Origin of the sequence: Algoriphagus confluentis (assembly GCF_036245625.1) — a bacterium.
GTDB classification, from domain to species: Bacteria; Bacteroidota; Bacteroidia; order Cytophagales; family Cyclobacteriaceae; genus Algoriphagus; species Algoriphagus confluentis.
This window is the reverse complement of the sequence record NZ_BTPD01000016.1, coordinates 1-101,991: the sequence shown is the minus strand read 5'-3', so window position 1 is coordinate 101,991 and position 101,991 is coordinate 1. Positions and strand designations below refer to the sequence as shown.

The window sequence follows — 101,991 nt, the reverse complement described above, 5'->3', positions numbered from 1 at the left end:
AGGTATTCCAAATATTTTATTTCCCAAAATGGTGCGCCTGACTTGGTAGAAGGGGTTGCACCGGAATTATGATGCTTAAATCTTGATTCAGGGGAATCTGTTGACCCGATATAAAATTTATTGGTTTTTGGGCTAAAAATGATGTAAACGAAGTACATGACTGAAAATAAAAAAGGCTTGCATATTGATCAAGCCTTAGTGGAGGATAACGGATTCGAACCGATGACCTCTACACTGCCAGTGTAGCGCTCTAGCCAACTGAGCTAATCCCCCAATTCGAGGTGCAAATATAGAACGGGTTTTTATACCTGCAAATAATTATTTATTCCTGAGAATAATTTATTCGAGTGAGTATGCTTCTTCCCAAAGTGACTTCGTCTGTAAATTCCAATTCTCCTCCTACAGGAATTCCTCTGGCAATGGTGCTGACTTTTACTCCTGATTCTTTGAGTCTTTTACTTAGATAAAAGGAAGTGGTGTCTCCCTCCATAGTGGCAGATAGGGCCAAAATCACCTCTTTTACCTCTCCTTCTTCCACTCTTTTAGTCAGGCTTTCGATCTTTAGGTCATCAGGTCCTATTCCTTGAATTGGAGATATCACTCCACCCAATACATGAAACAGACCAGAATATTGATTGGTATTCTCGATAGCTAAAACGTCCCTGATATCTTCCACCACACAGATGATACTTCTGTCCCGACGATGGCTCAGGCAAATACTGCACTCTTCCTGATCAGAAATGTTGTGGCAGGTTTTACAATACTTTATCTCTTCCCTCATTCGGGAAAGGGCCAGGGCTAAAGCTTCTGTCACTGCTTCGTTTTGCTTTAACAAATGAAGGGCAAGCCTAAGTGCGGTTTTTTTTCCAATCCCAGGAAGCCTGGAAATCTCAGTTACCGCATCTTCGATAAGTTTGGAGGGGAAGTTCAAGGGATGGAATAATTAAAGAATAGCTGCCTGTATTCCCGCATCAAGGATCGCCTCACACATGGGTTTTAGCTCTTTTCTCGAGCCTTTTTTTACTGCACATTTTCCTTTGTAGTGAATGATCAAGGTGCATTGCTCGGCCTGCTCCGGAGTATGCTGGCAGACTTTGATCAATACTTGAGTGACGTGGTCAAAAGTGTTGACGTCGTCATTGAATACAACCAAGTCTGATTCTTCCTGTTCCAACAGCTCCTCGAGCAATACGTCGACTTCTTCTAATTCAGGTAGTGGATTGCCAAATCTGTTCATTTTGCAAAATTAAGAATAATAGACAACTTAGCGAGGTAGATACCTGGCTTTATGAATTACCAACTGGTTTTAGGGGTCATTTCGGCCTATTTTCTCCTCCTTTTTCTGATCTCGTACTTTACCTCCCGCCATGTTACCGAGGATACCTTTTTTACTGGAGATAGGCAATCTCCCTGGTTTTTGGTGGCATTTGGGATGATTGGAGCCTCTCTTTCAGGGGTGACTTTTATATCTGTACCAGGGGAGGTGGGTAATACTAACTTCTATTATTTCCAGGTTGTTTTGGGATATACCTTGGGGTACTTTACAATTGCCAAAGTTCTCCTTCCTCTTTATTATCGTCTCAATCTGGTTTCTATTTATTCCTATTTGGAGGATCGGTTTGGCTTTTGGTCTTATAAGACCGGGGCTTTCTTCTTTATCCTTTCCAGAGCTTTGGGGTCCTCTCTGAGAGTGTATTTGGTGGCAAGTGTCCTTCAGTTGATTCTTTTTGATGCATTGGGGATTCCTTTTTGGGTCTCTGTTTTGATTACCGTGGGCCTGATTTGGCTTTATACTCACAGAGGAGGTATCAAAACTGTGGTATGGACTGACACCCTTCAGACCCTTTTCATGCTGCTGGCTGTGGTCATTACCATAGTTATGATCGGCAATGATCTGGAATTGAAAAGCATCGGGGATTACTTTAATGCGGTATCTGAGGATAAGCGATCTGCTATTTTCAACTGGGATTGGAAAGCTGGAACCAATTTCTTTAAGCAGTTTATTTCCGGTGCTTTCATTACCATCGTAATGACTGGGCTTGACCAAGACATGATGCAGAAAAACCTAACCTGCCGCACCATAGGTGATGCGCAGAAAAACATGTTTTGGTTTACCCTAATTCTAGTAGTGGTCAATCTGCTATTCCTTTCCTTGGGAATTCTCCTTTACCTCTATGCAGAAACCAAGGGGCTTGCCATTCCCGCCAAAACCGATGAGCTTTTTCCATTCCTTGCTACTCAGGAATTTTCTGCCTTGGCTGGGGTGGTTTTTGTTTTGGGAATCACAGCCGCAGCCTATTCCAGTGCAGATTCAACATTAACAGCACTGACTACCTCTTTCTGTATCGATTTTCTCCAAATCGAGAGAAAATATGCCAAAGAAAAAAGAGTCGGAATCAGGAAAAAAGTACACATCGCTTTTACAGGCTTGATGTTTCTTTTGGTCCTTGCCTTCTATTGGCTCAACGATCAAAGTGTCATCAATTCGGTATTTATCATCGCAGGCTACACTTATGGGCCGCTTTTGGGCCTCTACAGTTTTGGTTTGTTTACAAAAATGAAAGTTCAGGACAACTGGGTCCCTTACCTTGCTGTGGCAGCTCCAGTACTGACTTTTGTGATCAGTTCCAATTCAGAGAAATGGCTCTGGGGGTACAAATTCGGCTTTGAAGCCTTGATCTTGAATGGGACGTTGATGTTTTTAGGACTGTTCCTCTTCCGAGGGAAAAGCTAAATTCCCAACTCCTTCTCCGGGTCCCAAAAAATTTTCTCAAAATCCTGAACTTGATCATTTTGAACTGAGACTCCGTCTTCTTCCAACAACTCCTGCATTCTTGTCGGACTTCCAAAATGATGTTTGCCTGTCAATAATCCCTGTCGGTTGACTACTCTTTGGGCGGGGATGTCGGGTTGGGTATGGGCTGCATTCATCGCATACCCCACCATTCTGGCTCCACTCTTGAGACCCAGGTAATTGGCAATAGCACCATAGCTGGTCACTCTCCCTCTTGGGATTTCCCTCACGACTTGATAGACGAGATCAAAGTAATTGGTTTTGTCTGCGCTCATGGTTCCAGTGAAGAAGTGCTTGATCGATTTTTTTGATCAGTTGGGACTCAGTTGATCTTGCGGTGGAGTTTAAGGGAAACTGGAAGCGGAGAAGTAGGGTCTCTGATTTTCGCTCCAGAATATACAGGTGTGCTCCCTCTGAGTTGATCAAATCCGTGTGGTCTTGGAGAGGTTGGCTGAGTTGGGTTTCTAGGGAGTTCAGATCCAATTCATTTTGGTTGGACAATTCGAAGTCGAAAATGACCTGATGGGTATTGTTTTTTGAATAGTTGGTCACATCTAGAGAAAGAGCCATGCTATTAGGGATGAGGACGATTTCTCCGGAGTCATTTTTCAAAACCAAATTGATCAGCGTGATATCACGAATGAATCCGGTGTGTTTTCCTACCTGAATTTTATCCCCTATCTCCAGCTGATCCGAAAACATCATGATCAAACCATTGACGATATTGGTGATGTAGTCCTTGGTCAATAGAGCGATGGCCGCAGCTACAATAGTGATACTGGTGAGGAATTCCAAGGGACGAATACCAAAGGCCAACATCAAAGAAATCAGTAGTGCCAGAACATTCAAAATTGTGGCAATCCGGTCGATCCCCACCACGAAGTTGGGCTGAACCTTGGCATCTTCCCGGTGTCGGAGGTAAAGGCTAAGGGTTATAAATCGGCCCAAAGAGATAATGAGATTGGAGCTCAACAGGAAAATCACTGCCCGGAAAACGTGCCCTAGGATAACAAATTGCTCAAAAAAGGGGGCCAAGGGACGCTCAGACTCATATAGAATCTCAAAAATAATCAAAAGAATCAGCTTGATGGCAAAGTTTCTTCTTCGGGTATTTTCGCGAATCCGTATAGTGGATTTGAGTTTATTCATGCGTCAAAAGAAAAATAAAGGCTATTTTTAGCAAATATAGAACTGATTGATTGATAAATGAGAAATATACTTGTGACCGGAGCGGGCGGATCATTGGGGTCTGCAGTAGTCGAGAAATTTAAAAGAGAAGGATACCAGGTGATTGGATTGCTTAGACCCGACAGTGGAGAAGAATCCGAGGAATCCGACGATACCTACGAGGTAGATGTGACAGATGAAAGCTCCGTTGGCGAATTTGTCAAAGAATATCAGATGCAGTATGGAGAATTGGATGCTGTAGCGATGATCGTAGGAGGATTTGCGATGGGCTCAATCGAAGAAACCACTCAAAAAGACCTATTGGATATGTTTCATCTCAACTTTATGAGCTCGTTCAATTTGGTCAAAGGATTTCTTCCCCTGATGAAAAAGCAGCAAAGTGGGACTTTTCTTTTTGTAGGAGCCCGCCCCGCCTTGCAGCCCTCGGATGCCAAAGGAACTTTGGCCTATGCCCTGAGCAAAAAACTGGTCATCTCCCTTTCAGAGATTCTTGCAGAAGAAGTGAAAGGTACCGATATCCGGACCCACGTTTTTGTCCCCAGCATCATAGATACTCCGGCCAACCGGGAATCCATGCCAGATTCGGATTTTTCCAAATGGGTGAACCCCGCCGACATCGCAGAGGCAATGCATTATGCGGTAAATACACCATCTTTGCGCCAAATGACATTCAAACTTTACGGAGGAGTTTAAATCCAATGAAAAGAAAAATAACCTTAACCCTTCTTCTTGCTTTGCTGATACATTTTGCATCCTTTTCTCAGACAGAAGAGCAGCAGGTAGAGCAGGTGATTCGAAGTCTGTTTGAGGGAATGAAGTCCAAAAATGCTGACCAAGTAGCAATGGCCTTCTCTGAGGATGCCTTGATGCAGACCGTGATCTCCAAGCCTGAGGGCAGTGAAGTGGGAAGTAATGGAGTGGCTGATTTTGTGAAAAGAATTGCCACTACCCCGGAAACCACCACTTTGGACGAACAAATCCTAGATTATCAGATTAAGGTAGATGGAACCATGGCCTCTGCTTGGACCCCCTATAAATTTTATGTCAATGGGAATTTTAGCCATTGCGGGGTCAATTCCTTTCAGCTGGTCAAAAAAGCCGAAGGTTGGAAAATTGTGTACATCATAGACACCCGTCGCAAGGAGAATTGCGATTGATTGTATGAATGAATTGAAAATGAAGGTTTATCAGGCTGCTATCGTCTCCCTGAAGACCAAGAGTGAATTACTTTCTGAGGAGCGGGTAAAAATCATTGAAAGCATTCTCGAAGAGGAAAAAAACAGTGCCGGGGACAAATACGAGACCAGCAGAGAGATGATCACCCAAGACCTGAACTCTCTGGAAAAGCAAATCCAGCAAAACAAAAACGATCTCGAGGAACTTTATCGCCTCTTTTCTATCAAAGACACGCCTATCATTGTTCAAGAAGGTGCTTTGGTCAAGTTGGGCACCGATTGGTTTTTGATAGCGGTCAGTGTGGGCAAAATCAATACAGAGGGAATCAGTGTGTTTTTGATGAGTAAGAATTCCCCTTTGGGATCTTTATTGATCGGAAAGAAAAAATCCGATCCGGTGGATTTTAGAGGGAAAACACAACGGATCGAAGAGTTATTCTGATTCTTTTTAATCTTCTTTTGGTACGAAGCTCATCAATTCCTTGGCTCCATCGAGCAAGGTCAATTGGTCTTTGCCTACTTTGAAGTTTTTGACCTGACTCAGGGCCGCCATAAACTCATCTTCTCCAGTCCCAGGGCAGGCTTTTTTGGTCATGGCTCCGGGATCAAGTTTGAGACCTGTTCCTTCGAGTGAAAAACCTCCGGAAAAGTTATTGCAGCCGGCAAAGCCAGCTAATCTTCCTCCTTCCAGAAAGCTAAGGCTGGGGATCCCTTGAGAAAATTTACTAAGGTCAAGGCCTTGTCCCAAAAGGGTGTTTAGTGCCCAAGAATTCCCTGTCAGCAGGCTCAGTGGATTCAAGGAACTGCTGCTGCTGCATCCTCCAAAGGATAGGATTAAAATTGCGAGAATAAAAACTCGGATTGATTTCATGGTTTCCTGATTTTGGTTTCATCAAAAATTAGGAAAAATTTTCTGAACTCTCATTTGCCTTTTGGGCTAAGATTCTATTCCTGTTTTATAAAATGATTACTTTTTATGGGGATTTTCTGTAAAAAATGCAGAAAAATCGACTTTGTTTTTCGATTCTTTTGGCTAAACCGTTTTTTCGCTGTAGACTTGTCAAGTCAATCCACCGATTTATGGTATTTGCAGCTTCACACTCTTCGTTTTTTTGCCCATTCGGTCATTCCGAAAAGGCCGCTGCCTTTTTTATTACCAATACCGGAACGATGACCATGATGATTACGGGGTGACCCGTTATGATCTTTGAATACCCGCCCCCAAGGCCATTTTTAGGCCAGATTTAAATTTCCAGCAATCCCTTTTCCTATGAAAATCATCAAGTTTGGAGGTTCTTCCGTAGCCAATCCTGAAAACATCCAAAAAGTCTTTGCCATCCTGCAAAACAAGCTCAAGCAGCATGAAATAGCCGTTGTTTTTTCTGCCTTCGGTGGAGTGACGGAAACCCTTTTGACTATTGCCCGACTGGCGAGAGAAGGAGATCAGGCCTATTGGGATATGCTGCAGACCCTGGAGGAAAAGCATCTTGATATTGTCCGACAGCTTATTGCAGTACAGAATCAGTCTACCGTGATGACCTATGTCAAAGTTCGCTTCAAAGAATTGGAGGACCTTTTTCATGGGATATTCCTGATCAAAGAAAATTCAGCTCGAACACTGGACTATGTAGCCAGCTTTGGAGAGCGCCTTTCTGCCTTTATCCTGGCAGAAGCTATGGCTGGTAAAGGCATCAAAACCCAATTTGTCGATGCTCGGGATGTAATTCGGACCAATGACCGGTTTGGACAGGCCCGAGTAGATTATGAGCAAACCAATCAGTTGATCAGGGAGTATTTTTCTGAAAACCCCGGGGTAAAAATCATCACTGGTTTTATTGCCTCTACTGCCAAAGGGGAAACTACCACCTTGGGCAGATCAGGGTCGGATTACACAGCGGCCATTTTTGCCGGGGCTTTGGATGCTGAGGATTTGGAAATCTGGACTGACGTCTCGGGTGTTTTGACTTCCGATCCGAAGTTGGTTTATACTGCATTTACCATTCCCCAGCTGAGCTACAATGAGGCGATGGAGCTTTCGCACTTTGGTGCCAAAGTGATCTTCCCGGCGACCATGCAGCCTGCGATGAAGAAAAACATCCCGATCTACATCAAAAACACCTTTGAGCCGGAAAATCCAGGAACCCTGATCAATGGCGATGTGAGTCACGGCGCGCTGATCAAAGGAATCAGCTCCATGTCCAACATTTCCATTGTGACCGTACAGGGTGCGGGATTGATTGAGGGGGGAGCTACGGTCAGTCGGGTATTCAAAGCTTTGGCCGATGCCAAAGTCAATATCGTGTTGATTTCTCAGGCTTCTTCTGAACACAGCATTTGCCTAGCGATCAAAACTCAGGAGTCTTACTTGGCGAAGGAAGCGATCGAGAAGGAGTTTTTCTACGAAATCAAATCCGGGGAAATGGATCAGGTTTCCCTTCTTCACGGTTTGGCAACCGTCGCCGTGGTGGGAGAAAACATGAAACAAAATCCGGGTGCTTCAGGCCGGATGTTCCGTGCTTTGGGGCAAAACAATATCAACGTCGCAGCTATTGCCCAGGGAAGTTCGGAGTTGAATATCTCTGCGGTGATTCCTCAGCCTGATTTGCAAAAAGCACTCAACGCCCTCCACGAGGCCTTTTTCCTTTCTGAAAACAAGGTTCTTCACGTATTTTTAGTGGGGACAGGCTTGATCGGAAAGGCTTTGATGAAAATGATCGCTCATCAGCAACACAAGCTTTTGAAGGATAATGAACTTGACGTACAGATTCATGGCTTGGCGAATAGCCGATACATGGCTTTCCACGAAGACGGATTTGATCTAAAGCATCCCCACGAACTGAGTGAATCTGATCAACCCATGGATTTGGACAAGTTTATCACTCAGATGGAAGAGATGAACTTCTCCAATTCAGTGTTTGTCGATTGTACTGCAAGTCAGGATGTAGCGGATACCTATGCGCGGATTTTGGAAGCTAAAGTGGCCATCGTAACGCCAAATAAGAAGGCGAATTCCTCTTCCATGGACAACTACCGGGCCCTCAAGCGGATCGCCAAGCGTCGTGGAGTCAAATTTCTCTACGAAACCAACGTGGCTGCAGGCCTTCCGGTCATCAATACCCTGCAGGATTTGATGCTTTCCGGAGACAAAGTGATCCGCATTGAGGCGGTACTTAGCGGCTCGATGAATTTTATCTTCTCCGAACTTGAAAACGGAGCGCCTTTCTCCGAAGTAGTGAAAATCGCCAAGGAAAAAGGCTACACCGAACCTGATCCTCGGGATGACTTGAGTGGAATGGACGTGGCCAGAAAAATTCTTATCCTTGGTCGAGAGGCTGAGCAGGAATTGGAATTCGACGATATATCCATTCAAAGTATGGTGCCTTCCGACTGTCAGCACGCCAAGACGGTGGATGAGTTTTTTGACAAGCTAAAAGGTCACGATGCTGACTTTGCCAAATTATTGGCTGATGCAAAAGCCAAAGGTGAAAAATTGCGGTTCATGGCGACGCTTGAAGATGGCAAAGCCAAAGTTGGCTTGAAATCTTTACCGGAATCACATCCTTTCTCCAGTTTGAAGGGAAGTGACAACATGATCTTGTTGACCACGGATCGATATCATGATCGTCCGATGATCATCAGAGGTCCGGGTGCGGGAGCAGATGTGACTGCTGCGGGTGTGTTTGCTGACGTGATTCGAATCGGTAACTATACCCGAGAGTAATGAAGTCAGTTAGAGCTTTTGCGCCAGCCACAGTCGCCAACGTGTCTTGCGGATTCGATATTCTCGGATTTGCGATTGATGCGATGGGCGATGTGGTAGAGGTGAGAGAAAGGAATGAACCAGGGCTTCGGGTTGTTTCTATTACGGGTGATGGAGGCAGATTGCCTTTTGAGGCCGAGAAAAATACTTGCGCGGTAGCCATACAGGCCATGCTCGACGAGTTAGGTCAGGAGGTTGGAATGGAAATTTACCTTGAAAAGGGACTTCCACTAGGTTCCGGCATGGGCTCAAGTGCAGCTAGCGCAGTGGCAGCTTTAGTCGCTGCCAATCGATTATTAGGAAATCCATTTGAGAAAAAGCAATTGCTGCCTTTTGCCATGGTGGCTGAGAAAGTAGCTTGCGGTGCCGGACACGCGGACAATGTAGCTCCGAGTTTGCTCGGTGGATTTGTATTGATTCGCGATTACCATCCGCTGGATGTGATCAAGCTTCATGTGCCGGATGGTTTGCATTGTACGCTTTTGCACCCGCATTTTGAGTTGAAGACCTCCGATTCCAGGTCGGTTTTGCGGGATAATGTTTCTTTGAAGCATTCCACGATTCAGTCAGGAAATGTGGCTGGATTGGTCGCTGGGCTGTTTCAGGAAGATTTTGAGTTAATTGGTCGTTCCCTTCGAGATGTTATTGCGGAGCCTTATCGGGCTACTTTGATTCCAGGTTTTTACGAAGTAAAAGAGGCCGTCAAAGCTGCCGGAGCACTTGGGATGGGAATTTCGGGTTCTGGCCCGACACTCTTCGCCCTTTCCAAAGGAGAACAAACCGTCCAATCCATCATTGACGCAGCACAGCAGGTGTATGATTCCATCGGTCTCGGTGTGGATGCCTATCACTCTGCGATTAATACCCAAGGGGCTTTTGTCCTCGAATAACCCACGCCATGAAGTACTACAGCACCAACAATCCCAATCATAAAGTTTCCCTTTCCGATGCGGTCATCAAAGGACTAGCACCGGACAATGGCCTCTACATGCCTGAACGGATTCCTGTTTTGCCAAAAGAACTCATCGACAAGATGTCCGAAATGAGCTTCCGGGAAATCGGCTATTCCGTGATTGGAGCTTTGTTTTCAGAAGATTTGAGTGAAAAGCAGATTCATGAACTCGTGGATCATACGCTGACTTTCGATGCTCCGATTGTCAAAGTGGAGGAGGATGTGTATAGTTTGGAGCTATTTCATGGACCGACTTTGGCGTTCAAAGACTTCGGGGCAAGATTTTGCTCCAAGCTGATGAGCATGCTGGTAGGGGAGCAAAGCCAAAAAGTCCGGGTCTTGGTTGCTACCTCAGGAGATACCGGAAGCGCCGTAGCCAATGGTTTTTTGGGCGTTCCAGGCGTGGAAGTGATCATTCTTTTTCCGAAGGGAAAAGTCAGTAAACTTCAAGAACAACAGTTTACGACCTTGGGACAAAATATCACCGCATTGGAGGTGGCGGGGGTTTTTGACGACTGCCAAACCTTGGTGAAGAAGGCCTTTTTGGATCATGAGCTAAACCAAAAGCTGCTCTTGACCTCTGCCAATTCGATCAATATTGCCCGTTGGATTCCACAGTGTCTGTACTACTTCTATGCCTATTCCCGATTGCCAAAAGGAGGAAAAAAGGTCGTTTTCGCAGTTCCCAGCGGGAATTTTGGAAATATCGGAGCGGGGATTTTGGCGCAGCAGATGGGCTTACCGATCGACCGCTTCGTTGCAGCAACCAATGTAAACAAAATAGTTCCCGAGTATTTGCATGGCTCACCCTTCCAAGCAAAGCCCTCGGTTCCTACCGTTTCCAATTCCATGGATGTGGGCAATCCAAGCAATTTCCCTAGGCTTCAGGCCCTGTATGGAGGCGATGAGGAGCTGTTTCGGGAACATGTCAAAGGCTATTTCTACACCGACGCTCAGACTATCGAGGCGATTCAAGCTGTGCAGCCATTGGGCTATACCCTCGATCCGCATGGGGCAGTGGGGTATTTGGGATTGAAGGACTTTATGTCAGAAAATCCAGGTTATGTCGGAGTCTTTTTAGAGACCGCCCATCCGGGCAAATTCCGGGATGTGGTCGAGGCTGCTTTGGGAGAAAAATTGATTTTACCCGAGCGATTAGCTGCTTTTTTGCAAGGTGAAAAGCAGGTAATCCCTATGGGAAACAGCTTTGGGGAATTTAAGGGGTTTTTGGAGGGGTTGGATTGATGAGGTAAAGAGTCCTATTCCCACTCCCCTCAGTTCTAAGTTTTCCCTCCTCCACCGCTTTCTTCAAATCCCTACTTGCTGTGGCAGTGGAAATGGTTTTAAACACTTCCATGAAATCTTTTCTGGTGAAAGGGCTTTTTCCCAAAGATAAAAAGTAAGTCATTCGATCTTCCGGAGGGATGGTTTTTCCTTTGAAGCGAAGCAAATCTTCCAATGCTGCATCGAGAATTCGCAGCATGTACTCAATAAAAGCCGTGGAATTTCCCATTTTGTCACTCAGCGCGAGAGCCTCATAATACTCCGATTGCGTTTTGTGGATCAATGTTTCAAATGGCAGCGATTCGAATACAGGATACTTTTCCTTTAGAATTACGGTCTGCCAAAGCCTTCCCATCCGCCCGTTTCCATCCAAAAAAGGATGAATGAATTCCATTTCATAATGAAAAACACAGCTTTTTATCAGCACAAGTTCTTGGTCATCCTTTAGGTATTTAAAAAGATCTTTCATCAAACCAGGAACATTACCAGCAGGAGGTGCTAGATGTTCCACTTGCGAACCCTTGACCACCCCCACACCTCGAGTTCGATAGTTTCCGGGATTTTCAATCAATCCTTTCATTAAAGCGGAATGAGCAGAAAGGAAGGATTTTTCCGAAGTAGATTTCAGGGAATCCAAATTTTCATAAAGAGAAACTGCATTGAGCACTTCCAAAATATCTTTTTGCGGCCCAATCACCCGCTTGTCTTCCAAAAGTGCTGTAATCTGATCCTCGCTTAAGGTATTTCCTTCGATTTGAAGCGAGGAATGAATGGTCTTGATTTGGTTTTGCTTTCGAAGTTGGGGAGAAGGTTTGCTTAGGAAAAGTGCATTTGCCTCGCCGATTTTCTCCGAAATGGAGCTGATCCATTTCAAAATCCCTGGAGTAATATCATAAGGAGGCTTCATTGATAGTATCATTTGATGCTATCAAAGATAATTTTATTCTTGATTTCTTGTCTTGAAATTGGGAATAATCCGTCTAAACCACCTCCCAAGGCTCAAAAACCGGGATTTGATTCGTCTTGAAATCTTTCTTGTTGCGTGTGATGATTCCTTCGAGTCCCGGAATACTGTAAGCGCAAAAATGCTGTACTCCATCTTCCAAGTCTTTAATATTTGAATCTAAGGCTTGTTGAATAGGTGCTTTTTGAGTTGGCTGTATTTCCAAAAAATTGATGAGCCGACTGATTTTGGTTCTGCTTTCTGCTTCACCGATTTCCTTTGAGATGATGTTAAGGCTGGTCAGAATCGAATTGTCAGATGTCCAAAGTTCCCATTCTTTGATTCGGGATTTGTTAAGAATTTCTAAAGCATATTTTCCAAAAGGCTGCCGATTTCCCAAAAAATCCAATAGGATATTGGTGTCCAAAAAGTAACGGTTCATCCCTTGTGTTTTTGGCTTAAAATTTCCCGGATTGCCTCTTTTTCATTCAGTTCAGTAGGTAGGTTGACCGAACCAAAAACCCTTTAAACTCCTCAGGAATATTAGCTTGCTGCAATTCTGCTTCTGCAATCTCTTTTTCTAAATATCGCTCAACCAGGTCCGAAAGGCTTTTTCCGGAATTGCCAGCAAATTCTTTTGCCTTTTCAATCACTCATTTTTCGATTGTCAAAGTTAGCTTAGTCTTCGTTACACGTGTATTTTTATCTAAAATACGTACAGTCTCTTTTCTTAATTTTGTTTGGAAAGAAAATTTAGAAATCGATTCTTCCTTTACTATTTTCAACTCCTAACTCAAACCTAATCTAATCATGCACCAATCAAACCGTTACCTCAGCTTGATCCTTTTGGCTGGATTTGCCTGCTCTCAGCCTCAAGAAACTACTCATTCGGTAGAAGCTGATTCCACCGCTTCCAAATATTCTCATGCTCCTTTGGTCGAGCATATCTACACCGCAGACCCTTCAGCCCATGTTTTTGAAGGAAAAATCTTCATTTACCCTTCTCATGATACCGAAACCGAGGTCGCGGAGGATGATATGGGGTCGCATTTTGACATGAAGGATTACCATGTCTTTTCCATGGAGAGACCTGGAGGGAAAGTCACAGACCATGGTGTAGCCTTAAAACTGGAAGATGTACCTTGGGCCGGTCGTCAGCTATGGGCACCGGATGCAGCCGAAAAAGATGGGAAATATTACCTCTACTTCCCTGCCAAGGACAAGCAGGATATTTTTAAAATCGGAGTAGCTGTTTCAGATCAGCCTGAAGGGCCTTTCAAGGCCGAACCTGAACCCATCGATGGAACTTTCAGTATGGACCCGACAGCATTTCAGGACGGAGATGATTATTACCTCCTTTGGGGTGGAATCTGGGGTGGTCAGCTGCAATGGTACGAGGATCAAAAGTTGGTTGAAGGGAGAAATGGCCCTACAGAAGGACTTCCTGCCCCGGATCAAAAAGCCCTGATGCCCTACATCGCGAAGCTTGGGGACTCGATGACCGACTTGGCAGAAAAACCTAAAGAAATGTTGATTTTGGATGAAAGTGGGGAACCCATCAAAGCCGGAGATAATGCCCGCCGATTCTTTGAGGCGGCATGGATGCACAAGTATAACGGGAAGTATTATCTGTCTTACTCCACAGGGGATACGCACTTTATCGCTTATGCAATTGGAGAGAGTCCTTATGGACCGTTTACCTATCAGGGCAATGTACTCGATCCGGTAGAAGGCTGGACCAATCACCATTCGATTGTGGAGTTTCAGGGGAAATGGTACTTATTTTATCACGATACCCAGCTATCAGGTAAGACGCCGCTGAGAAATATAAAAATGGCCGAATTGACCTATTTGCCGGATGGAAAAATTGAGACTGTGAAGCCAATGAAATAATTGAAAAAGCCAGAGTAATTCTGGCTTTATTTTTTTCGTTCGATGGTATAGCTCACCAAAGCCGACAGGGAGGATTTGTATTCGGAGTCCGGAAAAGATTCTAAGATTGAAAGAGCTTCTTGGTAAAAAGCATCCATTTTAGATTTAGCATAGTCTAATCCACCACTCTTCTTCACGAAATCAATCACCTCATTGACTGCTTTTTTGTCTTCGGAGCGATTGCGGATCAAGTAAATAATCTTCTTTTTGGTTAACCAATCCGTATTTCTCAAAGCATAAATCAGCGGGAGAGTCATTTTTTTCTCTTTGATATCGATCCCTACTGGTTTGCCGATTTCGTCCTCACCGTAATCAAAAAGGTCATCTTTGATCTGAAAAGCCATACCGACTTTTTCCCCAAAAAGCCTCATTTTTTCGCTTACTATTTCATCACTTCCCACACTGGAAGCACCCACCGAACAGCAGGAAGCGATCAGGCTGGCTGTTTTTTGCCGAATGATTTCATAATAAACCTCCTCATTCACGTCGAGCTTGCGGGCTTTGTAGCTTTGGAGAAGTTCCCCCTCAGACATTTCTTTGACGGCATTGGAGACGATTCGCAAAAGGTGAAAATCTCCGTTGTCTACACTTAGGAGCAAGCCTCTGGAAAGGAGGTAATCACCGACCAAAACAGCAATTTTGTTTTTCCAAAGCGCATTGACCGAAAAAAATCCCCTTCGGTAGTTGGCATCATCCACTACATCATCGTGGACGAGAGTAGCGGTGTGAAGCAGTTCGATTAAAGCAGCCCCACGATGCGTGGATTCGTTGATTTCTCCACAAACTCCGGCTGTAAGAAAGACAAACATCGGGCGCATTTGCTTTCCTTTACGCTTGACGATGTAGTTGGTGATGTGGTCGAGGAGCTTGACCTTGCTTTTCATGAAGTCCCTAAACTTGTGCTCAAACTGAGCCATTTCGGTTTCGATGGGGACTTGGATTTGTTTGAGGTCTGGTTTCATTGGGGAAAGGTGCCGTAAAAATAACACGGATTCCGGCTCCTACAAGGGTTTTGTTGGCATCTGCAAATCTAACAATGAGGAAGGCAAATCGTTCAGGCATTTTTTGTATTTTGTTTCAGTTGAGATTAATTCCGCCCAATCCCTCCACACCATGAAGAATGTTCGAATTGAAATCAAATGGGGTTTATTATTCATATTGTCCGGACTGATATGGATGATTTTGGAGAAAAGCCTCGGCTGGCATGATCTGCATTTGGAAAAACATGCCACTTATACCCTGTTTTATGCTCCTATAGCGATCTTAATCTACGTTTTGGCCCTTCTGGATAAGAAAAGAAACGATTACCATGGAAAAATGACCTATTTCCAGGGTTTGATCTCCGGGGTTCTCGTGACTTTCGTGGTAGTAGGACTCACTCCTTTGAGTCAATATATCACCCACACCTACATCTCACCAGACTATTTCTCAAATGTCATCGCCCTATCGATCCAACAAGGACATCTGGATGAACAGGGCGCCAAGGCTTATTTTTCCTTGAGAAATTACATCTTCCAGTCCACCATTTTTGCAGCGGTCATGGGATTGTTGACCTCAGCTGTGGTTAGTATTTTCATCCGTTCCAGAGTTTGAGAAATCCACTTTACCCTAACGGTTCGTTTGGGTAAAGCCTTTTCTTTATCTTTGAGGCCTTTCCCATTAAACCAGCATTTCCTTTGGAGGAGAACTACATCAAACATCGCTACGACCCTATACTGCCCAAGCAGGCGGAATGGCCTGTGGTCAAACTTGCACGGGAGCGGAAAGAATTTGTTCTGAGAGTGGCTGAAAGGGCAGAGTCGAGGGTTTTGGAATTGACTGGAAAAAATCCGGAGATTCTTAAGGAAGAACTGGAAACTACACTCTACCGGGAAAAACTCCGAATCAAACAAAATCCATGGGCAGTGGATCCGGATGATGAGTATTCTTTTTGGAATGAGGTAAAGCAAGCGCTTCTACAAATCAATTCAGAATCCAAAAAGTCCAAAACAGCCAAAATGGATGCGTACAAGGGAGTACTCCACAAGATCACTTCCAGATACTCCAATGAAATAGCCTCAAATTTTAAAGCTTCCCACTACAAATTCACCCGAAGAATGGTCACTTTTGGCTTTTCTCGGTTGCTTAATGCTGCCCGGGTCAAGGGTTTTCGATCTATTTTCAGCAATCAATATTCCCTTCAGGATAAAATTCAAATTACAGGACAAACAGACCAAATACGGGATTTGGCAACCAAAGGAACAATTGTGATGGTTCCTACCCATTTTTCCAACCTGGATTCGATTTTGATTGGCTGGATCATCTCTGTGCTAGGGATGCCACCATTTATCTATGGGGCGGGGCTTAACCTGTTTAATATTTCCATTTTTGCCTACTTCATGAATGCGCTGGGAGCATACAAGGTAGATCGGAGAAAGAAAAACCTTCTTTATCTGGAGACGCTAAAGACCTATTCCAAAGAAGCGATTCAGTTTGGGTGCCATAGTCTGTTTTTCCCCGGGGGTACTCGTTCGAGAAGTGGCATGATCGAATCCAAACTCAAGCTTGGCCTACTCAGCACAGCCCTCGAAGCTCAACGAACGAATTATCAAAACGGACATTCCAATGTATCCGGAAAGATCTTCATCGTACCGGTCACGATCAATTACCATTTTGTGCTAGAAGCTCCCAGTCTGATCAGCGATTACCTCAGTATTACGGGGCAGGAGCGCTATTACAAGGAAAACGACGAGTTTTCAACATCCTACAAAATCTCCAAGTTCTTGGTTAAGTTCTTCACCAAGGGTTCGGATATTTCTGTTTCCATTGGAAAAGCCATGGATGTCTTGGGCAATTATGTGGATCAGGATGGAAATAGCCTGGATAAAAGGGGAAGAATCATCCACACCCAGGATTACTTCATTTCCGATGGAAAAGTGACAGTGGATCATCAGAGGGAAGAAGAGTACACCCATATGCTGGGCAAGCGGATTGTGGAGGAGTTTCATAAAATCAATCGGGTTTTCAGTTCTCATTTGGTGGCATTTGTGGCTTTTGAAATGATTAAAGCACAAAATAAAAAGCTTGATCTTTTTGACTTGATCCGCTTACCGGAAGAAGATATCGTCCTTCCTTACTCAGAATTCAAAAAGTCCTGTCAGCTGGTATTGGGGAATATCATGGAGCTGAAAGAAAAGGGAAAAATCGGGGTGGCACCTCATATGTTCAGGTCCATGGATGAGATCATTTCCCATGGTTTGGACAACGTAGGAATGTACCATGCCAAAAGGCCTCTTCTAACCAATAAAGAAGGGGATATCGTCACTCAAGACATGAGTTTGCTTTATTTTTATCACAATAGACTTCACGGATATGCCCTCGAAAAGCTCTTCTGAGACCCAAATGATCGGAGTAGTCGGAATGGGTAGTTTCGGCACAGCGGTAGCCAATATGCTGGCGGAGAAAAATCCTGTTCTCGTGTATGCCCGAAAGGAAGAAGTGGTGCGAGAGATCAACGAGACTCACACTACCTCAGGAAGGAAAGTCCACCCGGATATTCTGGCGACTTTTGATCCGGAGGAATTATGCCGGCGATGCAATATTTTGTTTTTCATGGTGCCTTCCGCAGCCTACTTTGAAGTGATCCGTAAGTTTGCCCCTTTCCTTTATCCCTATCACCTGATTATTCATGGGACTAAAGGGTTGGCCTTGAACCTTGAAGAGGGACAAACGCTGGAGAAAATCGAGAAACTCAAGCGAGAACAAATTCTGACCATGAGTGAGGTCATTCTTCAGGAAACTGTAGCCGTACGGGTAGGCTGTCTTGCAGGACCCAATATTTCCACAGAGCTTATCTTGGGACACCCAGCCGCTACAGTGATTGCCAGTCATTACAATGAGGTGATTCTGGAAGGGCAGAGGCTACTCCGTTCGGAGCGATTTCAGGTGTATGGGAATTCGGATATCATTGGAGTGGAGCTCAGCGGAGTTTTGAAAAACATCATTGCCATTGCAGCTGGCGCCTTGGCTGGCTTGGGTTTGGGTGAAAATGCCAAAGGCTTGCTGATATCTAGGGGAATGGTCGAAATGGTGCATCTCAGCAAGGCTTTAGGCGGAAGCGTGCAGTCTGTCATCGGCTTGGCCGGAGTGGGAGATTTGGTGACTACCTGCAACTCTGTTCATTCACGAAATTTCACTGTCGGTTATCGCTTAGCCAAAGGAGAGCCGCTAGCCCAAATCCTCAACTCAATGGAAGAGGTAGCGGAAGGAATCAATACCATTCGGATTGTCAATGCATTTATCAAGACAGCTGGACTTCGCGCCCCTATTACCGAAAATCTTTATCGGGTTCTTTTTGAGGATCTGCAGATTGAAGAAGCACTTCAGTTTTTGATGAAGTATCCCTTCAGTGTGGATGTGGACTTTGTGTGAGAATTTGACGTATTTTATACTATGAAAATTCGCTATCTTACTAAGGATGAGAGTAATAAAATTCGAGAGGAAGAGTTTTTAGCTTTAAAGCCGGAAGAGCGATTGATGGCTTTTTTGGAACTAAGCCGAAGGGTCAATCGGCTTTTTCCTTCCAAACTAACTTTTGAAGAGCGAACCAAAGGCAATTTTATTTTGGAGAGAAAAAAATGAGTCAGATTTGGAAAGAGACCATCGCCCAGTTTATTGAGCTAGCTAATAAATATGAGGTAAAAATGATTCTCATCGGTGGAGGAGCAGTTAATTTCCATGGATATCAGAGGCATTCTGCAGACGTTGATTTTTGGATAAAAACAGATCAGGAAAATTTGAAGAAATTAACCCTTGTTTTTAAAGAAATGGGCTTTGAGATAGAGGAATTTCCAAAGGAAGTGGTTGAAAGAAATAAGAATATTTCTGTTAAGATTTCACCGGATGACTTGGACTTGGAGCTGATCACCAGGTTTGAGATTGGAAAAACCTTCGATGAAGCCTATTCATCGGCTGAGCAAGTTACTATTGGTGATGAAGTATTGAGAAAATGGAGGGTTTTGTCTTTTGAAGATTTATTGGAAAGTAAAAGAAGAGCTGCAAGACCAAAGGACTTATTGGATATTGAGCAACTTAAATTGAAAAAAAAAGGAGGGTAATTCCCTCCTTTTTCCTTATGCAGCGGGTAAAAGTTTGATCAGTAACCCTGGTCCTTCCATGACTGCATAGATATATCCATCTGGGCTTTGGGACACCTGCCTTACCCGGCCTATCCCAGGGAAGAGCTTTTCTTCTCCGCTTGCATTTATTCCGTTCATTTCTACTCGGGCAATATGGGTTCCGGCCAAGGCAGCAACTAAAATATTCCCTTTCCATGCTGGATATCTATCAGAAGTCACCATCGTCATTCCACAGGTAGCAATGGAGGGAGTCCAGTATTTGACTGGCTGCTCCATTCCTTCTTTTTCTGTAATATCGGTGATTGGGGTTCCGTTATAGTTGATCCCATAGGTGATCACCGGCCATCCATAATTCTTCCCCTTCTCCAGCAGATTCAACTCATCTCCTCCGCGAGGACCATGCTCTACCTCCCAAAGTCGGTTGGATTCCAAGTCAAAATACAATCCCTGAGGATTTCGATTGCCATAGGTCCAAATAGAAGAAACGGCTCCGGGGGTATTGATGAAAGGATTATCTGCCGGAATTTTGCCATCATCATGGATTCGGTGGATTTTGCCATGGGAGTTTTTCAAGTCCTGAGCATTGTTTTGGCTTCCCCGCTCCCCGTTACTGAAGTAGAGGTAATTTTCTCTATCAAAGACTATCCTGCTACCGTAATGCGTACCGCCATTCCAGGCAGGAGTGGTCACGATAAGTTCTTCAAAGTCGGCAATTGCATTTCCGCTAAGTTTAAATCTTGCGATGGTAGTGGCCCCACCATTTCCTACCGGCTTGGCGTAGGAGATGTATATCCACCCGTTTTGTGCGTGATTGGGATGGGTCGTGATGTCCAGAAGTCCTGCTTGCCCTGAGGCGTATATGGCTGGCAGTCCGGTGACCTTTTCCCCTGTATACTTATCCTCCTTGAAAATCAGAATCTCGCCTTTGCGCTCAGTGACCAGCATCCTTCCATCTGCCAACCAAGTCATTCCCCAAGGGTTTTGAAATCCGGTATACAAGGTATCCACCTTTACGGTCATTTTCTCAGTTTGGGTGGTGAATTCCAAGTTGGGAAGGGGGGTGGGTTGAGTTTCAGAGTCCGTTGGTCCACAAGCAGTCGCAGTAGAAAAAAGAACAACAGTCAAAATCCCCATCAAAGCTGTTTTCGTCAGTTTCATATTCCTCGTTTTTTCTTTAGGGAATAAACGAACAGAAAGTACAGGCAGTTTGAATGATGGCAGGATTTATCGTGAAATGCAAAAAAATGGCCTTTTGGTTTGTCCAAAAGGCCATTCAAATAACAGTTTGGGATTATCTGATCGGGAGAAGCTTGACCAAAAGACCGGTCGCTTCCGTGATGGCGTAGATATACCCGTTGGGGCTTTCGGCAACTTGACGTACCCGCCCGATGTCTTGAAGGAGCTTCTCCTCGCCGACATAGGTCGTTCCGTTCAGCTCTACTCGCGCAATGTGTTGCTTGGCAAGGGCTGCTACCAGGATATTTCCTTTCCAGGCTGGATATTTCTCCGAAGTCACCAAAGTCATTCCGCAAGTTGCTATGGATGGCACCCAATAATGGACCGGTTGCTCCATTCCTTCCTTTTCGGTAATCTCTGTGATAGGGGTACCATCGTAATTTTGCCCGTAGGTAATCACCGGCCAGCCATAGTTTTTCCCTTTTTCGATCAGATTGAGCTCATCCCCACCCATCGGGCCATGTTCCACTTCCCAGAGACGATTGTTTGCTTTGTCGTAGATCATCCCTTGTGGATTTCTATTGCCATAGGTCCAGATGGAACTGATATTCCCTAAAGAATCTGTGAAAGGGTTGTCTGCCGGGATGGTACCATCGTCCATGATTCGGTGGATTTTGCCGTGTGCATTGTTCAGGTTTTGGGCATTCATCGGGATGTTTCCTTTGTCCCCGTTGGAGAAATAAAGATATCCATCGTTGTCAAAAACTATTCGGCTACCAAAGTGACGTCCTCCCTTCCAAGATGGTCCTGCCACGATTAATTCCTCCTGATTGACGGCAGTATTGCCGTCCAGTTTGAATCTCATGATCGTGGTAGCTCCGGTGCTGTCTTCGAAATGCTTGGCATAGGCGATGTAAATCCACCCGTTTTCTTCATACTTGGGATGGATGGCTATGTCCAGCAAGCCAGCCTGATTGACCTCATGGACAGGAGGAAGGCCTTGGATTTTTTGTCCGGTGAAGGCATCATCCTGGAAAATTAGGATTTCTCCTTTTCTCTCGGTGATCAGCATTTTGCCGTCCGGTAGCCAAGTCATTCCCCAGGGATTTTCCAGTTCCGAATAGAGGGTGTCCACTTTGATCAGCAATTTGTCTGTCTGAGTGGCATAAGTTTCATCGATCGGCTCCTCAGCAGCCTGCTTTGGTGCACAGGCAAAGCCTAGGAATAGAATTCCCGATAAGATGGAAATAGGTAAATAAGATTTTTTTCTGAGCATATTTTCAATCAATTAATCTTTGCAAATTAAGATTTTGGATTGGGAAAGAGAATTAAATTTTGCTCAACGGGCGAGAATCTCTTTTTCCATTGGGGTAGATTGGATGAGTCCTTTTACCTGTTCCACCATATTTCTGGATCCGATAATGAGAGGAGTACGTTGATGAAGGCTTTCTGGCTGAATGTCCAGAATTCTTCTATGGCCGTCAGTAGCCGTACCTCCGGCTTGTTCGATAAGCAGGGCCAAAGCATTGGCCTCGTAGAGTAGCCTGAGTTTCCCACTTGGGTTTTTTTGAGTGGCAGGGTAGAGGTAAATCCCTCCTTTCAGCAAGTTTCGATGAAAGTCTGCTACCAAGCTGCCGATGTATCGGGATTGAAGTTTTTCAGCTTTGCATTGCCGGACATAGGCTGCTATCGCGGGTTCCCATTCCTGTTCCAAGCCCTCATTGATGGAATAAATTTTTCCGTCTTCGGGAGCTTTCATATCCGGGTGGGAGAGAAAAAATTCCCCGAGGCTATTTTCATAGGTAAACCCATTGATGCCGCAACCTGTCGTATACACCAGCATGGTTGAGCTGCCATATAGGACATAGCCTGCTGCCACTTGCTGATTTCCGGGCTGCATGATATCAGCCTCAGTGATAGGGCTTCCTACTGGAGTTTTTCTTCGGTAGATGGAAAATATCGTCCCTATGCTGATATTCACATCGATATTGGAGCTTCCGTCGAGCGGATCTATAGCGACCACATATTTTCCTGAATTATTCTTCAAATCAATCACAGCGTCCTCCTCTTCGGAAACTATGGCACAAACTTCGCCACCTTTACTCAGCGCCCGCATGAATCGGATATTGGCGATGACATCCAGCTTTTGCTGCTCCTCGCCCTGTACGTTGGTTTGTCCGAAAGCGCCACCGATATTGGCCAGTCCGGCGCGGTTCGTTTCACGGTTGACAATCTTGGCTGCAAGGGCAATGTCCCTCAGGAGCTGAGAAAGCTCGCCAGAGGCAAAAGGAAAGTCGCTCTGCTTAAGCTTAATGAATCGGTCCAGGGTGATTCCAACGGAGTAGGCCAGATTGCTTTGATCTGGCTGGTAGGGTAAAATTTTCATTCTTGGAAAAGTACAATTATTGGGTTTATACTCTCGAAAATTAGATAATATTCTTCATGGCAAAAAACTTCATTTACAAATTTGGTGGGGCTTCGGTCAAAGATAGTTCTGCAATTGAAAACTTATCAAAAATTTTGCGTAATCGATTGCGGAATCAGCTCGTGATTGTTGTCTCTGCCATGGGTAAGACCACCAATTCTTTGGAGGAGATCATTTGGAAAAAAATGAGCAATGAAGATTTTTCTCAAAATTGTTCAATTTTAAAAGAGTTTCATCTAGGAATTTGTAAGGAACTTTTTCCACAAGACCATCTGATTTTTTCTCTCTTGGAGAATCTTTTTATCAAGTTGGATAAGGACTTGGAAAAGCCAATAAATAAGCAAAACTATGATGAGTTCTACGATAGGATTGTAGGTTATGGGGAGCTGATTTCTTCAAGAATAGTTGCAGAGTACCTTTGTCTTCAAGGTCAGGTCGTGGTGTGGAAAGATGCCCGAGAGGTGATTCATACCGATTCCGACTTTCGTTTTGCAAAAATCGACTGGGAAAAGACCCGAACCCACACCCGGGCCCAATGGCTGCCGGTATTGGAGCAGTTTCCTATCCTTACCCAGGGATTTATCGGTTCTGACTCCAAAGGAAGACCGACCACTCTAGGTCGAGAAGGGTCAGATTTTACCGCAGCTATTTTGGCAACTAGCCTGGATGCATCCTCAGTGACGATCTGGAAAGATGTTCCGGGAGTCCTCAATGCCGATCCCAAGCTTTTTCCCAATACCCAAAAATTTGAGGAGCTGGCTTATGGAGAGGCTGCGGAAATGACCTATTTTGGGGCATCTGTGATCCATCCTAAGACCATCAAGCCCCTAGCCAATGCTGGGATTCCCCTGTTTGTCAAGTCTTTCCTGGACCCGGATGCCTCTGGAACCAAAATCCATGAAAAAGCTCCCAATCAAGGTATTCCCACTCTGGTTCTAAAGAAAAACCAAGTCTTGGTCAGCTTTAAAGTCACGGATTTTACTTTTATCGATGAAGGGCATATCCATCAGATTTACGAGCAGCTCAAAAAGCTCAAACTTAGAGTCAATATGCTTCAGCTCTCTGCTATCAGTGTATCTGTAGTGATTGATTCACAAGTCTTTAAATTGGATCAGCTATTGGCAGGTTTGAAAAGCACCTTCGAAATCCGGTATAATGAAGGCTTGGAATTGCTGACTGTCCTGCACCAAAACCCTGATGAAATTCCTGCTCTATTGGAAGGATACGAGGTGTTGTTGGAGCAGTCTACCAGAAATACTTTTCAGGCGGTACGCAGAAAGTCAGGGATATAAGCGAAGTTTCTTAAATTCAGGAGAAATCAAAAACTGCGCTCATGACCACTCGAAGACAATTTATTGAAAAAGCAAGCCTGTCTACCATGGCGGTAACCTTGCCCTTTGCCTCCACATTTTCCTCATCCGTCAGGAAGCAGGAAGATAAAGTACTGAGAGTAGCGATCATGGGATTGGGAAGCTATGGAACTCGTGTGGCAGAAGCCATGAAGGACTGCAAACGAGCAAAGCTGGTGGGAGTGATCAGTGGAACCCCCTCCAAAATTGAAGCCTGGAAAGAGAAATATGGGATCCCGGCAAAGAATTGCTACAACTACGAAAATTACCATCAGATCAAGGACAATCCGGATATCGATGCCGTGTATGTCATCACACCAAATTCCCTTCATAAACCTCATTCCATCGGCGTGGCACGCGCTGGGAAGCATGTGATTTGTGAAAAGCCCATGGCTCTCAATGCTGAGGAGGGACGGGAAATGATCCAAGCTTGCCAAGAGGCAGGTGTTCACCTGTTAGTGGGATATCGTATGCATTTTGAAACTAAAACCCTCGAAGTGATTCGAAGACAGCGAGCCGGGGAGTTCGGGAAAACCCTCTTTTTTCAGGGTTTAAGCGGCTTTATGATCGGAGACCCCAAGCAGTGGAGACTCAACAGAGCTTTGGCAGGTGGAGGAGCGATGATGGATATCGGGATTTACTCCATTAATGGAGCCAGATATATGCTTGGAGAGGAGCCGATTTGGGTGACAGCCCAGGAGGTAAAGACCGATCCTGTCAAGTTTAAGCAAGGGGTTGATGAGACGATTACCTTTCAGATGGGGTTTCCTTCGGGTGCAGTGGCTTCTTGTCTTTCCACCTATTCGATGAATAATCTGGATAAATTTTTTCTAAACGGGACCAAAGGTTTTGCTGAAATGCAGCCATCTACAGGCTACGGACCCATTCAGGCCAGAACCAATCAGGGGCCAATCGAGGCTGAGCACATCACGCATCAAACGACTCAGATGGATGAGATGGCGGCCATCATATTGGATGGAAAATCCCCAGTGGTGCCTGTAGACGGGGAAGAGGGCCTAAGAGACTTGGTCATCGTCGATGCGATCTATGAAGCGGTACGCACCGGGGCGAGAATCAGCTTGATTTGATCAGACTTGCCCGGGATGTTGGTTTAGGTTGAGCTGCATGAAGACGAGACTCAGCCATTTCCCAAACTTGAAGGCTACTTCCGGAAACCTTCCAGCTTCCCGAAAGCCAAGTCTTTCATGAAAGCGGTAGCTTCCGTGGTTTTCGGAATCCATGCCAGCTATCATGACATGATAGCCTTGTGTTTTAGCCAGCTCAATCAATTGTTTTAACATTGCCGTTCCCATTCCTTTTCCTTGAGTTCCCTCTCTGAAATAGATGGAGTGTTCGATGGTTCTGCTGTATCCCGGTTTGGTGCGAAACTTTCCGAAAGTGGCGTATCCACAGACCCTGTTTTCCAACTCACACACCAATACAGGAATGCCGTCTCGGACTTTTTCCAAGAACATTTCCTTGATTTCCTCCAGAGATTTGGGATAGTAGTCGTAATTGAAGGACGTATTCAGAATCGAGTCATTGATGATTTCAAGGATACTCTGTGAATCCTCCTCCCGATAAGGTCTAATCTGAAAACTCATGTTCCAAAACGATTAATGATTTTTTCAATTCCTGGAAGATAGGCTGTACCAAACAGATTGAGATGAACCAATAGGGGATACAGGTTGTAGAGGCTCATTCTGCTTTCAAAATCAGGTTCCAAAGGAAGTACGGATTCGTAAGCCTCATAAAATCGGGAGTCAAATCCTCCAAACAGCCTGCTAAACGCCAAATCCATCTCCCGGTGTCCGTAGTATACTGCAGGGTCAATCAGGCATGGCTTGCCATCACTTCCACAAATGACATTGCCGGACCACAAGTCTCCATGGAGGAGGGAAGCTTTTTCTTTGGGAAAAAGTGCCTCCAGTTTGGAGTAGATGGACTGGAATTTCTTAAGAAAATCCAGCGGGATCAATCGGTCGAAATAAGCTTTTCCAAGCATGGGTTCCAGTCGTTGTTCGATAAAAAAATCAATCCAATTGTCGTGATATTGATTTTTTTGAGGGATAGAGGCGATATAATTGTCCGTCTCCAGTCCAAATTGTCTTTTATTGTTCAGATGAAGATTTGCCAGACCCAGGCCCAAGTCTTCCCAATAATCCACTTGAAGTCTAGAGCCTTGGATGTATTCGGACAAGAGGTAATTGTAATCCTCCACCCGTCCAAAGCCGTAGATCTGAGGAATTTTCAAAAAAGTAGATTTTCTGAGTAATTTCAGCCCTTCGGCTTCTTTGGATAGGACGTCCCGCTCATGATCAAAATTCAGTTTCAGAAAAAAAACACCCTCTGAAGTTTTTAGCTGAATACCCTGATTGTGATTTCCTGCGGCGATGAGTTGGGCGGATTTGAGTTGGGCCAAAGGACCTAAAACCTGAAAAAGTACTTGTTGATAAATTTGGTACTGATCAAGCATAAAGCTGATGGGTCTCTTTCACTTTTTCCAGGAAGCCATCGATAGATTGGTCCAGAATCTGGTAGATGTCTTCAAATTCCTTTTCCCCACCGTAGTAAGGGTCAGGTACGGGTAACCCTTCGTGGCCTTCCACAAAATCCCGCATCAGGTAGATTTCTTTGTCAGGGAAATTGTACCGCTTTTTCATTTGGTTGAGCGAATGGAGATTGCTTTCATCCATAGCGAGGATGTAATCGTACTCCCTGAAATCGGTTCGGTTGACTTGCCTGCCTCGGTGCATGATTTTTAGCCCTTTAGTAGTTGCACACCGGATGGTCCGGTCGTCCGGTAATTCTCCGATATGGTAATCGGATGTGCCCGCACTGTCCGACTTAAAATGACTGCTTAGACCTAGGAGTTGGATTTTATGGTCAAAAATTGCTTCTGCCAGAGGGGACCTACAGATATTTCCAAGACAAACAAATAGTACGCTAATCATTTTGCTCATTTGGCTAGGTTGGAGGGTTTAAATTAAAGGAGGCATTGAAAATAGGGAATTTCGAAGGCAATTGCACGAAATTGACTTGAATAATTTGTCCAAATTTTGCCAATTTTTATCCTGACCCAAACCCTGTTAATCTTCGGGAATATCTACTTTTACTGAATGAAAGGCATTTATGGAGCGGTTATTTGGCTGGTTTCGGGGATTCTGCCTTTGGGGGCAGTTTTTTCACCCAAACTTAAACACTTTTTGCAGGGTAGAGAGGCCCTTTTTTCGAATTTGAAAAAATTCAAAGCCAAAAACCCCACTCGGGTGACTTGGGTTCATGCTGCTTCTCTGGGAGAATATGAAATGGCTAAACCAATTTTGGCAGAAATCAAACAAATAGAACCGAAGCAACCGGTGGTGGTCAGCTTTTTCAGCCCTTCGGGTTATGATCCCAGCATGAAGAAGAATCAGCCCGGAGTGGATTTCATAACCTATTTACCCTTGGACCGGCAAAAGTGGGCAAATGATTTTGTGAATATCCTTGATCCCGGACTGGCTATCTTTATCAAATATGACCTGTGGTTTTTTCATCTGGAAGCCTTGAAAAAAAGAAGTATTCCCTGTTTTCTTACTTCGGCTAATTTCCGGAAAGGCCAAGTGTATTTTGGGTCATTTGGAGGCTTTTTCAGAAAGAACTTGGAGGTTATGGATTGGATTTTTACCCAAAATGAGGAAAGTGTGGATTTGCTGAATCAGTATCTGATTCATCAGGCGAGTAGGGGAGGAGATACCCGTTTTGATCGGGTTGCTGCCCATGCAGCACAGCCCAAATCCTTTCCGGACTTAGCGGCTTGGATAGGAGTAAAGCCCGTAGTGGTAGTGGGTTCTGCTTGGGAAGAAGATATGAATCTCCTGATTCCATTGATGAACCAACGGCCCGATTACCGCTGGATTGTCGCCCCGCATGACCTTAGCCCTGAACCCATGGATCGATGGGCGAAACAATTGATGCTCAAGTCAGCAAAATATTCCCAATGGAGCCCTCACCAAGCTCCTCAAGTTCTATTCATTGACAATATTGGCATGCTTTCCTCTCTTTATCAATTTGCCCGGATAGCCTATGTAGGTGGAGCTTTTGGAAAAGGCTTACACAATATTCTGGAACCGTTGGGATTTGGCGTGCCTGTGCTATTTGGAAAGGTAAAGAAAGCCTCCAAGTTTCCTGAGGCAGAGGAAAGTGAGAAGCAGGGATGTGGATTTTCGGTGACAGGACCTGAAGACCTGAGAGAGATTTTTCAGCGACTTCAAGTGTCTGATTTTCACCAAAAGGCTCAAGACGCTGCACAGTCTTGGGTGGCTTCCAATCAAGGGGCTGCCAAAAAAATTGTGTCCAAAATTAAAGAATTGATCCAACCATGATCCTAGGCAGAGTCATTAAGTCCACCGGTAGCTGGTATATTGTCCAAACTGAAAAAGGAGCTGTTGCGGCCCGCCTTAAAGGAAAATTCAAGCAGCAAGACCTCAAATTGACCAATCCCATAGCTGTAGGAGACCTAGTAGAGATCGAGAAAGAACCCGGTCAAGACTCTGTGATCATCAAGGAGATTCTCCCTAGGGAAAATTATGTGATCCGGAAGTCTACCCGCAAACAGCATCATTCCCATATCATTGCGAGCAATATCGATCAGGCTCTATTGGTCATCACTATGAAAAATCCTCGAACCTCTCTGGGATTTATCGATCGGTTTTTGGTCAGTACGGAGAGTTTTCGTATTCCTGCTTTGCTGGTGGTCAATAAAATGGATCAGCTCGAGGGTGAAGATGAGGAGGATTGGCTTCAGGATATCCATGAGATTTATGAGCCTTTAGGCTATCCTGTTTTGGAAGTATCTGCCTTGAAGGATGGGGATTTGAAGGAGAAATTTTCGCCCTATCTCCAAGATAAATCCACTTTGATTGCGGGTCACTCTGGAGTGGGTAAGTCCACCCTGCTCAATGCTTTGATTCCTGAAGCTCTACAAGAGACCAAAGAGGTGTCGGAATACAGTACCAAGGGGGTTCATACCACTACTTTTGCAGAGCTATTTGCTTTGGAAGCGGGGGGAGACTTGATTGATACGCCGGGGATCAAGGAGTTTGGGATCTTGGATATTGAAGAAAATGAGCTTTCCCACTATTTCCCCGAAATGCGCGAGTATCTCGGTCAATGCAAATACAATAATTGCAGACATGTCAACGAGCCGGGTTGTGTCATTCTCAAAAAGCTGGAGGAAGGATACATTCATCCCTATCGGTATAAGAATTACCTCAATATTCTACAGGAAGAAGACACTCATCGATGATCTTCTTTGAATCCAAAAAGAATTGGTCTATTTTTCAATTTTGAAATATACCATGAGCACCGTACTCAATCATAAGCAAATCGGCCAAAAGCTCACCCGAATGGCCTATCAGATCTTCGAGAGGAATATTCATTCTTCGGGGTTGGTTTTTGCCGGAATCTCCGGAATGGGAATGGTTTTGGCGCGGCTACTGGCAGAGGAGCTCGAGAAAATTTCTCCGCTTACTGTCGAAGTCATTCAGGTCTTGCTGGACAAAAGCCATGTGGCTGAATCCGAGGTTGAGATATCCCCGGAAATAGAGCTTTCTGGAAAAACCATCATCATCGTAGATGATGTCCTGAATACAGGAAAAACCCTGGTCTATGCCATGAAGCCATTTTTGGATTTTGAGATCCAAAAGATGGAGATCGCTGTTTTGGTCAATCGAAGTCATGGTCTGTTTCCTGTGCGTCCGGATTACACCGGGTTTGAGCTTGCCACTACCCTCAATGAGCATATTCAGGTGGATTTTTCAGAAAATCAGTATTCTGTTCATCTTCTCTAATCCATGTCGGTACATTCCTCAGCCTCAGTCAAGCGAATCACCACCCACACCCTTCAGGAAATGAAGCAGCGTGGAGAGAAAATCTCCATGCTCACAGCCTATGATTTCAGCATGGCACAAATCGTAGATGCTGCCGGGATGGATATCATTTTGGTGGGGGATTCCGCCTCCAATGTGATGGCTGGCCACGAAACTACTTTGCCCATTACCTTGGACCAGATGATTTATCATGCATCGGCCGTAGTCCGTGCCGTCAAGCGGTCTTTCATTGTGGTAGATATCCCATTTGGGAATTATCAGGGAAATAGTTCCGAAGCACTGAGATCGGCTATACGGATTATGAAGGAATCCGGTGCCCATGCTGTCAAGGTGGAAGGAGGATCAGAAATCAAAGAATCAGTTTTGAGAATTCTCAGTGCCGGCGTGCCTGTAATGGGGCATTTGGGGCTCACCCCACAGTCTATCTACAAATTTGGAACCTACACCGTAAGGGCTAAAGAGGAAGCAGAGGCCAAAAAGCTCCTCGAAGACGCTAAAATGCTGGAAGAGTGTGGCTGTTTTGCCTTGGTTTTGGAAAAAATTCCAGCCAAGCTGGCCAAAAAAGTGGCAGAATCTTTAGCTATCCCCGTGATAGGCATTGGTGCAGGACCGGATGTAGATGGGCAGGTATTGGTGATGCACGATATGTTGGGCATCACTCAAGAATTCAAACCCAGATTTCTGCGTCAGTATGCTGACTTGCAGGGGGTCATGATGGAAGCCTTTCAGCGATACATTTCGGATGTAAAAAACAGAGATTTTCCTACCCAAAAGGAGAGTTATTGAATGGCCCTGTCCTTTAGGCATCTCATTTCAGAATCCAAAAAAGCGTCCGTTTATCTGATAGTAAACGGGCGTTTTTTTATGCTTTCGGGCGAATCCATACCCACGGTAAATTATTTCCTGGATTGCTTACTTTCTTTTACGCGCAGATCAAAATCGCTAAGCACATTCATATAGTTGATGAAAGCATCGTAAGGAGTGTCGTAAGGACTGAAATACTGATGGACCGACCCATCCGAAAAGAACTTGGTACACATGTAATAAAAATGATCAGAGGTCTGCAAGTATCCCCAATCCCGATGAAGCTCAGGGTCATCAATGGTTTTGATTTTATTTTCGATTTCATATAACCGGTCAAAAGCCTCATCCTGAAGGTCATTGCCCAGCCAAGCCGTCAAATCCCTTTCCTCGTCTGCCCATGAAATAGGAGTGGGAACATAGATTTTGCCTACTCCCGGCAATTGTCGGACTACTTCTGATGGGGTGGAAAAGGAAAAGTCAGAGTGTCTGAAGATGGCTTCTGGCAAATGCCTCATAAATTCGAAAATTCCGGTATCCGCCCATTGATGCTCTCCGAAGGTCTCATAATCCATAAAAAGATTGACCACTTGCTCTTCCTTGGGAATGGCGTTGAGCCAAGTGACAAATTTCTCTGTGGTAAGTGGGTAGTCCGCCCAGGTTTTGTTGCTGAAGCGGAAGGCAATATCATCCGAAAGCCGGAAGTTTTTGAGGAGTACTTTCAGCTTGGGTTCCAGTGCATTGGTATAGAGGTAGTTTGGGCTTTTCCATCCTAAGATGTGTTTAGCTCCTTCAGTCAATATTCCCTCATAGCCCAACTCATAGACCATCTTGCCAATCTCATCCGAATAGATCAGCTCTGTGTTTCTAAATACTTTTGGAGTATAGCCGTTAAATAATTCTTTGATCCTGTCCTGATGTTTTTTTACCAGCGTGGTGAATTCCTCTTTGCTCTTCAGTGCCGCAAGTGCATGAGTGTAGGTCTCATTCAGCAATTCTACATGACCGGTAGCGACCAGTTTTTGGAAACTCTCCAATACATCCGGAGAATAGGCTTCCATTTGATCCAAAAAGGTTCCTGATATGGAAAATGCCACTTTGAATTTTCCCTTGTACTGATGGATCAAATCCATCAAAAGGGCATTCATAGGCAAATAGCATCTCTGTGCTGCCTTTCGAATTACGTTTTTGTTCAGATAATCGTCCCAGTAGTAATGATCCTCACCTATATCAAAAAAGCGATAGGGCTTTAGTCGGAAGGGCTGATGCACCTGGAAATAAAAGCAGACGGTTCTCATGATTGTTGGGCTATAGTTTTTTCGTAAACAGTAATCAATTTGGCGGCGACATGTTCCCATTTCAGCTTTTTGAGCTCTTCACTGCCTAATTCTTTGAACATTTTGGAGATTCCTTCATAATGGAGCAAAGCAAAAATGGCATCGGCCATTGCATCCACATCCCAGAAGTCGATTTTGATGGCATTTCTCAAGACCTCAGCTACCCCCGACTGCTTGGAAATGATCACTGGGGTATTGTGACGCACAGCCTCCAAGGGGGCAATTCCAAATGGTTCGGATACAGAGGGCATGACATATACGTCGGAGATCGCGTACATGTGATCCACATCATCTCCTTTCAAAAAGCCGGTAAAGTGGAACTTATTTGCTATCCGAAGTTCTGCTACACGCTGAATCATTCGATTGAGCAAATCCCCTGAGCCTGCCATGACAAAGCGCACATTTGGGTCACGGTCGATCACCTTTTTGGCTGCTTCTACAAAATATTCCGGTCCTTTCTGGAAAGTGATTCTACCCAAGAAAGTCACAATTTTCTCCGGGACTTTTTTCTGATAGGCAGACTTGATGATGCTGGCATCCAATACTGCATTGTGGAGGACCGATACTTTGTGTGCAGGTACACCGTATTTTTTGATGACTATGTTTCGTGTTAGCGCACTTACGGCCAGCACATGGTCAGCGGCGTGCATGCCAGCCCGCTCGATATTATAGACAGGCTTATTCACAGATTCCCCTGATCGGTCAAACTCTGTCGCATGTACATGCACTACCAAGGGCTTCCCGCTGATTTCTTTTGCAGCAATCCCGGCGGGAAAAGCCAGCCAATCGTGAGCATGAATGATGTCAAAATCACTGCGATCTCTTGCTATTTGAGCACCTACCAAGGCATATCGGGAAACTTCCTCCATGAGGTTTTTTCCATATTTCCCGCTGAACTCATACTTATTGGTGAAAATACTTTCGTCCACATCCACCTTGTCGTGAATGGTATAATCGGTGAATTTCTGAAACTCTTCAGGGCCTAAATAAGGAACCAAAAAACTGCTTACCTCGAGATAGGTGAGGTTTTTCCAGATTTTTTTAAATTTTTTCTCCCGGTAATTGATGGATATGGCACTGCCATTGACGAAGTCAGCCAGATTTTCCTCATCTCCCCATAATTTTGGCACTACAAAAATCACTTCCTGATTATGGTGGTTCATACCCTTGACCAAGCCATAGCAGGCAGTGCCTAATCCTCCGGAAATGTGAGGGGGAAATTCCCACCCGAACATCAATACTCTCATAGTACCCTTACGTTTTATTGACTAAATCCATCATTCGAAGTAGTTCAGCAATACTCCAAGCTTGGGAAATAGATCCCTTTGGCCGATGGGGTGCATCTCCATCGTAGATCTCGGCCACTGTACCTACTCCGTATTGGGTCATCACTCCATCGAAGCTTTTGATTATTTTCTGAATGAAATGCTTAGCCGCTTTGCCGTGCAATTTCATGTAGCCTTCCACAAAATGCCCTAATGGCCAAGCCCATACAGTACCGTTGTGGTAGGCATTATCTCTGCTGATTTGATTACCAAAGTAGTAGCCCTTATACCCGGGGTCATCCGGCGACAATGAACGAAGGCCACGTGGGGTAAGCAGCTTGGATTTGGCTATTTCCAGAATCTGATCATTCTTTTCTTCACTCAGCATGTTGTAAGGAAGGGAGGTAGCAAAGACCATATTTGGTCGGATAGACCAGTCCTTTTCTTCTCCGTCTACCACATCAGCCAAATACCCGTAATCCCAAGACCAGAATTCACGGTCAAAGGAATCCTTCACTTTTCCGGCAAGGGTTAAATAATCCTTATCTCCGGACAACTCATGATAGAAGCAGAGGGCATTGTACCAGAGGGCCTGAATCTCTACCGGGCAACCTTTTCTTGGGGTTACAGGTCCATCCGGGGTGATTGCATCCATCCAAGTCAGTGCTACTCCGTCTTGACCACCCCAGATCAGGCCGTTTTCCAGCATGTGAATATTGAATTCCGTGCCTGCCTTATATCCTTCAATAATCCCCCGAAGCTTGTCCAAATACCGGGTTTTTACGGTCTTTTTGTCTCCGGTAAAGAAAATGTACTGCTGCAAAGACCAAAAAAACCATAGGGGAGCATCCATGGAGGTCATATTGGTGTAATCACCACTTCCTATGTTGGGGAAAAGCGGGCCTTTGAGGTCTTTGGACATCGTGTCCATTATTTCCAAAAAGGTTTCCTTGTCTCCCATTGCCAGAGTCAAACCCGGAGCGGCAATAAAGGTGTCCCTTCCCCACCATCCAAACCAAGGATACCCAGCAATTATTCTAACTTCTCCGTTTCTTCTTCGGATAAACTGGCCAGCGGCATTTTTGAGGCAGTTTTCAAAGTTGTTTCTGGGTATTCGTCTTGCGATTTCCTTTTCAAAGGCATTTTGGCGGGTTTTCGGATCCGCTTCTCTGAGTCCTGCTGAAAAAATGACAGACTCACCTTTTGCAATATCAAATTCAAAGTATCCGGGGACGAACAGGTCTTCCTGATAGTCATACCCTCTTTCTCTTTCCTGAATGTACTCGATGTTATAATACCAGTCAGGAGAAGAATTGAAGGTGTTCTTTTTTGAAAGCTGGAGGAAAAGCGGGTCGTACTGGGGATAAAGCTGAAATTTCAGTCCGTTAGGGACTTTTTCTGCAGTTTTGTTGATTTCGTCATTGGCTTTCATCAGTGAATGATAGCCTCTGAAAGCCAAGAAGGGTTGAATTCTGATTTTGGTCGGGGAGTGCGCCTCCAGCAAAGTATACCGAATCATCACCCTATCCCGGTTGGTATCTAAAATGAGCTCTTTCTGCAAGAGTACTCCGCCTACACGGTAGGTAAGCTTTGGGATGGGTTCGGAATCGAAATCTTCCAGATATTTATGACCTCTAGGGGAATAATTTCCAGGAAATTTGCTGATTCCCAAATTGAAACTTGCCCCATGCTGAATTACTGTCTCGTGAACAGTGGATAAAAATACATGATTCTGGGTATCGATCAGGGGTTGAGGGACCACCAATAGCCCATGATATTTTCTGGTGTTGCAGCCAATAATGGTCGTGCTGGTATAAGTTCCTGAGCGATTGGTTCGAATGATTTCCCTTTCGAGCGAATAATTGAGGTTGACTAATTGGGTCTTGTCAAAATGGATATAACTCATAGTGAATTATTGTAAGAAGCTAAAAATAGAAGTTTGAACGGATAAGAAAAACTAAAGGAAAAAAAATAAAGGTTATGGAACCATAACCTTTTCTTAATTAATGCAGGGAATGAATCTTCTCTTTTTGGATTTCTTCAAAGTTGCGGATAGATTCCTCGAATTTGAGCAGATAATTTTGAACCTGCTTGATGTTCACCGGCTTGACTTCCGGGAATTTGGGAGAGGATTTGAACAAAGTAAACATCTCAAATTGGTTTAGTTTCTTCTGGAGTTGTCAAATCTTGTGCCAAAACAACGCCACTATATACAGCAAAACCCCTCAATTTGAGGGGTTTGGGTGAAAGACCGGGTTCGAACCGGCGACCTCTGGTGCCACAAACCAGCGCTCTAACCAGCTGAGCTACAATCACCATTTAATATTTCCAGCGAGGTATTTCTCATTGGGTGTGCAAAAGTAAGTAGATACTTCGTTTGGCGCAAGTAAGAAGTGCCTTATTTCTAAAAAAAGTTAAATGGATCTTTCAGTAGATTTTTTGTCTTTGCCTTTCAATTGACTTGTTCAAAAATGCACACTGACCGTCCAATTTTGGCAATTGTCCCCTAATCCAATCAAAATTCAAGACTAGGTTAGTTTTTCCAACATGTCAATTTGACTTCCAATCTACCGGGGTAGCTTAAGAACGAGAAGAATCCCTACGTATTTGCCTATATTTGAGCCGAAATTCGAAAATCTTTTTCCCTCAATACTAGGAATCAGAATTTTTAATTGATCACCTAACCCCTTTCCCATGAGCGATGAAACTCCCGGCTTTGATGGATTTAAGCTGAATAAGCAGCTTCTCGAAGCAGTAGCCGAATCCGGGTATACCCAGCCTACACCTATTCAGCAAAAAGCCATTCCTTTGGCATTGGCAGGTCATGATGTCCTGGGAATTGCTCAGACTGGTACCGGAAAGACGGCTGCTTATCTGCTTCCGGTACTCATGAAGGTGAAATATGCCCAAGGACTGCATCCGAGAGCGTTGATTTTGGCTCCAACTCGTGAATTGGTCATGCAGATCGAAGAAGTGGCTAGACAGCTTGCCATATTCACTGATTTGAGGATTGTATCCCTTTATGGTGGATTGGGTCCCAAAACCCAGATTCAACTCCTAGATGCTGGGGTAGATGTCCTGATTTCCACTCCAGGTCGATTCATGGATATTTACCGAAAGGGGACAATCTATACCAAAGACATCAAAACCATGGTGCTGGATGAGGCAGATAAAATGATGGATATGGGGTTTATGCCCCAGATTCGGTCCATTCTGGAGGTGATTCCTAGCAAACGTCAAAATTTGTTGTTTTCGGCTACTTTTTCCGGGAGAATCGAGCACTTGGCGGCGGAGTTTTTAGAGTTTCCTGAAAGGGTTGAGGTTGCGCCCTCCGCGACTACTGCCGAGACAATCGGGCAGGTGAAGTATGTGGTGCCTAATATCAAAACCAAAATCAACTTGCTTTCCCATCTTTTGGAAAATGAGGAGATTCACCGGGCAATGATCTTTACCCGAAGTAGAAAGAACGCCGAGTCCGTGTATTCCTTTCTGGAAAGGAAAAACTTTGGGGAAATCCGGGTGATCCACGCAAACAAAGGACAAAATACCCGAATCAACTCCATGGAGGATTTCAAATCAGGAGAGGTTCGATTGCTGGTAGCCACAGATGTAGCAGCTAGGGGATTGGATGTGACTCTGGTGTCTCATGTAATTAACTTTGATGTTCCTTTGATCTACGAAGACTACGTACATCGAATTGGTCGTACGGGGAGGGCAGAAAATGAAGGGAAGGCCATCACTTTTGTCAATCCGGCAGAAATCTACCATTTTGAGCGAATCGAAGAACTGATCCGAATGAAGGTAGAGGAGCTCAATATTCCCAGTGTGGTAGAGGTGCCTCCCACCCCCTTTGAAGAAAAACAGGCCTACGAACGAGAGCTGGATCGGCTAAAACAGCGGGATAATCCGGATTATAAAGGAGCATTCCACGAGAAAAAAGCCCAACCCAAAAAGAATATCGGCAAGGGGGAAAAGGTAAAAGCGAAAAAGCAAGGAAAGAAGCCCAACCGAAACCAGCTAAAAACCAAAAACCAAAAAAACAAAGGGAAATAAAAAAGAGGCTATTACCAGATGCTTTTTTGTGCTCTTGAGCTAGACTGAAATGTGGTCTGGACGGCTCAAAATACCCTTCGACTCCGATCTTCAAGAGCGAAGTCGAAGAGTAAGTCTGACAAATAAGAGCGGGTGTGGGCAGCCTCTATTAAAGTGCTGAATTATCTATCTGTGCGGGTGTTGGTCCCGTCAACGGGAGTTCTTTGGTCTCGGTTTGCCAAATCCCAAGCCGTGTGGAAGATTAGCTGGGCTCTTTTGGTCATCAATGGGAATTCGATCTTATCCACGGTATCTGTCACCTGATGGTAGTCATCGTGTACCCCGTTGAAGAAGAAGATGACCGGAATGTCAAATTTGGCAAAATTGTAATGATCTGATCTGTAGTAGAATCGATTTGGGTCGTCTTCTGCATCGTAACGATAATCCAAAATAAGATTGGTGTAAGTGATGTTGTTGTATTCGTTGATTTTCTTCAGATGTGAAGAGAGCATCTCCGAACCGATCACGTAGACGTAGTCCTTGTTTTCAGCATTTTGGTATTCGTAGTCAATTCGGCCCACCATGTCAATATTGATGTTATTGACGGTGTTTGCTATCGGGAAAATTGGGTTCTCTGAATAATACTGGGATCCCAAGAGCCCTTTTTCTTCACCGGTCACGTTCAAAAACAGGATGCTTCTTCTCGGTCTGTTTCCCTCTTTGGCAGCGATGGCAAAAGCCTCTGCAATTTCCATGACAGAGACAGTTCCCGAGCCATCATCGTCTGCACCATTAAAAACCTCCCCCGTGGAGCTTACGCCCACGTGGTCATAGTGGGAGGAAATCACCAAAACCTCCTCTTTTTTATCCGTGCCTTCCAGGTAGCCCATTACATTCACTGCCTCTACAGGCGTTTTGGTTTTGACTACCTGATAGGTGGCTTTTTGAGAAGCAATTGACTCCGGATTGGCTTTGGCAGCTTCCTTCAGGGTCTCTACAGGAGTGGCAAATAGCTCAGCCATTTTATCTGAACTGACCATGAAAACCGGTCTTTGCTTGGTTTCTTGATCGAAACCGATTCGGCCTCTGCCGGCTAGGGTCTTGTATCGGTTGGCGATGCGGTCAAAGTTGGCCTGTCCTTCCATGGTCACGATCACGATGCCGGCTGCACCTGCATCCATGACTTTGGCGACCAGGTCATTGCTTCTTACCCCGACTGCCCAAAGGCCGACCAGTTTTCCTTTGACATCTACTTTTGCCAGATTTTCATCCGTGACCAATCCAAGAAAGACAAGATCTCCTTTTACCGCTTTTGGCATGTTGCCGTCACCTGTGAAAACGAAGTCTTCATTTTCCACCAACTTATTTTTACCAACTTGAAGGGTCACTTTGGTAAAGGCATTGCTTACTAAAGGGACAGACTGAAAGTAGCTGCCATCGGCAGGGCCGGTGAGTCCCAGATTTTTGTAAAAATCGGCCAGATAGTTAGCGGCAATTTTTCCTTCCTCAGAGCCGGTATCACGGCCTTTCATTTCGTCGGATGCCAAGTAGGTCAGGTATTCTCTTAGATCTTCTGCCGTGATGGTATTGGCATATTTTACTTGTACGGGATTTTGCCCAAAGGCTGAAAAAGCCATTGCAAGCGCCAGATTCGCGCTTAAAAACCATTTTTTCTTCATAAAATTCAGTTTAGGGTGCTAAGCTATTGATTTTTTTAAGCGACAAATAAACCGTTTATCAATTCCTCTGGTTTCCATGTAAATATTTAGCAAAAGCCAAATTCATTTTCTTTGAAGAAATGGTACCTTTGCACCCATAAAATCAGGAAGTTTCCAGACCCAAATAGAAAAAATCCTACCGTTCTTTATGAAGATTAATCTTACCAATGCTGTCAAGTTTGAGAGCAGACACAATGGCCCGACCGAGGCAGAGATCGCAGAGATGTTGGAGAAAATCGGGGCCTCATCCCTTGAGGAATTAATCAATCAGACTGTCCCTGAATCCATTCAGTTGGAGCGTCCTCTGGACCTTCCTAAAGCCAAGCTTGAATCAGACTTTCTCAGAGATTTCAAAAAGTTGGCTTCCAAAAACAAAGTGTTCAAATCCTTTATCGGTTTGGGGTATTACGACACCTTCGTACCCGGAGTGATCTTGAGGAATGTGCTGGAAAATCCAGGCTGGTATACTGCCTATACTCCTTACCAAGCAGAAATTGCTCAGGGGAGATTGGAAGCTTTGATTAATTTCCAGACCGTGGTGAGCGAACTGACCGGGATGGAACTCGCCAATGCCTCTCTTTTGGATGAAGGTACCGCGGCCGCAGAAGCGATGACTATGCTTCATGCAGTGAAGCCAAGAGAGAAAAAGACAGCAAATAAATTTTTTGTAGACGAGAAGATTTTTCCTCAGACCAAAGCGCTCTTGGAAACCAGAGCGGAACCTATCGGAATTGAGCTGGTCTTCGGACCCATTGATCAATTGGATGTGACTGACCCCGAATTGTATGGGATTCTTTTTCAATATCCCGACGCGGATGGAGCTGTAAGAGATTATTCAGCAATTGTAGCGGCAGCCAAGGAAAATAAAGTATTGACAGCTTTTGCATCTGACCTGCTGGCTTTGACGATTCTGACTCCTCCGGGAGAAATGGGGGCTGATGTTGTGGTAGGTTCGGCTCAGCGATTTGGAGTGCCCATGGGCTACGGAGGTCCCCATGCCGGTTTTTTTGCTACCAAAGAAGAGTTCAAAAGACAAATCCCTGGAAGAATCATCGGCGTATCAATCGATAAAGCAGGTAACAAGGCCTACAGAATGGCTCTTCAGACCAGAGAGCAGCATATCAAGAGAGAAAAAGCCACTTCCAATATTTGTACCGCACAGGTGCTCTTGGCGGTGATGTCTTCCTTTTATGCAGTCTATCATGGTCCAAAAGGGCTGAGAGATATTGCCTTGAGGACGCACGGGCTTGCCAAAATTACTGCTCAAGCCTTAAAGCAAGTCGGTTTGCAAGTGGGGAAGCAGTCCTTCTTTGATACCATCGAGGTGAAAATGAACGAAGTAGCCCTTGAAAGAGTGAGAGGTTTGGCTTTAGGTGAGGGGATGAACTTCCGCTACGAATTTTCCTCTGTTTTCATTTCATTTGATGAGACCAAGACCTTGGAGGATGTCAAGACTATAGTCGGTGTTTTTGCTACTGAAGAAGGAAAACACACTTTAAATCTGGATGAATTGGTCAGCAATTTGAGTTTGGAACTTCCAGAAGCATTGAGCAGAAAGTCGGATTATCTGACTCATCCTGTCTTCAATAATTATCACTCAGAGCACGAAATGCTTCGATACATCAAGCGGTTGGAGGCAAAAGATCTTTCCTTGGTTCATTCCATGATTTCTTTGGGCTCTTGTACCATGAAATTGAATGCTACCGCGGAAATGATTCCTGTCACTTGGCCGGAGTTTGGTCAGATTCACCCCTTTGCACCTATGGATCAGACTTTGGGCTATCAGGAGCTTTTCACCAATCTACGGACTTGGTTGACCGAGATCACTGGTTTTGCAGATACCTCCTTGCAGCCTAATTCCGGCGCGCAGGGTGAATATGCAGGCTTAATGGTGATCCGGGCGTATCATATCAGCAGAGGTGAAGGGCACAGAAATGTGGCTTTGATTCCTACCTCTGCTCATGGGACCAATCCTGCTTCCGCTGTGATGGCAGGAATGAAAGTCGTGTTGGTGAAATGTGATGAAAAGGGAAATATCGACTTGACTGACCTGAAGGAAAAGGCAGCTGCTCATGCAAATGATCTTTCGGCTTTGATGGTGACTTATCCCTCTACTCACGGGGTATTTGAAGAAGCTATTCAGGAGATTTGCGCGACCATTCATGAATTCGGAGGTCAGGTTTATATGGACGGAGCAAATATGAATGCTCAGGTAGGTTTGACTTCTCCGGGAAGAATCGGAGCGGATGTATGTCACCTGAATTTGCACAAGACCTTCTGTATTCCTCATGGAGGCGGAGGCCCTGGTATGGGACCGATTTGCGTAGCTGCTCATTTGGCACCTTTCCTACCGGGAAATCCACTGGTTAAGACCGGAGGAACACAAGCTGTATCGTCCATTTCTGCTGCTCCTTATGGAAGCGCTAGCATATTGCCCATCTCTTATGCCTATATCGCAATGATGGGAGGCGATGGGCTGACCAATGCTACTAAAATGGCGATTTTGAATGCCAACTACATTAAGGAAAGATTGGATGGACATTATCCGATTCTTTACACTGGAACTAAAGGACGTGCTGCACACGAAATGATCATCGACTGCAGAAGCTTCAAAGAATTTGGAGTAGAGGTAGAGGATATTGCCAAGCGATTGATGGACTATGGGTTTCATGCACCGACGGTTTCTTTCCCTGTGGCAGGGACGATGATGATCGAGCCTACCGAATCCGAGACTAAAGCCGAATTGGACAAATTCTGTGATGCCCTGGTTTCCATCCGCGAGGAAATCAGACAAATCGAAAGAGGAGAAGCTGATAAAGAGAATAATGTACTGAAAAATGCTCCGCATACGGCCACTATGGTATTGACTGGAAAGTGGGACTTGCCTTATACCAGAGAAAAGGCGGTGTTCCCACTGGGCTACGTAAGGGAGAATAAATTCTGGCCCACTGTCCGTCGGATTGATTCAGCCTACGGAGACCGTAATCTGGTTTGTAGCTGTATTCCGGTGGAGGAATATGCTAGCGAATCGGCTTTGGCCTAAAGAAAAACAAAAAGAGCTGACCTGAGAGTCAGCTCTTTTTTTGTTTAAGCTTTCTGAATTACCTGAGATTTACGCTCGAAGACAAATAAAAAAGCACATTTTGATGTGCTCTATTAATCTTAAACGTGAACATGCCGCTCAGCATGATAGGAAGATCGGACAAGCGGACCGGATTCTACGTACTTCAGGCCGCGATTTAGCCCTTCTTCTTTGTAATGAGCAAAAAGATCCGGATGGATAAACTCTGCTACTTCAATATGTCTCTTGGTAGGCTGCAAATATTGGCCTAGAGTGAGAATATCGCAACCGTTTTCCACTAGGTCATCCATTGCTTTGTACACTTCTTCCTTGGTCTCACCTAAGCCAAGCATGATTCCTGTCTTGGTTCTTTTTCCATAAGCTTTGGTCAGTTTGATCTGCTCCAAGGAACGGTCGTATTTTGCCTGAGGACGGACCATTCTATACAATCGACCCACAGTTTCCATGTTGTGGGAGACCACTTCCTGTCCTCCCTCAATCATTCGATACAAGGCTTCCCAGTTGCCCTTCACATCCGGAATCAAGGTTTCTATAGTGGTAGATGGAGATAATTCTTTAGTCAATACGACCGTTTGATACCAGATTTCAGCACCCCGGTCTTTGAGTTCATCCCGATTGACTGAGGTGATTACTGCATGCTTTACTCCCATCAGTTGGATCGCTTCAGCTACTCTTCTGGGCTCATCTGTGTCGTATTCGTTGGGGCGTCCGGTAGCTACTGCACAAAAAGAACATGATCTGGTGCAGACATTGCCCAAGATCATAAATGTAGCAGTACCCGCACCCCAGCATTCACCCATATTAGGACAATTGCCACTCTCACAGATGGTGTGCAGCTTATGCTGATCCACCAATTTTCGGACTTTGGCATATTCTTTTCCTACAGGTAGCTTTACTCTCAGCCAATCCGGCTTTTTTCTCTTGGTTGCTTCCTCGGAAATTACTGGTAATTCAATCATGTCGGGAAAATTTGGTACAAAGGTAATTCAGGACATCACAAATGCCAATCACTTCCTGAATCCATAATAAAAGGTGAAATAGGCAGATTGGAAAATCTGATTGTTTTCAGCAGTTGGAATCAGGGGTATTTCTTTGCTATAACCCTCAAGCATGTAGCCCAGTTCCAATCCTGTTGCACTACTTCTAAATACACCAAACTCAAACATCAAAGCAGCTTTGACATGGGCACCGATAGCTAATTCGGACTCACCAAGTCCCTGAAAAAGTCTTCCTGTTCCAAGAATGTTGAAGCGACTTTGATGAACTTCCGGGTTGTATTGCTCCGTGACTGTTTCCAGCCGATTTAATGCGTATTCGATATAGTAAGGGGCGATTAGACCTAAAGATGGGCCGACAGCAGCCAAAGCAGAAACTTGAACTCCCTGGTTAGGTGCTTTTTTGAATAAAATTAGTTCTCTGCCGTAGTGAGGCCTGATTGCATAGAGGTAATTGGATTTTCCAAATATATAGCTGTTTCCCAGCACGGTATTGTACCTGATTTCCTTTTGATTTTTCACGTTGGACAATTCAACTCCCCAAAAAGAAAACTGATTATCATCCAGCCGAGTCCCAGCTTTGAAAACAAACCCTCCAATAAGCCCTCCGTTGGTATTCTTATTCAAGCCAAAAAGATATTCTTTATCGTATTCATAATTGCCCACGTCATCTCTCTGGGCAAATGCAGCCTCAGCGGCAAGGAACAAACAGAATCCCAAGAGAATTTGAAAATTTCGCATTCGATTTCGCAGGTTTTGCTTACTTATTAGAAGTGTTAAACTCAAAATTAAAAGTAAGAGTTTAACTCGAAGATTAAAAGATTGCCTTTGTCTGGCTCATTGATTCTTCTTTTTGAAAAAATGAACAATTCCTGCCAATTGATTTCCTTCTATAGATTATTCCGATATTTGACTAGGAAAGAATAATGAACCCAAATAAATCCATCTAAGATGTGCTACCTATTCGAAAGTTTTAAAGGCTGGAAAAGCTATTGCGAAGAAAGACAGGTTTCTTTGGTGCAGTCCGTTATGGAGTACGAAATTGAGCAAAAGAACTCCTCTGAAGAAAAAATCAAATCAGGACTGGCTGATGCCTATTCAGTGATGAAGGAGGCGGTAAATACAGGCTTGAAGGAAGACATGACTTCTCGTTCGGGCATGATAGCCAATGGAGCAAAGAAAGTGTTCAATCACCCCTTAGCGGTATTATCTCCCGAGTTTCAGCAATTGATTTCCCGTGCTTTGGCAGCAAAAGAAGTGAATTCCTGCATGGGTAGAGTAGTTGCGGCTCCTACTGCAGGAGCATCGGGCATTCTTCCCGGTACTTTGGTGACCCTTCAGGAAATTCACGGGTTGAGTGACGAAAAAATCGTCGAAGGCCTTCTGGTTGGTGCAGGGATAGCCTTGATTATCGAAGAAAAAGCAAGCTTAGCCGGGGCGGTAGGGGGCTGTCAGGCAGAAACCGGATCAGCGGCGGCTATGGCTGCAGGGGCAATAGTTTATTGCTTAGGAGGTAGTATTGATCAGATTTTCAATGCAGTAGCTATCACCATACAGTGCATGCTGGGACTAGTCTGTGATCCGGTAGCCGGATTGGTAGAAATACCCTGTGTAGTAAGGAATGCCAGTGCTGCATCTATTTCCTTCAGTTCGGCCCAGATTGCTTTGGCCAGTGTGAGTTCGGTCATTCCTGTGGATGAGTGCATAGAGGCGATGGGAGAGATCGGAGCATCCATGGAGAGTAGGTATAAAGAAACTGCTATGGGAGGATTGGCTGCGACATTGACCGGGCAGGAAATAGCCCAAAGAATACTGATTAAGGATATTGAGATTCTCCCTGATGAAACGTTACCCAATTAAGTTTTGGAAAAATGGAATGGCCAAAAGCTGCTCGATTGTCAGACTGAAAAAGCTTGCCCAGAAGAGTCCGCTGATAAACATATAGAAAAATATTTTTCTCTTTTGGGTGCCAAAAGATACCAAAATGAGCGTGCCTCCGATCGGGGTGAGAATCAAAGGGGTAAGAAATGCTATACCAATTATTCCTGTCTTTTGCCAAATCTGAACGATCCTGCGGGATTTTTTTGTGAAAACTACTCTTTTTATGATGAAGCGCTTTTCCAGCATTTTTTTTATCTCAGTACCGATAAGGGTGAAAACAAATACACTGGTCATCATTCCTGCAAGGGTGACAAAAACACTTTCAAAAAATGAATACCCTGCTGCATACCCCAATACAGGGCCACTGATAAACTTGAACAGGCTCAGGACATAAATTCCAAAAAAAGTAAGTACTGACTCATTCATATCAAAAAGAAAATGTAGGCAGCATAGCAAACCAATAAAACCAACCCTTCGAAGTAGGAGATTTTCATTTTTGTCTTCATCAAAGGGAATAGAATAGCCGAGAAACCAATCATCCAAAGAAAATCAGAGCTCAAAAAAGCCTCTGAAACCCCGATAGGCTTGATTATGGCGGTAAGTCCAATTATTGAAAGAATGTTTAAAATATTACTCCCCAAAATGTTTCCCAGTGCCAAGTCTGTTTTTTTGGATAAGGCTGCCAAAATGGAAGTAATTAATTCTGGTAGGCTTGTCCCAATGGCAATGACTGTGACTCCTATAACTCGTTCTGAGACTCCGAACTCTCTGGAAATCAATATGGCATTTTCTACCAAAAGCTCAGAACCAAAATATAAGCCGACTATACCAGCTAGAAAAAGTCCAGCCGAAGCTAGCCAAGAGTAATTTTTCACCTCTTCCAATTCTTGGTCCACTTCTTTCGCCCCTTCTTTTATCCCAGAGCCTAGATTTCGGAAAAGGTAGGCATTGAAAGCAAGGAAACATCCAAAAAGAAAAAGACCCTCCCATAGTCCAATAAGGCCATTTAAGCTGAGTAGATAAAAAACTACAGTGACAATCATCATTAATGCGTAATCAAACCTCAGATGTTGCCGGGAAATCAAAATGGGATAAAACAACCCACTCAGTCCCAAGACCAAGCCGATGTTGGCAATATTGGAACCGACTACATTGCCGATAGAAATATCGGCATTGCCTTTGAGAGCAGCATTTACGCTGACCAAAAGTTCGGGAGCAGAAGTGCCAAATGACACAATCGTCAGGCCAATCAAGCCTGCTGATAGACCTAGTTTGAGTGCGATGGATGAAGCACCGTCAACGAGAAATTTTCCGCCTATCAATAAGATAGCAAGTCCTAAGATCAGGAATAAATAGGGGGTCATGGATTAAAGTTTTGGTCCAAAAGCCAAGTCTCCAGCGTCACCCAGGCCGGGGACTATATAGGATTTGGAGTTAAGTTTTTCATCTATGTCGCCAATCCAGAGCGAATAGGGTAGAGAAAGGTTTTCTTTCAGAAACTGGATTCCTTCAGGTGCTGCGATGACAGCTGCGATATGGATTATTTTTGGATTACCATGTTTCACCAGTGTTTCTATGGACTTTAAGAATGATTTTCCAGTAGCTAGCATGGGGTCTGCCAAGATTACAGTTTTGCCTTCCAGTGAAGGTGAAGCATGGTAGCCAAGGTTGATTTTTATATCTTCCCCTTCTTCTCGGAAAGCTCCGATGAATCCGCTTTCTGCGTCATCGAAGAAATTCAAAAACCCTTGATAAAAAGGCAGAGAAGCTCTCAATACTGCAAAAATTACCGGTTTTTCTTCCGGCAAGGTCGTAACCATTGCGGATAGGGGTGTTTGAATGTTTTTTTCACGAAAATAAAAGGTTTTGGAAATCTCATATGCAAATATTTCCCCCAACCTTTCCAGGTTTTTTCTAAACCTAAAGCTGTCCTTTTGAATCTCAAGATCCCTCAACTCAGCAAGAAACCGGTTGGCGATAGAAGGTGAATCGATCAGTTGAAACATGGGACTAATTTACAAGAAAAACCCGTGTCAGGCTTTGAAAATTAAGCTGAGTAGCTTACTTCCATGGGATTTTCACTTTTTCAAAAGGGTCTCCTAGAATAGTGTGAGAAAAGATGACTTCAATCTCTGGATTTTTTCAGCAAAAAAATAGAATGAATCGGGATGATGTAATTTAAAAATGATTATCCGTAATTATCCCGGTAAAATAAAATGGACTCGATCTCGATTAGTCTCCGGATTTGGGGAAAATGATTGGAGAAGTAGAAAATACCGTGCAGGCGCATTTTCCACTCGCAAAAAAAGGTGGATAATTTAACCTGAAGGAAATAATCCTAAAATTTATATCATGGAGAGTCAAATAAGGAGAACCTCAATTGGTTTCGATCCAGAAAATTATCGAATAGGCTTGTAGCTACGATAAATTGGATTGGTTCCTAAAAAAAAAATCGGCAAAAAAAAAGCCTGACTCGTAAGTCAGGCTTAATTGATATCGGTGCTTATTATTTGATTTCGAAGCTAGCTCTTCTTGCCATCTGACGTGCGTCAGCAGAGGCTTTGTCTACGCTGGTATCTTCTCCATAACCTTTGAAAGAAAGTCTAGATCCATCGATACCTGAGGCGATAAGAAGATCATAAACAGCTTTTGCTCTTCTTTCAGACAACTTCATGTTGTAATCTTCTGGACCAAGTTCGTCAGCATATCCTTTGATTTCAACACTCACTCCTGGATTTCTCTTCAAGAAGTTAGAAACATACTGAGCAGCACTTACAGAGTAGCCAAGTGGCTTGTCGCTGTCGAAAGCATAGTAAACATTCACATAACCATCATTGATCGCTTTCTTCATGTAATCGATCTCTTCTCGAATTTCTTCAACAGGACATCCATTGGTAGATGCTGGGCCAGGAAGGAAGGGACACTTATCCAAGTGGTCAGGAGTACCGTCGCCGTCAGAATCCAAAGTCATACCGGAGGAATTTACTCTTGCTCCAGCTGGAGTGTTAGGCTCTTTGTCCAAATAATCAGGAACGCCATCGCCATCAGAATCTTTCAACATGTCTTTGATTCCGTTGATTTGTGTAGCCAATTCTTCCTTAGTAGCATATTTATCTGCTGCAATAAACCAGTCAGCGTGCTGTTCTGCTTTGCCTAAGTAGAAGTTAAGACCGAGAGTTCCAGTCCACCAAGTACCGTTTGCGCCATAGAAGCCGTTGCTGATGTCAGGTCTGATAGCCTCAGCACCATCCCAAGTTACAGTCTGACGACCGTTGAGAATAGTGGAGATGTCACCCACCAAAGCAACTCTTTCACTGATTTTAAACTGAGGTGTAATCCCGAAGATCAAGGTGTAAACGTTGTCATCAAAATCATTGTAGAGATTTTCCTCAGGATTCACCAAGCCAATACCTGCACCACCGTGCATCAAAAGGCCGAACTTTCTGGTGAACGATTCAAAGTTCATCACTCTACCAATGTTGGCAACACCCTGTAGGTTCAATCTGAAATACTTGGTGTTGAACGGTAAACTTTGGGAATCATTTCCTTGAGCTTCACGAACTGAGCCGAATCCGTAGTCCAACTTCAATCCAAATTTCTCATTGAACATGTAGCGGGCTCCGAACTCGATGTGACCGAGGTTGAGGGTGGGGGATAAGAAATCCCTGTTTAGAGGAGCCATTGGCTTATTGAAGCCACCGCCTACTTCGAGGGAGAACTTGTTGAATTCCTGGGCATTGGCAGAGATAGCCATGGCACCAGCCATAATTGTTGATAGTATGAGTTTTTTCATGAGAAAAAATTTTTTGTTCAGATTTTATTTAAGTGATTGATGGATGCAGGGACAAATTTATAAACTTTTAACTTATTGCAAATCTAGATGAAATATTTAAATCTCAATTATACCAAGTTAAATATCCCCCTAATTATCCGCAAATATTTCAATAATACAACATAATTAATGCCAATATGGAATTTTTAAGAGAGTTACTTAGCCTTTCTGGTGTCTCAGGAGATGAATCCTTGGTTTCAGGATGGCTTCAGAAACAGATATTACAACGAAAGGGTAGCTGGAAGGTTTGTCCTGAAATATATTCCGGTGAAAATTTTCATGATGCCATCCTATTGAAGTTCGGTACGCCCAGGACGGCTGTTTTTGCCCATATGGATACCATTGGGTTTATGGTCAGATACAACAATCAACTCATTCCTATAGGCGGTCCAGAATTTGTCGAAGGGGCTGTTTTGGTAGGCAAAGACCGGTTGGGAGATATCCGTTGTAGACTGATTGGTTCGGAAGATGCTATGATTTACGATTTTCCCCGGGCCATTGAGCGCGGGACTAGGCTGACCTTTGAGCAAGATATCAGAATCAGTCCCAGCTTCATTCAAGCTGCCTACTTGGACAACCGACTTGGAGTTTACAATGCGCTGCAACTTTGTGAGACCTTGGAGCACGGGTGGGTGGTTTTTACTACTTATGAAGAACACGGAGGCGGAAGTGTTCCGTTTCTTTTGAAATTTCTTCAGGAAACCGCCCCCGTCAAACAAGCCTTGATTTCAGATATTACCTGGATCACGGAAGGAATTCGCCATCACGAGGGGGTAGTTATTTCTTTGAGAGACAAATTTATTCCAAGAAGAAAATTTTTGGATCGTATTCTTGCACTAGCAGAGCAGAGTAAAATACCCCATCAGCTTGAAGTAGAGGCTTACGGGGGGAGTGATGGGAGAGAAGTTCAGTTTTCCCCATATGCGATAGATTGGTGTTTTATAGGGGCAGCCGAAGACCAGGTGCATTCTCCGGATGAGAAGGTCTCTCTGGGAGATTTGGACTCTATGATTTCTATGTATCAATATTTAATGAAAGAGCTTTAATCAGAATCAATGAAAAAAAGGATAAAGGATAAAGATTTCGAACTGTATTTGACAGAAGACTTGCTGAAATCAAAGCTGAAAGACCTGGGAGAGAAAATAACCCACGATTTTCAAGGGGAGGATTTATTGGTGTTGGCAGTGCTTAACGGTTCTTTCATGGTCATGGCTGATTTGGTTCGATCGATAGACCTTCCGCTCGAATGTGAGTTTTTAAGAATCTCATCCTACACTGGAATGGAATCCTCGGGAGAAGTTCGGACGGTTTTGGGGCTTACTTCTGAATTAGCCGGTAAAAGCGTACTTATCGTGGAGGATATTGTGGATACTGGAGTAAGTATGGACTTTCTTTTGAAAGAGCTTCAGAATCGTCAACCCAAACGTTTAGCCATAGCCACTTTGCTTTTTAAAAAGGAGGCTTTTCGGTTTAATTATTCTCTGGATTATGTGGGTTTTGAAATTCCCAATAAATTTGTCGTCGGCTTTGGCTTGGATTTCGATGGTCTGGGAAGGAATTTGCCAGACCTTTATCAACTCAGTTTAAGTTAATTTTCTATTCAAAAATGCTAAATATTGTCCTCTTTGGCCCGCCAGGCGCAGGTAAAGGCACTCAAAGTGAGAAGCTCATCGAAAAATATAAATTAACTCACCTTTCTACCGGTGATCTTTTCCGAAAGCATCTCGGGGAAGGCACAGAATTGGGAATCTTGGCCAAGAAATATATGGATCAAGGTCATTTGGTGCCTGATGAAGTGGTAATCCAAATGGTAGAAGATAAAATCAGCTCTACTCCCGATAGCAAAGGGTTTATTTTTGACGGCTTCCCAAGAACTACAGCTCAAGCAGAAGCCTTGGATACCATGCTTCAAAAAAATGCGATGTCCATTTCAGGAATGATCGCTTTGGATGTTCCTGAGGATATTCTTCGGGAGCGGATCAAAGAAAGAGGCAAGACTTCGGGCAGAGCAGATGATCAGGATGACGAAAAAATAACCACCAGAATTAAAGTGTACCTTTCCGAAACACTTCCCGTGGCTGAGTACTATGAAAAACAGGGAAAGTTTACCAAAATTCATGGAGTAGGTCAGATCGGTGAGATTTTCGAAAACATCTCTGAAGTGATTGATGCCTATTGATTTGCTATAATTTTCTAATTTTGCACTTCCAAGACATGGCTAAGCTCTCGGGCTTAGCCTTTTTCATTCTACACAATGGCCGATTCAAATTTCATCGATTACGTTAAATTCTGCTCAAGATCGGGTGCCGGTGGAGCGGGTTCTGTACATTTCCGGAGGGAAAAGCACGTGCCCAAGGGAGGACCGGACGGTGGGGATGGTGGCCGGGGAGGGCACATTATCCTACGAGGAAACGCTCAGCTGTGGACCTTGCTGCATTTGAAATACAAAAAGCACGTCATTGCAGATCCAGGAAAAGGAGGCGAAGGAGGACGCAGAACAGGGGCAGATGGAAAGGATATCATTCTCGATGTTCCTCTGGGCACTGTTGCAAAAGATGCGGAAACGGGAGAAAAGCGATTTGAAATCACCGAAGATGGTCAGGAAGTCATCTTGACATCCGGTGGACGAGGAGGATTGGGCAATGACCATTTCAAAACCTCCACCAATCAAGCCCCACACTATGCCCAGCCAGGGGAACCCGGGATAGAGGAGTGGATTATCCTAGAGCTCAAGCTTTTGGCTGATGTGGGTTTGGTTGGCTTTCCCAATGCAGGAAAATCCACGCTGCTCTCCTCCATTTCTGCAGCCAGGCCAGAAATCGGCGATTACCCCTTTACCACCTTAGTGCCTAATTTGGGGGTAGTGGGATACCGTGATGACAAATCCTTTGTCATGGCAGATATTCCGGGGATTATAGAAGGAGCTGCAGAGGGCAAAGGGCTTGGAATCCGGTTTCTGAGACACATTGAGCGAAATTCCATTCTCTTGTTTCTCATCCCTGCGGATGCACCCGAAATAGGAGAACAGTACCGGATTTTACTTTATGAACTGGAAAAATACAACCCAGAACTTTTGGATAAAAAACGTTTATTGGCCATCACCAAAGCAGATATGCTCGACGAGCAGCTGATGAAAGAAATGGAGCAGGAAATACCCAAGGATCTTCCCTACCTATTTATTTCCTCAGTGAGTCAGTTTAATCTGGAGAAGCTCAAAGATTTGATTTGGCAGGCTATTCATCAGTAGAAGTGCCACTTTGTCAGAAATTCTCCTCTGGCAAAAAACTTGAGGCATGAGGCAAGACCAACTATTGCCCGAATAAAAATGAAAAACAAAGATCACGTGGAACAAGAAAACAAAGCGCAGACCGAAGAGCAACTAGTGGAAGAAACGCCCAAAGATGCAGGAATGCTCAGCGAAGAGACCGAAAATACGCAAGAGGAAAAGGGGGCAAAACTTGAAGCAGAAGTAGCGGATCTCAAGGATAAATATTTGAGGCTCTATTCTGATTTTGAAAATTTCAGAAAGCGTACAGCAAAGGAAAGGCTTGACCTGATTCAAACTGCCTCCGAAGGTGTTTTGAAAGACTTGATCCCTGTGGTGGATGATTTCGAGAGGGCCTTCAAAGCTTCCGAAAAGGAAGAGGACGCGGCCAAAATTCGGGAAGGTAACCTACTGATCTTTCACAAATTGGTGAGAATCCTCGAATCCAAAGGCTTGAAAGTAATGGAAGATTTGACAGGGAAGCCTTTTGATGCGGAAACCCAAGAGGCTATCACCCAAATTCCTGCGCCGAGTGAAGAAATGAAAGGAATGGTCATAGATGTGGTGGAAAAAGGATACACACTTGGAGACAAAGTAGTCCGATACGCCAAAGTAGTAACCGGAGCATAAAATCATGGCAAAAAGAGATTATTACGAAATACTGGGTATAAGCAAATCAGCCTCAGCCGATGAGATAAAAAAGGCTTATCGGAAAATGGCTATCCAGTATCACCCGGATAAAAACCCTGGAAATCCTGAGGCAGAGGAGAAGTTCAAAGAAGCTGCAGAGGCCTACGAAGTTCTTAGCAATCCTGACAAAAAAGCCCGATACGATCAATTTGGTCATCAGGGGCTAGGTGGAAACGGCGGCTTCGGTGGCGGTGGTATGAACATGGAGGATATTTTCTCCCAGTTTGGGGACATCTTCGGCGGCGGCGGTTTTGGGTCATTCTTTGGCGGAGGAGGCGGAGGCCGACGGACCAAGAAGGGGACCAATCTTCGCGTAAAGCTTAAACTGAATCTCCATGAAATAGCCAATGGAGTTGAGAAAAAGATCAAAGTCAAGCGCCATGTTGTCGCCCCTGGAGTCACCTTTCAGAACTGTTCCACTTGTCAGGGTACAGGTCAGATCAAAAAAGTGGTCAACACCATGCTCGGGCAGATGGTGTCGGCAAGCACCTGTGCTGTATGCGGAGGTAGCGGGCAGATTGTCGACAAAAAACCAGCTGAAGCAGATTCCAAAGGCTTGATAATTAAGGAGGAAATTATCTCTATCAATATTCCAGGTGGAGTGGGGGAAGGCATGCAGTTAAGCATGTCCGGCAAGGGAAATGAAACTCCGGGTGGAATTCCCGGGGACTTGCTTATTGTCATCGAAGAAGCAGAAGACCAGGTGCTTCAGCGGGATGGAAACAATGTAGTCTATGATTTGTACATCTCTTTCATCGATGCAGCTTTGGGATCCTCAATTGAAGTACCGACCATTGATGGAAGGGTGAAAATCAAAATAGACCCCGGAACGCAAAGTGGAAAAATGCTGAGGCTCAAGGGCAAAGGGATTAAGGATATCAACGGATATTCTCGAGGGGACCAACTGATCATGGTCAATGTTTGGACTCCTACCCAGTTGTCCCGAGAAGAAAGGGCTATGTTGGAATCCCTGAAAACTTCAGAAAATTTCAAACCGGACCCGGGAAAGCAGGAAAAGTCCTTTTTTGACAAAATGAAGGAATTTTTCTAAAAACACCATAGCCAGAAGCAATTCTGGCTTTTTTTATATTTTTAAAAAACCTTTTACCCCCGGCGTCGTACCCTATCCGTATGTTAAAAAATCTGTGTCTGCTTTACACTTGGATTTTCCTAGGGCTAAATTCCGGACAGGCGCAATTTGTCAAAGAGTACCAAATCGCTGATGTCAAAGGCTTTGAGCTTGTAGATCTCAAATTTTCTTCCTACAAAAGCCAAATTCAACTCCGGAGGTCCAAATCTCACGGTCCCCTGCATATTCATGGCCATTTGGCCCAATCCAATATTCTCCCGGAATTCGCTTACTCCGTGGCTGATGAAGTTCTTTCGGCCTCCTTGATTCATAAAAATATTGAAACAGACAATTTGGGCAAAAGCATCACTTCCAAGTTGTTTTCCTCCAATTCCAGCTACGATCATTCTTGGAACATCAGCTTAAATTCCAATTTTCTCTATGATTTGAGTTTTAACCTAGGTATGGGAAAATCCGAATTGGATATCAGTCATCTTCCCATAGCAGGGTTGAAAATCCGGAGCGCAAGTTCTGATGTCAAGATTTTTTTTGGAGACCCGGTTCCCAATTCGGTCACGATGGACACCCTTTTGGTCACTTTGAGTATGGGACTTTTGGAAGTGGCCAATGCTAACTACACCAATGCCCGAGAAATGATTTTTGAAGTGGACTATGGAAAAATCAAATTGGATTTTTCCGATGGGCTTCCTCAATCCTGCAAGGTCATTTCTGCCGTCAGTGTGGGTAGTGTGCAGGTAGTTCTACCTCCTGATAAGTATCCTGTCAAAATCAAAATGAATACTACCCCGATGTGCAGAACTGTCCTTCCTAAATATCTCAAGTCCTTGGATAAGGGAGTCTATGTGACTAAAGGCTTTAGTGCATCCGACCCCCGGCTATTGGAAATGATCATCGACGTAGGGGTAGGTTCTGTGACCATCGAATAGAAAAAAATGCTTCAAATCACCTGCCTAAATAAGTCTTACGGAAATCATAGAGCGCTCAGGGATATAGATATGAGCGTTCCATCGGGAGTGGTTTTTGGGCTTTTGGGTCCAAATGGTGCCGGGAAAACCACGCTGATTCGGATTGTCAATCAGATCATCGAGCAGGACAGCGGAGAGGTAGAATTGGACGGAAAGACACTTTCCCCATCGGATATTCGAAAAATCGGATATCTACCTGAGGAAAGGGGGCTTTACAAGAAAATGAAGGTGTGGGATCAGCTTTTGTACTTTGCTCAGCTCAAAGATCTCCCTCCAAATGAAGCCAAACTCCAAATCAAATCTTGGCTGGAAAAGCTGGATTTGGGTGCTTGGAAGGATAAAAAGATCGAAGATCTTTCCAAAGGGATGGCCCAAAAAGTCCAGTTTATTTCCACAGTCATTCATCGACCATCTTTATTGATTCTGGATGAACCATTCTCCGGTTTTGACCCGGTAAACGCGGAAATCATTAAAAATGAAATCCTGGAACTGAAAGAAAAAGGAACTACGGTCATTTTGAGTACCCATAGGATGGAATCAGTGGAACTGCTCTGTGATCATGTAGCCATGATCAATAGGTCCCGAAAAATTCTTGACGGTACTATTCAGCAGGTCAAAAACAGCTTTCGCCCGGAAGTCTTTGAAATTACATTGACTCAGCTAAAGCAGCCCATTCCGCCGGAATGGATCCCAAAGCAGGCCGAAGATCTCTGGCATTTTTCTCTGCCCCTTTCCGGTAAATCTCCAAATCAGCTTTTGTCAGAACTTATGGAACTGGGAGAGGTATTGGTATTCCGAGAGAAAATCCCTTCCATGGAAGAAATTTTCATTCATCAGGTAAAAGCTAAGGCAAATGAATAAAGTCCTTTTGGTGATTCAGCGGGAGTATTTGGCTAGGGTCAAAAAGAAATCCTTTTTGATTGCCACTCTTCTTACGCCTTTGATTTTCCCTGCGATCATGGGGATTTTTGTCTGGATAGCAGTTAACGAAAGTGAAAATCAATCGCTCAGGATCATTGAGGTGTTTGATGAGACAGGCCTGTTTTTCATGGAGAGCTCGGATCAATATGCCTTTGTGTCCTCCGATTTGGAATTGGAGGAAGCAAAAAAAATGGTCCAGGATGGAGAGCGATATGGATTGCTTTTGATTCCCAAAATCGATCTTGAGGATCCAAAAGGGATTCAGTATTTCGGTGCAGAAAACCCTAGCATAAGTCTGATGAGCTACCTGGAAGGGGCTCTCAAGCGAAAAATAGAGGATCAAAAGCTGTATGAAAAGGGAATTGACCCCTCAATTATCAAGCAAATCCGTACTTCTGTATCCATCCAATCTATCACCTTGTCAGAGGGTGGAGAGGAAAAAATCAATGACGCCATGGTAAATTATGCCTTGGGCTTCCTTGCTGGGATTCTGATTTACATCTTCATTTTTGTCTATGGCAATCAAATCATGCAGGGGGTGATCGAAGAGAAATCCAGCCGCATCGTAGAGATTTTGGTATCCTCCCTTCGGCCTTTTCAGCTGATGATGGGTAAAATCGTAGGTATTGGAGCCGTAGGGTTGACTCAGTTTTTGATTTGGGTCGTTTTGATTGGTACACTTACTTCTGTAGTGGTAGGAGTATTGGGGATGCAGATGCCTCAGCAGCAAGCGATGGAAATGGCAAGCCCGGAATTGGCCCAGGCAGCTATGCCTGACACCGAGGTAGGTCAAATTCTTCAGGTCATTCAGGGTATCGATTTTGTATCTCTGGTGGTAAGTTTTATCATCTATTTCTTGGGGGGATATTTGCTCTACGGGGCGCTCTTTGCCGCTGTGGGCTCTGCAGTGGATGCTCCTTCAGATGCCCAGCAATTCATGTTTCCGATTACTATCCCACTTATCGTGGCCTACATGGGGCTGTTTGTCTTTGTGCTCCAGGATCCCAATAGTACCACTTCGTTTTGGCTGTCCATTATACCTCTCACTTCACCGATAGCCATGATGGGTAGAATCAGTTTTGGGGTGCCTTTTTGGGAGTTGTCACTTTCTATTGGCTTATTGATTGGCGGGTTTTTGTTTACCACATGGTTAGCTGCCAAAATCTACCGAATCGGTATTCTAATGCATGGAACCAAGCCTACCTACCGAATCCTTTGGAAGTGGATCAAATCCAGCGAATAAAAAAATCCCGGCCATTTGGCCGGGATTTGTTCTTATTTCAGGTAGGCTGATAGCATCCAGACTACTTTTTCTTTGGCAGTAATGTAATCACTCATCAGGGTGACTGTACCTTCATCTCCATTTTCGGAAGCCTCTTCGAGGGTTTTTCTTTCCAGATTTAAGAGATGATTGAGGTTGTCTCTTACGATCTCCACCATCTTTTTAGCATCTTCGACTTCCTTCGCTTCTTCTATCCCCGAATGCTCGATGTATTCGGCGTAAGAAGAAAAGGGCCTCTGCCCCAAAGTCAATATCCGTTCTGCGACCTCATCGACTTGAGTGTTAGCCGTAGTATACAATTCCTCAAATTTGGCGTGAAGCTCAAAGAAGTTGGGACCGGATACATTCCAGTGGAAGTTTCTGAGGTTTTGATAGTAGACCTGGTAATTTGCCAAAAGCTTATTCAGGGTTTTGACCAGGTTTTTTGATTCTTTGATTTCTAATCCGATGTCGTTGGTTTTCATATTTTCGATAGTTTTTTGCTTTTGATTAATACCTTAAATTTACTCAAATTGAGCCAGAAAAGCCAACTGATAAATTCTATCACCAACTTATACTTTCTATGACTTAGGGGAGTTAATTAGGGTGAAGAGCTATACGAGATTTAGATGAAGACCCCCTTTCAGGATTTGACCTCCATAGATTTTTACCAGAATAAGAAGCAGGTGAAATGGCTTGTTTTTTTGGTTTCTCTGCTGATCGGTTCAGGTTCTATTTGGTATACCAATCTACTTGTAGCCGAATTGAGGGAAAGAGAAAGCCGTCAGATTCAATTGCTTTCCTCTGCGCTCGAGTATGCAGCGACTACTTCTGAAAATCTCACTTTCATTAATCAGGAAATAATCCAGCAAAACTACTCCATCCCGATCATCATGGTCGATTCCGAAGGGAATCCCCTAGAGTTTAGAAATATCAATTTCAAAAAGAATGCGGATGAGAGGGATTCTACCAAAACCTTGGAAAAGGAGTTGGATGAAATGCAGGAAGAATATGAACCCATTTACCTCCGTGAGGCAGATATACGGGTCTATTACAGGAATTCGGAGCTCTTAACCAACCTGAAATATTATCCCTATGTGCAGCTTGTGGTCATTTTGCTTTTCGGGGCTTTGGCTTATGCCCTTTTCAACCAAAGCAAAATCGCAGAGCAAAACCGGGTATGGGCAGGCCTAACCAAGGAAACAGCCCATCAGCTTGGCACACCCATCGCTTCCCTGATGGCTTGGATCGATTATCTGCGAAATTCCCCCGTCTGGAACGAAAATAAGGAGGTCATTCAGGAAATGGATAAGGATGTGGTAAAGCTAAGGATGGTTACCGAGCGATTTAGCAGCATCGGAAGCAAGCCAGTTATCCAATCCGAAAACTTGTACGAGGTGATCAAAGAAACGATCAATTACCTCAAGCCCCGTATATCTACCAAGGTGGAGCTGGTGATCAATTCTGACTCCAAAGACCTGGAGGCCATGATGAACAAGCCGCTTTTTGAATGGGTGGTGGAAAATATCTGTAAAAATGCAGTGGATGCGATGAAGGGAAAAGGGACCATTACCATTGATCTGGTTCAGGACAGCGACAAATTTGTCATCGTCGACATTACCGATACAGGAAAAGGGATTGAGAAAAAGAATTTCAAAAAAGTGTTTTATCCCGGTTTTTCTACCCGTCAACGAGGTTGGGGACTAGGTTTAACACTGGCCAAGCGAATCGTGGAAGGTTATCACGGAGGAAAGATTTTTGTCAAAAACTCCGAAGTCGGAAAAGGCACCACTTTTCGCATTATGCTTTTGGGCAATCTGGAGGACGCCTCGCAGTTTATTACAGAAGGTATTTTGGAATATTAGCGAATTTACGAAGGCAGAATTACGATTTACGACGGGAAACTGGACTTCAACCTTTTACCCACAAATTTTAGCCTTTGAAAATCAGGGTTGAGGTTCGGATTGATATCGTAAATCGTAATTCAAAAATCGTAAATCCATTTTCCTTACCTTTGCCCCCTGAATTTTACGACCCATGAGTTTGACTGAGGAAATCAAAAAGCGGAGAACATTTGCCATTATTGCCCACCCGGATGCGGGGAAAACCACTTTGACTGAAAAGTTACTCCTCTTTGGAGGGGCGATCCAGACTGCCGGTGCAGTCAAATCCAATAAAATCGACACCGCCACCAAATCCGACTGGATGGAAATTGAAAAGCAACGGGGAATCTCTGTGGCAACTTCGGTCATGGGTTTTGAATACAAGGATGTCAAAATCAATTTGCTCGATACCCCCGGTCACCAAGACTTTGCCGAGGATACGTATCGTACGTTGACCGCTGTGGATTCTGTGATCATGGTCATCGACTGCGTAAAAGGGGTCGAGATCCAGACCGAAAAATTGATGGAGGTCTGTCGAATGCGAAATACTCCTGTGATTTGCTTTATCAACAAGCTCGACCGGGAAGGTCGGGATCCTTACGATTTGCTTGACGAAGTGGAGGAAAAATTGAATATCAAAGTTCGACCGCTTTCTTGGCCGATTGGGATGGGTAAAGGCTTCAAAGGGGTGTATAATCTGTACGAGAAAAAGCTCAACCTTTTTACTCCCTCCCAGCGAAAACTCAGCGACGACCGTCAGGTGTTTGAAAATCTGGAGGATCCGCAGCTTGATGCCTTAATCGGCCCTGGAAATGCCAGCCAGCTTCGCGAAGATGTCGATCTGATCGAGGGCGTTTACCCTGATTTTGATGTCAAGGATTATCTAGAGGGAAAAATTGCTCCGGTATTTTTCGGCTCTGCGGTCAACAACTTCGGGGTCAATGAAATGCTGGATACCTTCATCAAAATCGCCCCAACCCCAAAGAGTCGGGATACCGATGTGCGGGAAGTGAATCCTGAAGAGTCCAAATTCACCGGGTTTGTCTTTAAGATTCACGCCAACATGGATCCCAATCACCGAAACCGCATCGCCTTCTTACGGATCTGCTCGGGAACGTTTGAGCGGAATAAGCCTTACAACCATGTGCGTGGACCGAAGCCGCTTCGTTTTTCCAATGTGACTCAGTTTATGGCTCAGGACAAGGAAATTATCGATGAGGCTTTTCCAGGGGATATCGTAGGTCTTTACGATACCGGAAATTTGAAGATCGGAGATACCCTCACCGAAGGAGAAAATATGGTCTTTACGGGGATTCCGAGCTTTTCTCCGGAGATCTTCCGAGAGGTGGTCAATAAGGATGCGATGAAGACCAAGCAATTGGAAAAAGGACTGAAGCAATTGATGGAGGAAGGGGTAGCACAATTGTTCACCTTTGAAATGGGACAGCGGAAAGTCGTCGGTACGGTCGGACAACTTCAGTTTGAAGTAATTCAGTTCCGACTGAAAAACGAATACAACGCCACCGTGGAGTTTCATCCGATGAACCTATACAAGGCTTGCTGGATCAGTTGCAAAGACAAAAAGCAATTGGATGAATTTGTCCGCTCAAAAAATCGCTATATCGCACGGGACAAAGACGACAAGCTGGTCTTTATGGCCGAGTCCAAGTCTTGGTTGCAAATGGTGCAGGATAACTACCCCGAGATCGAGTTCCACTTTACTTCGGAGTTTTGATATTTACCCTCCAAGGGTTTCGAACCTTTGGAGGCTTTTCTTTGCTGCATTCGGAAAAGCAATACAGCGGAAAACTGGAAAAATATGGAATCAGATACCATGATTTTATCAGTTTTAGTTTAAGCTAAAATTACTTTGACACTAACATTAAAGAAAACATTAACAAACTCAGACCATTTGCCATCAAACAAGCCTTAATTTAGCAGTTTAAGCCCAAAATCACCGGCGACTGGGGCATTATGATTCATCTTATTTCCTGAAGTGCCTTTTGGTAATCCAGAATATCGAAGGATTGAATATCATCTTTTCTAAAAAGTAAAATCTGATCCGTTATTTGTACCAATCCTTCCTTGATCAGAAGTTTTTGTTCGTCCAGGTAAAGAGGAATCTGAAAGTTTTCGATAAATGTGTGAAGCCGTAACGTTTTCGAATTTTTTGCAATCAGTACAACTGCCCCTGGGCTTTCTTTAGGAAGAAATTGAAGTTCGCTGTAGAAACTATCCAAACAGGTTTTGCAGCCTTCAGGATGAATGACAAGAATCCATTCCTCAGGTTCTGGGATATCGAGGATTGAGGAAACCTTTGATTTGGAAGGAGAAGAACATGCCCCCAACCAAAATACCCCGATCCAGAGAAAAAAGCGATCAATCCTCATACTCTAATCCCTCAAATCGGATAATATCATACCGAAGAATATTTTCATCAAAATCGTCCCGGTTGGGATTATTGGTGGATACGTAAAGTCCTTTTCGACCAACAAAGTAATTCCATGCTTCTAAGTAATTGTCATCAAATACCTTCTCTCCAATAACCTCAAGATTTTTGTCTAATACCAAAACCCCGATTTTAGGTCTGTTTGAATACAAATTCCTATATCCCAAATTATAATTCTCCCAATCTACTCCCATGAAGAAAAAACGGTAAAAGACATCCCGAAAAGGATCATGAAGGATCAATTCATATCTATCGCTAGCCAAGGCTTCAATAATACCTTTATCACCCTCGGGAAGACCTTTTATAATTTGAAATCTGTTTACGGATGTTGAGTGGACTTCTTTATACCCAAGCAGATTACCACCCCGCTTTGATATTATCCACAGGCGATGGTCAGTTTGAGGTGATACAACGATACTGTCATTTCGGTCGGTCCAGGTGAAATTAGGAGTTTTCTTGCCCTCGTCCCATGCGTCAGAGGGGTGGGAAATAGGTAGCCATTCTGCCTTTTCGGTCGTAAGATTAACTTTGTATATATGGCTGTAAGATGAGACATCCTTGGGTGTTGTTTCAAAGAAATTCCGAAAAAATGGTTGAGCACCGAATAATTCATGGTCACTGAATAAAAAAGGAATCTCATTATTTGAGCTTAAAAAATTAACATGATTGATTGTGTCCAAAACAGGAATATCCTTGTGTTTGATTCCTTCAAAATTCAGGATTTTAATGGAAGGAGGAATAGAGGCGATCAGTAAACAGTCTTGGGCGATAATTCTGAATCCATTGGCAATACCGACTCTGTTTGGGCCATCTTGAGCTAACTTGATGCTGGTTACATGATGTTTGCTGTCTAAATTAAAAATCTCTATTCTTGGACCTATTTTATTTTGAAAAGCCAAATATTCTCCAGAATCGGAATTTATATATTGGAAGCTAGTTCTATTTGGACTGATATCCAATTCCAAGGGAATTCTGATAGTTTGGTGAATAGTTGATTTGAGATCCTTAATTGGTGTTTGTTGAGTACAGCCCAATAGAATAAATAATATGCTGATGATACTGAAGAATTTTTTCACTGAAAATGAGAGAATTTAAAGAGGCTGCCCCAAAAAAAAAATTTTTGAAGCAGCCAGTGTTCAACTATTAAATTTCGAGATTTAAGGATTGCCTGATCCGTCTTCACAAATACAATAATTATTCACAGATGGACTGAGACAATCTGTACCATTCTATTGGCAATATTCTACAGTTGATGCCTGTGCTTCAGCATCTGTGGCACCGAAATAAGAAATACCCATGGCACCTAGGCCTAGCAAGCCCATGCCCAGCAGGAAAATTTTTACTCTTTTCATGATTTTTAAAGTTTAAGGTAAATAATGAATTTTGTTCGGGAAGCTCTAGAATTTCCCGGATTCGATCCTTTGGCCAAAAAGATTTCTACCAAAGTAATAGGTCGAAAAAAAAACCAACTAATTGGGTAAAATATTTTAATAAATTAATCACAAACCGAAAAACAGATCACAAAAAGCAAAATTTCGCCCATCAAACAACCCCTTATCACTCAGTTTCAAATCTGGAATTACCAGCAAGGCCATAAAGCTCAGGGTCATAAAGGGAGAATTCAGATTTGAACCCATTTCCTTAGCCATTCGGTCGATTCGGGTGTAAGCCTCAGCGACCTGATAGCCGTCTTCCGGTGACATTATTCCTCCTACAGGTAGCGGGAGCACTTCCTCTTTTTCTCCCGAAACTGCCGAAATCCCGCCTTTTGCTTCGATCAAAAGATTCACCGCACTGCAGATAGACTCGTTATCGATTCCTACGGCAATGATATTATGAGAGTCATGACCCACGGAGGAAGCGATGGCTCCGGTTTTCAGCCCAAAGTTTTTGATAAAAGCCACCGCAGGAGGAGCGTCCTGATAGCGGTTGACTACGGTGATTTTAAGAATGTCTTTTTCCGGATTGGATTCCGCAAGGCCGTCCCGGATCAAAATTTCCCCTTCGATCTCTGGGGTGATCAGTTGCCCGTCCAAGGCTTCGATTACTCGCACTTTTGTGCCTGAGGCTGAGAGCTGAAAATCTTCCGGCCTTTTGAGCGAGGTGTGGAAATTATTAATGACCTCATTATTGACAAGGGGAATCAGTGTTTTTCCAGATTCGGCTACTTTTTGTCCTTTGCTATAGGTGGCGAGCACTTCAAACTTTTGCAGATCTTTTACCAAAATAAAATCAGCAGGATCTCCTTCCCGTACTTGACCGACAGGTAAGGAATAGTGAGCAATCGGATTGAGGCAGGCTGCTCTCAGCACTTCAAACACGTCTTTTCCCTTGGCCACCGCACGGGCGGCGAGTTCATTGATATGACTGATGGCCAAATTGTCGGGATGCTTATCGTCGGAGCAGAACATGATCATCCCGGGATAGTCGTCAATCAGATCGATTAAGGCTTAGAAGTTTTTGGCAGCCGAACCTTCCCGAATGGAAATTTTCATCCTGAGTTTGATTTTGCCTAGCGCCTCCTCGTAAGTAAAGCACTCATGATTCGTGCTTGACCCTGCGGACACATTTTTTTCTGCCAAATCGCCCATTAGTCCAAGAGCATGTCCGTCGATTGGTTTTTTGGAAACTGGAGAGTTTGTTTCTAAATGAGTTTTATTGTGAAATTGGAAAAATCTGGAATTGGATTCCGGATTTTTCCAATTTGATCCCTATTAGATTATCTTTCTATCTTTCTGAATAAAAAGAGCAATAATCTTTATGACCAAGTCAAAAGCTTGGCTTCAGATGGTGATGGATAATTATTTTTAGATAGAGTTTTATTTTACAACTGGAAAATATTCTTGATAACGTATTAAGATTGTCTCAAAGGTTCTTTATGGAGCCTGCGTTTTTTGCAGATACTAGTCCAAATCTTACAGAGGGGCTGTAAAAGACATGGGAAGGCTCTTTTTATATTTTCCTATATTCTTACTCTAGGACTACCATTTCGTCCCCTTCAGTAAAATGAAAAGCTTCGAAAAAGTATTCGAAAATAAAATAGCCATCTTTTTTTTCATTAGTTCCAATAGGTACTCCCCAATCCACTTTGTTTTCAAACAACAATTTGTGTGATAGATAGCGGTATCCTAAATATGTTTCTTTTACGTAGTGAATTACTTCCATTAGAGTGAAATCAAATTTTCTCTCGCTTGAGCTTGAACAGATTGTATACCTCGTGTTCTTTGGGGAAATCCCGAAATGTATTTTCTTAAAAAAGCATGTGAATATAGGGGCTTCTAGGTGAATGTAAAGATAAAAACCTATTTCTTTGTTAGGAATTACTTTTGGTATAAAGAGTGCATGGTTTGGCGATTGAATGTAAGAATAATCGAATAAGTCATTATTATTAAAAAACTTTAATATTTTGTCCCATTTGGGGGTTTTTATTCCTTCAATAATAAGATTTATTTTTTTTTCAGTTAAAGGACCCCATCGATTTTTGAACTCTTCATTAAGCTTTTTTAGCATTTCTATTTCCATGATCTTTTAGGGACAGAGGTAATTCGCCTCATTTGTTGTGACTGAACCAAAACATTGACCGTAGGAAAACCCAGCTTGGCTTCCAGTCAATCCAAAGGAGTTTTTAAGGGTATTGAAATTCTGACCAAATTTATTCTTGAATTCAATATAAATATTAGTAGCATTTATTGTACCATTATTTAACCCTTGCTGAATTTCAATTGTAGTACTGTTGAATGCCTCATTAATGATGGTGGATGCGGAAATTGAGCTAGCCGAGCTCGCCGAAAAATTAAAGCACATTGGTCCAAGTTCAACGGGAATCACTTGTCCCCTTCCTTGAAATAAGGATAAATTTACTGCAGTCATTCCTAAATTACGAATTTCTGCTGTTAAGGAATTGCCTACATTTGTAAATGAGTATGTTCCACAAATTTTTGCTACTTCCATTCCTGAATTTCCTCCTCCGCCTTGTGGGGGTTCTTCGAGACAAGCGTCTGTAGAATTCTCATTACAACTATCACCCGAACAGGTAGTATATAAATATTCTTCCCCTATAACTATACCGTTTAAAGTGTATACATAGTACCAATCTGTGCAACTCAAGATCCTTTGATTATTTTCACGAATTCCCTCTTTTTGAATTATGTAAACCTCATAACCATTGATTTGTGAATTGTTCTGATTTTCATAATTTAGATCTGACCAGATGTAGATTACTTTTTCATTATTTTGTTTTCCTTCAAAGTATTCTTTAATCAGGCTGTTTTCATTTTCCATTAAATACTCCAGGTCTAGTCCGATCAATTCTATTATGCCAGCATTTTTTATCTCTCCATCATCGGTGAATTCAAATACAATCCTTCTCAAATAAGCTTTTTCACCAAATAGTGTATTTAGTTTTCTTTTAGCGGGTACTGTAACAAATCTTGAATTGTTGATATGGGAAAGCAATGACCAATCAGGGTAAATAGTGGTGAATTCTGTGGAATGCCTAAGATTCCTCTTTGATTCATTTTCCCAATTTTCATAGTAATTTTTAGCTTTATCAGCAAGATCTTCTTTTTCTAATGTATTTAAGTTTTGTTCAAAACTATTAGGAGCTTCAATACATCCGTTTATTAAAAACCCAGTTAAAACAATTAGAATAAGGTTATGGATAAATTTTGAGTAAATTTTCATTTTTCTTAATTTAAGAATAGTTAGGGTTCAATTGATTTTGTTCGGGAAGCTCTAGAATTTCCCAGATTCGATCCTTTGGCCAAAAAGATTTCTACCAAAGTAATAGGTCGAAAAAAAAAAAACAACTAATTGGGTAAAATATTTTAAAAAATTAATCACAAGCCGAAAAATAGATCACAAAAAGCAAAATTTCGCCCATCAAACAATCCCTTATCACTCAGCTTCAAATCCGGAATTACCAGCAAGGCCATAAAACTCAGTGTCATAAAGGGAGAATTCAGGCTAGAACCCATTTCCTTGGCCATTCGGTCGATTCGGGTATAGGCTTCAGCCACCTGATAGCCGTCTTCCGGTGACATTATTCCTCCTACAGGTAGCGGGAGCACTTCCTCTTTTTCTCCCGAAACTGCCGAAATCCCGCCTTTTGCTTCGATCAGGAGATTCACGGATCTGCAGATAGACTCGTCATCGATTCCCACGGCAATGATATTATGAGAGTCATGACCCACGGAGGAAGCGATGGCTCCGGTTTTTAACCCGAAGTTTTTGATAAAAGCCACCGCAGGAGGAGCGTCCTGATAGCGGTTGACCACGGTGATTTTCAGAATGTCTTTTTCCGGATTGGATTCCGCAAAGCCATCCCGGATCAAAATTTCCCCTTCGATCTCAGGCGTAATCAGTTGCCCGTCCAAGGCTTCGATGACTCGCACTTTTAATCCTGAGGCAGAAAGCCGATAATCTTCCGGCCTTTTGAGCGAGGTGTGGAAATTATTGATCAACTCATTGTTGACTCGGGGAATCAGCGTCTTTCCGTTTTCGGCTACTTTTACTCCTTTAATATAGGTGGCCAGAACTTCAAACTGTTCCAGATCTTTTACCAAAATAAAATCAGCAGGATCTCCTTCTCGGACTTGACCCACTGGTAAGGAATAGTGAGCAATCGGATTGAGGGAGGCTGCTCTCAGCACGTCAAACACGTCTTTTCCCTTGGCGATAGCTCGGGCGGCGAGTTCATTGATATGACTGATGGCCAGATTGTCAGGATGCTTGTCGTCGGAGCAGAACATGATCATATCGGGATAGTCGTCGATCAGATCAATCAGCGCTTCAAAGTTTTTGGCGGCCGAACCTTCCCGAATAGAGATTTTCATTCCGAGTTTGATTTTGCCTAATGCCTCCTCGTAAGTGAAGCACTCGTGATCCGTGCTTGGCCCTGCAGACACATATTTTTCTGCCAGTTCTCCCATCAGGCCGGGCGCATGTCCGTCGATGGGTTTGCCGTATTTTTTTGAAATTCGAATCTTCTCCATCACGAGTGGATCTCGATGGACTGTTCCGGGCCAGTTCATCATCTCAGCGAGGTAGAGGATTTCAGAACGGCTCATCAAATTTTCAATATCATCGGCATTGATTTCGCCGCCTGCTGTCTCAAAAGGAGTAGCCGGAACACAGGAAGGGGCTCCAAAGAAAAAGTGAAAGGGCACCTGTTTGCCATTTTCGATCATGTATTTTACGCCTTGCATGCCGCTGACATTGGCTATTTCATGTGGATCGGAGATGGTTGCTACAGTTCCATGCACCACAGCCAAACGGGCAAATTCCGAGGGAACCAGCATCGAAGACTCTACATGGACATGTGCATCGATAAATCCCGGCATCAAATAGGGGAGTCCTTGTTTCGCAGCAATTTCCTGAATTGAAATAATCTTTCCCGCTTCTAAGGAGAGCTGGACAGGCTGAAGTTGTTTTTTGGGAATATTTACAAGAATGCCTTCGATAGTCATAGGGAGAAGTTTTGGGGGAGACTGGGAGGTGATTTTGGATTTATCCCTCCCTAACCCGGAAAATGGTTTGAATTAAAACTACTATATTTGCGCAAAATTCATAGCCAAACCAAGACAGGTTTTTTGATGGGCAAAGTAGTCATTGCAATAGACGGATATTCAGGATGTGGGAAGAGTTCGACCGCAAAAGCTGTTGCAAAGGCCCTAGGCTACACTTACATCGATTCTGGAGCGATGTATCGAGCGGTAACGCTTTATTTTTTGAACGAACACCTATCTCCTGGCAATCCCAAAGATGTGCAAAGAGGTCTGGAAGGCATAGACATTTCTTTCCAAATCAATCCCGATACCCAAAAGCAGGAAACCTATCTCAATGGGCTGAATGTGGAAGAAGAAATCCGAACCATGAGGGTATCCCAATCCGTAAGTGAAATAGCTGCTGTTGCCGAAATCCGACAGGCTATGGTCCGACAACAACAGCGTTTGGGGAAAAAGAAGGGAGTGGTAATGGATGGAAGAGATATAGGTTCGGTAGTGTTTCCTGAGGCAGAATTGAAAGTTTTCATGACTGCAGATTTGGAGACCCGAGCTGGAAGAAGGCAGAAGGAACTGATGGAAAAAGGAGATTTGGTGGATTTGGAAGAAATCAAGACCAACCTTGCAGAAAGGGACCGCGTGGATTCTTCCCGGGCAGCAAGTCCTTTGCTAAAGATGCCCGATGCAGCAGAAATAGATACGAGTAATTTGGAATTTGAGGAGCAAGTCCGGCAGATTGTGGATTTGGCCCAAAAAGCCATACAAAAAGAAAAAGATTATGCAGGTAACCATTGATAAAAACTCCGGCTATTGCTTCGGAGTGGAATTCGCCATCAAAATGGCAGAGGACGAAATGGAAAACAGCGATCAGCTGTATTGCCTTGGAGATATTGTACACAACGACATGGAGGTGAAGCGCCTTCGTGAAAAGGGGTTGATTGTGATCGATAGAGATCAACTAGCCGAGTTGAGCGACTGCAAAGTGCTTATTCGTGCCCATGGTGAACCGCCGGAGACTTACAAGACTGCCATCGAAAACAATATTGAACTCATTGATGCTTCCTGTCCGGTGGTGCTGAAGCTACAGCATCGGGTCAAAACTGCCTTTGACAAAATGGAGCGGGAAAATGGTCAGATTGTGATCTACGGAAAAAAAGGCCATGCGGAGGTAATCGGCCTTACCGGACAGACCCTGGAAAAAGCCATAGTGGTCATGGAAGACTCTGATTTGGAAAAAATTGACTACAACAAGCCGGTTACCCTGTTTAGTCAGACGACCAAAAGCACCAAAGGCTTTTATGAACTTTCCCAAAAAATCGAGGAGCGAATCAAAAATTCCAAAGGGGAATTGACCGAATTGGACTTTAATGCCAACGATTCCATTTGCCGTCAGGTGTCCAACAGAGAGCCTCAGCTTCAGAAGTTTGCGAAGGAAAACGACGTGATTCTCTTTGTTTCAGGCAAGAAAAGTTCCAACGGTAAGGCCCTTTATCAAGTCTGCCTGAGCGAAAATCCGAGAAGTTATTTTATCGAAAACGAAACAGAGTTGCAGGCAGAGTGGTTTAACCCTGAGGATAAAATTGGGATTTGCGGAGCTACCTCCACTCCGATGTGGCTGATGGAGCAGGTCAAAAACTCCCTGGAAACCATGGAAGAGAATCTAATTGAGGCTTGATTTCAGTGATTTGACCAACCAAGGAAAAGTTCCGATAATTCCCATCACTTTGGCTTCAATTCAAAAGGTTTTTCTTTAGATTTGGGGCGTTTTTCAAAAGCTCATAGTTCAAAAACAGATATGTCTAAAATAGTGAAGCTTAACAAGGGTTTTGACCTAAAGTTGGCAGGAAAGGCCTCTCAGGAGATGGCCAATTTCGCCCCGGCACAGACCTTCGCCCTTAAGCCGACAGACTTTCCGGGCATCCAACGCCCCAAAGTCCTCGTCCAAGAAGGAGATACCGTAAAAGCGGGTACTCCCATCCTGATCGACAAAGCCATGGATCAGGTCATCTATGCGGCTCCCGTTTCTGGTGAGATTGTCGAGATTAAAAGAGGAGAGAAAAGAAAACTTCTCGAAATCAGAATCCTAGCAGACCAAACGATTTCCCATGAAAATTTGGGTAAAATCGATCTAAACTCCGAAGATTTGGCAGCCAAGCTCGCCTCTTCCGGCGTGTGGCCAAATATCATCCAAAGACCCTTTGGAGTGGTAGCCAATCCGGCAGATAAGCCAAAGGCTATCTTCATTTCTGCTTTTGATACGCATCCTTTAGCTCCGGATTATGGATTTACACTTCAGGGAGAAGAGAAGTATTTCCAAGCTGGAATCGATGCTTTGACCAAGCTTACTTCCGGAAAGGTTCATCTCAATGTAGACGGATCCAAGCCAGTACCAGCAGTGTTTTCCGGAGTTCAGAATGTTCAGGTGAACAAGTTCTCCGGGCCTCATCCTGCGGGAAATGTAGGCGTGCAAATCCACCATATCGACCCAATAAATAAGGGAGATCTGGTTTGGACAGTAAGCCCATTTGGCGTAGTGCAGATTGGAAAGGCAGTCGTGGAAGGAATCTATGATGCTTCCAGAACCATCGCAATCACAGGATCTGAAGTGACCAAAGCTGCTTATGTGAAAACTTACGTTGGTGCCAATGTTTCCACATTTGTCAAAGGAAACCTCAATTCAGGTCATGTTCGGGTGATTTCTGGCAATGTATTGACTGGAGAAAAAATCAGTCTGGATGGGTATCTTGGATTTTACCATAATCAAATCACCGTAATTCCTGAGGGTGATTATGAGGAATTCCTCGGCTGGTTGAAGCCTAGTACTTCCAAGTTGAGCTTCCATAAAGCGCTTGGAATGTTTTCTTTCCTCAACAAAGGGGAATTTAAAGTAGATACCAATACTCACGGAGAAGAAAGACCATTTGTGGTTTCCGGTGTGTTCGAAAAGGTTCTTCCTATGGACATTCTTCCCACCTACTTATTCAAAGCGATTATCGCTGAGGATTTTGATGAAATGGAAGAATTGGGACTATATGAATTGGTCGAGGAAGATGTAGCCTTGTGTGAATTTGTAGATCCTTCCAAGAATGATTTGCAGGAGTTGGTAAGAAATGGGATTGAATTATTAATGTATAGTTAAAGATATGAAGGCGTTACAAAATCTCTTCGACAGTGTCAAGCCGAACTTTGAAAAGGGAGGCAAATGGGAAAAGTTTTATACCCTTTATGAAGGTCACCGAACCATTGCTTTTGCTCCTGATTTGACCACAAAGGCCAAAGGTGCTCAAATTAAAGATGCTACCGATCTGAAGCGAGTGATGATTACCGTGGTGATTGCCATGATTCCGGCTCTGCTTTTCGGTATCCTCAATGTGGGACATCAGCACTTCATCGCCACTGGTGAGGAAGCTACTTGGGTAGACAAAGCCATCTTTGGAGCCTGGTCTGTTCTCCCGATTGTGATCGTTTCTTATGCAGTAGGTTTGCTCACCGAGTTTACTTTCTGTGTGATCAGAAATCACCCCATCAGTGAAGGCTATTTGGTGACGGGCATGCTGATTGCTTTAGTCATGCCTCCTTACATTCCCCTATGGCAAGTTGCTTTGGCTACAATTTTCGCCGTAGTCGTGGGTAAGGAAGTTTTTGGCGGCACGGGAATGAATATCCTTAACGTAGCGATGACTGCGAGAGCATTCCTTTATTTCGCTTATCCTGCTCAGATCTCTGGTGATCAAGTTTGGACCTATTTGTCTGACAAGACGGCTGTAGATGGTTTCTCAGGTGCAACCGCTTTGGCAGTGGCATACAACGCAGGGATAGAAGGAACTCCAGTTGTAGACGCACTAGCTACACACAATGCCTCGACTGGTGCTGACTTCAGTTTCTTTAATATGTTTATGGGATGGATCCCGGGTTCCATCGGTGAGACTTCCACTTTGATGGCTCTTTTGGGTGCCGTGATATTGATTGGTACAGGAGTAGCTAGCTGGAAGATTATTGTATCCGGTTTTGCAGGTGCCTATTTGATGGGCTTGGTGATGAATATTTTCGCTGTAAATGAGTTTATGGCCATGCCGCCTCAGTACCACTGGGTAATGGGAGGTTTGGCTTTTGGAGTAATCTTTATGGCCACTGACCCGGTATCTGCCGCACAAACCGAAGTAGGTAAATGGATTTATGGTTTGCTGATCGGTATGCTCACTGTGATTATCCGAGTTACCAATCCAGCTTATCCGGAAGGTATTATGCTAGCCGTTCTGTTTATGAACGTGTTTGCACCTTTGATCGATTATTATGTAGTAAAAGCCAATAAAACAAGGAGGTTACAACGTGCAACAGTCTAACGTTTACATTATCACATTTTCGGTCATATTGACCGTGGTTCTTGGTCTGCTTTTATCAGGTACTTCCCAGGTTTTGGGTCCTTTGCAAAAAGAAGCCATTGCCTTGGACAAGAAAAAGCAAATCTTGGGTGCTGTGATTTCCGGCGAGGAAATCGACGCTATGACCCCTGAGCAAATCAATGCGTTTTATGCCAACAGAATTTCTTCTGTAGTGGTAGACATCAATGGCAAAGAAGTAACTGAACAAGCTGGTGCGCCTGTCACTGCTGAAAATGTAGACATTGCTAAGAACTACAAAAAGCCTGCTGATCAGCGCTTGTTCCCGGTTTTCATCTTCCATGCTGAAGGAAATAATGAAGCTGTTGAGTCCTACATTTTTCCTCTATATGGAGCTGGTTTGTGGGATGCGATCTGGGGCTATCTTGCTTTGGATACAGATATGAATACTGTGGGAGGGATTACCCTAGCCCATGCAGGTGAAACTCCGGGTTTGGGAGCAAGAATCACTGAGCCGGGAGTACAAGAAAGATATGTTGGAAAGGAGATATTCAATGAAAGTGGTGAATTGGTTGCCATTTCAATGCAGAAGGGTGAGGGTAAAGATTATTCCTCCGATCCACATAAAGTAGATGGTATGTCCGGAGCCACCATTACAGGTAACGGAGTAAATTCCATGCTGCAAAACTACCTAGGCTACTACAAGTCTTTCATCGAATCCAAAAAGAGTAATCAGGCAGTTGCTGAGGCTCTTTAATCTCAACTTTCCACCTTTCTAGAAATAAAGACCTATGAGTGCTGAAACTATAGAAAAAGCGATTGAAAAGAAGCCTGCTGAGGCCCTTCTTTCCAAGCGTAGAAAAAAACTGGTTACTGATCCTCTAGTAGATGACAACCCGATCACCATTCAGGTTTTGGGTATCTGTTCTGCTTTGGCGGTGACAACTCAGATGAAGCCTACTCTAGTAATGGCGATATCTGTAATCTTCGTAGTGGTCATGTCCAACTTGGCCATTTCCCTATTGAGAAATACCATCCCAACCCGAGTTCGAATTATTGTTCAGTTGGCAGTAGTGGCTACTTTGGTAACCTTGGTATCCGAGGTGCTGAAGGCTTTCGCCTACGACATGTACAAAGAACTTTCTGTATTTGTGGGTTTGATCATTACCAACTGTATCGTAATGGGCCGCTTGGAAGCATTTGCTCTGGGGAACAAGCCTTATGACTCAATCCTAGATGGCTTGGGTTCTGCCTTGGGTTATTCCTGGATCATTCTTGCGGTAGCTTTCTTCCGCGAACTATGGGGTTCTGGTTCAGTATTCGGAGTTCCGGTATTTGATTATGTTTCCGGTCTTTTTGGTCCTGACTTCAAGTTGGCTACCAATGGCTTGATGGTTTCACCTGTAGGTGCTTTTATCATCTTGGGTTTGATCATTTGGGTGCAGCGCACCAAAACAGGGTATGTAGAACACTAAAAATCGCTTAGAAAAATGGACTTAATTAATCTTGGAATCCGGTCGATCTTTATCGACAACATGGTTTTCGCCTACTTCTTGGGGATGTGTTCTTTCCTTGCCGTTTCCAAAAAAGTAAGCACAGCCCTTGGCTTGGGTGCTGCAGTTATTTTCGTATTGACGGTGACTGTTCCTGTCAACTGGTTATTGAACGAATTTGTATTGAAAGAAGGAGCCTTGGCTTGGGCAAACGCATCTTTAGCGTCTGTTGATTTGACTTTCCTTCGCTTTATCATGTTTATCGCCATCATCGCAGCGATGGTGCAGTTGGTAGAGATGGTTGTCGAAAAATTTGCTCCTGCTCTTTATGGTCAGTTGGGTATCTTCCTTCCTTTGATTGCTGTAAACTGTGCTATCTTGGGTGGTTCCCTGTTCATGGCTCAAAGAGATTATACTTTTGCCGAATCTGCCGTTTATGGATTTGGTTCAGGTACGGGCTTCTTCTTGGCTATCGTAGCATTGGCTGCTATCCGTGAAAAATTGAAATATTCTGCAGTACCTGATGGATTGAAGGGATTGGGTATTACCATGCTTTTGACCGGTTTGATGGGTATTGCCTTCATGTCCTTTATGGGGATTGACCTTTAATAATAAATGGAATAAAATTAGGCTCCGGAGAGGTTCTTCGGAGCTTTTTTGTTTCTGACGGTAAAGCAATCTTACCAAATATGCTTTATCTTGATCCTTGCTAATCAAAACCTTGCCTTATGAAAAAACTTACTTTCCTTTTTGCCTTCACCTTTCTTTCTGTGACTGTTTTTGCTCAAAAGGGAGAATGGATTGAGCTTTTCAATGGAAATAATCTGGATGGCTGGAAAGTTTCTGAAAACCCAGGTTCCTTCACGGTAGAAGATGGGGTCATCAAAGTGGCCGGACCTCGTGGACATGCCTTTTATGTGGGGCCTGTTGGCGATCATGACTTCAAAAACTTCGAGCTGATGGTAGAGGTAAAGACCATGCCTAAGGCCAATTCCGGCATATTTATTCATACCGAATACCAAGATACTGGGTGGCCCAATGTAGGCTATGAAATTCAGGTAAATCAAAGCCATGGAGACTGGAGAAAAACAGGCAGTGTGTATTCCTTCCAGGATGTCCGGGAAGTATATGTAGAAGATGGAGAATGGTATACCGAACATGTAATTGTAGAAGGAAGTAAAATTACGGTCAAAGTAAATGGCCAAACCATCAATGAATACGATGAGTCCAAGGACGAAAAGCGGGGTAGCGATTTGGGTACAAAGAAGCTGAGCGGTGGTACCATCGCTCTTCAGGCCCATGACCCGGAAAGCGTGATTTACTATCGAAGTGTCAAAGTGAAAATTTTAGATTGAAATCCCTGAAGACCAACAATAAAATGCCTTTTCTTCTGATTGGGCATTTTTTTTGAAACACGTTTTATATGGCTTTTACCTATCGCAGAATCTTATCCTACTTCTTTCGAGGATTACTTTTTCTCACCCCCTTGGCTGTCACCATTTATGTGATGTATGCCATTTTCGTTTTTCTGGATAATCTGATTCCTGTGCCTATTCCCGGTATCGGGATTTTGATGGTATTGGCCCTGATTACCTTTATTGGCTATTTGGCCAGTCTCTTCTTCACCAAGCCTTTCTTTGAGTGGTTTGAGCGGGGAGTGTTTAAGATTCCTTTGGTTAACCTGCTTTATACTTCTATCAAGGATTTGATGGGGGCTTTTGTGGGGGAAAAGAAAAAATTCAGCTCTCCGGTCATTGTGGAAATTTCGGACTCTATGTGTCGCTTGGGTTTTATCACGCAAGAAGATATGTCCGTGGTGGGAAAAGAAGACATGGTAGCGGTGTATTTTCCGCATAGTTACAATGTGTCCGGAAATGTATTTTTAGTCAAAAAGGAAAAGGTGACTCCGCTTCGAGGGGTGAAAAGCTCGGATGTGATGAAGTTTATGGTATCAGGTGGAGTCTCGAATTTGGAACCTCATTAGACTACCCGTACTCGAAACTCTTCCGCAGCCATAAATCTGCCGATTTCCCAGAATACCTCTTTGGCTTGTTTCATGGTAGCTTCAAACCAATCTTTGTTTTCAGGAGCAACTGCAATCAGTAGACCACCACTGGTCTGAGGATCGCAGAATTTGACCAAATCCATTCCTTGAATTCCGGTAACTTTAGAACTGAAGGCGTTCCAGTTTCGGTAAGTATTGTCTGGGAAAATAAACTGGTTGATGTAGTCCTGTATCCCCTCGATTAAAGGAATTCTTCCCAATTCGATCTCAGCACTGAGTCCTGCCCCTTCCGCCATCTCAATCAGGTGGCCCAACAGTCCAAATCCAGTCACGTCGGTCATGGCGTGGACTTCCTCATGATTGCCTAGGATCTCTCCGATTGAGTTTAGCTTACAAGCAGTATCCAGAAGGTTCCAATAGTCTTTTTCTTGGATTTTGCCTCTTTTCAAGGCCGTTGCCAATACGCCGACGCCGATCGGTTTGGTCAGAAAAATCAAATCTCCCTCTTTAGCACCGGAGTTGGTTTTGATCTTTTTGGGATGAATAATTCCGTTGACTGAAAGCCCAAAAATCGGGTCCTTTGCGGCAATACTATGTCCGCCGGCAAGCTCAATTCCTGCTGAATTACAAATACTTTTGGCTCCCTCCAATACCTTCGCTGCAAGCTCTGGAACCAGCTTTTCCACCGGCCAACTCAAAATCGCATTGGCAAAAATGGGTTTGCCGCCCATAGCATAGATGTCTGAAATCGCGTTGGCAGCCGAAATCCTGCCGAAATCAAAAGGATCATCGACAATCGGGGTAAAAAAATCAACCGTGTTGATTACAGCCAAGTCTTCCGAGACCTGATAGACTGCTGCATCGTCTTTGGAAGAATTGCCCACCAAGAGTTTGGGGTCTTTTTGGGAATAGGATCCGCTTGAAGCCAGGATTTGCTCCAAAATTGCGGGAGCAATCTTGCAGCCACAGCCTGATCCTTCACTCCATTCTGTCAGTCGTATTGGGTTAGTTTCCATAAAGCTGGTTTTTAGCCTGTAAAAGTTGATGGATTTGGTTCTCTAGAGAAAGATGACTCAGATCCAGATGTTTTGTTTTTTCTTCCTGATGCCGTTCCAAGTCAAAATCGTAGGTTTTGTCGTAATAGATCAAAAGATTTCTTATCCAGGAGGCATGATCTTCTGATTCAATTGCAGCAATCGCTTCCTGAGTTCTTAGACCTCCCAAACGCTTCTGAAGCCTTTTCACGGCTTGAATCAGGTCTAATTTGGGAAGTTGGGCATATTCCTCTGCGATGTGTTCGATTCGTTCTTCTTCTGTTTTTTGAATATCTATGAATGGACTTTGGAGCATTTGCTCAAAAAACCGATCCGGTAGAATCACCCGGCCGATTTTTCGGCTTTCATTCTCTACCCAAATAGGCTGGGTGGAATCTAGCCTGCGAATCATTTCTGCCAAAAGATTCTCAAACTGCTCCACACTCGGCTGGGGAGGAAGCCCGATGGATCCAAAAGAGGATCCTCGGTGATTGGCTAATCCTTCGAGGTCTAGGACCTGTTCACCTCTTTGCGCGAGAGTTTTTAAAAGTTGGGTTTTACCTACTCCCGTTTTTCCTCCCAAGACCAAAAGGCAAAGATCTTTTCGGACCTCATGGAAAGTGAAATTCCGATAGGTTTTATATCCTCCTTTGAGCCGAAAGATTTCAAATCCCACCATGCTCAAGAGCCAAGAAAGAATCTGACTCCGCATACCTCCTCTCCAGCAATAGACGATGATTTTTTTCTCCGGAAATTTGGAAAGTGCTTCTTTTTGAATCAGATGAAATCGAGGTCCGACCAATTCAAAACCCTTCAAAATTGCCTCCTCAGGGCCTTTTTGTTTATATAAGGTTCCTACTTCAATCCTTTCTGAATCATTCAGAATGGGAAGATTGAATGCTCCTGGGATATGGCTTTGGGCAAATTCCCCTTCACTTCGGGCGTCGATGATTGGCATTTGCTTTCGCAAAGTCCAGAAATCATCCAAGGAAATCATCGTTTCAGCCATATCGGTGGTGAAGATAAAAAAAGCCGTGAAGTTTTCTCCACGGCTCGATTCTCAGTGTAATTAAGAATTAAAGTTGTGCATCCAGCTTTTGAGCTAGGACTGCTTTTGGCACAGCGCCGATTTGCTTGTCTACAATCTGTCCATCTTTGAAGAACAGCAGCGTAGGGATAGAGCGGATTCCGAAAGCCTGAGCTACAGAAGGATTGGAGTCTACATCCACCTTGCCGATGACTGCTTTTCCTTCATATTCTGCGGCCATTTGCTCCACCACAGGGCCTATCATTTTACATGGTCCACACCACTCTGCCCAGAAGTCTACCAATACTGGCTGATCACCGGAGATGATTTCCTCGAAATTCGCGTCGGTGATTTCAATTGCTTTTCCCATTTTATTTGTGTTTGTTTCTGTTCGGATTTTCAAATATATCAGAGAAAGTGAATCGTCGCCCGATTAGTTCCTCAGTGTTTGAAATAAATGTCTATGAATCATAGTTTCTGTCGATGATTTGCTTTCAAATCACCCTGTAAATTACTTCTGGGATGGATTTTAGTTCCTGAATCATCTCCGAACTGGGGTCCACGGTGATTTTTTTGGAAAAGAGCTCCAAGGTGATGTTTTCTTTTTTGTCAATCACATCAATAAATAGCTTGGCTGCCCCTTTGTATTTGGTGGTGATCGCTTCCAATTTTTCCATCAGGTCCAAATTCAGATTATCCAAGTCGATATGCACCCGGATTCCCTTTACCATTTTTCCCCTGACTTCACTGAGGAGCATCATGGTATTGATCTTGAATTCCAGCTCGTTTTCATTGCCCCATTTTCGCTGTTCTGCTTTTCCTGTGAGGAAAATAAACCACCCCGTCATGAAGTATTCTTTGTACTTGACATAGTCCTCCCCAAAGAGGAAGAAGGTGTGTGACCCGTGATAATCTTCCAGAGTCAAGGTACCAAAAGGCTTACCGTTTTTGGTCGTTCTATGGGCAAAAGAAGCCACCGAGCCTGCCATTTTCAGTTCTTTCCCTCTCAGACTCTCCAAATCCGAAAGGGCTGTCAGGGCACAATTGGTAAAAGATTCGATTTCCAGCTTGTATTGATCCAAAGGATGCCCGGAAATAAAAAGCCCAACCACTTCCTTTTCGATATTCAATTGTTGAATCTGTGAGAAAGGCTCCATCGGTGCCACGGAAGGCAGTGGGATTTCAGCATTTCCGCCACCGCCTCCGAAAAGGCTGACTTGTGCACTTTCTTCCTCCTGCTGCACTTTTTGGGCATATTTGGTCGCTTTTTCGATGAGTGTAATGTCTCCATCGGGAGCTTCCAGGTATTGACGGCGATGATGCTCTTTGAAGCAGTCAAATCCTCCTGCCATGGCCAAAGCCTCCATCGTCTTTTTGTTCAGGGCCCGGGAATTTACCCGCTTGGCAAAGTCAAAGATATTTTTGAAGAATCCGCCTTTCTCTCTTTCCTTGATGATTTCCTCTACTGCCGCCGCTCCTGCTCCTTTGATGGCTGCCAGTCCAAAGCGGATTTCTCCAGCGGCATTGACTGTAAAGCCACTTTTGGATTCGTTGACATCTGGACCTAAAACCAGGATCCCCATCCGTTTGCACTCCTCCATGAAGAAAGTCACCTGAGTGATGTCATTCATGTTGTTACTGAGTACTGAAGCCATGTACTCTGCAGGATAGTGGGCTTTGAGGTAGGCTGTCTGATAAGCTATCCATGCATAGCAGGTGGAGTGGGACTTGTTGAAGGCATAGGAAGCAAAAGCTTCCCAATCCGTCCATATTTTTTCCAGTTTTTTTGGTTCATGTCCTTTTGCCGCTGCTTGTTCGATGAATTTGGGTTTCATCTTGTCCAGTACGTCCTTTTGCTTTTTACCCATGGCTTTACGTAGCACGTCTGCCTCACCTTTGGTAAAGCCGGCGAGTTTTTGGGAAAGGAGCATAACCTGCTCCTGGTAAACGGTAATCCCATAGGTCTCCTCGAGATACTCCTTCATATCATCGAGGTCATAGGTGATTTCTTTTTTGCCGTGCTTTCGATCAATAAACTCCGGGATGTAGGCCAAAGGTCCCGGACGGTAGAGCGCATTCATGGCAATCAAATCGGCAAAAGCCGTGGGTTTCAAATCCCGCATGTATTTTTGCATTCCGGGACTTTCATATTGGAAAATGCCGACCGTCTCACCTCTCTGGAAAAGTTCGTAGGTCTTGATATCATCTATAGGAAAGGCATCGGCATCTAGTTGGATTCCATGCTTCTCTTTGACAATTTTGATCGCATCTTTGATCAAGGTCAGGGTTTTGAGACCCAAAAAGTCCATCTTCAGCAGGCCGGCGGATTCTACAACCGAGTTGTCAAACTGGGTGCAAAACATGTCTGAGTCCTTAGCCAAAGCAACCGGGACAAAATTGGTGATGTCATCCGGAGTAATGATTACCCCACAGGCATGGATCCCCGTATTCCTTACCGAACCCTCCAGGACCGTTGCCTGATTGACCGTTTTGGCCAGTTCGTCCTGTCCCTGTGCGATCCGCAGCAATTCTTCTGCTTTTTGGATCAGTTCCCCCTGTCCTTTGAGCTTTTCGTGAAGGGAAGGACGATTTTTTGCAAGATCAAACAAGGCTTTTAATTTGATATCCGGAACCAAATTGGCTAAGCGTCCGGCCTCCTGCAATGGTAAATTGAGCACCCGGGCGGTATCTCGGATCGCAGATTTTGCGGCCATAGTGCCGTAGGTGATGATTTGAGCGACTTGATTGGAACCGTATTTTTTGATCACATAGTCGATGACATCCTGTCGTCCTTCATCGTCAAAGTCAATGTCAATATCGGGAAGGGATACCCGGTCCGGATTCAGAAATCTCTCAAAAAGCAGATCGTACTCAATGGGATCTACATTGGTAATTCCTACACAGTAGGCTACAGCCGAACCAGCCGCAGACCCCCGTCCCGGGCCAACGGATACCCCCATGTCCCGAGCAGCTCGGGTAAAGTCCTGGACAATCAAAAAATAGCCTGGATATCCTGTTTTTTCGATTGTTGCCAATTCAAAATCCAATCGCTCCTGAATCTCCGGGGTAATTTCTTTGTACCGTTTTTTGGCGCCTTCATAGGTCAGGTAGCGTAGGTAAGCATTTTCCCCTCGCTTTCCTCCATCTACCTCATCCTCTGCATGCTTGAATTCCTCAGGAATGTCAAATTTGGGCAGCAATACCTCCCTGGCTAGCTTGTAAGCTTCGCACTTGTCCACGATTTCCTGAGTGCACGCTATGGCTTCCGGAAGGTCCGCGAATAGCTTTTTCATCTCCTCGGGACTCTTGAGGTAAAACTCATCATTGGGAAACCCATATCGGAACTCTCGGCCTCGCTTGCCGATGTATTTTTTGGGCTTTTCTACGAGTTCACCATCCTTCACACAGAGCAAAATGTCATGAGCTTTGGCGTCTCCTTTGTCGTTGTAGTAGGTGTTGTTCGCTGCGAAATACTTGACATTATATCGCTTCGCAAACTCGAGAAGAACCTCATTTACTTTTTCTTCTTCGGGTATCCCGTGCCGATTGAGCTCCACGTAGAAGTCTTCCCCGAACTGCTCTTTCCACCAAAGGAAAGCCTCCTCGGCTTGGGTTTCACCTACATTGAGAATCAGATAAGGAATTTCCCCCCAAAGACCTCCTGTAGTGGCAATCAAGTCCCCTTTGTATTGGACCAAGACTTCTTTGTCAATTCGAGGTAAGTAGTAAAACCCTTCAATATTAGCATAGGAGGCCAACTTAGCCAGATTGTGATAGCCGGCTTTGTTTTTGGCAATTAGGACGGTTTGATAGCCGTCATCCTTATTGGCTTTGTTTTTTCGGTCCCGGCAGAGATTAAACTCACATCCCAAAATGGGCTTGAGTTCTTTCCCCATCGCTTCCTTTACGAAATGGAAAGCTCCCATCATGTTTCCGTGGTCGGTCATGGCTATAGCAGACATGCCCATGGATTTGGCTTTGGCTACGATGGCAGGGATTTCGGAGGTAGCTTGGAGTACAGAGTATTGGGTGTGGACATGGAGATGGGTAAATGGAACATCTGCCAGATCGGAGATATCCGCTTTGCCGGCTTGCTTCAAAATGTCTTTAGCAGCCTTTTGCTCGTCTTTGGCTTGGACAAAATTGGCTTCTGCCAACTTAGGCGCCTCATAGATTACCTCTTCGAGCAAAATTCCCGGTTCGGGTTTTTGCACGCCCTGAGTGATCAGTCCAAAAAAGCATCGGGCCGTTGCATCCACGTCATAGGCCGCATCGTGTGCATCGTCAAATCCGACTCCAAAAAGCTTTTGATGCAGTTCCGTCAGGGTTGGCCATTTGAATTTTCCGCCTTTCCCGCCGGGAAGAGCACAGAAATCTGTGGAGATGTCTTTCGTATCAAGCTCAGCCTTGCTTTCCAGTGGCATCACCAGCTCAGCGCGCAGGTATTCTGAACCCACCACATTGATATCAAACCCGATATTATGGCCTACCAAGAATTTGGCTTGCACTACATCCTCACGGAAGACTTGGAGGATTTCCTTCAGGTCATGCCCCTCGGCTAATGCTCGCTTGGTGGAGATGCCGTGGACTTTTTCGGCATTATAGGGAATGGTAAATCCCTCCGGACGGATGATGTAATTGTGATTGGAAATGAGCTTGCCTCGGGCATCGTGCAGCTGCCAGGCGATCTGAACCAGCCTGGGCCAATTGTCCACATCGGACATGGGAGCATTGTAGTCCCGGGGCAAACCGGTAGTCTCGGTATCAAAAATAATGTACATACTTCTAGCGGAAATGAGGCTTCAAATTAGGGGATTATGCCCAAGCAAAAAATCGATTGGCGGGAATTGTCGCAAATAAAATCTAAGGAACTGGTTTTCTTTTAATTATGATTAATTAACTGATAATCAAGTAGTAGTATGTTTTTCAGTTTGAAAATGTACGGGTTTTGTTTTCAAATTATGCAGATTTTTGAATTGCTTGAAGCAAATAAAATCCCGGAAGAAATAAAGCAATAGCTATCCTCTTTTTGAAATGGGAGCAGAGGCCAAGTATATCTCGAAAAGTACACTTATCAGTCTAAACTGTAGCTGAAAAGATCCAACCTCTTACCTTTTATCTTCCCAAGGCATGTAGACCACCTTTTTTGTCTCAAAGAAATCTTCTTTGAAGTAATCACTCAAGTGGTAAGTGACATAGGATTTGCCGGTTTCTTCCATTTCTTCATCCACATCCCCACCTTTGAGGTAGAGGATGCCGTTGGGGAATTCGTTGAAGTCTTCTTTCTTGATTTTTCCTTTGACCCAAGGATAAAAATTGATCATGCGAGTCACCGCCCTGCTGATGACAAAGTCGTATTTTCTGACCAAAGTCTCTGCCCTTGCCTGTTGTGCTTCGACATTGCTCAGTTTTAAAGCTTTTGCTATTTCTTTGACTACAGTGATCTTTTTTCCAATCGAATCCACCAAATGGAAATGGGTGTCAGGAAAAAGAATGGATAATGGAATCCCCGGGAATCCTCCTCCTGTACCGATGTCGAGTACTTTGGTACCCGGCTGGAAGCGCATGACTTTGGCAATGCCCAAAGAATGGAGTACATGATGGACATAAAACTGATCCATGTCTTTGCGACTGATCACGTTTATTTTTGAGTTCCAATCCTCATACAACTCCTGCAAGCGATCAAATTGCCCGATTTGCTTTTCGGAAAGGTGGGGAAAATAGGAAAGAATCAGCTCGGTGCCAGAGTTCATCAAATGTGTTTTTCTTTGCCGGAGGCGATTTCATACAAGAGCTCTCTGGAACGGTGAAGTTGAGCCTTGACTGTTCCCAAAGGTTTTTCCAATTCTTGGGCAATCTCCTCGTAGGAAAGCTCGTCGAAATAGCGCAATTGGACAAGTTTCCTGTATTTGGCGGGCAGTTTATCCACAAAAATCCTCACCATTTCGATCCGTTGGGATTTGATGAATTCATCCTGAGGATTGTTGTCGTCATCCTCCACGTCGATATTGACCGAGTTGCCGCTGTCATCCGAAAGCGTGTTGTTTAGGCTCATAGTTTTGAGCTTTTTCTTTCGGATAAAGTCAATGGTATTGTTGGTGGCAATACGAAACAGCCAAGTAGAAAAGGTGTAGTCTTTCTTGAACCGGTGAAGGTTTCTAAAGGCTTTGGCGAAGGCCTCCATAGTCAGGTCCTCGGCATCATCTGCATCCCGGATCATTTTTAAGATCATGAAATAAACGGCCTTTTTGTACCGCTTCATCAGGGTAGCATAGGCTGTCTGATCTTTTTCGATGACTGCTTTGTCAATCAGATCAAAGTCCTGAAGCGCTTTGTTTGAAAAACCTCGTTCGTTTATTTCCATTTGATGTCTTTTGCCTGGTAGGAAACTGTGCCCAAAACCCAGAAATAAGCGAGGTAAAACAAATCATTGATCAGGGTTTGGGATACCTTTACCTTGCCTTGGATTCTTTTGGATGCAGAGCGGAAAATACTCCAAACCAAAATAAGCCTCATTGTGATAATACTGAAAACGACCAAAAATTGTTCCCATTGCTTGAAAACTCCCAAATAGATCAATAAGCCTAAGCCTCCGATCCAGAATAAAGCATGCGAAAAGGAGTAAAGTCCTATTTTTTGCTTGTCTTCACCTCTCAGATATTTTCCGGCATGGAGATGACGCTTCTTTTGCACCAGGTATTCTTTCCAAGTTTCCTTGGGCAAAGAAACAGTGGCTGCTTCCGGGTCAATGACCAGTCCTGTGTTTTTCCCTGTGGCGTACGCATTGACAAACAGGTCATCATCCCCGCCTTCCAAATGCCAGATGCCCTTGAATGCTTTCATCTCCATGAAGAAGCTCTTGCGGTAAGAAAGATTTCTGCCCACACCCATGAAAGGGGCTTTCCACAATCCAAAAGAGAGATAGAGTAAACCAGTAAGCAAGGTCTCAAATTGAATCCATCGGTTTAGCATTCCTTTTTGAGATTCATAGCCTGAAAATCCCAAGGCAAAGGTTTTACCCTCCTCACGTATCGGAGCGGTCATTTTTTCGATCCACTGAGGGGAGGATGGCATACAATCTGCGTCAGTCAATAGAATGACGTCGTATTTAGCCACTTTGATACCAAGGGTCAACGCAAATTTTTTGGAAGTGACGTGATTGGGCGTGTATTTGACTGTGACTGACCGGAGGCGTGGGTACTCAGCCATCATTTCTTCCAAGAGACGCTTGGTTCGGTCAGTACTTCTGTCATTTACGATCATGACATCATACTTAGGATATTCCTGCTCAAAAAGCTTGGGGATCAGTCTCTTCAGGTTGTGGTACTCGTTGTGAGCGGATATCAAGACAGTCACTCCTTCTGCTGATTCAGAAGCAGAACTGGAAGAAGTTGGAGTCTTGGACCAAGCGGTCCTACCAAATATCAACAGGAGATAAACTGCCTGAATAAGAATACCAATGCCAAAGAGAAACCAAAGTAAAAATAGGCCCATAGGTCGATTTTGCTGGGCAAATATAAAATCTATTTCAGCAAGTCATTTAGGAATAAGTGGATATTTTTGCGAGTCCAAACTCTTTGGTGAAAACCATTGGGTTCGCGGAAATTATCTACTCCATGAAGTTTGCTTTAGAGAAAAAAGATGCCCAATCCCAAGCCCGTGCCGGTGAGATCCAAACCGATCATGGGACGATCCAAACGCCGATTTTTATGCCTGTGGGTACGGCAGGTACCGTCAAAGCGGTCCATCAACGGGAACTGAAAGAGGATATTCAAGCTCAGATTATTCTAGGAAATACCTATCACCTCTATCTGCGTCCGGGATTGGATATTCTGGAAAAGGCCGGTGGACTTCACCGATTCAACGGTTGGGATCGGCCGATTTTGACAGATTCGGGCGGATATCAGGTCTTTTCTCTTGCTGGAACCCGCAAAATCAAAGAAGAAGGCGTGACCTTCAAATCCCACATTGACGGTTCCAAGCATGTTTTTTCTCCTGAGGGAGTCATGGACATTCAGAGAAGTATCGGAGCGGATATCATTATGGCCTTTGACGAGTGTACTCCCTATCCTTGCGAGTACGGGTATGCCCGCAATTCCATGGAAATGACCCATCGCTGGCTGGATCGCTGTATTCAGCGATTTGACTCTACTGAAGGGAAATATGGCTACAGCCAAACTCTTTTTCCCATTGTTCAGGGTTCGGTCTATAAGGATTTACGAAAGCAAAGTGCGGAATTTATCGCCTCGAGAAACAGGGAAGGGAATGCAATTGGAGGACTTTCGGTCGGTGAACCTGCCGAGATGATGTATGAAATGACCGAAGAAGTGACTGCAATTTTGCCGCAGGACAAACCCCGATATTTGATGGGAGTGGGGACTCCAGCCAATATTTTGGAATGCATTGCTTTGGGAGTGGATATGTTTGACTGTGTGATGCCGACAAGAAACGCGCGGAACGGCATGCTCTTCACTTCGGAAGGAATCATCAATATCCGAAATGAAAAGTGGAAGGATGATTTTTCTCCCATCGATCCGGCAATTGGCAACTATGCCAGTACCTTTTATTCGAAAGCGTATTTAAGACATTTAACTATTTCTAAGGAAATTTTGGCAGCTCAAATAGCCAGTATTCATAATTTAGCCTTCTATCTCTGGCTGGTTGGGAAAGCTAGGGAGCACATCCTTGCAGGAGATTTTGCCGTTTGGAAGGATCAGATGGTGAAAAAAGTAAGCACGAGATTGTAAATCATGAAAATACTGGACTGGCTGATAATTAAGGAGTTTTTGAAGACCTACTTTTTTGTAGTGGTCATGCTGATCCTTATTGTTTTGGTCTTGGACTTCACCGAGAAAAACGATACCTACATCCGAAATGAAGTTCCTTCTGGTGAGATACTCCTGTACATGGGCAATTATGGCTTGTATCTGAATAATCTCCTGACACCGATTACCGTCTTTATCGCAGTTATTTTTATCACTTCCAAAATGGCTGGCAGGACAGAAATTATTGCCATTCTTAGTTCGGGAGTAAGTTTTATCCGGCTTTTGGTTCCGTTTCTTTCGGCTGCTGTCATGATCGGAGCGATCAGTTTTCTGCTCAATGGCTGGATACTTCCCGGGGCCACTGCAGGAGTGACCGAGTTTAGGATCAAGTATTTGGATAAAGGTCGAGCCTCTACCGATCCTAACATCCATATCAAAGTGGGACCGGATACCTATGCTTATCTGAGCAGATTTTTTCGTACAGGAAATACAGGGTATAATTTCACATTGGAAGAAATTCGCGATGGGGAATTGATTTCCAAGCTTTCGGCAGATCGGATTCTCTGGGATACCACCACCAATGCATGGAAAGTCATGAACTGGAGATTGAGAAAGCTCAGGCCTGATGGGGAAGATTATTCTGTGGGAGAGCAGTTGGATACCGTGCTTTCTATCACTCCAGCTGATTTTGATTTGCCGGAAAATCACCACGAGACACTCAAGTTGCCTGAGTTGACCAAGCAGATCAAAATCCTGGAAGACCGAGGAGCTGACAATGTCAACTACTACCGAATCGAGCGCTATGTCCGATTCATGTCTCCATTTGCAGCTTTGATTCTGACTTTTATCGGGGTGATCATGTCCGCCCGAAAGACCCGGGGAGGATCCGGGTTTCAGATTGCTATGGGCTTTCTTCTGGCCTTTATTTACATTCTTCTTTTTATCCTGTCGAGAACCTTTGCCGAAAACGGGGCTCAATATCCCATTTTTGCCGTCTGGCTTCCCAATATTCTTTTTGCTTTAACAGGACTTGTTCTTTACAAAACAGTTCCCCGCTAAATGATTCATTCCAATCTGAAAGACTACCTCATGCTGCACTTTATTGTGCTGATTTGGGGATTTACGGCGATTTTAGGGTTACTGATCAGCCTTCCTTCTCTTGAATTGGTTTTTTATAGGACCCTGATTGCTACCGTAGGAGTAGCATTGATCATGGTATTCAGGAAAGAAAGCATGTGGGTTACGACTCCCGAACTTTTGAAAATTGCCGGTGTAGGAGCTATTATCTCCTTGCATTGGATTTTATTCTTTTGGTCGGCCAAAGTTTCCACGGCCTCTGTTTGCCTGGCAGGAATGGCCACGACCTCACTTTGGACGGCATTTGTGGAGCCGCTGGTCAACCGAACCCGAATAAAATGGTATGAAGTGGCCTTGGGGCTACTTGTTATTTCCGGATTGTTGGTCATCTTTCAGTTTGAGACCGGGTATTGGTTGGGCCTGACCATGGCTTTGGTTTCCGCATTTTTGGCGGCTCTTTTTTCTGTGCTCAATGGCAGGCTGACGCAAAGACATACACCTTATCAAATCACGCTTTATGAGATGGGGGCGGCAAGCTTATTTGCTTTGCTCTTTATGCCGTTTTATTCTGCGTTTTTAATGGATGGCGCTCCAATCCAATGGACTTGGAAAGGCTTAGACTGGTTTTGGCTGTTGATTTTGGGAGGAATCTGTACTGTTTTTGCTTTTTCTGTTTCCGTGGAACTGATGAAGCGGCTACCCGTCTTTTCAATCAACCTTACTATCAATCTGGAGCCGGTTTACGGCATTTTGCTGGCTGTGCTGGTTTTTGGAGAAAGTGAAAAAATGACTCCCCAGTTTTACCTAGGCACGCTGATAATTCTGATCTCGGTTCTGATTTATCCGGTACTGAATTACTGGAATAAAAGGAGGAAGGCGGTCAAACTCATCAATTAATCAAAGAATACTCTCAAAAACGAAATAATTTTTTTGCCAGCCAAGACTATTAGGCTTTTCCTCAAAAAGACCAAAAACGCTCGAGCCTGAACCGGACATGGCTGAGTAAAAAGCTCCGGCTTCATACATTTTCTCTTTAATCCCGGCGATTTCAGGATGGTTTTTGAAAATGCTGGGCTCAAAGTCGTTTGACAATTCAGCTTTCCAGAGACTTCGGTCTGCCAAAATTTCTTCCAGCTTGACTTTGGGCGGACAAGGAGTGACGCCGGCGTAGGCTTCTTTGGTGCCTACATGGATACCTGGATTGATCAAAACGAGGTAACTGCCTTTTAGCAAGAGATCAATAGGTTCTAAGATTTCTCCCCGGCCTCTGGCGATTTTTGGGGTATTTTCTATGAAAAATGGACAGTCGCTTCCTAGCTGGGCAGCGTATTCTTCCAGAAAGAAATCATCCAGATGCAGGTCAAAAAGATTGTTCATCAGCTGCAAGGCAAAAGCCCCGTCTGCGGATCCTCCACCAAGTCCTGCTCCCATGGGGATGTTTTTGTGCAGGTGAATGGAAAGATTGGGCAGACCTTGGAAGTCTTTCCGGATCAGTTTTTCAGCTTTCAGTATCAGATTGTCTTTAGGATCTCCGGGGATGGTAAGTCCGGAGGAGTTCCAGCTCGGTTTTTTGTCCAAAACCATTTCCAGTGCATCGCAAAGAGGAATCGGGACCATGCAGGTTTCGATGTCGTGGTATCCATCTTTCCTTTTGGAGGTGATGTGAAGACCGAGATTGATTTTTGCGTTGGGAAAGGTGATCATGAGAAAAGCTTTGAGGCAAATTTAAGCGAAATGCTCAGGAGGAGATGGCATGAGATCGGAATTGAATAATCGTTAATAAATCAAGGAAATTTTGAAGGATTTTAAACGATAGAAAAATTTTCTTTAAATAAAAGGAAAATATTTTTCATGAATTTTATCAAAATTACAAATCGGAACAAAATTTTGGATTTAAGCTCTTTTTTCGGTCTTTCAAAAATATAGGTTTTGAAAACTATGAGAAATAGAAATTAAATTTTGAAAAAAATCAAATTTAATGTTGTTTAATCTTGTATTAAACGATTTATAAAGAATTAAATATTGTAAGTGTGGGAAATGGGTTTTAATATTGTTCTGTGATTCTCATCAGAAGCATTCACTACTCCAAATCGCTATGTACCCATTGGTCGTCCTGCTAAGCTTTATTATTCTCATCGGATTTTCGAAGTGAGGCACTAGACCATATCTAATACAGCATATAAAATCTAAAGTGCCTCACGCCAATGAGGCACTTTTTTATTATTCGAACCTATGACCCAGAACCACCTGAAAAAGTATAGTTGGGAAATCAGTGACAACGACGAGCATCCTGCAGGCAAGGCCATGCTTTATGCCACAGGATTGTCGGACAAAAAAATGAAGCAGCCCTTTGTAGGGATAGCGAGTTGCGGATACGAAAGTAATCCCTGCAATATGCACCTCAATGACTTCGCCGGTCTGATCAAGTCCTCCTCGCAGGAATACGATCTGACCGGTTTGGTTTTTAATACCATTGGGATATCGGATGGCACTTCAATGGGTACCTTGGGGATGCGCTATTCTTTGGTTTCCAGAGAAATCATCGCAGATTCTATCGAATCCTTCATTTTGGGACACTCCTTTGACGCTTGCATTGCGGTCGCTGGCTGCGACAAGAATATGCCCGGTGCGATTATCGGAATGCTCCGTATCAATCGACCCGCAATCATGGTCTATGGAGGTACGATTGCCTCTGGACTTTACAAAGGGGAAAAGCTAAATATCGTTTCCGCTTTTGAGGCTTTTGGAAAGAAAATCCAAGGTACCATTTCCGATGAGGACTACGATGGCGTAATCCGAAATGCCTGTCCAGGTGCCGGTGCCTGTGGAGGCATGTACACCGCCAATACCATGTCTTCGGCAATTGAGGCCATGGGGATGTCTTTGCCCTATTCCGCTTCTTTTCCGGCCAATTCACCGGAAAAATTGAGAGAATGCCGTGAGGTCAATAAGTACATTCAAATCCTTTTGGAAAAGGACCTGAAGCCCAAGGATATCATCACCCGAAAAAGTATAGAAAATGCGGTTCGAGTGGTCATTGCTCTGGGTGGCAGTACCAATGCAGTGCTTCATACGCTGGCCATAGCCCGTACAGCCGGGGTGGATTTCACCCTTCAGGATTTCAAAGACCTAAATGCAAAAACTCCACTGATCGGCGACTTCAAGCCTTCGGGTAAGTTTTTGATGGAAGACCTTCACGAGCAGGGAGGCTTGCCTGCTTTTATGAAGTATTTCCTGGACAAAGGATTCCTTCATGGGAATTGCATGACGGTGACAGGAAAGACTTTGGCAGAAAATCTTGAAAAAGTAGAGGCCATCATGCCGTCCAAAGTCAATGTAATCCATCCCGTAGAATCTCCGATCAAAGAGACCGGTCACCTGTGTATCCTTTCCGGGAATCTGGCCCCTGAGGGAGCTGTGGCAAAAATTACCGGAAAAGAGGGTCGATTATTTACTGGTCCAGCCAAAGTATTTGATTCCGAATTGGAGGCCAATAATGCTATCCGAGACCACAAAGTTCAGGCTGGTGACGTGGTGGTGATCCGAAATGTAGGGCCCAAAGGAGCTCCTGGAATGCCAGAAATGCTCAAGCCTACCTCGATGATTATCGGCGCAGGTTTGGGAGCTGATGTGGCCTTGATTACCGATGGTAGATTTTCCGGAGGGACTCATGGCTTCGTGGTGGGGCACGTCACTCCCGAAGCCTGGTGTGGGGGCCCAATCGGCCTGCTCAAGGATGGGGATTTGGTCACTATTGACACAGACCATCAGTTCCTATCTGTGGAAGTGAGTGATTCGGAATTTGCCGAAAGAAAGAAAAAATGGTTCCCCAAGCCCATTGAAGGCCTACAGGGTACTCTCAAAAAATACAATAAACTCGTAGCAACTGCCTCTGAGGGTTGCGTTACCGACAAATTCTAAAGCTTATGAAGGACTTGATAAGAGGTGCGGACATTGTAGTACGCTCATTGATTGCCGAGCAGGCGGAGCTTATTTTTGGCTATCCCGGAGGTGCGATCATGCCCGTTTATGATGCCTTGTATGATTACCATGATCAAATCAAGCACGTATTGACTCGCCATGAGCAAGGAGCTATCCATGCCGCACAAGGCTATGCCAGAGTTTCCGGAAAAGTCGGTGTCTGTCTGGCCACTTCCGGACCAGGTGCAACCAATTTGATCACAGGGCTTGCTGATGCGCAGATTGACAGTACGCCATTAGTTTGCATCACCGGACAGGTGGCCGCCCATCTTTTGGGAACAGACGCTTTTCAGGAGACTGATGTAGTCGGTATCTCCATGCCGGGTACCAAGTGGAATATTCAGGTGAGAAGGGTAGAGGATATTGCTCCTGCTATCGCCAAAGGCTTTTATATCGCTCGCTCTGGCAGACCCGGACCAGTTTTAATTGACATCACCAAAAATGCCCAAGTGGACTTTGGGGAATTCAACTATACGCCTTGCCTAGGGTTTAGGTCCTATAAGACTCATCATCCTGTTGACCTTTCGGCCATACAGCAGGCTGCAGAATTGATCAATCAAGCCGAGAGACCCTACCTGCTTTTTGGGCAGGGCGTAATTTTGGGAAAAGCAGAAGCGGAACTGAAGTTTTTCTTGGATAAATCAGGAATCCCTGCGGCATCCACTCTGCTGGGTTCAGGAGCGCTGTCAGAAGATCACCCGAATTTCGTGGGAAAGCTGGGCATGCATGGCAATTATGCCTCCAACTTGCTCACCAATCAATGTGATGTATTGATTGCTGTGGGAATGCGATTTGATGACCGGGTGACTGGAGACTTGAAGCGCTATGCTAAACAGGCCAAAGTGATTCATTTGGAACTGGACCCTGCGGAAATCAACAAAAATGTGAAAGCAACTGTGGCAGTGCAGGGAGATTGTCGGGAGAGTTTGGCCATGTTGACAGATTCCATTCAGGCAAAGAAACACGGAGATTGGATGGCCAAATTCCGTGAATTGGAGCAATTGGAAAGATCTTCCGTCGTTCAGTATGACCTCACTCCTACCAAACTGGGCCTCACTATGGGAGAGGTGATCCATCAGATCAATCAATACAAGGCAGACGACGCCGTCTTGGTCACCGACGTAGGACAGCATCAGATGATTGCCTGGAGGTATTTCAACTACAAAAAGCCAAGAACTCAAGTCACCTCGGGAGGATTGGGCACCATGGGTTTTGCCTTGCCGGCAGCTTTGGGAGCTCAGCTTTACGATTATTCCCGACAGGTGATTTGTGTGGTCGGTGATGGAGGAATCCAGATGACCATTCAGGAATTGGGTACGATCAAGCAGACCAAGGCCCCAGTCAAAATCGTCCTGCTCAACAACAACTACTTGGGCATGGTAAGACAATGGCAGCAGATGTTTTTTGATAAGCGCTATTCCTTTACCGAGTTGGACAATCCGGATTTTGTCAAGCTTTCTGAAGCCTATGGTATCAAGGCTCAAAAAGTAGTTGATCGAACAGACTTGAAAGAAGCGATTGAAGATATGCTGATTCATGACGGTCCGTTTTTTCTGGAGGTGGTAGTCGAAAAAGAAGACAATGTATTTCCGATGATTGCTACCGGATGTTCGGTAGAAGAGGTCAGACTCAGCTAATCCCCTTGCTATGAAACGCTATACCATTTTCGTCATCACAGAGAATTTCATCGGGATACTCAACCGCATCACGATCATTTTCACCCGGAGAGGAATCAATATTGATGCCCTTACGGCTTCAGAAAGTAGGATTGCCGGAATCCATAGAATCACCATTGAAGTGAATGTCAGTGAAGAGACAGTCATTCATTTGGTCAATCAGATTGAAAAAATCATCGATGTGATCAAGGCCTTTTATCATGAAGATTCAGGAGTGGTCTATCAGGAAATAGCTCTTTACAAAATCCCGGTAACGCGGTTGGACTCCGGGTTGGAGAAAATCATCCGGCAACACAATGCCAAGATCATAGCGGCTGAGCCTGAGTTTGTAGTGCTGGAATTGACAGGCCACAAAGAGCAAACCCAGGAGCTCTTGGAAATCCTGAAAGGATACGGTTTGCTGGAATTTGCCCGTTCGGGAAGAGTGGCTGTGGCTAGGAGAATGCTGACTATTGATACCCTATTGAAATAAGTTTAACCCAGTGAATATTAAATTTTAAATAAATCCAAAACTATGAAATCGAGCCGGTCTAGGAGCTTTAGCTGATAGGCTGACCATTAAACTAGGCGAGGTTCAATATAGCCTTTAAAATCAAACTAAAAACTTATGAAATTAAAATTTGGAAACGTTGAGGAAAACGTAGTGACAAGAGATGAATTCCCGTTGGATAAAGCCAGGGAGGTACTGAAAGATGAAGTAATCGCAGTCATCGGCTACGGAGTACAAGGACCCGGTCAGGCGCTCAACCTGAAGGATAACGGCTTCAACGTGATTGTGGGCCAAAGAAGCGGCTCCAAAACTTGGGACAAAGCGATCGCAGATGGCTGGGTACCCGGTGAGACTCTTTTTGAAATTGAAGAGGCCTGCGAAAAAGGGACTATCCTTCAATTCCTCCTGTCTGATGCAGGACAGATTGCCCTTTGGCCTACGGTGAAGAAACACCTGACTCCAGGCAAAGCGCTTTATTTTTCTCACGGTTTTGGCGTGACTTACAAGGAAAAAACAGGGATTATTCCACCGGCGGATGTGGATGTGATTCTGGTAGCCCCCAAGGGTTCTGGCACTTCTTTGAGAAGAATGTTTGTCGAGGGCAGAGGCTTGAACTCTTCCTATGCCATCTATCAGGATGCCACCGGAAAAGCCAAAGATCGAGTGGTTGCATTAGGTATTGGAGTTGGTTCCGGCTATCTATTTGAGACAGATTTTTACCGCGAGGTGACGTCTGATTTGACTGGAGAACGAGGAACATTGATGGGCGCTATCCAAGGGATTTTTGCAGCCCAGTATGAAGTCCTAAGAGCCAATGGACATACTCCTTCTGAAGCATTTAATGAAACGGTAGAAGAATTGACTCAGTCCTTGATGCCCCTGGTGGCTGAAAACGGGATGGACTGGATGTATGCCAACTGCTCTACCACCGCGCAGCGGGGTGCCTTGGATTGGTGGAAGCCATTCCGAGATGCGACCAAGCCGGTTTTTGAAGCACTTTATGACTCTGTAAAAACAGGGAAAGAGGCTCAAAAATCCATTGATTCCAACTCCAAGTCTGATTACAGAGAGAAGTTGGAGGCGGAATTAAAAGAACTGAGAGAGTCTGAAATGTGGCAGGCCGGAGCGGTCGTACGTCAATTGAGACCTGAAAATAATTAATAACCAAACCCGAAAAATCATGAGTGACAAGCTGTGGATATTCGATACGACCCTGAGAGACGGGGAGCAAGTGCCCGGGTGCCAGCTCAATACCCAGGAAAAGATCATAGTGGCCAAAGCTTTGGAAGAGCTAGGCGTGGATATTATTGAGGCAGGTTTTCCGATTTCGAGCCCGGGAGATTTTAATTCCGTGCAGGAGATTTCAAAAGCCGTTTCCAATCCCATCATTTGTGCCCTTTCCCGAGCCGTAGAAAAGGATATCGAAGTAGCCGCCGCTGCACTCAAATACGCTAAAAAAGGACGAATTCATACGGGAATCGGAGTTTCTCCTTACCATATCCAATACAAACTGCGCTCTACCCCCGAAGATATCATCCGTCGGGGAGTGGCTGCGGTTAAATTTGCCAAGCGCTTTGTGGAGGACGTGGAGTTTTATGCCGAGGATGCCGGACGCTCGGAACCGGATTTTCTTTACAAGATAATCGAAGAAGTCATCAAGGCTGGTGCAACTGTGGTCAATATTCCTGACACCACAGGCTATACACTTCCCGAACAGTATGGTGCGATCATCTCTGGCTTGAAAAACAATGTGCCAAATATTGACAAAGCCATCATCGCTACTCACTGTCACAATGATCTCGGAATGGCTACTGCCAATACCGTGGCCGGTGTACAGCATGGTGCCCGTCAGGTCGAGGTGACCATCAATGGAATAGGTGAACGGGCTGGAAATACCTCTATGGAAGAGGTGGTCATGGCGATCAAATGCCATAAATCCATTCCGGTTTACACAAATATTGTGACTCAGAAAATCTATCAGACGAGCCGTTTGGTTTCTAAACTGATGAACATGCCGGTGCAGCCCAACAAGGCAATCGTTGGTAGAAATGCCTTCGCGCACTCTTCCGGCATTCACCAAGATGGGGTGTTGAAGCATCGCGAAAACTATGAAATCATCGATCCAAAAGAGGTGGGCGTGGAGGAATCTTCCATCGTATTGACCGCAAGATCAGGACGGGCTGCTTTGAAACACCATTTGGACGCTTTGGGTGTCGAACTCGAGGGAGAAGAACTGAGAGAAGTCTATGAAGCATTCCTGGTTTTGGCTGATTCCAAGCGTGATATCGGAAGAAAGGACCTGTTGGAATTGGTTGGGAAATACTTAGATGAGTCCAATTTCATCGAACTGGAAAAGGTCAGCTATTCATCCAATAGCTCAGTTAACGCTGAAGTTACCCTTAAAATAGGCAATGAAACCCATCAAGCTTCCTCATCAGGTGTTGGTCCGGTGGATGCAGTGCTAAAAGCAATCGAGACCATTGTGAAGCCACAGGTGGACTTGGAAGAATTCCTCATTCAGGCGATCACTCATGGATCTGACGACGTGGCTAAGGTTCACATGCGCCTGATCAAATCCGACAAACCCTACTACGGTTTTGCCTCCAATCAAGACATTGTCTTGGCTTCTGCTCAAGCCTTCGTCGATGCACTCAACAAAATACCAGTCAAAGAATACGCGACTGCTTAACTATGGAAAAGATAACATTATTTGATAAAATCTGGGATTCACATGTCGTGAAATCTGTACCTGCAGGTCCTGATGTATTCTTCATCGATAAGCATTTTATCCATGAAGTGACTTCCCCTGTCGCTTTTCTCAATTTGGAGAAAAGAGGCATAGGCGTGAAATATCCTCACCGTACGATCGCCACCCCTGACCACAACGTGCCTACAGTCGATCAGGATCAAACGATCAAGGATAAGCTTTCTCGAATGCAGGTGGAAAAGCTCCGAGAAAACTGTAAAAAGTACGGGATCGAATTGCATGACTTGGGCTCGGCTCATCATGGAATCGTGCACGTGATCGGTCCTGAATTAGGAGTAACCCAACCGGGAATGACCATCGTTTGTGGAGATTCCCATACTTCTACCCATGGCGCTTTCGGGGCGATTGCATTTGGTATAGGTACTTCCGAGGTGGAAATGGTGCTCGCTACCCAGTGCATCATGCAGTCCAAGCCCAAGAAAATGCGGATTTCTGTGGAAGGTGAGCTTGGAAAAGGAGTGACTTCCAAGGACATCATTCTATACATCATCTCCAAAATTTCCGCGGCTGGAGCCACAGGCTACTTTGTGGAATATGCCGGTTCGGCAATTCGAAGTCTCTCCATGGAAGCCCGAATGACCATCTGCAACATGTCCATCGAAATGGGTGCTCGTGGAGGATTGATTGCTCCTGACGAAACGACTTTCGCTTTCCTCAAAGGAAAACAATATGCTCCAAAAGGGGCGGATTGGGACAAAGCCGTGGCGTATTGGAAAACTTTGAAGACAGACGAAGGGGCCACTTTCGACAAAGAATTGGTTTTCGATGCTGCTGATATCGAGCCGATGATCACCTATGGAACCAATCCCGGTATGGGGATCAAAGTCGTCGAAAACATCCCGACTACCGATGGCATGGAAGGCTCCAACAAAACTTCCTATTTGAAATCCTTGGAATACATGGGCTTTCAGCCGGGTGAACCTGTCAAGGGAAAGCAAGTGGACTACGTTTTCGTGGGATCTTGTACCAATGGACGAATCGAAGATATCCGAGCCGTAGCCAACTTCGTCAAAGGCAAGAAAAAGGCAGACAACATCACTGCCTGGATTGTGCCGGGTTCCAGAGAAGTTGAAAAACTGGCTCATGAAGAAGGTTTGGTGAAGATCCTCGAAGAAGCGGGATTTGAACTCCGTCAACCGGGTTGCTCCGCTTGTCTGGCCATGAATGATGATAAGATTCCAGCCGGAAAATATGCGGTTTCGACCTCGAACAGAAACTTTGAAGGCCGCCAAGGTCCAGGAGCGAGAACGATGTTGGCTTCTCCGTTGACTGTGGCAGCAGTTGCTGTCACTGGCCGTATTACCGATCCTAGGGAAGTTTTTGAAAATTAATTTTTCAATCTTCCAATCTTCCAATTTTACAATTCGAAACACATGGCTTACGATAAATTTACCGTCCTACGCAGTACCGCAGTTCCTTTGCCAGCCGAAAATGTGGACACCGACCAAATCATCCCTGCCCGATTCCTGAAGGCAACCGAACGGGAAGGTTTTGGCGACAATCTCTTCCGTGACTGGAGATACGATGTAGAGGGCAATCCCAAGAAGGACTTTGTCTTAAATAACCCAACCTACTCGGGAAAAATCCTTGTGGCAGGCAAAAACTTCGGTTCAGGCTCCAGCCGCGAGCATGCCGTTTGGGCGATCTACGATTATGGATTCCGCTGTGTAGTGTCCAGCTTTTTCGCAGACATCTTTAAAAATAACTGTCTGAATATCGGAGTTCTTCCGGTGACAGTTTCCCCTGAATTTGCTGAAAAACTCTTCGCGGCCATCGAGGCCGATCCTAAGACCGAAATCGAAGTCAATCTCCCCGAGCAAAAGATCAAATTGCTTTCCACAGGAGAGTCTGAATCTTTCGATATCAATGAATACAAAAAAGACAACATGCAAAATGGTTTCGATGACATCGATTACCTGTTAAACATGGCGTCTGAAATCGATGCATTTGCTGCATCCAGATAAATCAAAAATGGAGGCAAATAGAAATCATACTGCCCAACCCTCCAAGGGTGCTGAACCTTTGGAGGGTTTCAACTGCCGGCGTATCGAAATCATGGATACCACGCTGAGGGATGGTGAACAGACCTCGGGGGTTTCCTTTTTGCCTTCGGAAAAGCTTCAGATTGCCAAATTGCTTCTCGAGGAGCTCAAAGTGGACCGAATAGAGGTAGCCTCAGCCCGAGTATCCGAGGGAGAGCTTGAAGGAGTACAGAAAATTACCCAATGGGCATCCCAAAAGGGCTATTTGGACCGTGTGGAGGTATTGGGCTTTGTGGATACCCCGGTTTCAGTCAATTGGATCGTGGAGTCGGGTGCCAAAGTGCTCAATCTGCTGACCAAAGGTTCTCTGAATCATTTGGTACACCAGCTAAAGAAAACTCCGGAGCAACACTTTGCCGAAATTTCCCAAAGCATTGCTTATGCTCAGGAAAAAGGAATTTCGGTCAATGTGTATCTCGAGGACTGGTCCAATGGCATGCGAAATTCTCCGGAATATACCCTCAGCCTGATCGAGTTTCTGACCCATCAACCTGTAAAGCGGATCATGCTTCCGGACACCTTGGGTTTGCTTTCTCCAGAGGAAGTAAAAACTTTCCTGACGCAGATCACGGCTAAATTTCAAGGAGTTCACTTCGATTTCCATGCGCACAATGACTACGATCTCTCTGTGGCCAATGTGCTGGAAGCGGTAAATCATGGTGCTTCGGGTATTCACACCACAGTCAACGGCTTGGGTGAGCGGGCAGGAAATGCGCCTTTGGAATCTGTGGTGGCGGTGATCAAGGACTTTACCGATTTGGAAATCGGGATTCAGGAGCAAAAGATTTTCAGGGTTTCCAAGCTCGTAGAACAGTTTTCAGGTCATCATATTCCTTCCAACAAGCCCGTCGTCGGCGAAAACGTCTTTACCCAAACTGCCGGAATTCACGCAGACGGGGACAATAAAAAGAACCTCTATTTCAACGATTTGATGCCTGAGCGATTTGGACGTCAGCGAAAATATGCTTTGGGAAAAACCTCAGGCAAAGCCAATATTCTCAAAAACTTGGAGGAGTTGGGGATTTCCCTGGAAAAAGAGGAACTCACCCGTGTCACTCAGCGGATTATCGAATTGGGAGATAAAAAGGAGCGGGTCACTACAGAGGATTTGCCTTATATCATTTCCGATGTCTTGCAAAACAACTCCATTGCCAAAACGATAAGCATTGAAGGCTATCATATGACCCATTCCAAGGGATTAAAGCCTACCGTGCAACTACGGATGAATATCCATGGGAAGTTTTATGATGAAAGTGCAACAGGAGACGGTCAGTATGATTCGTTCATGCGCGCCTTGAAAAAGATCTATAAGTCTCTTGGACGGGAACTCCCCAAATTGACCGATTACCATGTTTCTATTCCTCCCGGAGGTAAAACCGATGCCTTTGTAGAGACGGTAATTACTTGGGATTATGGCAAAATCTTCAAAACCAAGGGGCTTGACCCTGACCAAACCGTGGCAGCGATGATGGCCACTGAGAAAATGCTCAACATCATCGAAAACATGACTTACCAACCAGAAAAAGAAGAATCCACCTATTATGGAAATGAATATCGCGTTATTGCCGGGTGACGGCATAGGTCCTGAGGTCATCGCCCAGGCGGTCAAAGTAGTAAAAGCTGTAGGACAAAAGTTTGGCCATACGATTACCTTCAAAGAAGGACTAGTTGGTGCCTGTGCCATCGATGCCACGGGAGATCCCTATCCGGATGCTACCCATGAGATTTGCGCAGGGTCGGATGCGGTCCTTTTTGGAGCGATTGGTGATCCGAAGTATGACAACGACCCCAAAGCCAAAGTCCGTCCGGAGCAAGGTTTGCTCAGAATGAGACAGAAGCTTGGTCTATTTGCAAACGTTCGTCCGACCTTTACTTTTCCCTCTTTGGTGCATAAGTCCCCATTGAAGCTAGACCGAGTGGATGGCGTGGATTTGGTTTTTTTCAGAGAATTGACCGGAGGAGTGTATTTTGGGGAACCCAGAGGCCGAAATGAGCAGGGTACCAAAGCCTTTGATACCAATGTGTACAGCAAGGAAGAGATTGTGCGCTTGGCGAGAATGGGCTTTGAAGCTGCGCAAAAGCGGAGAAAACTCCTTACCTGCGTGGACAAAGCTAACGTGATGGCGACTTCCAGACTCTGGAGGGAAACTGTACAGGAATTGGCACCGGAATATCCGGATGTCAAAGTGGAATATGAATTTGTGGATGCTGTGGCTATGCGACTGATCCAATGGCCAAAGGCCTACGATGTGTTGATTACTGAAAACCTTTTTGGAGATATCTTGACAGATGAAGCCTCCGTGATTTCAGGATCTATGGGCTTAATGCCTTCGGCTTCTTTAGGATCAAAAGTGAAGTTATTCGAACCGATTCACGGTTCATATCCACAGGCAGCAGGAAAAGACATCGCCAATCCCCTTGGGACGGTGCTTTCAGCTTCGATGATGTTTGATTATGCCTTTGGATTGGCAGAAGAAGCCAAATTGATCAGCGATGTGGTGAACCTTTCATTGGCCGAAGGAGTGGTCACGGAAGACATTGCCGAAGGCGGCAAAGCGCACAAAACTTCTGAAGTCGGAGACTGGCTGGCTGCTAAGATTTTGGGGTAAAATTTTCTTCTAAAAAACGAAGAAACCACCTCAGGAATGGGGTGGTTTTTTCGTTTAATCTGAGATCGCACAAAAACTGATTTCTACAAGTTCGTTGTCTTCAAAGTGGAAATCGATCCATGTCAGGAATTCTAAATCACGGATCCTAAAATAATTGGGGAGTTTTTTGTTGAAATCGAGATGAAGTTTTTTTGCAAAGTCATCCTTATTTATCCCAATCATAATTTCATGGTGAACTGGAAACTTTTTTGAGTACACAATTCCCTTTGATAAGAAGGTCTCACTTGCGTTTACAAAAACCTCAAATTGATCTTCTCCAATTTTCAACTTGAATAGGGTGTCAAATTGATTGTCCACATGGCGGTTTATGTATATAGAAGTATCAATTGAATTTATTTGCTTTTTTAATAAAAGCATTGGTTTTAATCCGAATTGGAATGGGTCTAATACGAATTCTGAATTTGTAATAACTAGAGTGTCTCCTTCAATATAGTTATGACCTTCCTGGCTTTTACTTTGGAATGATATTAGAAAGCCGAATAAAATAAAAATTAGTTTCATTTTGAGTTAGTATTTAAACCCAGATTCAAGTAATAAGTGCAACACTAAAGGTTTAAGGAAAGAAGCCTAGGCTTCCTTCCTTAGGCTGAAGAATTAAATTAGTGTTGTCATGCAGAAATTCAATCATCTCAGCCCAGAGCAAAGGTACCAAATCGAAATTTTAATCAAACAAGGGGTGACTCAGACCGG

General features: G+C 44.3%; 97 protein-coding genes, 2 tRNA genes and 1 pseudogene. 54 read left to right on the top strand and 46 right to left on the bottom strand.

Annotated elements, in window-relative coordinates:
- From AAA943_RS19505 to AAA943_RS19490, 4 genes are all read right to left on the bottom strand, one after another.
- The coding region (locus AAA943_RS19505) for a GIY-YIG nuclease family protein (protein ID WP_338226048.1) at positions 1-158 on the bottom strand (158 nt) is incomplete at its 3' end.
- Between the two features lie 41 nt (positions 159-199).
- Positions 200-273 (bottom strand) — tRNA-Ala (locus AAA943_RS19500).
- A 49-nt stretch (positions 274-322) separates the two neighbouring features.
- Positions 323-931, bottom strand: a complete 609-nt coding sequence (gene recR / locus AAA943_RS19495) for a recombination mediator RecR (RefSeq protein ID WP_338226043.1) — start codon at positions 929-931, stop codon at positions 323-325.
- A 12-nt stretch (positions 932-943) separates the two neighbouring features.
- A complete protein-coding gene (locus tag AAA943_RS19490) occupies positions 944-1,237 on the bottom strand; it encodes an ATP-dependent Clp protease adaptor ClpS (RefSeq protein WP_338226042.1) in 294 nt (97 codons plus the stop codon).
- A 51-nt stretch (positions 1,238-1,288) separates the two neighbouring features.
- Between AAA943_RS19490 and AAA943_RS19485 the strand changes: the two genes are divergently transcribed.
- Positions 1,289-2,734, top strand: coding sequence for a sodium:solute symporter (locus tag AAA943_RS19485; RefSeq protein WP_338226041.1), 1,446 nt, complete (start codon positions 1,289-1,291; stop codon positions 2,732-2,734).
- Here the strand turns inward: AAA943_RS19485 and AAA943_RS19480 are convergent.
- Complete coding sequence (locus AAA943_RS19480; protein WP_338226040.1) at positions 2,731-3,069, bottom strand: MGMT family protein; 339 nt, start codon at positions 3,067-3,069, stop codon at positions 2,731-2,733. The two genes, AAA943_RS19485 and AAA943_RS19480, sit on opposite strands and share 4 nt — an antisense overlap.
- The gene (locus AAA943_RS19475) at positions 3,041-3,943 is read right to left on the bottom strand and encodes a mechanosensitive ion channel family protein (RefSeq protein WP_338226039.1); all 903 of its coding nucleotides are present in this window, start codon (positions 3,941-3,943) and stop codon (positions 3,041-3,043) included. Before AAA943_RS19475 ends, AAA943_RS19480 begins: the two co-directional genes overlap by 29 nt.
- Before the next feature lie 57 nt (positions 3,944-4,000).
- On the opposite strand from AAA943_RS19475, the gene AAA943_RS19470 reads away from it, so the two are divergent.
- The 3 genes from AAA943_RS19470 to AAA943_RS19460 are packed head-to-tail and all read left to right on the top strand — an operon-like array spanning position 4,001 to position 5,599.
- Positions 4,001-4,675, top strand: a complete 675-nt coding sequence (locus AAA943_RS19470) for an SDR family NAD(P)-dependent oxidoreductase (protein WP_338226038.1) — start codon at positions 4,001-4,003, stop codon at positions 4,673-4,675.
- Between the two features lie 5 nt (positions 4,676-4,680).
- The gene (locus tag AAA943_RS19465; protein ID WP_338226037.1) at positions 4,681-5,139 is read left to right on the top strand and encodes a nuclear transport factor 2 family protein; all 459 of its coding nucleotides are present in this window, start codon (positions 4,681-4,683) and stop codon (positions 5,137-5,139) included.
- Between the two features lie 4 nt (positions 5,140-5,143).
- Complete coding sequence (locus AAA943_RS19460; RefSeq protein ID WP_338226036.1) at positions 5,144-5,599, top strand: hypothetical protein; 456 nt, start codon at positions 5,144-5,146, stop codon at positions 5,597-5,599.
- A 6-nt stretch (positions 5,600-5,605) separates the two neighbouring features.
- Here the strand turns inward: AAA943_RS19460 and AAA943_RS19455 are convergent, their stop codons facing one another.
- Complete coding sequence (locus tag AAA943_RS19455; protein ID WP_338226035.1) at positions 5,606-6,028, bottom strand: META domain-containing protein; 423 nt, start codon at positions 6,026-6,028, stop codon at positions 5,606-5,608.
- 399 nt (positions 6,029-6,427) lie between these two features.
- On the opposite strand from AAA943_RS19455, the gene thrA reads away from it, so the two are divergent.
- The 3 genes from thrA to thrC are packed head-to-tail and all read left to right on the top strand — an operon-like array spanning position 6,428 to position 11,114.
- A complete protein-coding gene (gene thrA / locus AAA943_RS19450; protein ID WP_338226034.1) occupies positions 6,428-8,878 on the top strand; it encodes a bifunctional aspartate kinase/homoserine dehydrogenase I in 2,451 nt (816 codons plus the stop codon).
- Positions 8,878-9,807 carry a homoserine kinase gene (locus AAA943_RS19445; RefSeq protein ID WP_338226033.1) on the top strand — a complete coding sequence of 310 codons (930 nt, stop codon included), beginning with the start codon at positions 8,878-8,880 and terminating at the stop codon, positions 9,805-9,807. The genes thrA and AAA943_RS19445 overlap by 1 nt, the downstream gene beginning before the upstream one ends.
- An 8-nt stretch (positions 9,808-9,815) precedes the next feature.
- Positions 9,816-11,114: a threonine synthase gene (thrC, locus tag AAA943_RS19440; protein WP_338226032.1), complete on the top strand. Its 1,299-nt coding sequence runs from the start codon at positions 9,816-9,818 to the stop codon at positions 11,112-11,114.
- On the opposite strand, the gene AAA943_RS19435 is transcribed toward thrC, so the two are convergent.
- The 3 genes from AAA943_RS19435 to AAA943_RS19425 all read right to left on the bottom strand — a co-directional run bounded on the left by AAA943_RS19435 (position 11,086) and on the right by AAA943_RS19425 (position 12,749).
- Positions 11,086-12,060: a Fic family protein gene (locus AAA943_RS19435; protein WP_338226031.1), complete on the bottom strand. Its 975-nt coding sequence runs from the start codon at positions 12,058-12,060 to the stop codon at positions 11,086-11,088. The genes thrC and AAA943_RS19435 overlap by 29 nt on opposite strands.
- A gap of 73 nt (positions 12,061-12,133) precedes the next feature.
- On the bottom strand, positions 12,134-12,538 hold the full coding sequence (locus AAA943_RS19430) for a type II toxin-antitoxin system VapC family toxin (protein ID WP_338226030.1): 405 nt from the start codon (positions 12,536-12,538) through the stop codon (positions 12,134-12,136).
- A 46-nt stretch (positions 12,539-12,584) separates the two neighbouring features.
- Positions 12,585-12,749 (bottom strand): DUF6364 family protein, encoded by a 165-nt coding sequence (locus AAA943_RS19425; RefSeq protein ID WP_338226029.1) that lies wholly within the window; start codon positions 12,747-12,749, stop codon positions 12,585-12,587.
- A gap of 157 nt (positions 12,750-12,906) precedes the next feature.
- On the opposite strand from AAA943_RS19425, the gene AAA943_RS19420 reads away from it, so the two are divergent.
- Positions 12,907-13,989, top strand: coding sequence for a glycoside hydrolase family 43 protein (locus AAA943_RS19420; protein WP_338226028.1), 1,083 nt, complete (start codon positions 12,907-12,909; stop codon positions 13,987-13,989).
- Positions 13,990-14,015: 26 nt separating this feature from the next.
- On the opposite strand, the gene AAA943_RS19415 is transcribed toward AAA943_RS19420, so the two are convergent.
- Positions 14,016-14,990, bottom strand: a complete 975-nt coding sequence (locus AAA943_RS19415) for a polyprenyl synthetase family protein (protein WP_338226026.1) — start codon at positions 14,988-14,990, stop codon at positions 14,016-14,018.
- Positions 14,991-15,141: 151 nt separating this feature from the next.
- Here AAA943_RS19415 and AAA943_RS19410 point away from each other — a divergent pair, with 151 nt between their 5' ends.
- The 5 genes from AAA943_RS19410 to AAA943_RS19390 all read left to right on the top strand — a co-directional run bounded on the left by AAA943_RS19410 (position 15,142) and on the right by AAA943_RS19390 (position 19,124).
- Positions 15,142-15,621 carry a DUF4199 domain-containing protein gene (locus AAA943_RS19410; RefSeq protein WP_338226024.1) on the top strand — a complete coding sequence of 160 codons (480 nt, stop codon included), beginning with the start codon at positions 15,142-15,144 and terminating at the stop codon, positions 15,619-15,621.
- A gap of 83 nt (positions 15,622-15,704) precedes the next feature.
- Positions 15,705-17,402 carry a 1-acyl-sn-glycerol-3-phosphate acyltransferase gene (locus AAA943_RS19405; protein ID WP_338226023.1) on the top strand — a complete coding sequence of 566 codons (1,698 nt, stop codon included), beginning with the start codon at positions 15,705-15,707 and terminating at the stop codon, positions 17,400-17,402.
- Positions 17,380-18,438, top strand: a complete 1,059-nt coding sequence (locus AAA943_RS19400; RefSeq protein ID WP_338226021.1) for an NAD(P)H-dependent glycerol-3-phosphate dehydrogenase — start codon at positions 17,380-17,382, stop codon at positions 18,436-18,438. The genes AAA943_RS19405 and AAA943_RS19400 overlap by 23 nt, the downstream gene beginning before the upstream one ends.
- A gap of 21 nt (positions 18,439-18,459) precedes the next feature.
- Positions 18,460-18,648: a hypothetical protein gene (locus tag AAA943_RS19395; RefSeq protein ID WP_338226019.1), complete on the top strand. Its 189-nt coding sequence runs from the start codon at positions 18,460-18,462 to the stop codon at positions 18,646-18,648.
- Between the two features lie 62 nt (positions 18,649-18,710).
- Positions 18,711-19,124 (top strand): hypothetical protein, encoded by a 414-nt coding sequence (locus tag AAA943_RS19390; protein WP_338226017.1) that lies wholly within the window; start codon positions 18,711-18,713, stop codon positions 19,122-19,124.
- A gap of 15 nt (positions 19,125-19,139) precedes the next feature.
- Here the strand turns inward: AAA943_RS19390 and AAA943_RS19385 are convergent, their stop codons facing one another.
- From AAA943_RS19385 to fbp, 3 genes are all read right to left on the bottom strand, one after another.
- A complete protein-coding gene (locus AAA943_RS19385) occupies positions 19,140-20,303 on the bottom strand; it encodes a PQQ-dependent sugar dehydrogenase (RefSeq protein ID WP_338226015.1) in 1,164 nt (387 codons plus the stop codon).
- 133 nt (positions 20,304-20,436) lie between these two features.
- Positions 20,437-21,597 carry a PQQ-dependent sugar dehydrogenase gene (locus AAA943_RS19380; RefSeq protein WP_338226014.1) on the bottom strand — a complete coding sequence of 387 codons (1,161 nt, stop codon included), beginning with the start codon at positions 21,595-21,597 and terminating at the stop codon, positions 20,437-20,439.
- 63 nt (positions 21,598-21,660) lie between these two features.
- The gene (gene fbp / locus AAA943_RS19375; protein ID WP_338222058.1) at positions 21,661-22,707 is read right to left on the bottom strand and encodes a class 1 fructose-bisphosphatase; all 1,047 of its coding nucleotides are present in this window, start codon (positions 22,705-22,707) and stop codon (positions 21,661-21,663) included.
- Between the two features lie 56 nt (positions 22,708-22,763).
- On the opposite strand from fbp, the gene AAA943_RS19370 reads away from it, so the two are divergent.
- Positions 22,764-24,038 carry an aspartate kinase gene (locus AAA943_RS19370; protein WP_338226012.1) on the top strand — a complete coding sequence of 425 codons (1,275 nt, stop codon included), beginning with the start codon at positions 22,764-22,766 and terminating at the stop codon, positions 24,036-24,038.
- Between the two features lie 41 nt (positions 24,039-24,079).
- Positions 24,080-25,183, top strand: a complete 1,104-nt coding sequence (locus tag AAA943_RS19365; protein WP_338226010.1) for a Gfo/Idh/MocA family protein — start codon at positions 24,080-24,082, stop codon at positions 25,181-25,183.
- Here the strand turns inward: AAA943_RS19365 and AAA943_RS19360 are convergent, their stop codons facing one another.
- The 3 genes from AAA943_RS19360 to AAA943_RS19350 are packed head-to-tail and all read right to left on the bottom strand — an operon-like array spanning position 25,184 to position 27,058.
- On the bottom strand, positions 25,184-25,699 hold the full coding sequence (locus AAA943_RS19360) for a GNAT family N-acetyltransferase (RefSeq protein WP_338226008.1): 516 nt from the start codon (positions 25,697-25,699) through the stop codon (positions 25,184-25,186).
- Positions 25,696-26,571 (bottom strand): fructosamine kinase family protein, encoded by an 876-nt coding sequence (locus AAA943_RS19355; RefSeq protein WP_338226006.1) that lies wholly within the window; start codon positions 26,569-26,571, stop codon positions 25,696-25,698. Before AAA943_RS19355 ends, AAA943_RS19360 begins: the two co-directional genes overlap by 4 nt.
- Positions 26,564-27,058, bottom strand: a complete 495-nt coding sequence (locus tag AAA943_RS19350) for a low molecular weight protein-tyrosine-phosphatase (RefSeq protein ID WP_338226004.1) — start codon at positions 27,056-27,058, stop codon at positions 26,564-26,566. Before AAA943_RS19350 ends, AAA943_RS19355 begins: the two co-directional genes overlap by 8 nt.
- 156 nt (positions 27,059-27,214) lie before the next feature.
- Here AAA943_RS19350 and AAA943_RS19345 point away from each other — a divergent pair, with 156 nt between their 5' ends.
- The 4 genes from AAA943_RS19345 to panB are packed head-to-tail and all read left to right on the top strand — an operon-like array spanning position 27,215 to position 30,751.
- A complete protein-coding gene (locus AAA943_RS19345; protein WP_338226003.1) occupies positions 27,215-28,459 on the top strand; it encodes a 3-deoxy-D-manno-octulosonic acid transferase in 1,245 nt (414 codons plus the stop codon).
- Positions 28,459-29,382, top strand: coding sequence for a ribosome small subunit-dependent GTPase A (gene rsgA / locus AAA943_RS19340; protein ID WP_338226047.1), 924 nt, complete (start codon positions 28,459-28,461; stop codon positions 29,380-29,382). The genes AAA943_RS19345 and rsgA overlap by 1 nt, the downstream gene beginning before the upstream one ends.
- A 52-nt stretch (positions 29,383-29,434) precedes the next feature.
- Positions 29,435-29,926 (top strand): phosphoribosyltransferase family protein, encoded by a 492-nt coding sequence (locus AAA943_RS19335; protein WP_338226001.1) that lies wholly within the window; start codon positions 29,435-29,437, stop codon positions 29,924-29,926.
- A 3-nt stretch (positions 29,927-29,929) separates the two neighbouring features.
- Positions 29,930-30,751: a 3-methyl-2-oxobutanoate hydroxymethyltransferase gene (gene panB, locus AAA943_RS19330; RefSeq protein ID WP_338225999.1), complete on the top strand. Its 822-nt coding sequence runs from the start codon at positions 29,930-29,932 to the stop codon at positions 30,749-30,751.
- A gap of 110 nt (positions 30,752-30,861) precedes the next feature.
- Here the strand turns inward: panB and AAA943_RS19325 are convergent, their stop codons facing one another.
- The 5 genes from AAA943_RS19325 to AAA943_RS19305 form a co-directional block, all read right to left on the bottom strand.
- Complete coding sequence (locus AAA943_RS19325) at positions 30,862-32,064, bottom strand: glycoside hydrolase family 57 protein (RefSeq protein ID WP_338225997.1); 1,203 nt, start codon at positions 32,062-32,064, stop codon at positions 30,862-30,864.
- A complete protein-coding gene (locus AAA943_RS19320) occupies positions 32,061-33,350 on the bottom strand; it encodes a glycosyltransferase family 4 protein (protein WP_338225995.1) in 1,290 nt (429 codons plus the stop codon). Before AAA943_RS19320 ends, AAA943_RS19325 begins: the two co-directional genes overlap by 4 nt.
- 7 nt (positions 33,351-33,357) lie before the next feature.
- Positions 33,358-35,274, bottom strand: coding sequence for an amylo-alpha-1,6-glucosidase (locus AAA943_RS19315; RefSeq protein ID WP_338225993.1), 1,917 nt, complete (start codon positions 35,272-35,274; stop codon positions 33,358-33,360).
- Between the two features lie 97 nt (positions 35,275-35,371).
- A complete protein-coding gene (locus AAA943_RS19310; protein WP_338222046.1) occupies positions 35,372-35,518 on the bottom strand; it encodes a hypothetical protein in 147 nt (48 codons plus the stop codon).
- Positions 35,519-35,609: 91 nt separating this feature from the next.
- Positions 35,610-35,685: transfer RNA gene (locus AAA943_RS19305), tRNA-His, on the bottom strand.
- Between the two features lie 377 nt (positions 35,686-36,062).
- Between AAA943_RS19305 and AAA943_RS19300 the strand changes: the two genes are divergently transcribed.
- Positions 36,063-37,421 (top strand): DEAD/DEAH box helicase, encoded by a 1,359-nt coding sequence (locus AAA943_RS19300; protein ID WP_338225991.1) that lies wholly within the window; start codon positions 36,063-36,065, stop codon positions 37,419-37,421.
- Positions 37,422-37,582: 161 nt separating this feature from the next.
- Here the strand turns inward: AAA943_RS19300 and AAA943_RS19295 are convergent, their stop codons facing one another.
- On the bottom strand, positions 37,583-39,079 hold the full coding sequence (locus tag AAA943_RS19295; protein ID WP_338225989.1) for a M28 family metallopeptidase: 1,497 nt from the start codon (positions 39,077-39,079) through the stop codon (positions 37,583-37,585).
- 187 nt (positions 39,080-39,266) lie between these two features.
- Between AAA943_RS19295 and gcvP the strand changes: the two genes are divergently transcribed.
- Positions 39,267-42,161, top strand: a complete 2,895-nt coding sequence (gene gcvP / locus AAA943_RS19290) for an aminomethyl-transferring glycine dehydrogenase (RefSeq protein ID WP_338225987.1) — start codon at positions 39,267-39,269, stop codon at positions 42,159-42,161.
- A 119-nt stretch (positions 42,162-42,280) separates the two neighbouring features.
- On the opposite strand, the gene lipA is transcribed toward gcvP, so the two are convergent.
- Together lipA and AAA943_RS19280 are read right to left on the bottom strand one after the other, a co-directional pair.
- A complete protein-coding gene (gene lipA / locus AAA943_RS19285; protein WP_338225986.1) occupies positions 42,281-43,159 on the bottom strand; it encodes a lipoyl synthase in 879 nt (292 codons plus the stop codon).
- A gap of 48 nt (positions 43,160-43,207) precedes the next feature.
- Entirely contained in the window at positions 43,208-43,936 is a 729-nt protein-coding gene (locus tag AAA943_RS19280) for a hypothetical protein (RefSeq protein ID WP_338225984.1), read from the bottom strand.
- 210 nt (positions 43,937-44,146) lie between these two features.
- Here AAA943_RS19280 and sdaAA point away from each other — a divergent pair, with 210 nt between their 5' ends.
- Positions 44,147-45,055 (top strand): L-serine ammonia-lyase, iron-sulfur-dependent, subunit alpha, encoded by a 909-nt coding sequence (gene sdaAA / locus AAA943_RS19275; RefSeq protein WP_338225982.1) that lies wholly within the window; start codon positions 44,147-44,149, stop codon positions 45,053-45,055.
- On the opposite strand, the gene AAA943_RS19270 is transcribed toward sdaAA, so the two are convergent.
- The 4 genes from AAA943_RS19270 to AAA943_RS19255 form a co-directional block, all read right to left on the bottom strand.
- Positions 45,044-45,502, bottom strand: coding sequence for a hypothetical protein (locus AAA943_RS19270; protein WP_338225980.1), 459 nt, complete (start codon positions 45,500-45,502; stop codon positions 45,044-45,046). The genes sdaAA and AAA943_RS19270 overlap by 12 nt on opposite strands.
- On the bottom strand, positions 45,499-46,440 hold the full coding sequence (locus AAA943_RS19265) for a calcium/sodium antiporter (RefSeq protein ID WP_338225979.1): 942 nt from the start codon (positions 46,438-46,440) through the stop codon (positions 45,499-45,501). The genes AAA943_RS19270 and AAA943_RS19265 overlap by 4 nt, the downstream gene beginning before the upstream one ends.
- A gap of 3 nt (positions 46,441-46,443) precedes the next feature.
- A complete protein-coding gene (gene upp / locus AAA943_RS19260; protein ID WP_338225977.1) occupies positions 46,444-47,082 on the bottom strand; it encodes a uracil phosphoribosyltransferase in 639 nt (212 codons plus the stop codon).
- A gap of 500 nt (positions 47,083-47,582) precedes the next feature.
- Positions 47,583-48,869 (bottom strand): OmpA family protein, encoded by a 1,287-nt coding sequence (locus tag AAA943_RS19255; RefSeq protein ID WP_338225975.1) that lies wholly within the window; start codon positions 48,867-48,869, stop codon positions 47,583-47,585.
- Between the two features lie 176 nt (positions 48,870-49,045).
- Between AAA943_RS19255 and AAA943_RS19250 the strand changes: the two genes are divergently transcribed.
- From AAA943_RS19250 to AAA943_RS19210, 9 genes are all read left to right on the top strand, one after another.
- Positions 49,046-49,954, top strand: a complete 909-nt coding sequence (locus tag AAA943_RS19250) for an aminopeptidase (RefSeq protein WP_338225974.1) — start codon at positions 49,046-49,048, stop codon at positions 49,952-49,954.
- A gap of 9 nt (positions 49,955-49,963) precedes the next feature.
- Entirely contained in the window at positions 49,964-50,500 is a 537-nt protein-coding gene (gene hpt / locus AAA943_RS19245) for a hypoxanthine phosphoribosyltransferase (protein ID WP_338225972.1), read from the top strand.
- Positions 50,501-50,514: 14 nt separating this feature from the next.
- Positions 50,515-51,087, top strand: a complete 573-nt coding sequence (locus tag AAA943_RS19240; protein WP_338225971.1) for an adenylate kinase — start codon at positions 50,515-50,517, stop codon at positions 51,085-51,087.
- A 75-nt stretch (positions 51,088-51,162) separates the two neighbouring features.
- Positions 51,163-52,155, top strand: a complete 993-nt coding sequence (obgE, locus tag AAA943_RS19235) for a GTPase ObgE (protein WP_338225969.1) — start codon at positions 51,163-51,165, stop codon at positions 52,153-52,155.
- Positions 52,156-52,233: 78 nt separating this feature from the next.
- Positions 52,234-52,803: a nucleotide exchange factor GrpE gene (locus tag AAA943_RS19230; protein WP_338225967.1), complete on the top strand. Its 570-nt coding sequence runs from the start codon at positions 52,234-52,236 to the stop codon at positions 52,801-52,803.
- A gap of 4 nt (positions 52,804-52,807) precedes the next feature.
- Positions 52,808-53,914 carry a molecular chaperone DnaJ gene (gene dnaJ / locus AAA943_RS19225; protein WP_338225966.1) on the top strand — a complete coding sequence of 369 codons (1,107 nt, stop codon included), beginning with the start codon at positions 52,808-52,810 and terminating at the stop codon, positions 53,912-53,914.
- Between the two features lie 80 nt (positions 53,915-53,994).
- Positions 53,995-54,879: a hypothetical protein gene (locus AAA943_RS19220; RefSeq protein ID WP_338225964.1), complete on the top strand. Its 885-nt coding sequence runs from the start codon at positions 53,995-53,997 to the stop codon at positions 54,877-54,879.
- A 6-nt stretch (positions 54,880-54,885) separates the two neighbouring features.
- Positions 54,886-55,779, top strand: coding sequence for an ABC transporter ATP-binding protein (locus AAA943_RS19215; protein ID WP_338225962.1), 894 nt, complete (start codon positions 54,886-54,888; stop codon positions 55,777-55,779).
- Positions 55,772-57,082 (top strand): ABC transporter permease, encoded by a 1,311-nt coding sequence (locus tag AAA943_RS19210; RefSeq protein ID WP_338225961.1) that lies wholly within the window; start codon positions 55,772-55,774, stop codon positions 57,080-57,082. Before AAA943_RS19215 ends, AAA943_RS19210 begins: the two co-directional genes overlap by 8 nt.
- Positions 57,083-57,114: 32 nt before the next feature.
- Here AAA943_RS19210 and AAA943_RS19205 read toward each other — a convergent pair whose 3' ends face one another.
- Positions 57,115-57,585 (bottom strand): Dps family protein, encoded by a 471-nt coding sequence (locus AAA943_RS19205; protein ID WP_338225960.1) that lies wholly within the window; start codon positions 57,583-57,585, stop codon positions 57,115-57,117.
- A 144-nt stretch (positions 57,586-57,729) separates the two neighbouring features.
- Between AAA943_RS19205 and AAA943_RS19200 the strand changes: the two genes are divergently transcribed.
- Both AAA943_RS19200 and AAA943_RS19195 read left to right on the top strand, forming a co-directional pair.
- Positions 57,730-58,965, top strand: coding sequence for a sensor histidine kinase (locus AAA943_RS19200; protein ID WP_338225958.1), 1,236 nt, complete (start codon positions 57,730-57,732; stop codon positions 58,963-58,965).
- A 172-nt stretch (positions 58,966-59,137) separates the two neighbouring features.
- Complete coding sequence (locus tag AAA943_RS19195; RefSeq protein ID WP_338225957.1) at positions 59,138-60,718, top strand: peptide chain release factor 3; 1,581 nt, start codon at positions 59,138-59,140, stop codon at positions 60,716-60,718.
- 244 nt (positions 60,719-60,962) lie between these two features.
- On the opposite strand, the gene AAA943_RS19190 is transcribed toward AAA943_RS19195, so the two are convergent.
- The 7 genes and pseudogenes from AAA943_RS19190 to ade form a co-directional block, all read right to left on the bottom strand.
- Positions 60,963-61,373, bottom strand: a complete 411-nt coding sequence (locus AAA943_RS19190; RefSeq protein WP_338225955.1) for a hypothetical protein — start codon at positions 61,371-61,373, stop codon at positions 60,963-60,965.
- Entirely contained in the window at positions 61,363-62,508 is a 1,146-nt protein-coding gene (locus AAA943_RS19185; RefSeq protein ID WP_338225953.1) for a DUF4221 family protein, read from the bottom strand. Before AAA943_RS19185 ends, AAA943_RS19190 begins: the two co-directional genes overlap by 11 nt.
- A 153-nt stretch (positions 62,509-62,661) precedes the next feature.
- The gene (locus AAA943_RS19180) at positions 62,662-62,784 is read right to left on the bottom strand and encodes a hypothetical protein (RefSeq protein WP_338225951.1); all 123 of its coding nucleotides are present in this window, start codon (positions 62,782-62,784) and stop codon (positions 62,662-62,664) included.
- Between the two features lie 147 nt (positions 62,785-62,931).
- A pseudogene (locus AAA943_RS19175) lies at positions 62,932-64,053 on the bottom strand (adenine deaminase C-terminal domain-containing protein); the annotation flags it as partial.
- 349 nt (positions 64,054-64,402) lie between these two features.
- Positions 64,403-64,954: a hypothetical protein gene (locus AAA943_RS19170; RefSeq protein WP_338225950.1), complete on the bottom strand. Its 552-nt coding sequence runs from the start codon at positions 64,952-64,954 to the stop codon at positions 64,403-64,405.
- A 6-nt stretch (positions 64,955-64,960) separates the two neighbouring features.
- Positions 64,961-66,115 carry a hypothetical protein gene (locus tag AAA943_RS19165; RefSeq protein WP_338225948.1) on the bottom strand — a complete coding sequence of 385 codons (1,155 nt, stop codon included), beginning with the start codon at positions 66,113-66,115 and terminating at the stop codon, positions 64,961-64,963.
- 155 nt (positions 66,116-66,270) lie between these two features.
- Entirely contained in the window at positions 66,271-67,899 is a 1,629-nt protein-coding gene (ade, locus tag AAA943_RS19160) for an adenine deaminase (protein ID WP_338225946.1), read from the bottom strand.
- A gap of 126 nt (positions 67,900-68,025) precedes the next feature.
- Here ade and cmk point away from each other — a divergent pair, with 126 nt between their 5' ends.
- The 9 genes from cmk to AAA943_RS19115 all read left to right on the top strand — a co-directional run bounded on the left by cmk (position 68,026) and on the right by AAA943_RS19115 (position 75,752).
- Positions 68,026-68,730, top strand: a complete 705-nt coding sequence (cmk, locus tag AAA943_RS19155) for a (d)CMP kinase (RefSeq protein WP_338226046.1) — start codon at positions 68,026-68,028, stop codon at positions 68,728-68,730.
- Positions 68,714-69,610, top strand: coding sequence for a 4-hydroxy-3-methylbut-2-enyl diphosphate reductase (locus tag AAA943_RS19150; RefSeq protein WP_338225945.1), 897 nt, complete (start codon positions 68,714-68,716; stop codon positions 69,608-69,610). Before cmk ends, AAA943_RS19150 begins: the two co-directional genes overlap by 17 nt.
- 120 nt (positions 69,611-69,730) lie before the next feature.
- Entirely contained in the window at positions 69,731-71,074 is a 1,344-nt protein-coding gene (locus AAA943_RS19145) for a Na(+)-translocating NADH-quinone reductase subunit A (RefSeq protein WP_338225943.1), read from the top strand.
- Between the two features lie 4 nt (positions 71,075-71,078).
- Positions 71,079-72,278, top strand: a complete 1,200-nt coding sequence (locus AAA943_RS19140; protein ID WP_338225940.1) for an NADH:ubiquinone reductase (Na(+)-transporting) subunit B — start codon at positions 71,079-71,081, stop codon at positions 72,276-72,278.
- Positions 72,265-73,032 (top strand): NADH:ubiquinone reductase (Na(+)-transporting) subunit C, encoded by a 768-nt coding sequence (gene nqrC / locus AAA943_RS19135; RefSeq protein ID WP_338225939.1) that lies wholly within the window; start codon positions 72,265-72,267, stop codon positions 73,030-73,032. The genes AAA943_RS19140 and nqrC overlap by 14 nt, the downstream gene beginning before the upstream one ends.
- Before the next feature lie 34 nt (positions 73,033-73,066).
- Positions 73,067-73,750 carry an NADH:ubiquinone reductase (Na(+)-transporting) subunit D gene (locus tag AAA943_RS19130; protein ID WP_338222014.1) on the top strand — a complete coding sequence of 228 codons (684 nt, stop codon included), beginning with the start codon at positions 73,067-73,069 and terminating at the stop codon, positions 73,748-73,750.
- Positions 73,751-73,765: 15 nt separating this feature from the next.
- Complete coding sequence (nqrE, locus tag AAA943_RS19125) at positions 73,766-74,377, top strand: NADH:ubiquinone reductase (Na(+)-transporting) subunit E (protein ID WP_338222013.1); 612 nt, start codon at positions 73,766-73,768, stop codon at positions 74,375-74,377.
- A gap of 119 nt (positions 74,378-74,496) precedes the next feature.
- Entirely contained in the window at positions 74,497-75,123 is a 627-nt protein-coding gene (locus AAA943_RS19120) for a 3-keto-disaccharide hydrolase (protein ID WP_338225937.1), read from the top strand.
- 68 nt (positions 75,124-75,191) lie between these two features.
- The gene (locus tag AAA943_RS19115; protein WP_338225935.1) at positions 75,192-75,752 is read left to right on the top strand and encodes a DUF502 domain-containing protein; all 561 of its coding nucleotides are present in this window, start codon (positions 75,192-75,194) and stop codon (positions 75,750-75,752) included.
- Here AAA943_RS19115 and selD read toward each other — a convergent pair.
- From selD to AAA943_RS19080, 7 genes are all read right to left on the bottom strand, one after another.
- A complete protein-coding gene (gene selD / locus AAA943_RS19110; RefSeq protein ID WP_338225934.1) occupies positions 75,749-76,789 on the bottom strand; it encodes a selenide, water dikinase SelD in 1,041 nt (346 codons plus the stop codon). The two genes, AAA943_RS19115 and selD, sit on opposite strands and share 4 nt — an antisense overlap.
- Positions 76,779-77,816 carry a tRNA 2-selenouridine(34) synthase MnmH gene (mnmH, locus tag AAA943_RS19105; protein WP_338225932.1) on the bottom strand — a complete coding sequence of 346 codons (1,038 nt, stop codon included), beginning with the start codon at positions 77,814-77,816 and terminating at the stop codon, positions 76,779-76,781. The genes selD and mnmH overlap by 11 nt, the downstream gene beginning before the upstream one ends.
- Before the next feature lie 67 nt (positions 77,817-77,883).
- Positions 77,884-78,231 (bottom strand): thioredoxin, encoded by a 348-nt coding sequence (trxA, locus tag AAA943_RS19100; RefSeq protein ID WP_338226045.1) that lies wholly within the window; start codon positions 78,229-78,231, stop codon positions 77,884-77,886.
- Positions 78,232-78,328: 97 nt separating this feature from the next.
- Positions 78,329-82,615 carry a DNA polymerase III subunit alpha gene (gene dnaE / locus AAA943_RS19095; protein WP_338225930.1) on the bottom strand — a complete coding sequence of 1,429 codons (4,287 nt, stop codon included), beginning with the start codon at positions 82,613-82,615 and terminating at the stop codon, positions 78,329-78,331.
- A gap of 327 nt (positions 82,616-82,942) precedes the next feature.
- The gene (gene rsmG / locus AAA943_RS19090) at positions 82,943-83,587 is read right to left on the bottom strand and encodes a 16S rRNA (guanine(527)-N(7))-methyltransferase RsmG (RefSeq protein WP_338225929.1); all 645 of its coding nucleotides are present in this window, start codon (positions 83,585-83,587) and stop codon (positions 82,943-82,945) included.
- Positions 83,587-84,198, bottom strand: coding sequence for an RNA polymerase sigma factor (locus AAA943_RS19085; RefSeq protein ID WP_338225927.1), 612 nt, complete (start codon positions 84,196-84,198; stop codon positions 83,587-83,589). The genes rsmG and AAA943_RS19085 overlap by 1 nt, the downstream gene beginning before the upstream one ends.
- On the bottom strand, positions 84,189-85,328 hold the full coding sequence (locus tag AAA943_RS19080; RefSeq protein WP_338225926.1) for a glycosyltransferase: 1,140 nt from the start codon (positions 85,326-85,328) through the stop codon (positions 84,189-84,191). Before AAA943_RS19080 ends, AAA943_RS19085 begins: the two co-directional genes overlap by 10 nt.
- Positions 85,329-85,450: 122 nt before the next feature.
- On the opposite strand from AAA943_RS19080, the gene tgt reads away from it, so the two are divergent.
- Genes tgt through AAA943_RS19065 form a run of 3 tightly spaced genes read left to right on the top strand, consistent with a single transcriptional unit; the run spans position 85,451 to position 88,573 of the window.
- Positions 85,451-86,581 carry a tRNA guanosine(34) transglycosylase Tgt gene (gene tgt / locus AAA943_RS19075; RefSeq protein WP_338225924.1) on the top strand — a complete coding sequence of 377 codons (1,131 nt, stop codon included), beginning with the start codon at positions 85,451-85,453 and terminating at the stop codon, positions 86,579-86,581.
- 3 nt (positions 86,582-86,584) lie between these two features.
- Positions 86,585-87,658, top strand: coding sequence for an LptF/LptG family permease (locus tag AAA943_RS19070; protein WP_338225923.1), 1,074 nt, complete (start codon positions 86,585-86,587; stop codon positions 87,656-87,658).
- Complete coding sequence (locus tag AAA943_RS19065; protein WP_338225921.1) at positions 87,659-88,573, top strand: DMT family transporter; 915 nt, start codon at positions 87,659-87,661, stop codon at positions 88,571-88,573. It abuts the gene before it with no gap.
- Here AAA943_RS19065 and ispE read toward each other — a convergent pair whose 3' ends face one another.
- Complete coding sequence (gene ispE, locus AAA943_RS19060; protein WP_338225920.1) at positions 88,574-89,380, bottom strand: 4-(cytidine 5'-diphospho)-2-C-methyl-D-erythritol kinase; 807 nt, start codon at positions 89,378-89,380, stop codon at positions 88,574-88,576.
- 528 nt (positions 89,381-89,908) lie between these two features.
- Between ispE and ilvD the strand changes: the two genes are divergently transcribed.
- From ilvD to leuB, 9 genes are all read left to right on the top strand, one after another.
- Positions 89,909-91,597 carry a dihydroxy-acid dehydratase gene (gene ilvD, locus AAA943_RS19055; protein ID WP_338225918.1) on the top strand — a complete coding sequence of 563 codons (1,689 nt, stop codon included), beginning with the start codon at positions 89,909-89,911 and terminating at the stop codon, positions 91,595-91,597.
- Between the two features lie 5 nt (positions 91,598-91,602).
- Positions 91,603-93,294, top strand: a complete 1,692-nt coding sequence (gene ilvB, locus AAA943_RS19050; RefSeq protein WP_338225917.1) for a biosynthetic-type acetolactate synthase large subunit — start codon at positions 91,603-91,605, stop codon at positions 93,292-93,294.
- A 10-nt stretch (positions 93,295-93,304) separates the two neighbouring features.
- A complete protein-coding gene (gene ilvN, locus AAA943_RS19045) occupies positions 93,305-93,805 on the top strand; it encodes an acetolactate synthase small subunit (protein ID WP_338225915.1) in 501 nt (166 codons plus the stop codon).
- 135 nt (positions 93,806-93,940) lie between these two features.
- On the top strand, positions 93,941-94,984 hold the full coding sequence (ilvC, locus tag AAA943_RS19040) for a ketol-acid reductoisomerase (protein WP_338225914.1): 1,044 nt from the start codon (positions 93,941-93,943) through the stop codon (positions 94,982-94,984).
- A gap of 19 nt (positions 94,985-95,003) precedes the next feature.
- Positions 95,004-96,512: a 2-isopropylmalate synthase gene (locus tag AAA943_RS19035; protein ID WP_338225912.1), complete on the top strand. Its 1,509-nt coding sequence runs from the start codon at positions 95,004-95,006 to the stop codon at positions 96,510-96,512.
- A 2-nt stretch (positions 96,513-96,514) separates the two neighbouring features.
- Positions 96,515-97,921: a 3-isopropylmalate dehydratase large subunit gene (gene leuC / locus AAA943_RS19030; RefSeq protein WP_338225910.1), complete on the top strand. Its 1,407-nt coding sequence runs from the start codon at positions 96,515-96,517 to the stop codon at positions 97,919-97,921.
- Positions 97,922-97,963: 42 nt separating this feature from the next.
- Positions 97,964-98,554: a 3-isopropylmalate dehydratase small subunit gene (gene leuD, locus AAA943_RS19025; RefSeq protein ID WP_338221989.1), complete on the top strand. Its 591-nt coding sequence runs from the start codon at positions 97,964-97,966 to the stop codon at positions 98,552-98,554.
- A gap of 91 nt (positions 98,555-98,645) precedes the next feature.
- A complete protein-coding gene (locus AAA943_RS19020) occupies positions 98,646-100,205 on the top strand; it encodes an alpha-isopropylmalate synthase regulatory domain-containing protein (RefSeq protein ID WP_338226044.1) in 1,560 nt (519 codons plus the stop codon).
- Positions 100,174-101,241, top strand: a complete 1,068-nt coding sequence (gene leuB / locus AAA943_RS19015; RefSeq protein ID WP_338225909.1) for a 3-isopropylmalate dehydrogenase — start codon at positions 100,174-100,176, stop codon at positions 101,239-101,241. Before AAA943_RS19020 ends, leuB begins: the two co-directional genes overlap by 32 nt.
- Positions 101,242-101,295: 54 nt before the next feature.
- On the opposite strand, the gene AAA943_RS19010 is transcribed toward leuB, so the two are convergent.
- Positions 101,296-101,802, bottom strand: coding sequence for a hypothetical protein (locus tag AAA943_RS19010; RefSeq protein WP_338225907.1), 507 nt, complete (start codon positions 101,800-101,802; stop codon positions 101,296-101,298).
- Positions 101,803-101,991 lie beyond the last annotated feature (189 nt).

Coding starts and splice junctions, on each gene's coding strand:
- AAA943_RS19145 (WP_338225943.1), top strand. CDS start 69,731: ATGTCTAAAATAGTGAAGCTTAACAAGGGTTTTGACCTAAAGTTGGCA.
- ilvD (WP_338225918.1), top strand. CDS start 89,909: ATGACCCAGAACCACCTGAAAAAGTATAGTTGGGAAATCAGTGACAAC.
- AAA943_RS19205 (WP_338225960.1), bottom strand. CDS start 57,585: ATGAAAACCAACGACATCGGATTAGAAATCAAAGAATCAAAAAACCTG.
- selD (WP_338225934.1), bottom strand. CDS start 76,789: ATGGAAACTAACCCAATACGACTGACAGAATGGAGTGAAGGATCAGGC.
- leuC (WP_338225910.1), top strand. CDS start 96,515: ATGGAAAAGATAACATTATTTGATAAAATCTGGGATTCACATGTCGTG.
- AAA943_RS19265 (WP_338225979.1), bottom strand. CDS start 46,440: ATGACCCCCTATTTATTCCTGATCTTAGGACTTGCTATCTTATTGATA.
- AAA943_RS19170 (WP_338225950.1), bottom strand. CDS start 64,954: ATGGAAATAGAAATGCTAAAAAAGCTTAATGAAGAGTTCAAAAATCGA.
- AAA943_RS19020 (WP_338226044.1), top strand. CDS start 98,646: ATGGATACCACGCTGAGGGATGGTGAACAGACCTCGGGGGTTTCCTTT.
- AAA943_RS19310 (WP_338222046.1), bottom strand. CDS start 35,518: ATGTTTACTTTGTTCAAATCCTCTCCCAAATTCCCGGAAGTCAAGCCG.
- ispE (WP_338225920.1), bottom strand. CDS start 89,380: ATGATCACCTTTCCCAACGCAAAAATCAATCTCGGTCTTCACATCACC.
- AAA943_RS19480 (WP_338226040.1), bottom strand. CDS start 3,069: ATGAGCGCAGACAAAACCAATTACTTTGATCTCGTCTATCAAGTCGTG.
- leuB (WP_338225909.1), top strand. CDS start 100,174: ATGGAAATGAATATCGCGTTATTGCCGGGTGACGGCATAGGTCCTGAG.
- AAA943_RS19240 (WP_338225971.1), top strand. CDS start 50,515: ATGCTAAATATTGTCCTCTTTGGCCCGCCAGGCGCAGGTAAAGGCACT.
- AAA943_RS19430 (WP_338226030.1), bottom strand. CDS start 12,538: ATGAACCGTTACTTTTTGGACACCAATATCCTATTGGATTTTTTGGGA.
- AAA943_RS19120 (WP_338225937.1), top strand. CDS start 74,497: ATGAAAAAACTTACTTTCCTTTTTGCCTTCACCTTTCTTTCTGTGACT.
- AAA943_RS19315 (WP_338225993.1), bottom strand. CDS start 35,274: ATGAGTTATATCCATTTTGACAAGACCCAATTAGTCAACCTCAATTAT.
- AAA943_RS19190 (WP_338225955.1), bottom strand. CDS start 61,373: ATGAGGATTGATCGCTTTTTTCTCTGGATCGGGGTATTTTGGTTGGGG.
- AAA943_RS19335 (WP_338226001.1), top strand. CDS start 29,435: ATGAGCACCGTACTCAATCATAAGCAAATCGGCCAAAAGCTCACCCGA.
- AAA943_RS19295 (WP_338225989.1), bottom strand. CDS start 39,079: ATGAAGAAAAAATGGTTTTTAAGCGCGAATCTGGCGCTTGCAATGGCT.
- AAA943_RS19350 (WP_338226004.1), bottom strand. CDS start 27,058: ATGAGCAAAATGATTAGCGTACTATTTGTTTGTCTTGGAAATATCTGT.
- AAA943_RS19345 (WP_338226003.1), top strand. CDS start 27,215: ATGAAAGGCATTTATGGAGCGGTTATTTGGCTGGTTTCGGGGATTCTG.
- AAA943_RS19445 (WP_338226033.1), top strand. CDS start 8,878: ATGAAGTCAGTTAGAGCTTTTGCGCCAGCCACAGTCGCCAACGTGTCT.
- AAA943_RS19360 (WP_338226008.1), bottom strand. CDS start 25,699: ATGAGTTTTCAGATTAGACCTTATCGGGAGGAGGATTCACAGAGTATC.
- dnaE (WP_338225930.1), bottom strand. CDS start 82,615: ATGTACATTATTTTTGATACCGAGACTACCGGTTTGCCCCGGGACTAC.
- ade (WP_338225946.1), bottom strand. CDS start 67,899: ATGACTATCGAAGGCATTCTTGTAAATATTCCCAAAAAACAACTTCAG.
- nqrE (WP_338222013.1), top strand. CDS start 73,766: ATGGACTTAATTAATCTTGGAATCCGGTCGATCTTTATCGACAACATG.
- mnmH (WP_338225932.1), bottom strand. CDS start 77,816: ATGGCTGAAACGATGATTTCCTTGGATGATTTCTGGACTTTGCGAAAG.
- AAA943_RS19140 (WP_338225940.1), top strand. CDS start 71,079: ATGAAGGCGTTACAAAATCTCTTCGACAGTGTCAAGCCGAACTTTGAA.
- AAA943_RS19130 (WP_338222014.1), top strand. CDS start 73,067: ATGAGTGCTGAAACTATAGAAAAAGCGATTGAAAAGAAGCCTGCTGAG.
- fbp (WP_338222058.1), bottom strand. CDS start 22,707: ATGAAAATTTTACCCTACCAGCCAGATCAAAGCAATCTGGCCTACTCC.
- AAA943_RS19220 (WP_338225964.1), top strand. CDS start 53,995: ATGTTAAAAAATCTGTGTCTGCTTTACACTTGGATTTTCCTAGGGCTA.
- AAA943_RS19180 (WP_338225951.1), bottom strand. CDS start 62,784: ATGAAAAGAGTAAAAATTTTCCTGCTGGGCATGGGCTTGCTAGGCCTA.
- thrA (WP_338226034.1), top strand. CDS start 6,428: ATGAAAATCATCAAGTTTGGAGGTTCTTCCGTAGCCAATCCTGAAAAC.
- AAA943_RS19300 (WP_338225991.1), top strand. CDS start 36,063: ATGAGCGATGAAACTCCCGGCTTTGATGGATTTAAGCTGAATAAGCAG.
- hpt (WP_338225972.1), top strand. CDS start 49,964: ATGAAAAAAAGGATAAAGGATAAAGATTTCGAACTGTATTTGACAGAA.
- AAA943_RS19010 (WP_338225907.1), bottom strand. CDS start 101,802: ATGAAACTAATTTTTATTTTATTCGGCTTTCTAATATCATTCCAAAGT.
- AAA943_RS19035 (WP_338225912.1), top strand. CDS start 95,004: ATGAGTGACAAGCTGTGGATATTCGATACGACCCTGAGAGACGGGGAG.
- ilvB (WP_338225917.1), top strand. CDS start 91,603: ATGAAGGACTTGATAAGAGGTGCGGACATTGTAGTACGCTCATTGATT.
- gcvP (WP_338225987.1), top strand. CDS start 39,267: ATGAAGATTAATCTTACCAATGCTGTCAAGTTTGAGAGCAGACACAAT.
- AAA943_RS19365 (WP_338226010.1), top strand. CDS start 24,080: ATGACCACTCGAAGACAATTTATTGAAAAAGCAAGCCTGTCTACCATG.
- AAA943_RS19420 (WP_338226028.1), top strand. CDS start 12,907: ATGCACCAATCAAACCGTTACCTCAGCTTGATCCTTTTGGCTGGATTT.
- AAA943_RS19200 (WP_338225958.1), top strand. CDS start 57,730: ATGAAGACCCCCTTTCAGGATTTGACCTCCATAGATTTTTACCAGAAT.
- tgt (WP_338225924.1), top strand. CDS start 85,451: ATGAAGTTTGCTTTAGAGAAAAAAGATGCCCAATCCCAAGCCCGTGCC.
- AAA943_RS19250 (WP_338225974.1), top strand. CDS start 49,046: ATGGAATTTTTAAGAGAGTTACTTAGCCTTTCTGGTGTCTCAGGAGAT.
- AAA943_RS19390 (WP_338226017.1), top strand. CDS start 18,711: ATGATTCTCATCGGTGGAGGAGCAGTTAATTTCCATGGATATCAGAGG.
- AAA943_RS19415 (WP_338226026.1), bottom strand. CDS start 14,990: ATGAAACCAGACCTCAAACAAATCCAAGTCCCCATCGAAACCGAAATG.
- AAA943_RS19485 (WP_338226041.1), top strand. CDS start 1,289: ATGAATTACCAACTGGTTTTAGGGGTCATTTCGGCCTATTTTCTCCTC.
- AAA943_RS19370 (WP_338226012.1), top strand. CDS start 22,764: ATGGCAAAAAACTTCATTTACAAATTTGGTGGGGCTTCGGTCAAAGAT.
- AAA943_RS19325 (WP_338225997.1), bottom strand. CDS start 32,064: ATGAGAACCGTCTGCTTTTATTTCCAGGTGCATCAGCCCTTCCGACTA.
- AAA943_RS19455 (WP_338226035.1), bottom strand. CDS start 6,028: ATGAAATCAATCCGAGTTTTTATTCTCGCAATTTTAATCCTATCCTTT.
- AAA943_RS19380 (WP_338226014.1), bottom strand. CDS start 21,597: ATGCTCAGAAAAAAATCTTATTTACCTATTTCCATCTTATCGGGAATT.
- ilvC (WP_338225914.1), top strand. CDS start 93,941: ATGAAATTAAAATTTGGAAACGTTGAGGAAAACGTAGTGACAAGAGAT.
- AAA943_RS19070 (WP_338225923.1), top strand. CDS start 86,585: ATGAAAATACTGGACTGGCTGATAATTAAGGAGTTTTTGAAGACCTAC.
- AAA943_RS19085 (WP_338225927.1), bottom strand. CDS start 84,198: ATGGAAATAAACGAACGAGGTTTTTCAAACAAAGCGCTTCAGGACTTT.
- AAA943_RS19400 (WP_338226021.1), top strand. CDS start 17,380: ATGCCCTCGAAAAGCTCTTCTGAGACCCAAATGATCGGAGTAGTCGGA.
- leuD (WP_338221989.1), top strand. CDS start 97,964: ATGGCTTACGATAAATTTACCGTCCTACGCAGTACCGCAGTTCCTTTG.
- AAA943_RS19280 (WP_338225984.1), bottom strand. CDS start 43,936: ATGCGAAATTTTCAAATTCTCTTGGGATTCTGTTTGTTCCTTGCCGCT.
- AAA943_RS19355 (WP_338226006.1), bottom strand. CDS start 26,571: ATGCTTGATCAGTACCAAATTTATCAACAAGTACTTTTTCAGGTTTTA.
- AAA943_RS19150 (WP_338225945.1), top strand. CDS start 68,714: ATGCAGGTAACCATTGATAAAAACTCCGGCTATTGCTTCGGAGTGGAA.
- AAA943_RS19395 (WP_338226019.1), top strand. CDS start 18,460: ATGAAAATTCGCTATCTTACTAAGGATGAGAGTAATAAAATTCGAGAG.
- AAA943_RS19465 (WP_338226037.1), top strand. CDS start 4,681: ATGAAAAGAAAAATAACCTTAACCCTTCTTCTTGCTTTGCTGATACAT.
- cmk (WP_338226046.1), top strand. CDS start 68,026: ATGGGCAAAGTAGTCATTGCAATAGACGGATATTCAGGATGTGGGAAG.
- upp (WP_338225977.1), bottom strand. CDS start 47,082: ATGTTTCAACTGATCGATTCACCTTCTATCGCCAACCGGTTTCTTGCT.
- AAA943_RS19115 (WP_338225935.1), top strand. CDS start 75,192: ATGGCTTTTACCTATCGCAGAATCTTATCCTACTTCTTTCGAGGATTA.
- AAA943_RS19255 (WP_338225975.1), bottom strand. CDS start 48,869: ATGAAAAAACTCATACTATCAACAATTATGGCTGGTGCCATGGCTATC.
- AAA943_RS19410 (WP_338226024.1), top strand. CDS start 15,142: ATGAAGAATGTTCGAATTGAAATCAAATGGGGTTTATTATTCATATTG.
- AAA943_RS19475 (WP_338226039.1), bottom strand. CDS start 3,943: ATGAATAAACTCAAATCCACTATACGGATTCGCGAAAATACCCGAAGA.
- AAA943_RS19165 (WP_338225948.1), bottom strand. CDS start 66,115: ATGAAAATTTACTCAAAATTTATCCATAACCTTATTCTAATTGTTTTA.
- AAA943_RS19230 (WP_338225967.1), top strand. CDS start 52,234: ATGAAAAACAAAGATCACGTGGAACAAGAAAACAAAGCGCAGACCGAA.
- AAA943_RS19195 (WP_338225957.1), top strand. CDS start 59,138: ATGAGTTTGACTGAGGAAATCAAAAAGCGGAGAACATTTGCCATTATT.
- AAA943_RS19320 (WP_338225995.1), bottom strand. CDS start 33,350: ATGAGAGTATTGATGTTCGGGTGGGAATTTCCCCCTCACATTTCCGGA.
- dnaJ (WP_338225966.1), top strand. CDS start 52,808: ATGGCAAAAAGAGATTATTACGAAATACTGGGTATAAGCAAATCAGCC.
- AAA943_RS19270 (WP_338225980.1), bottom strand. CDS start 45,502: ATGAATGAGTCAGTACTTACTTTTTTTGGAATTTATGTCCTGAGCCTG.
- obgE (WP_338225969.1), top strand. CDS start 51,163: ATGGCCGATTCAAATTTCATCGATTACGTTAAATTCTGCTCAAGATCG.
- thrC (WP_338226032.1), top strand. CDS start 9,816: ATGAAGTACTACAGCACCAACAATCCCAATCATAAAGTTTCCCTTTCC.
- AAA943_RS19215 (WP_338225962.1), top strand. CDS start 54,886: ATGCTTCAAATCACCTGCCTAAATAAGTCTTACGGAAATCATAGAGCG.
- AAA943_RS19385 (WP_338226015.1), bottom strand. CDS start 20,303: ATGAAACTGACGAAAACAGCTTTGATGGGGATTTTGACTGTTGTTCTT.
- sdaAA (WP_338225982.1), top strand. CDS start 44,147: ATGTGCTACCTATTCGAAAGTTTTAAAGGCTGGAAAAGCTATTGCGAA.
- AAA943_RS19470 (WP_338226038.1), top strand. CDS start 4,001: ATGAGAAATATACTTGTGACCGGAGCGGGCGGATCATTGGGGTCTGCA.
- AAA943_RS19065 (WP_338225921.1), top strand. CDS start 87,659: ATGATTCATTCCAATCTGAAAGACTACCTCATGCTGCACTTTATTGTG.
- AAA943_RS19460 (WP_338226036.1), top strand. CDS start 5,144: ATGAATGAATTGAAAATGAAGGTTTATCAGGCTGCTATCGTCTCCCTG.
- AAA943_RS19210 (WP_338225961.1), top strand. CDS start 55,772: ATGAATAAAGTCCTTTTGGTGATTCAGCGGGAGTATTTGGCTAGGGTC.
- AAA943_RS19435 (WP_338226031.1), bottom strand. CDS start 12,060: ATGAAGCCTCCTTATGATATTACTCCAGGGATTTTGAAATGGATCAGC.
- panB (WP_338225999.1), top strand. CDS start 29,930: ATGTCGGTACATTCCTCAGCCTCAGTCAAGCGAATCACCACCCACACC.
- AAA943_RS19490 (WP_338226042.1), bottom strand. CDS start 1,237: ATGAACAGATTTGGCAATCCACTACCTGAATTAGAAGAAGTCGACGTA.
- rsmG (WP_338225929.1), bottom strand. CDS start 83,587: ATGAACTCTGGCACCGAGCTGATTCTTTCCTATTTTCCCCACCTTTCC.
- lipA (WP_338225986.1), bottom strand. CDS start 43,159: ATGATTGAATTACCAGTAATTTCCGAGGAAGCAACCAAGAGAAAAAAG.
- AAA943_RS19080 (WP_338225926.1), bottom strand. CDS start 85,328: ATGGGCCTATTTTTACTTTGGTTTCTCTTTGGCATTGGTATTCTTATT.
- ilvN (WP_338225915.1), top strand. CDS start 93,305: ATGAAACGCTATACCATTTTCGTCATCACAGAGAATTTCATCGGGATA.